The 108,488-nt window shown below is 70.4% G+C and carries 114 protein-coding genes, 1 rRNA gene and 3 pseudogenes (1 of these 118 running past the window's edge); 45 read left to right on the top strand and 73 right to left on the bottom strand.

What is annotated here, in order from left to right; genetic code table 11:
- The 3 genes and pseudogenes from ACIPSJ_RS28295 to ACIPSJ_RS28285 all read right to left on the bottom strand — a co-directional run.
- Positions 1 to 549: pseudogene (locus ACIPSJ_RS28295) on the bottom strand (tyrosine-type recombinase/integrase); its annotated part reaches 6 nt to the left of the window's first position; the annotation flags it as partial.
- Between the two features lie 66 nt (positions 550 to 615).
- Positions 616 to 1,775, bottom strand: a pseudogene (locus ACIPSJ_RS28290) (IS3 family transposase).
- A 142-nt stretch (positions 1,776 to 1,917) separates the two neighbouring features.
- A complete protein-coding gene (locus ACIPSJ_RS28285; protein WP_401350282.1) occupies positions 1,918 to 2,541 on the bottom strand; it encodes a DUF6000 family protein in 624 nt (207 codons plus the stop codon).
- A gap of 504 nt (positions 2,542 to 3,045) precedes the next feature.
- On the opposite strand from ACIPSJ_RS28285, the gene ACIPSJ_RS28280 reads away from it, so the two are divergent.
- Complete coding sequence (locus ACIPSJ_RS28280; protein ID WP_393665470.1) at positions 3,046 to 3,441, top strand: hypothetical protein; 396 nt, start codon at positions 3,046 to 3,048, stop codon at positions 3,439 to 3,441.
- 260 nt (positions 3,442 to 3,701) lie between these two features.
- Here the strand turns inward: ACIPSJ_RS28280 and ACIPSJ_RS28275 are convergent, their stop codons facing one another.
- Both ACIPSJ_RS28275 and ACIPSJ_RS28270 read right to left on the bottom strand, forming a co-directional pair.
- Positions 3,702 to 4,244, bottom strand: coding sequence for a DUF4262 domain-containing protein (locus ACIPSJ_RS28275; RefSeq protein WP_401350279.1), 543 nt, complete (start codon positions 4,242 to 4,244; stop codon positions 3,702 to 3,704).
- Positions 4,245 to 4,469: 225 nt separating this feature from the next.
- Positions 4,470 to 4,874: a hypothetical protein gene (locus ACIPSJ_RS28270; RefSeq protein ID WP_401350276.1), complete on the bottom strand. Its 405-nt coding sequence runs from the start codon at positions 4,872 to 4,874 to the stop codon at positions 4,470 to 4,472.
- Between the two features lie 61 nt (positions 4,875 to 4,935).
- Between ACIPSJ_RS28270 and ACIPSJ_RS28265 the strand changes: the two genes are divergently transcribed.
- Positions 4,936 to 5,568: a hypothetical protein gene (locus tag ACIPSJ_RS28265; protein ID WP_401350274.1), complete on the top strand. Its 633-nt coding sequence runs from the start codon at positions 4,936 to 4,938 to the stop codon at positions 5,566 to 5,568.
- 253 nt (positions 5,569 to 5,821) lie between these two features.
- Here ACIPSJ_RS28265 and ACIPSJ_RS28260 read toward each other — a convergent pair whose 3' ends face one another.
- Positions 5,822 to 6,994: a hypothetical protein gene (locus tag ACIPSJ_RS28260; RefSeq protein ID WP_401350271.1), complete on the bottom strand. Its 1,173-nt coding sequence runs from the start codon at positions 6,992 to 6,994 to the stop codon at positions 5,822 to 5,824.
- Between the two features lie 140 nt (positions 6,995 to 7,134).
- Positions 7,135 to 7,560, bottom strand: coding sequence for a DUF2000 family protein (locus ACIPSJ_RS28255; protein WP_401350268.1), 426 nt, complete (start codon positions 7,558 to 7,560; stop codon positions 7,135 to 7,137).
- A 49-nt stretch (positions 7,561 to 7,609) separates the two neighbouring features.
- On the opposite strand from ACIPSJ_RS28255, the gene ACIPSJ_RS28250 reads away from it, so the two are divergent.
- On the top strand, positions 7,610 to 8,455 hold the full coding sequence (locus ACIPSJ_RS28250; RefSeq protein WP_401350266.1) for an AraC family transcriptional regulator: 846 nt from the start codon (positions 7,610 to 7,612) through the stop codon (positions 8,453 to 8,455).
- Here ACIPSJ_RS28250 and ACIPSJ_RS28245 read toward each other — a convergent pair.
- The 4 genes from ACIPSJ_RS28245 to mshA form a co-directional block, all read right to left on the bottom strand.
- Positions 8,448 to 9,251, bottom strand: coding sequence for a hypothetical protein (locus ACIPSJ_RS28245; RefSeq protein WP_401350263.1), 804 nt, complete (start codon positions 9,249 to 9,251; stop codon positions 8,448 to 8,450). The genes ACIPSJ_RS28250 and ACIPSJ_RS28245 overlap by 8 nt on opposite strands.
- 63 nt (positions 9,252 to 9,314) lie before the next feature.
- On the bottom strand, positions 9,315 to 10,973 hold the full coding sequence (locus ACIPSJ_RS28240; RefSeq protein WP_401350260.1) for a glycosyl hydrolase family 28-related protein: 1,659 nt from the start codon (positions 10,971 to 10,973) through the stop codon (positions 9,315 to 9,317).
- Between the two features lie 109 nt (positions 10,974 to 11,082).
- Entirely contained in the window at positions 11,083 to 11,592 is a 510-nt protein-coding gene (locus ACIPSJ_RS28235; protein ID WP_359207679.1) for a YbjN domain-containing protein, read from the bottom strand.
- Positions 11,585 to 12,922, bottom strand: a complete 1,338-nt coding sequence (gene mshA / locus ACIPSJ_RS28230) for a D-inositol-3-phosphate glycosyltransferase (protein ID WP_359207682.1) — start codon at positions 12,920 to 12,922, stop codon at positions 11,585 to 11,587. The genes ACIPSJ_RS28235 and mshA overlap by 8 nt, the downstream gene beginning before the upstream one ends.
- Positions 12,923 to 13,173: 251 nt before the next feature.
- Between mshA and ACIPSJ_RS28225 the strand changes: the two genes are divergently transcribed.
- The 3 genes from ACIPSJ_RS28225 (at position 13,174) to ACIPSJ_RS28215 (ending at position 16,928) form a co-directional block, all read left to right on the top strand.
- Positions 13,174 to 13,965, top strand: coding sequence for a class I SAM-dependent methyltransferase (locus ACIPSJ_RS28225; RefSeq protein ID WP_359207685.1), 792 nt, complete (start codon positions 13,174 to 13,176; stop codon positions 13,963 to 13,965).
- 193 nt (positions 13,966 to 14,158) lie between these two features.
- Entirely contained in the window at positions 14,159 to 15,307 is a 1,149-nt protein-coding gene (locus tag ACIPSJ_RS28220; RefSeq protein ID WP_401350256.1) for a C40 family peptidase, read from the top strand.
- Between the two features lie 310 nt (positions 15,308 to 15,617).
- Positions 15,618 to 16,928 (top strand): SpoIIE family protein phosphatase, encoded by a 1,311-nt coding sequence (locus tag ACIPSJ_RS28215; RefSeq protein ID WP_359207691.1) that lies wholly within the window; start codon positions 15,618 to 15,620, stop codon positions 16,926 to 16,928.
- A gap of 153 nt (positions 16,929 to 17,081) precedes the next feature.
- Here the strand turns inward: ACIPSJ_RS28215 and ACIPSJ_RS28210 are convergent, their stop codons facing one another.
- The 12 genes from ACIPSJ_RS28210 to ACIPSJ_RS28155 form a co-directional block, all read right to left on the bottom strand.
- On the bottom strand, positions 17,082 to 17,417 hold the full coding sequence (locus ACIPSJ_RS28210; RefSeq protein ID WP_385682912.1) for a DUF2516 family protein: 336 nt from the start codon (positions 17,415 to 17,417) through the stop codon (positions 17,082 to 17,084).
- A gap of 132 nt (positions 17,418 to 17,549) precedes the next feature.
- Positions 17,550 to 18,182 carry a hypothetical protein gene (locus ACIPSJ_RS28205; RefSeq protein ID WP_359207694.1) on the bottom strand — a complete coding sequence of 211 codons (633 nt, stop codon included), beginning with the start codon at positions 18,180 to 18,182 and terminating at the stop codon, positions 17,550 to 17,552.
- A gap of 77 nt (positions 18,183 to 18,259) precedes the next feature.
- On the bottom strand, positions 18,260 to 18,748 hold the full coding sequence (locus ACIPSJ_RS28200) for a helix-turn-helix transcriptional regulator (RefSeq protein WP_359207697.1): 489 nt from the start codon (positions 18,746 to 18,748) through the stop codon (positions 18,260 to 18,262).
- Between the two features lie 102 nt (positions 18,749 to 18,850).
- The gene (locus tag ACIPSJ_RS28195; RefSeq protein WP_401350253.1) at positions 18,851 to 19,369 is read right to left on the bottom strand and encodes a CGNR zinc finger domain-containing protein; all 519 of its coding nucleotides are present in this window, start codon (positions 19,367 to 19,369) and stop codon (positions 18,851 to 18,853) included.
- 63 nt (positions 19,370 to 19,432) lie between these two features.
- A complete protein-coding gene (locus ACIPSJ_RS28190) occupies positions 19,433 to 20,014 on the bottom strand; it encodes a DUF6817 domain-containing protein (RefSeq protein ID WP_401350251.1) in 582 nt (193 codons plus the stop codon).
- A gap of 51 nt (positions 20,015 to 20,065) precedes the next feature.
- Positions 20,066 to 20,542, bottom strand: coding sequence for an HAD domain-containing protein (locus ACIPSJ_RS28185; protein ID WP_401350249.1), 477 nt, complete (start codon positions 20,540 to 20,542; stop codon positions 20,066 to 20,068).
- 139 nt (positions 20,543 to 20,681) lie between these two features.
- A complete protein-coding gene (locus tag ACIPSJ_RS28180; RefSeq protein ID WP_401350246.1) occupies positions 20,682 to 22,691 on the bottom strand; it encodes a HelD family protein in 2,010 nt (669 codons plus the stop codon).
- A gap of 50 nt (positions 22,692 to 22,741) precedes the next feature.
- The gene (locus ACIPSJ_RS28175; RefSeq protein ID WP_401350243.1) at positions 22,742 to 23,347 is read right to left on the bottom strand and encodes a TetR/AcrR family transcriptional regulator; all 606 of its coding nucleotides are present in this window, start codon (positions 23,345 to 23,347) and stop codon (positions 22,742 to 22,744) included.
- A gap of 338 nt (positions 23,348 to 23,685) precedes the next feature.
- The gene (locus tag ACIPSJ_RS28170; protein WP_401350241.1) at positions 23,686 to 25,896 is read right to left on the bottom strand and encodes a phosphotransferase; all 2,211 of its coding nucleotides are present in this window, start codon (positions 25,894 to 25,896) and stop codon (positions 23,686 to 23,688) included.
- 263 nt (positions 25,897 to 26,159) lie between these two features.
- Positions 26,160 to 27,032: a GntR family transcriptional regulator gene (locus ACIPSJ_RS28165; RefSeq protein WP_359207715.1), complete on the bottom strand. Its 873-nt coding sequence runs from the start codon at positions 27,030 to 27,032 to the stop codon at positions 26,160 to 26,162.
- Positions 27,033 to 27,348: 316 nt separating this feature from the next.
- Positions 27,349 to 28,062, bottom strand: coding sequence for an HAD family hydrolase (locus ACIPSJ_RS28160; RefSeq protein WP_401350238.1), 714 nt, complete (start codon positions 28,060 to 28,062; stop codon positions 27,349 to 27,351).
- Positions 28,063 to 28,091: 29 nt separating this feature from the next.
- Positions 28,092 to 28,961, bottom strand: a complete 870-nt coding sequence (locus ACIPSJ_RS28155; RefSeq protein ID WP_359207719.1) for a GntR family transcriptional regulator — start codon at positions 28,959 to 28,961, stop codon at positions 28,092 to 28,094.
- Between the two features lie 143 nt (positions 28,962 to 29,104).
- Here ACIPSJ_RS28155 and ACIPSJ_RS28150 point away from each other — a divergent pair, with 143 nt between their 5' ends.
- Positions 29,105 to 29,293, top strand: coding sequence for a hypothetical protein (locus ACIPSJ_RS28150; protein WP_355722543.1), 189 nt, complete (start codon positions 29,105 to 29,107; stop codon positions 29,291 to 29,293).
- A gap of 6 nt (positions 29,294 to 29,299) precedes the next feature.
- Here the strand turns inward: ACIPSJ_RS28150 and ACIPSJ_RS28145 are convergent, their stop codons facing one another.
- From ACIPSJ_RS28145 to ACIPSJ_RS28135, 3 genes are all read right to left on the bottom strand, one after another.
- Positions 29,300 to 30,214 (bottom strand): winged helix-turn-helix domain-containing protein, encoded by a 915-nt coding sequence (locus tag ACIPSJ_RS28145; protein WP_359207722.1) that lies wholly within the window; start codon positions 30,212 to 30,214, stop codon positions 29,300 to 29,302.
- Positions 30,215 to 30,580: 366 nt separating this feature from the next.
- Positions 30,581 to 31,825, bottom strand: coding sequence for a GNAT family N-acetyltransferase (locus ACIPSJ_RS28140; protein ID WP_401350234.1), 1,245 nt, complete (start codon positions 31,823 to 31,825; stop codon positions 30,581 to 30,583).
- A 107-nt stretch (positions 31,826 to 31,932) separates the two neighbouring features.
- Positions 31,933 to 32,535: an aerial mycelium formation protein gene (locus ACIPSJ_RS28135; protein ID WP_365695156.1), complete on the bottom strand. Its 603-nt coding sequence runs from the start codon at positions 32,533 to 32,535 to the stop codon at positions 31,933 to 31,935.
- Between the two features lie 158 nt (positions 32,536 to 32,693).
- Between ACIPSJ_RS28135 and dtd the strand changes: the two genes are divergently transcribed.
- Positions 32,694 to 33,119 carry a D-aminoacyl-tRNA deacylase gene (gene dtd, locus ACIPSJ_RS28130; protein ID WP_355722556.1) on the top strand — a complete coding sequence of 142 codons (426 nt, stop codon included), beginning with the start codon at positions 32,694 to 32,696 and terminating at the stop codon, positions 33,117 to 33,119.
- On the opposite strand, the gene ACIPSJ_RS28125 is transcribed toward dtd, so the two are convergent.
- The 9 genes from ACIPSJ_RS28125 to ACIPSJ_RS28085 form a co-directional block, all read right to left on the bottom strand.
- On the bottom strand, positions 33,097 to 34,998 hold the full coding sequence (locus tag ACIPSJ_RS28125) for a helix-turn-helix domain-containing protein (protein ID WP_401350231.1): 1,902 nt from the start codon (positions 34,996 to 34,998) through the stop codon (positions 33,097 to 33,099). The two genes, dtd and ACIPSJ_RS28125, sit on opposite strands and share 23 nt — an antisense overlap.
- A gap of 356 nt (positions 34,999 to 35,354) precedes the next feature.
- Positions 35,355 to 36,320, bottom strand: a complete 966-nt coding sequence (locus ACIPSJ_RS28120; protein ID WP_359207734.1) for a folate-binding protein — start codon at positions 36,318 to 36,320, stop codon at positions 35,355 to 35,357.
- A 10-nt stretch (positions 36,321 to 36,330) separates the two neighbouring features.
- Positions 36,331 to 36,792, bottom strand: a complete 462-nt coding sequence (locus tag ACIPSJ_RS28115; protein ID WP_365695152.1) for a Fur family transcriptional regulator — start codon at positions 36,790 to 36,792, stop codon at positions 36,331 to 36,333.
- 16 nt (positions 36,793 to 36,808) lie between these two features.
- Positions 36,809 to 37,384, bottom strand: coding sequence for an FABP family protein (locus ACIPSJ_RS28110; protein WP_359207740.1), 576 nt, complete (start codon positions 37,382 to 37,384; stop codon positions 36,809 to 36,811).
- A 231-nt stretch (positions 37,385 to 37,615) separates the two neighbouring features.
- On the bottom strand, positions 37,616 to 38,554 hold the full coding sequence (locus ACIPSJ_RS28105) for a hypothetical protein (RefSeq protein ID WP_401350227.1): 939 nt from the start codon (positions 38,552 to 38,554) through the stop codon (positions 37,616 to 37,618).
- Positions 38,551 to 39,609 carry a hypothetical protein gene (locus ACIPSJ_RS28100; RefSeq protein ID WP_401350225.1) on the bottom strand — a complete coding sequence of 353 codons (1,059 nt, stop codon included), beginning with the start codon at positions 39,607 to 39,609 and terminating at the stop codon, positions 38,551 to 38,553. Before ACIPSJ_RS28100 ends, ACIPSJ_RS28105 begins: the two co-directional genes overlap by 4 nt.
- A complete protein-coding gene (locus ACIPSJ_RS28095) occupies positions 39,606 to 40,265 on the bottom strand; it encodes a hypothetical protein (protein ID WP_359207749.1) in 660 nt (219 codons plus the stop codon). Before ACIPSJ_RS28095 ends, ACIPSJ_RS28100 begins: the two co-directional genes overlap by 4 nt.
- 241 nt (positions 40,266 to 40,506) lie before the next feature.
- Positions 40,507 to 40,866 carry a DoxX family protein gene (locus ACIPSJ_RS28090; RefSeq protein ID WP_359207752.1) on the bottom strand — a complete coding sequence of 120 codons (360 nt, stop codon included), beginning with the start codon at positions 40,864 to 40,866 and terminating at the stop codon, positions 40,507 to 40,509.
- The gene (locus ACIPSJ_RS28085) at positions 40,863 to 41,342 is read right to left on the bottom strand and encodes a cupin domain-containing protein (RefSeq protein WP_401350222.1); all 480 of its coding nucleotides are present in this window, start codon (positions 41,340 to 41,342) and stop codon (positions 40,863 to 40,865) included. Before ACIPSJ_RS28085 ends, ACIPSJ_RS28090 begins: the two co-directional genes overlap by 4 nt.
- Before the next feature lie 107 nt (positions 41,343 to 41,449).
- On the opposite strand from ACIPSJ_RS28085, the gene ACIPSJ_RS28080 reads away from it, so the two are divergent.
- Complete coding sequence (locus ACIPSJ_RS28080) at positions 41,450 to 42,298, top strand: LysR substrate-binding domain-containing protein (protein WP_401350954.1); 849 nt, start codon at positions 41,450 to 41,452, stop codon at positions 42,296 to 42,298.
- 14 nt (positions 42,299 to 42,312) lie between these two features.
- On the opposite strand, the gene ACIPSJ_RS28075 is transcribed toward ACIPSJ_RS28080, so the two are convergent.
- The 3 genes and pseudogenes from ACIPSJ_RS28075 to ACIPSJ_RS28065 form a co-directional block, all read right to left on the bottom strand.
- Complete coding sequence (locus tag ACIPSJ_RS28075; RefSeq protein ID WP_401350220.1) at positions 42,313 to 43,086, bottom strand: TIGR03084 family metal-binding protein; 774 nt, start codon at positions 43,084 to 43,086, stop codon at positions 42,313 to 42,315.
- A gap of 48 nt (positions 43,087 to 43,134) precedes the next feature.
- Positions 43,135 to 43,296: a DUF397 domain-containing protein gene (locus tag ACIPSJ_RS28070; RefSeq protein WP_401350217.1), complete on the bottom strand. Its 162-nt coding sequence runs from the start codon at positions 43,294 to 43,296 to the stop codon at positions 43,135 to 43,137.
- Positions 43,293 to 43,757: pseudogene (locus ACIPSJ_RS28065) on the bottom strand (DUF5753 domain-containing protein); the annotation flags it as partial. The gene ACIPSJ_RS28070 and the pseudogene ACIPSJ_RS28065, both read right to left, overlap by 4 nt.
- 241 nt (positions 43,758 to 43,998) lie before the next feature.
- Here ACIPSJ_RS28065 and ACIPSJ_RS28060 point away from each other — a divergent pair.
- The gene (locus ACIPSJ_RS28060) at positions 43,999 to 44,367 is read left to right on the top strand and encodes a hypothetical protein (protein ID WP_359207764.1); all 369 of its coding nucleotides are present in this window, start codon (positions 43,999 to 44,001) and stop codon (positions 44,365 to 44,367) included.
- A complete protein-coding gene (locus tag ACIPSJ_RS28055) occupies positions 44,364 to 44,597 on the top strand; it encodes a hypothetical protein (protein ID WP_401350214.1) in 234 nt (77 codons plus the stop codon). Before ACIPSJ_RS28060 ends, ACIPSJ_RS28055 begins: the two co-directional genes overlap by 4 nt.
- 44 nt (positions 44,598 to 44,641) lie before the next feature.
- Here the strand turns inward: ACIPSJ_RS28055 and ACIPSJ_RS28050 are convergent, their stop codons facing one another.
- Complete coding sequence (locus tag ACIPSJ_RS28050; RefSeq protein ID WP_401350211.1) at positions 44,642 to 45,238, bottom strand: hypothetical protein; 597 nt, start codon at positions 45,236 to 45,238, stop codon at positions 44,642 to 44,644.
- A 174-nt stretch (positions 45,239 to 45,412) separates the two neighbouring features.
- On the opposite strand from ACIPSJ_RS28050, the gene ACIPSJ_RS28045 reads away from it, so the two are divergent.
- Positions 45,413 to 45,775 carry a DsrE family protein gene (locus ACIPSJ_RS28045; RefSeq protein WP_359207773.1) on the top strand — a complete coding sequence of 121 codons (363 nt, stop codon included), beginning with the start codon at positions 45,413 to 45,415 and terminating at the stop codon, positions 45,773 to 45,775.
- A 52-nt stretch (positions 45,776 to 45,827) separates the two neighbouring features.
- On the opposite strand, the gene ACIPSJ_RS28040 is transcribed toward ACIPSJ_RS28045, so the two are convergent.
- From ACIPSJ_RS28040 to ACIPSJ_RS28005, 8 genes are all read right to left on the bottom strand, one after another.
- A complete protein-coding gene (locus tag ACIPSJ_RS28040) occupies positions 45,828 to 46,091 on the bottom strand; it encodes a DUF3099 domain-containing protein (protein WP_359207776.1) in 264 nt (87 codons plus the stop codon).
- A gap of 131 nt (positions 46,092 to 46,222) precedes the next feature.
- Positions 46,223 to 46,510, bottom strand: coding sequence for a DUF1416 domain-containing protein (locus ACIPSJ_RS28035; RefSeq protein ID WP_093501297.1), 288 nt, complete (start codon positions 46,508 to 46,510; stop codon positions 46,223 to 46,225).
- 75 nt (positions 46,511 to 46,585) lie between these two features.
- The gene (locus ACIPSJ_RS28030; RefSeq protein ID WP_359207780.1) at positions 46,586 to 47,425 is read right to left on the bottom strand and encodes a sulfurtransferase; all 840 of its coding nucleotides are present in this window, start codon (positions 47,423 to 47,425) and stop codon (positions 46,586 to 46,588) included.
- 127 nt (positions 47,426 to 47,552) lie between these two features.
- Positions 47,553 to 47,633, bottom strand: coding sequence for an Ms5788A family Cys-rich leader peptide (locus tag ACIPSJ_RS28025; protein ID WP_350751515.1), 81 nt, complete (start codon positions 47,631 to 47,633; stop codon positions 47,553 to 47,555).
- 213 nt (positions 47,634 to 47,846) lie between these two features.
- Positions 47,847 to 48,584: a DUF2993 domain-containing protein gene (locus ACIPSJ_RS28020; RefSeq protein ID WP_359207783.1), complete on the bottom strand. Its 738-nt coding sequence runs from the start codon at positions 48,582 to 48,584 to the stop codon at positions 47,847 to 47,849.
- A 315-nt stretch (positions 48,585 to 48,899) separates the two neighbouring features.
- Positions 48,900 to 49,976, bottom strand: coding sequence for a hypothetical protein (locus tag ACIPSJ_RS28015; RefSeq protein WP_401350207.1), 1,077 nt, complete (start codon positions 49,974 to 49,976; stop codon positions 48,900 to 48,902).
- Between the two features lie 9 nt (positions 49,977 to 49,985).
- Positions 49,986 to 50,240: a MoaD/ThiS family protein gene (locus ACIPSJ_RS28010; protein ID WP_355722613.1), complete on the bottom strand. Its 255-nt coding sequence runs from the start codon at positions 50,238 to 50,240 to the stop codon at positions 49,986 to 49,988.
- Between the two features lie 53 nt (positions 50,241 to 50,293).
- Positions 50,294 to 51,130, bottom strand: coding sequence for an alpha/beta hydrolase (locus ACIPSJ_RS28005; RefSeq protein ID WP_401350204.1), 837 nt, complete (start codon positions 51,128 to 51,130; stop codon positions 50,294 to 50,296).
- Between the two features lie 189 nt (positions 51,131 to 51,319).
- Here ACIPSJ_RS28005 and ACIPSJ_RS28000 point away from each other — a divergent pair, with 189 nt between their 5' ends.
- From ACIPSJ_RS28000 to ACIPSJ_RS27975, 6 genes are all read left to right on the top strand, one after another.
- Positions 51,320 to 52,108, top strand: coding sequence for a response regulator transcription factor (locus tag ACIPSJ_RS28000; RefSeq protein WP_355722619.1), 789 nt, complete (start codon positions 51,320 to 51,322; stop codon positions 52,106 to 52,108).
- A 107-nt stretch (positions 52,109 to 52,215) separates the two neighbouring features.
- The gene (locus tag ACIPSJ_RS27995) at positions 52,216 to 53,238 is read left to right on the top strand and encodes a LacI family DNA-binding transcriptional regulator (RefSeq protein WP_359207795.1); all 1,023 of its coding nucleotides are present in this window, start codon (positions 52,216 to 52,218) and stop codon (positions 53,236 to 53,238) included.
- A gap of 168 nt (positions 53,239 to 53,406) precedes the next feature.
- Positions 53,407 to 54,594: a S1C family serine protease gene (locus ACIPSJ_RS27990; RefSeq protein WP_401350201.1), complete on the top strand. Its 1,188-nt coding sequence runs from the start codon at positions 53,407 to 53,409 to the stop codon at positions 54,592 to 54,594.
- 44 nt (positions 54,595 to 54,638) lie between these two features.
- Entirely contained in the window at positions 54,639 to 54,872 is a 234-nt protein-coding gene (locus ACIPSJ_RS27985; RefSeq protein ID WP_359207801.1) for a hypothetical protein, read from the top strand.
- A gap of 115 nt (positions 54,873 to 54,987) precedes the next feature.
- On the top strand, positions 54,988 to 55,722 hold the full coding sequence (locus ACIPSJ_RS27980) for a response regulator transcription factor (RefSeq protein ID WP_355722631.1): 735 nt from the start codon (positions 54,988 to 54,990) through the stop codon (positions 55,720 to 55,722).
- Between the two features lie 50 nt (positions 55,723 to 55,772).
- A complete protein-coding gene (locus ACIPSJ_RS27975) occupies positions 55,773 to 57,200 on the top strand; it encodes an ATP-binding protein (protein ID WP_401350952.1) in 1,428 nt (475 codons plus the stop codon).
- Positions 57,201 to 58,167: 967 nt separating this feature from the next.
- Here ACIPSJ_RS27975 and ACIPSJ_RS27970 read toward each other — a convergent pair.
- The 5 genes from ACIPSJ_RS27970 to ACIPSJ_RS27950 all read right to left on the bottom strand — a co-directional run bounded on the left by ACIPSJ_RS27970 (position 58,168) and on the right by ACIPSJ_RS27950 (position 60,062).
- Positions 58,168 to 58,530: a hypothetical protein gene (locus ACIPSJ_RS27970; RefSeq protein ID WP_401350198.1), complete on the bottom strand. Its 363-nt coding sequence runs from the start codon at positions 58,528 to 58,530 to the stop codon at positions 58,168 to 58,170.
- Positions 58,527 to 58,883 (bottom strand): DUF6247 family protein, encoded by a 357-nt coding sequence (locus ACIPSJ_RS27965; RefSeq protein ID WP_359207810.1) that lies wholly within the window; start codon positions 58,881 to 58,883, stop codon positions 58,527 to 58,529. The genes ACIPSJ_RS27970 and ACIPSJ_RS27965 overlap by 4 nt, the downstream gene beginning before the upstream one ends.
- A 136-nt stretch (positions 58,884 to 59,019) precedes the next feature.
- Positions 59,020 to 59,241, bottom strand: a complete 222-nt coding sequence (locus ACIPSJ_RS27960; RefSeq protein WP_401350196.1) for a DUF397 domain-containing protein — start codon at positions 59,239 to 59,241, stop codon at positions 59,020 to 59,022.
- Complete coding sequence (locus ACIPSJ_RS27955; RefSeq protein ID WP_401350194.1) at positions 59,238 to 59,885, bottom strand: DUF5753 domain-containing protein; 648 nt, start codon at positions 59,883 to 59,885, stop codon at positions 59,238 to 59,240. Before ACIPSJ_RS27955 ends, ACIPSJ_RS27960 begins: the two co-directional genes overlap by 4 nt.
- Before the next feature lie 45 nt (positions 59,886 to 59,930).
- A complete protein-coding gene (locus tag ACIPSJ_RS27950) occupies positions 59,931 to 60,062 on the bottom strand; it encodes a helix-turn-helix domain-containing protein (protein ID WP_401350192.1) in 132 nt (43 codons plus the stop codon).
- A 118-nt stretch (positions 60,063 to 60,180) separates the two neighbouring features.
- Between ACIPSJ_RS27950 and ACIPSJ_RS27945 the strand changes: the two genes are divergently transcribed.
- Entirely contained in the window at positions 60,181 to 60,456 is a 276-nt protein-coding gene (locus tag ACIPSJ_RS27945; RefSeq protein WP_401350190.1) for a hypothetical protein, read from the top strand.
- 14 nt (positions 60,457 to 60,470) lie between these two features.
- On the opposite strand, the gene ACIPSJ_RS27940 is transcribed toward ACIPSJ_RS27945, so the two are convergent.
- The 3 genes from ACIPSJ_RS27940 to ACIPSJ_RS27930 form a co-directional block, all read right to left on the bottom strand.
- Positions 60,471 to 60,869, bottom strand: coding sequence for a hypothetical protein (locus ACIPSJ_RS27940; protein WP_401350188.1), 399 nt, complete (start codon positions 60,867 to 60,869; stop codon positions 60,471 to 60,473).
- A complete protein-coding gene (locus ACIPSJ_RS27935; protein WP_401350186.1) occupies positions 60,866 to 61,153 on the bottom strand; it encodes a hypothetical protein in 288 nt (95 codons plus the stop codon). The genes ACIPSJ_RS27940 and ACIPSJ_RS27935 overlap by 4 nt, the downstream gene beginning before the upstream one ends.
- Before the next feature lie 115 nt (positions 61,154 to 61,268).
- Positions 61,269 to 61,778, bottom strand: a complete 510-nt coding sequence (locus ACIPSJ_RS27930) for a Uma2 family endonuclease (protein WP_401350184.1) — start codon at positions 61,776 to 61,778, stop codon at positions 61,269 to 61,271.
- A 265-nt stretch (positions 61,779 to 62,043) separates the two neighbouring features.
- Here ACIPSJ_RS27930 and ACIPSJ_RS27925 point away from each other — a divergent pair, with 265 nt between their 5' ends.
- Together ACIPSJ_RS27925 and ACIPSJ_RS27920 are read left to right on the top strand one after the other, a co-directional pair.
- A complete protein-coding gene (locus tag ACIPSJ_RS27925; RefSeq protein WP_401350182.1) occupies positions 62,044 to 62,787 on the top strand; it encodes a PH domain-containing protein in 744 nt (247 codons plus the stop codon).
- Positions 62,788 to 62,842: 55 nt separating this feature from the next.
- The gene (locus ACIPSJ_RS27920; protein ID WP_401350180.1) at positions 62,843 to 63,556 is read left to right on the top strand and encodes a response regulator transcription factor; all 714 of its coding nucleotides are present in this window, start codon (positions 62,843 to 62,845) and stop codon (positions 63,554 to 63,556) included.
- 1 nt (position 63,557) lies between these two features.
- Here ACIPSJ_RS27920 and ACIPSJ_RS27915 read toward each other — a convergent pair whose 3' ends face one another.
- Together ACIPSJ_RS27915 and ACIPSJ_RS27910 are read right to left on the bottom strand one after the other, a co-directional pair.
- Positions 63,558 to 65,348, bottom strand: coding sequence for an ABC transporter ATP-binding protein (locus ACIPSJ_RS27915; protein WP_401350178.1), 1,791 nt, complete (start codon positions 65,346 to 65,348; stop codon positions 63,558 to 63,560).
- 860 nt (positions 65,349 to 66,208) lie between these two features.
- Positions 66,209 to 68,005, bottom strand: a complete 1,797-nt coding sequence (locus ACIPSJ_RS27910) for a bifunctional metallophosphatase/5'-nucleotidase (RefSeq protein ID WP_359207834.1) — start codon at positions 68,003 to 68,005, stop codon at positions 66,209 to 66,211.
- Between the two features lie 168 nt (positions 68,006 to 68,173).
- Here ACIPSJ_RS27910 and mshD point away from each other — a divergent pair, with 168 nt between their 5' ends.
- Entirely contained in the window at positions 68,174 to 69,103 is a 930-nt protein-coding gene (gene mshD / locus ACIPSJ_RS27905) for a mycothiol synthase (RefSeq protein WP_359207837.1), read from the top strand.
- 51 nt (positions 69,104 to 69,154) lie between these two features.
- Here the strand turns inward: mshD and ACIPSJ_RS27900 are convergent, their stop codons facing one another.
- The 4 genes from ACIPSJ_RS27900 to ACIPSJ_RS27885 are packed head-to-tail and all read right to left on the bottom strand — an operon-like array spanning position 69,155 to position 72,969.
- Complete coding sequence (locus ACIPSJ_RS27900; RefSeq protein WP_401350176.1) at positions 69,155 to 70,708, bottom strand: ABC transporter permease; 1,554 nt, start codon at positions 70,706 to 70,708, stop codon at positions 69,155 to 69,157.
- Positions 70,705 to 71,568 (bottom strand): ABC transporter ATP-binding protein, encoded by an 864-nt coding sequence (locus tag ACIPSJ_RS27895; protein ID WP_401350174.1) that lies wholly within the window; start codon positions 71,566 to 71,568, stop codon positions 70,705 to 70,707. The genes ACIPSJ_RS27900 and ACIPSJ_RS27895 overlap by 4 nt, the downstream gene beginning before the upstream one ends.
- Before the next feature lie 28 nt (positions 71,569 to 71,596).
- On the bottom strand, positions 71,597 to 72,430 hold the full coding sequence (locus tag ACIPSJ_RS27890; RefSeq protein ID WP_401350172.1) for a zf-HC2 domain-containing protein: 834 nt from the start codon (positions 72,428 to 72,430) through the stop codon (positions 71,597 to 71,599).
- Entirely contained in the window at positions 72,427 to 72,969 is a 543-nt protein-coding gene (locus ACIPSJ_RS27885) for an RNA polymerase sigma factor (protein ID WP_355724359.1), read from the bottom strand. Before ACIPSJ_RS27885 ends, ACIPSJ_RS27890 begins: the two co-directional genes overlap by 4 nt.
- A 111-nt stretch (positions 72,970 to 73,080) precedes the next feature.
- Between ACIPSJ_RS27885 and ACIPSJ_RS27880 the strand changes: the two genes are divergently transcribed.
- The 10 genes from ACIPSJ_RS27880 to ACIPSJ_RS27835 all read left to right on the top strand — a co-directional run bounded on the left by ACIPSJ_RS27880 (position 73,081) and on the right by ACIPSJ_RS27835 (position 82,406).
- Positions 73,081 to 73,467, top strand: a complete 387-nt coding sequence (locus ACIPSJ_RS27880) for a GntR family transcriptional regulator (protein ID WP_401350171.1) — start codon at positions 73,081 to 73,083, stop codon at positions 73,465 to 73,467.
- Entirely contained in the window at positions 73,467 to 74,348 is an 882-nt protein-coding gene (locus tag ACIPSJ_RS27875) for an ABC transporter ATP-binding protein (RefSeq protein ID WP_401350170.1), read from the top strand. Before ACIPSJ_RS27880 ends, ACIPSJ_RS27875 begins: the two co-directional genes overlap by 1 nt.
- Positions 74,345 to 75,247, top strand: a complete 903-nt coding sequence (locus ACIPSJ_RS27870) for an ABC transporter permease (protein ID WP_401350169.1) — start codon at positions 74,345 to 74,347, stop codon at positions 75,245 to 75,247. The genes ACIPSJ_RS27875 and ACIPSJ_RS27870 overlap by 4 nt, the downstream gene beginning before the upstream one ends.
- Positions 75,244 to 76,116 (top strand): hypothetical protein, encoded by an 873-nt coding sequence (locus ACIPSJ_RS27865; protein WP_401350167.1) that lies wholly within the window; start codon positions 75,244 to 75,246, stop codon positions 76,114 to 76,116. Before ACIPSJ_RS27870 ends, ACIPSJ_RS27865 begins: the two co-directional genes overlap by 4 nt.
- The gene (locus ACIPSJ_RS27860) at positions 76,113 to 76,892 is read left to right on the top strand and encodes a hypothetical protein (RefSeq protein WP_401350165.1); all 780 of its coding nucleotides are present in this window, start codon (positions 76,113 to 76,115) and stop codon (positions 76,890 to 76,892) included. Before ACIPSJ_RS27865 ends, ACIPSJ_RS27860 begins: the two co-directional genes overlap by 4 nt.
- Before the next feature lie 196 nt (positions 76,893 to 77,088).
- Positions 77,089 to 79,446: an RNA degradosome polyphosphate kinase gene (locus ACIPSJ_RS27855; RefSeq protein WP_359207866.1), complete on the top strand. Its 2,358-nt coding sequence runs from the start codon at positions 77,089 to 77,091 to the stop codon at positions 79,444 to 79,446.
- Positions 79,427 to 80,455, top strand: coding sequence for a CHAD domain-containing protein (locus tag ACIPSJ_RS27850; RefSeq protein ID WP_359207869.1), 1,029 nt, complete (start codon positions 79,427 to 79,429; stop codon positions 80,453 to 80,455). Before ACIPSJ_RS27855 ends, ACIPSJ_RS27850 begins: the two co-directional genes overlap by 20 nt.
- On the top strand, positions 80,452 to 80,868 hold the full coding sequence (locus ACIPSJ_RS27845) for an NUDIX hydrolase (RefSeq protein ID WP_401350162.1): 417 nt from the start codon (positions 80,452 to 80,454) through the stop codon (positions 80,866 to 80,868). The genes ACIPSJ_RS27850 and ACIPSJ_RS27845 overlap by 4 nt, the downstream gene beginning before the upstream one ends.
- 411 nt (positions 80,869 to 81,279) lie before the next feature.
- Positions 81,280 to 82,134, top strand: coding sequence for a hypothetical protein (locus ACIPSJ_RS27840; RefSeq protein ID WP_359207875.1), 855 nt, complete (start codon positions 81,280 to 81,282; stop codon positions 82,132 to 82,134).
- Between the two features lie 104 nt (positions 82,135 to 82,238).
- Complete coding sequence (locus tag ACIPSJ_RS27835) at positions 82,239 to 82,406, top strand: hypothetical protein (RefSeq protein ID WP_355724386.1); 168 nt, start codon at positions 82,239 to 82,241, stop codon at positions 82,404 to 82,406.
- A gap of 3 nt (positions 82,407 to 82,409) precedes the next feature.
- Here the strand turns inward: ACIPSJ_RS27835 and ACIPSJ_RS27830 are convergent, their stop codons facing one another.
- Positions 82,410 to 82,748: a metal-sensitive transcriptional regulator gene (locus ACIPSJ_RS27830; RefSeq protein WP_359207878.1), complete on the bottom strand. Its 339-nt coding sequence runs from the start codon at positions 82,746 to 82,748 to the stop codon at positions 82,410 to 82,412.
- 197 nt (positions 82,749 to 82,945) lie between these two features.
- On the opposite strand from ACIPSJ_RS27830, the gene ACIPSJ_RS27825 reads away from it, so the two are divergent.
- Positions 82,946 to 83,566 carry a DUF47 domain-containing protein gene (locus ACIPSJ_RS27825; protein ID WP_123975966.1) on the top strand — a complete coding sequence of 207 codons (621 nt, stop codon included), beginning with the start codon at positions 82,946 to 82,948 and terminating at the stop codon, positions 83,564 to 83,566.
- A 7-nt stretch (positions 83,567 to 83,573) separates the two neighbouring features.
- On the top strand, positions 83,574 to 84,572 hold the full coding sequence (locus ACIPSJ_RS27820) for an inorganic phosphate transporter (RefSeq protein ID WP_359207882.1): 999 nt from the start codon (positions 83,574 to 83,576) through the stop codon (positions 84,570 to 84,572).
- A gap of 240 nt (positions 84,573 to 84,812) precedes the next feature.
- Here ACIPSJ_RS27820 and pstB read toward each other — a convergent pair whose 3' ends face one another.
- The 4 genes from pstB to pstS all read right to left on the bottom strand — a co-directional run bounded on the left by pstB (position 84,813) and on the right by pstS (position 88,969).
- Positions 84,813 to 85,589 carry a phosphate ABC transporter ATP-binding protein PstB gene (gene pstB, locus ACIPSJ_RS27815; RefSeq protein WP_355724393.1) on the bottom strand — a complete coding sequence of 259 codons (777 nt, stop codon included), beginning with the start codon at positions 85,587 to 85,589 and terminating at the stop codon, positions 84,813 to 84,815.
- Positions 85,590 to 85,627: 38 nt separating this feature from the next.
- Positions 85,628 to 86,686, bottom strand: coding sequence for a phosphate ABC transporter permease PstA (gene pstA / locus ACIPSJ_RS27810; protein ID WP_365695106.1), 1,059 nt, complete (start codon positions 86,684 to 86,686; stop codon positions 85,628 to 85,630).
- The gene (gene pstC / locus ACIPSJ_RS27805) at positions 86,683 to 87,693 is read right to left on the bottom strand and encodes a phosphate ABC transporter permease subunit PstC (protein ID WP_401350156.1); all 1,011 of its coding nucleotides are present in this window, start codon (positions 87,691 to 87,693) and stop codon (positions 86,683 to 86,685) included. The genes pstA and pstC overlap by 4 nt, the downstream gene beginning before the upstream one ends.
- A gap of 145 nt (positions 87,694 to 87,838) precedes the next feature.
- Positions 87,839 to 88,969, bottom strand: a complete 1,131-nt coding sequence (gene pstS / locus ACIPSJ_RS27800) for a phosphate ABC transporter substrate-binding protein PstS (RefSeq protein ID WP_359207891.1) — start codon at positions 88,967 to 88,969, stop codon at positions 87,839 to 87,841.
- 366 nt (positions 88,970 to 89,335) lie between these two features.
- Here pstS and ACIPSJ_RS27795 point away from each other — a divergent pair, with 366 nt between their 5' ends.
- On the top strand, positions 89,336 to 90,895 hold the full coding sequence (locus ACIPSJ_RS27795; protein ID WP_401350153.1) for an FAD-binding oxidoreductase: 1,560 nt from the start codon (positions 89,336 to 89,338) through the stop codon (positions 90,893 to 90,895).
- Positions 90,896 to 90,994: 99 nt separating this feature from the next.
- Here the strand turns inward: ACIPSJ_RS27795 and ACIPSJ_RS27790 are convergent, their stop codons facing one another.
- The 5 genes from ACIPSJ_RS27790 to ACIPSJ_RS27770 form a co-directional block, all read right to left on the bottom strand.
- Complete coding sequence (locus tag ACIPSJ_RS27790) at positions 90,995 to 91,687, bottom strand: phosphatase PAP2 family protein (RefSeq protein WP_359207897.1); 693 nt, start codon at positions 91,685 to 91,687, stop codon at positions 90,995 to 90,997.
- Between the two features lie 192 nt (positions 91,688 to 91,879).
- Positions 91,880 to 92,899: a bifunctional lytic transglycosylase/C40 family peptidase gene (locus ACIPSJ_RS27785; protein ID WP_359207899.1), complete on the bottom strand. Its 1,020-nt coding sequence runs from the start codon at positions 92,897 to 92,899 to the stop codon at positions 91,880 to 91,882.
- Between the two features lie 73 nt (positions 92,900 to 92,972).
- The gene (locus ACIPSJ_RS27780; RefSeq protein ID WP_359207902.1) at positions 92,973 to 93,740 is read right to left on the bottom strand and encodes a trypsin-like peptidase domain-containing protein; all 768 of its coding nucleotides are present in this window, start codon (positions 93,738 to 93,740) and stop codon (positions 92,973 to 92,975) included.
- 121 nt (positions 93,741 to 93,861) lie between these two features.
- Positions 93,862 to 94,626 (bottom strand): SDR family oxidoreductase, encoded by a 765-nt coding sequence (locus ACIPSJ_RS27775; RefSeq protein ID WP_359207905.1) that lies wholly within the window; start codon positions 94,624 to 94,626, stop codon positions 93,862 to 93,864.
- Between the two features lie 95 nt (positions 94,627 to 94,721).
- Positions 94,722 to 95,657: an oxidoreductase gene (locus ACIPSJ_RS27770; RefSeq protein WP_401350150.1), complete on the bottom strand. Its 936-nt coding sequence runs from the start codon at positions 95,655 to 95,657 to the stop codon at positions 94,722 to 94,724.
- A gap of 90 nt (positions 95,658 to 95,747) precedes the next feature.
- On the opposite strand from ACIPSJ_RS27770, the gene ACIPSJ_RS27765 reads away from it, so the two are divergent.
- The 9 genes from ACIPSJ_RS27765 to ACIPSJ_RS27725 all read left to right on the top strand — a co-directional run bounded on the left by ACIPSJ_RS27765 (position 95,748) and on the right by ACIPSJ_RS27725 (position 107,108).
- On the top strand, positions 95,748 to 96,350 hold the full coding sequence (locus ACIPSJ_RS27765) for a TetR/AcrR family transcriptional regulator (protein WP_365695098.1): 603 nt from the start codon (positions 95,748 to 95,750) through the stop codon (positions 96,348 to 96,350).
- Between the two features lie 271 nt (positions 96,351 to 96,621).
- On the top strand, positions 96,622 to 97,986 hold the full coding sequence (locus tag ACIPSJ_RS27760; protein ID WP_359207911.1) for a S53 family peptidase: 1,365 nt from the start codon (positions 96,622 to 96,624) through the stop codon (positions 97,984 to 97,986).
- Positions 97,987 to 98,368: 382 nt separating this feature from the next.
- On the top strand, positions 98,369 to 99,676 hold the full coding sequence (locus ACIPSJ_RS27755; RefSeq protein WP_359207914.1) for a S53 family peptidase: 1,308 nt from the start codon (positions 98,369 to 98,371) through the stop codon (positions 99,674 to 99,676).
- Between the two features lie 345 nt (positions 99,677 to 100,021).
- Positions 100,022 to 100,330, top strand: a complete 309-nt coding sequence (locus ACIPSJ_RS27750; protein ID WP_351328461.1) for a hypothetical protein — start codon at positions 100,022 to 100,024, stop codon at positions 100,328 to 100,330.
- Positions 100,331 to 100,470: 140 nt separating this feature from the next.
- Positions 100,471 to 101,301, top strand: coding sequence for a hypothetical protein (locus ACIPSJ_RS27745; protein WP_401350147.1), 831 nt, complete (start codon positions 100,471 to 100,473; stop codon positions 101,299 to 101,301).
- Entirely contained in the window at positions 101,291 to 102,616 is a 1,326-nt protein-coding gene (locus ACIPSJ_RS27740; protein ID WP_401350146.1) for a hypothetical protein, read from the top strand. The genes ACIPSJ_RS27745 and ACIPSJ_RS27740 overlap by 11 nt, the downstream gene beginning before the upstream one ends.
- Positions 102,613 to 104,172: an SCO6880 family protein gene (locus tag ACIPSJ_RS27735; RefSeq protein WP_359207922.1), complete on the top strand. Its 1,560-nt coding sequence runs from the start codon at positions 102,613 to 102,615 to the stop codon at positions 104,170 to 104,172. The genes ACIPSJ_RS27740 and ACIPSJ_RS27735 overlap by 4 nt, the downstream gene beginning before the upstream one ends.
- Before the next feature lie 14 nt (positions 104,173 to 104,186).
- Entirely contained in the window at positions 104,187 to 105,602 is a 1,416-nt protein-coding gene (locus tag ACIPSJ_RS27730) for an ATP-binding protein (protein ID WP_355724438.1), read from the top strand.
- 12 nt (positions 105,603 to 105,614) lie between these two features.
- Positions 105,615 to 107,108, top strand: coding sequence for a type IV secretory system conjugative DNA transfer family protein (locus ACIPSJ_RS27725; protein WP_401350144.1), 1,494 nt, complete (start codon positions 105,615 to 105,617; stop codon positions 107,106 to 107,108).
- A gap of 28 nt (positions 107,109 to 107,136) precedes the next feature.
- Here ACIPSJ_RS27725 and ACIPSJ_RS27720 read toward each other — a convergent pair whose 3' ends face one another.
- Positions 107,137 to 107,709 carry a GNAT family N-acetyltransferase gene (locus ACIPSJ_RS27720; protein ID WP_401350142.1) on the bottom strand — a complete coding sequence of 191 codons (573 nt, stop codon included), beginning with the start codon at positions 107,707 to 107,709 and terminating at the stop codon, positions 107,137 to 107,139.
- A 95-nt stretch (positions 107,710 to 107,804) separates the two neighbouring features.
- Here ACIPSJ_RS27720 and ACIPSJ_RS27715 point away from each other — a divergent pair, with 95 nt between their 5' ends.
- The gene (locus ACIPSJ_RS27715; protein ID WP_401350140.1) at positions 107,805 to 108,353 is read left to right on the top strand and encodes an isochorismatase family protein; all 549 of its coding nucleotides are present in this window, start codon (positions 107,805 to 107,807) and stop codon (positions 108,351 to 108,353) included.
- Between the two features lie 47 nt (positions 108,354 to 108,400).
- Here the strand turns inward: ACIPSJ_RS27715 and rrf are convergent.
- Positions 108,401 to 108,488 (bottom strand): 5S ribosomal RNA (rrf, locus tag ACIPSJ_RS27710); the annotation flags it as partial.

The raw sequence follows: 108,488 nt of genomic DNA, 5'->3' as shown, positions 1-108,488 counted from the left end.
CCGCCGATCGAAGAGGGCAGTCACTGCCTTACGGGTGCGCTCCTGACTGGACGGCATGAGGTGCGCGTAGACGCGCAGCGTCAGACCTGGATCCGAGTGGCCGAGGTACTCGGCCAGAGCTTTGATGTTCTCCCCGGCGTCCAGCAGCAGCGACGCGTAGAAGTGCCGCAACGCATGCATGCCGTTCTCGCGCGACTCTGTGTACGCCCCGCCTGGCTCTCGCTCGGGGATGACACCGGCCGAGGCCGGAGCCCGCTTCCACACCTCCTCATTGAGCGATGTACGCCAGACGTGCCCGCCCCGCGGCCCGGTGAAGATCAGCCGCTTGGTCACCGGAGGCCCGTCGGCCACCTTCCACGGCAAGGTGATCTCGACCGGCGGGAACCGCTTCATGTGCTCGCGCAGCGCATCGGCCACCGGCCCGGGGAGCGGCACATCCCGCAGCTTTCCGCCCTTCGGCGGAGCGAACACCGCCTTGCTCCGACTCAGCTTGAGCTGCTGGACCACGTGAAGCGTGTCCGAACCGAAGTCGATGGCGTCGACGGCGACGCGGGTCTGCCGCACGATCGGGTGACATCTTGACCTGCCCCACCGTTTGGGCTCCAGGCTCGGTGGCTAACCGGCAGCTGGGGTGGTGTCGTTCTCGGAGAGTAGTTCGTACTCGATGGGGGTGCGGTAGCCCAGTGCCGAGTGTCGTCTCTGGCGGTTGTAGAAGATCTCGATGAACTCGAAGATCGCGTTGGCCAGTTCGACCCGGGTCTTCCAGCGTTTGCGGTTGAGCAGCTCGATCTGCATCGAGGACCAGAACGACTCCATCATCGCGTTGTCCAGGCCGTCCCCGACGGTGCCGAACGACGGCAGGAGGCCGGCGGAGCGGATCCGCTCCCCGAAGACCCAGGAGGTGAACTGGGTGCCGTGATCGGCGTGAACGATCCCGCCCGGCTCGGGGCGACGGTTGCGGATGGCCATGTCCAGCGCGTTGACCACGAGGGTGGAGTCCTGCCGTGAGTCGATGGACCAGCCCACGATCCTGCGGCTGAACGCGTCCAGGACCGCCGCGCAGTACACCCACCCTTCCCTGGTGCGGTGCTGGGTGATGTCGGTGACCCACAGCTCGTCGGGACGCAGCCGATGGAACTTGCGATTGACCAGGTCCTCGGCGGTGACGATGCCACGCAGCCGCTTGATGCGCACCGGTCCGGGCAGTCCGTGGATCCCGGCCTGTGTCATCAGTACCGACACGGTCCTGGAGCAGACCCGGATGCCCATGCCCAGGGTGAGTTCGGCGTGGATGCGGCGGTAGCCGTAGGTGCCGCGGGAAGCGACGTGGACCTCTCGGATCAGCCCGGTCAGCCAGTCCCGCCGCAGCTGCCGTGGAGTGGTCGGTGTGCGCTTGTGCTTGTAGTAGTTCTGCCGGGCGACGCCAAGGATCCGGCAGCACCTGTCGACCGGTGCCCCGGCACCGACGAGTCGGTCGATCACCGGGTAGAGCCTTTTGGGCGGGGCTTGTCCTCGCCGAGGAACTTCGCCGTCTGCCGGACGATCGCCAGCTCGGTTTCCAGCTCACGGATCCGCCGGCGAGCGGCCCGCAACTCAGCGGACTCGCTCGACGGGGTTCCCGGTCGCCGCCCGTTGTCGATGTCGTCCTGCCGCAACCACTTCGACAACGTGACGGGATGGATGCCGAGCTCCACCGCTGTCTGTCTGGCCTGCTTGCCGGCGCGGACCAGCGCGATGGCGCGAGCCCGGAACTCCGGAGGATAGGGACGAGGCATGACTGCCAGCCTTCCGTGAAGGGCTGTCAGTTAGCCACCAGAACTGGAACCCCAGAGGTGAGGCAGGTCAACCTCACCCCAACCTGCATCAGACCCGGCACCACGCCCTAGGCGATGGCAATGATCGTCAGCGGCTAGGGACTCATGCCAGCTTGGCGGGACAGTGTTTGGCAGCCTCAGCAGCGAAAGTGCAGAGCTTGCCGATGAACTCCAGATAGCTGTCGGGTACCAGCCCGTCCTTGCTCGGCGGCCCGTCGATCCACTGCTGCCAGAGTCCGTCAGGCGCGAGGAACTGGGCCGCGCGGTCAGCACCGAGCTTTGCATCGAGCAGCAGGAGGGCACCGAGGGCGGATGCCTGGTCGTAGTAGAGGTCGGGGCGGCGCAGGTAGCAGTCGAGGTAAGCGACCAGGAGGTCAGCGTCAGCTCGGGTGCCAAAGGTGGCCAGAGCGGCGCAGTACGCCGTCCCCGCGTAGGGCCCTTCACTGGCGAGCAGGAGTTCGCCGAGACGATCCCGGAACTCGGATCTGCCGGCCACGGCGATGAGCCAGGCTGCCGTCTTGCGTTCGCGCCAGCCGCGGTCGAGTAGCGTGTTCAGTTCGCGAGGAGTGATCTCTCCAGCGGCCTGGCCCAGCTTCCGGAGGAACTTGGTTCGGTCGCGTCCGCTCATCCCGAGAAGGCTGCCGCCGAGTTTGAGGTACCGCCGGTCGGGCGTGACGTAGCGGCGGATCACCTTCAGCGGCTCTTCCTCGTCGTCTGCGCGGCGCATGGCAGCATCCTCGTATGGACGAAGCTGTCAGACCAGCAAATTGGCAGGTGGGGCGCCGCAGGCCCGCGTGCCCCTCCTGCTCAGTTTCCGTCTCATTCAGCCCCGTTCACAGCCGTTCAGCCGAGACCGCGAGCCGTCACTGCGCCGAGGGCCAGCCGCCCATGAACGCAGGTGAACGCCCCTGAATCCGCCCCGTCACCCCACCACCACAGTTGAAATTGGAAAGCGTGTTACTCACGTCCCAAAGGCGACGGCGACGACGCTCGAAAGGCAGGCCTCGTTGCCGCCCGAGTCTCCGTACGTAGGTACAGCGGAGGCGCGCACGTCTGTCCGAGCCACTGCCCGTACGCCCATGCGCCAGTCCGTGATGGGAGACGGCAGCCCCTCAGGCGGTCATGCTGATTACTTCCATCCAATTCGGGGTGATTCGGTAGGGGGAAGGTACTTATGCCACCTATACGTCTTTCGCGAGGTGCTGTGATCGGCGCGGCCTGGACATTGGCCGTGAGCGCAGCGATCGTCGTTCCCATCGGAGGCGCCACACCGGCCGCCGCAGCCAATCCGTGGACGTGTCCTGCGGGTGGCGACCCCAGCTTGTGGGATCCGCGCTATACGTCGACCGTTGGTACGGCTGAAGTCTGGTGGCGGAAGATCGAACTGCGCTACCACAGCGGTACCCGCTGTGCGTGGGGGCGGATCTCCAACGGCTCGCCTGGCGACCCGGTCTGGGTGGACTGGTCTGCCAACGGGGGACAAACCTGGAAGCAGTTGGATGTGACCAAGATCCCGAGGGGTGGCCACGAGGTACACACGGTCGCTCACAACGACGCCGGGTATGTGATGCGCGCATGCGGCAAGGCAGGTAACCGCCGCGAAATCGTCTGCACCCGCTGGTACTAGATCGTCTGTCGCAGGCGCGGGTAAGCGCCACCGGGCTAGGACAGGGCGATAGGGGTTCCAGGTGTAGGTCCTAGCCACCGGGGACTGTTGCTGTGTACAGCAACGAGGTACAGCAACCCCACCAACCGCCAGCACCCGGCACCGGCCGTCACGCCCCTCCTCGTAACCCGTATGACCTCCAATGACCGACCTCTACAGAGCTACGGATCAGAACGTGATGCCCTCGATGCACTAGGTGCCAAGGGCATCGCGACCGGTATTCATGCGACCTGCGACCACGGTCCGTTGGTGTCGGACTTCGGGATCCAGAGCAGCGGTTGACTCGTGCGGCAGTAGTCGTCCGCTCCGTCTTCCCAAGGGAAGCGTCCGGCCTTGTCGGGCCAGAACAACTGAGTGACGGGCAGCGGAGGGGCTTGGTAGAAGTCGATGCCGGCGCCGAAGAGACCCTGATACCAGCTGGGGTGAACAGGCCGCACAGCAACGTTGTAGCCGTTCAGGACGTCGTCTCTGCGCTGGTCCGGCTCCAGCGGGAGGCCACCGCGGATCCCAGCTCCAGCCGCATTTACCACCGGCATCCCGACGTCCAGTCGCAGGCCGAAGACACAGACCTCCGGACTGCGCAGCGTGTGCCACAGCCCGATGGAGTAGGCCCAATCGGCGGGTGCATCGTCGCCAGCACCAACGCCCATGACGTGCCAACCGAAGTCGGTGACGCTCTGGGCTATTCGACCGTCTCGCTCTTCCCAGGCCTGGCCATCTGCGGGCGGTGCGCAGAGGAGGCAGAAGCAGGGGGAATCGTCCATCCGAGGAGGGTAGATCAGGGTGGAGCCCGGGCCGTCTCTGGGCCGTCCGAGGTCGCTCGACAGTGGCCAAGGACGACCAACGACAACCACCAGGCGCACGAGCCAACCGCCCCTGAGCAGCGATAACACAGGTCACCAAGATCCCTGACAACACCCAGGGCAAGAAGAAGTAGTCCGACGCCCGCAAGCCCCCTGCCCGTGGGTTGTCCGTCGGTGGGGGGCTTGTCACTGTGCTGGGGGTGGTGGCGGTGGGCTGGCTTCGAGGCGCAGTTCTGAGTGGACCTGGGCCTGTGGTCTTGTCCGGGCTCGGTGGGCGAGGTCCTCGAAGTAGACCATCGCCTTGGTCGTCAGCTCGCGCTCTCGGTAGAAGTAGGGGGCCAGTACTTCCCACATGTTGACGATGTTGGGCCCGTACGAGCCGATGATCAGCCGCTCGTCCACGACGCCGTGCGCGACCAGCTTGCCCACGTCGTCGTAGAAGAGGCCCACGAGACGGATGCGCCGTAGGGCCTCGTCGGGCAGGCTCCGGTATCCGGACTCCGGGGAGTGTTCCCGGGCCAGGTCCGAGCCGATGTACTCGATCGCGCGGGAGAACTCGGGCTGCCTGGTCTCTCGGAAAAGCTCCACCACGACGGGCAACACGTTTGAGTTGTCGGCGAGTCGAAGCTGCCGCGCGGATACGGCTGCGGAGGTGGCGAGCGATATCACGGATATGGCCAGCGCTAACACCGTCGATGCCACAGAGAGGCTCATGGGTCGCAGGCTAGCCCCGTCCGCTCACGACTTGAGGGCATGGCGTGGGCCGTGGCACCGGGGGAGCGGCGGCGGAGCGCTGTGTGGCACGATCTGCCGGGTGGAGTGGGTGACTCTCGTCGGGACGGGCCTCGGAGCGGTGCTCGGTGTCGGGGCGACGCTCGCCGGCGAGCAGTTGCGTTGGCGGCGATCCGTTCGGGACAACAGGCTTCAGGACCGCCGGGACATGTACGTGGACTGTCTGGTCGCTCTCCGCCGGGCGCATGAGGCCATGCGGCTGGCCGCCGACGAAGACCACGTCGACCCGCAGACGAGGGCGGCCAGGATCCGGCAGGCCTTCCAGACGTCGGGGTGCGACGAAGCGCGTGAGCGGCTCATTCTCATGGCGGACTCCGAAGTGTCGGACGCCATAGACGCTTCGTACCGCTCACTGCGCCGGGTCCGCGAAGCGCTGGCGTCCGGATGCACGGTGGCTTCCGAGGAGTACCAGGCTGCCAGGCAGGCGCACGGAGACGCGACCCGGGCGGCCCGCACGGTCCTCCGCCAGGACCTCACCGCCCTGGAGAACTGACCAACTCCCGCACGGCCGTCCCCGCCAGGCCGCGTCGAAGGCCGCCACAATGTACGGGTGACCGGCCCCGGAGCGTGCGTGGTCAGTGTTTCCGAGCGTGCGGTGCGGTGCCGGGTGTGCTCTCGTCTCTGCGCGACGCCCAGCACGCGGGAAGTGGTCGTCCGCCACCGCACTCGCCGGTGGTCACGGCAGCGGCCCCCGCCCTCTGGGGGAGCGAGGGCAGGGGCTTGGGGTGCTGCTGGTGGCGCTGGGGTCAGTTCGTGCAGCCCGGGATCGTAACCGGGTTCGGGACGCAGTTCGTGGGGATGTTGTGGGTGATGGTGGAGTCCGTGAGCGTGATCGGGACGTTCGTGCGGAGGCCTCCGGGCGCTGCCGTGGAGGCGTTGTTGCGGACGTAGCTGTGGTCGAGCGTGAGCAGTCCGAAGTCGTTGAAGATGCCGCCGGCCTGGGTCGGGTTCGTGGTGGAGGTCCGGCCGTTCGCGCTGTTGCGGATGACCTTGCTGCCCTTGAGGTTGAGCACGCCGTTCGTCGTGGAGTTGTAGATGCCGCCTCCGTCGCCGCCCGGAGCCGCGACGACGTTGCCGCTGACCTCGGACTTGTCCAGCGTCAGGCTGGTCTCGTTCACGATCCCGCCGCCCGCGAAGCCGGTCGTGTTGTTCGCGATCTTGCTTTCGCTGATGTTCGTCGTTCCGCCGAAGTCGGCGAGACCGCCACCGCGGACGGTGGCCGTGTTGCGGCTGATGATGGTCGCGTGGATGGTGGCGGTGCCACCGTCCTGGTCGATGCCGCCACCTTGGATCTGCGCGTGGTTGCGGCCGAACTCGGAGCCCTCCACGACCAGCGTGCCCTCGCTGAACAGCCCGCCGCCGACGGACGCGTTGTTGAACCCCACCCAGCTGCGCCGGATGACCGCCGTGCCGCTCGTGGCCACCGCGACACCGCCCCCGCTCACGCTGGCGGTGTTGTCGATCACGTCGACTCCCGACAGCTTCAGCGCGCCCCCGCCGTCCACGAGGATGCCTCCGCCGTTGCCGGTGCCGGTGAGGGCGATGGTGGCGTTGCCACCGCGGACGGTGAGGTCCTGTAGGCGGAGGTTGCCGCCGCTGAGGACATGGAAGATCCGGAACGCGGGCGTCGCGCTCCCGTCGCGGACGATCGTCGCGCCGTTGCCGCGGATTGTCAGCTCCTGGGAAATGGGCGGCAGGCCCTCACCGGTACTGAAGGGGGTGGTCAGGTGGTAGGTGCAGTTGCGGGCGAGGGACAGGGTCTCCCTCGGATCCGCGCCGACGATGGCGGCCGTCAGAGCGGCCGTGCTACAGGAGACCGGTGTCGACGCGTCGTCGCCGGCGACCGCCGGGCCCGCCGACACGGACGTGAGAATCGCTGCCGCGGCCGCGGCCATGCTGGAGAGTCTGATGTATCGCATGACTCTGAGATGCGACATTCAAGAAGAGGTCGGTCAGATTAAATGACCTGATCACCCGGTCACGCCATGTGATTCCTTCGGTCGGCTCAGCCGACGCCGGAGTGTCACAGGCCGCGCCGGTCGTGCCGGTCGCGCGGGTCTCATGGATGCATCCGGGCGCCCTTGAGCACCTTGTCCACCGCGTTCCGCGGCCCGTAGACCGACAGGCCCACCACGTCCAGCTCCGCCGTGGGCACGACCCGCACCGCCGCGCGGTTGTCGTGGTCGTTTCCGGTCGAGAACAGGTCCGCGGTGAAGAGGGCGCGGGGCAGGGCACAGCTCAGGGCCCGGTCGTGGGCCGCCTTCAGCGTCTCCTTCGTGCCCTCGAAGACCAGCACCGGCTGCCGGAACATCGGCAGGTACGCCACCCCGTCCGCGTCCTCGTACGGCTCGCCGACCACCTCGGGGATCGTGGCGCCGAGGCCGCTGACCAGGAACGCGGTCACGTTCAGGCGCTGCCAGGGCTCCAGGTCCGCGCGCAGCAGGACGGCGATCTTCGTGTCGAAACGGAGGGGTTCAGTGCTCATGGGACGAGACTGCCGGGCGTCGTACGACGCCGTCTTGTACGTTCTTTGCATGGCCGCCCGGCAGCCCATCACCCAGGAAGTACGGGAAGTACGGCAAGTACAGGAAGTCACCGCCTGGCGTCCGCGTGTCCCGGGCGTCACCGAGGTCTTCCACGCGCACTTCACCGAGTACGCCTATCCGATGCACGTCCATGACGCCTGGACGCTGCTCATCGTGGACGACGGCGCCGTACGGTACGACCTCGACCGGCACGAGCACGGCACTCCGGACGACACCGTGTCCCTGCTGCCCCCGCACGTCCCGCACAACGGCTCCCCGGCCACGGCGGACGGCTTCCGCAAGCGGGTGGTCTATCTGGACGGGACGCTGCTCGGGGACGAGCTCATCGGCGCCGCCGTGGACGGCCCCGACCTGCGGGACCCGTTGCTGCGGCGCAGGGTCGGGCAGCTGCACTCCGCCCTCGCCCACCCCGGCGAGGAGCTGGCGGCCGAGAGCCGGCTCGCCCTGATCGGCGAGCGGCTGCGGGGCCTGCTCCGCCCCCGGCTGGTGGCCGAGCGGCCGGCCGGCCCGGCCCTCGCCCGCTCCCTCCGCGAGCTGCTCGACGAGCGCGTCGCCGACGGGCTCACCCTGGAGGAGGCCGCCCGGCTGCTGCACGCGCACCCCGCCCATCTGGTACGGGCGTTCAGCGGCGCGTACGGCATCGCCCCGCACCAGTACCTGATGTCCCGCCGGGTCGGCCGGGCCCGCCGGCTGCTGCTCGACGGCCTACCGCCCGGCGAGACGGCCGCCGCCACCGGCTTCTACGACCAGGCGCACCTCACCCGGCACTTCACGAAGCTGGTGGGGGTGACCCCGGGGCGCTATCGCGTGAGCAGCACGCGGTACCTCACGTGACGTCGACGAAGTCGCCGGCGGAGGTCGCGCCGCCCGTGGTGGAGGTGGCGCCGAAGGTCCAGCGGTAGTAGCCGTCGGCGGACGCCTTGACCGTGGTCCGCAGGGCACCGGCGGAGTCCGCCCGCACGGTCTTCAGCGTGGTGTACGTGCCGCTGCCCTTCTTGCGGAACTGCAGCTTGGCCGCCTTGCCGCCGAAGCCGACGTACTCGTGCTTCACCCAGTCCGCGCGCGTGATCGCGCCCTTCACGGTGAGCGTCCCGCCCTTGGCCACCGGCTCGGGGGTGGCGTTGGCGGTGACCTTGGCGGCCCGCTGGACCTGGACGGTGCCGAGGCCGGTCAGGATCTCCTGGCTCTTCAGCCCGCTGCCCGACCAGATCTTCGCGCCTGCCGCGATCTTCCAGGTCGTCGCGTCGTTGTCGGAATCCAGGGTCGAGCGCGGCTCGATGTACAACCGGCCTCCGCAGTCGGCGGGCTGGGAGCCGTTGTCGCCGCAGCTCACGCTGTCGAAGTAGATCCCGCCGTGCGCGGCGCCCTTGGCGGCCGTGGTGTCGTGGTAGAGGAACGGGAGCACCTGTGCGTCGGCGAGCTTGACGCCGGACGGCCAGGTCATCCGGAAGGTGAAGCCGGGCTTCACCGTCGCGCTGGTGCCGACCACGACGGGTTTGCCGTTGTTCACGACCATCTTGGTCACCGTGATCCCGGTGTCGGCCGCCGCCGCGGACGGCACCGCGAACGCCCCCAGGGCCAGCGCCCCCACGAGCACCACCGCCGAGCCTGATGACCTGCCTGCGCGCATGCACACCTCTTCGAGAACGAGGAGAGAAGGTGAACCCCGGGTGGTCCCCGGGGCTACGGCAGGCTAACAAGAACGGAGTTGGCGCTGCGCCGCGTGCAGGTTCCGGGGCCGTACCGCGTCCCAGGTGCCGTACAGCTCCAGGCGGGAGTGCAGGTCGCCGGTGAAGTCGGGTACGTCGATCTGGTCGAAGTCGGTGACCGTGTTGAGGCCGACGGTCGCGGAGTACGGGGCGAGGCCGTCCAGCCTCATGAGGCCCGCGCGGCCGTTGGTGACCCGGACGTTCCAGTGGGTGAACCGGGCCCCGAACAGCGGCCCGGCGTTCGCGTCGCCGCCGTGCCGGCCGTTGTTGTCCACCGTGATGTCGGTGCGGACGTTCGCGAAGGGCAGGCCGCGGTGCGAGTCGAAGGTGCCCATCCGCATGTCGCCGCGCGACCACACGTTGTACGACGACAGCCCCTCCACGTTGATGCCGTGCAGCTGGGTGTCCGACGGCGCCGGGACGGTGCGTTCCTCGATCGTGAAGTCCTCGATCAGGTTGTCGTGCGAGCCCTCGCGGCAGAAGTACGGGTGGTGTTCGCCCCGGCCGCCGACCCGGGTGCGGCGCAGGGTGCAGGCGGAGGCGGCGACCAGGCCGAAGCCGTTGTCGACGTTGCGGACCGTGACGTCGTCCACCCAGCAGTCGTACGCGCATTGCAGGACGACCCCGTTGTAGCCCTTGTCGAGGAGGTGCGGGGACTGCGGGGTCTCCATGATGTCCAGGGTGAGGCCCTCGACGCCGGATCCGGTGAGTTCACGGACGTGGGTGGTGAGCAGGGGGTTCCACTCGGGGCGCAGGTCGACCGGGAGCGGCCGTTCCAGCGTCACCCGGCGACCGCGCACGGCCACGATCCGGACGGGCCATTCGTAGGGGACGTACGACAGCAGCTTGGTCTTGTCCTCCCAGTAGTACGACGCCGGGCCGGGGCCCCCGCCGGACATGTGCTGGAGGAGGGTGTGGGCGGGGTCGTCGGCGACGCGGAGCAGGACCAGGCGGCCGGGGCGCAGACGGGCGGGGTCGGTGACGGTGACCGTACGGTCGCCCTGGCGGGCGGGCGCGAGAGGGGTCAACTCCTCCCATTCGTCGCGCTTGTTGCCGGTCCAGCCCTCGAACGGCCAGGCCTGCGCCCTGATCGCGGCCGTCAGCGAGTCCCAACGGGCCTTCGGCGCCAGCCAGATGAGGCCGCCCGCCCAGGACCACGCCGACTTGGTGCCGCCGTAGCGGGAGCCGTACGGGCCGATCAGCTCGGTGAGGTTCTTCGTCGCGTACAGGGTCGTACGGCCGCTGCCGGCGCCGCGCAGCACCACGTTGTCGTAGCCGATCAGGATCAGGCCGTCGATCCGGAAGGTGCCGGGCGGGATGGTGACCGTGCCACCGCCGGCCCTGGCGGCAGCGGCGATGGCACGGTTGATCGCGGGGGCGCAGTCGGTGACGCCGTCGGCCACCGCGCCGTACGCGCGGACGTCGGCCACCACGGGGAGGCGGCGGATCCGGGCGGCCCCGGCCCGGCCGACGTACGGGATCTGCGGGTGGGTGAACGGGGTGCGGGTGAACTCCCGCCACAAGGAGGGGACTTGGATGTCGGAGGCGTGGGCCGTGCCACCGCCCGCCACTGCGGTCGCGGCCACCGCCGTGGCGCCGGCGAGCAGGGTCCGTCTGGTCATGCCGTGGTGAGCGGTACTCATTCCGTACGTCCTTCCATGCGAGTGAGTCATGGATGTGAACGACGTTCAGATCTGCGTCGAGCGTGAGCATGCCACGGCGGCGAAGTACTTCGAAAGAGTCGTGCAGAGGTCAGTCAGCAGAGCGTTCGATCAGATGGGTGAACGCATCCAGATTCCGTGTCGACTCACCCCGGGCCACCCGCCACGCGTACTCCTTGCGGATCGCGGAGGCGAAGCCCAGCTCCAGGAGGGTGTTGAAGGCACCGTCCGCCGCCTCCAGGACCTGGCCGAGCAGGCGGTCGAGATCGTCGGGGGTGACGGAGGCGAGCGGGAGCCTGGCGGTGACATAGACGTCACCGAGGCGGTCGACGGCGTAACTCACCCCGTACAGCTTGAGGTTGCGCTCCAGGAGCCAGCGGTGGACGGCCGGTTCGTTCTCGTCGGGGTGCCGGATGACGAAGGCGTTGAGGGAGAGCGAGTGCCGGCCGACCAGGAGCGAGACGGTCGTCTTCAGCTTGCGGGTGCCGGGGAGCTGCACGACGAAGTTGCCGGGCTCGGGGCTCTCCCACTCCAGTTCGGCGTCCTTCAGGACACCCTCGATGACCTGCGCGGCCTGCCGTTCCTGTGGAGCTTCACCCATGGAGCGAGCGTACGCGACGGCGGTGGGACTGGGTCGCGGCCAGGTAGACGTCTGCGGTGGCGGCGGCGGCCGTGTCCCAGCCGAAGCACTGGGCGTGCCGGGCGGCGGCACTGCCGAAACGGTCCGCCAGGGTCGCGTCGTCGGCGAAACGGCGCAGCACGCGCGCGTAGTCGGCGGGATCGTGGCCGCCCACCAGGAAGCCGGTCTCACCGTCCCGCACGGCCACCGGCAGCCCGCCGACGGAGGCCGCGAGGACCGGCGTCCCCGCCGCCTGCGCCTCTATCGCCACCAGGCCGAAGGACTCGCTGTAGGAGGGCATGACGAGGACCGAGGCGGCACGGAACCAGTCCGCGAGCTGTTCCTGGCCCACGGGCGGACGGAACCGCACGACGTCCGCGATGCCGAGCCGCGCGGCCAGTTTCTGCAGGCCCTCCGGCTTGGCGAGGCCGCTGCCGCTGGGGCCGCCGACGATCGGTACGACGATCCGGGAGCGCAGTTCGGGGCGCTCGTCGAGGAGGACGGCGACGGCCCGGAGCAGTACGTCGGGGGCCTTCAGGGGCTGGATACGGCCCGCGAAGAGCGGGATCAGGGCGTCCTGCGGGAGGTCTAGGCGGGCCCGGGCCGCCGCGCGGCCGTCGGCCGGGCGGAAGCGGTCGAGGTTCACGCCGGGGTGGACGACGGCGACCTTCGCGGGGTCGGCCGCGTAGTGCCGTACCAGCTCGTCGGCCTCTTCGGAGGTGTTCGCGATGAGCCGGTCGGCCGCCGAGACGATCTGGGTCTCGCCGATCACCCGGGCGGCGGGCTCGGGGGTGTCGCCGTCGGCCAGGTTGGCGTTCTTGACCTTGGCCATGGTGTGCATGGCGTGCACGAGGGGGACGCCCCAGCGCTGGGCGGCGAGCCAGCCGACGTGGCCGGAGAGCCAGTAGTGCGAGTGGACGAGGTCGTAGTGGCCGGGGCGGTGGCCGGCCCACGCCTGCATCACGCCGTGCGTGAAGGCGCACAGCTGGGCCGGGAGTTCCTCCTTGGCGAGGCCCTCGTACGGTCCCGCGTCGATGTGCCGGACGAGGACGCCGGGAGCGAGTTCGACGGTGCACGGGAGGCCGCCGGAGGTGGCCCGGGTGAAGATCTCGACCTCTATGTTGATCGCGGCGAGGCGCTGCGCGAGCTCCACGATGTAGACGTTCATGCCGCCCGCGTCGCCGGTGCCGGGCTGGTGGAGCGGTGAGGTGTGCACGGAGAGCATCGCGACGCGGCGGGGGCGGCGGGGCCGCAGGAGCCGGCCGGCAGCCGACGGGGAGCGGCGCACGAGCCTGCTGGCGTACTGGCTCACGTGGCGGTCCTCCTTTGTGCGGGCATGCCGTCGGGAGGGCATCGAGTGTCCTCCAGGGTGGAAACAGCGGAGGGGCTGGTTCCCATTCCAGGGGTAGGCGATTTTGCCGGCACATTACCTTGGATCGCTCAACCGTTCGAGGGTGGGATGCGTGGGGTGCCTTGGGGCCGACGGTCGGGTGCGGGTGGGTGGGGGCTTGTCGCGCAGTTCCCCGCGCCCCTAAAGGGGCGCTTCCACTTACCCTCGTACGCATGAGTGCCCGCGCTTCCCGCCCCGTGGGAACGGTGACGCGCGGGACCACCAACCCCAACCGGCTGCGTCGTATGGACCGCTGGATCGCCGCCACGCACGGGGCGGAACTTCGCCGCGCGGAGGACCCCGTCGCCGTCGACCTCGGGTACGGGGCCTCGCCCTGGACCGCCGTCGAACTCCTCGGCAGGCTCCGTACCGTCGCGCCGCGTGCGCGGGTCGTCGGGGTGGAGATCGAGCCCGCGCGGGTCGCGGCGGCGAAGCCGTACGAGCGGGAGGGGCTCGACTTCCGGCACGGCGGATTCGAGATCCCGGTCGCCGCGCGGCCGTTGCTCATCCGCGCGGCCAACGTGCTGCGGCAGTACGACGAGAGCGAGGTCGCCGCCGTCTGGGAGCGGCTGTGCGCGCGGCTCGCGCCGGGCGGGCTGCTGGTGGAGGGGACCTGTGACGAGATCGGGCGGCGGCACGTGTGGGTCGCGCTCGGCGCGGAGGGGCCGCGGACGGTGACCTTCGCCACCCGGCTCGGGTCCCTGGAGCACCCCTCGGACCTGGCCGAACGGCTGCCGAAGGCGCTCATCCACCGCAATGTGCCGGGTGAGCCGGTGCACGCGTTCCTGCGGGACTTCGACCGCGCCTGGGCGGCGGCCGCGCCCTACGCGTCGTACGGCGCCCGGCAGCGGTGGATCCGGGCGGTGCGGGATCTGACGGCCGACTGGCCGGTGACGGATTCGGTGGCGCGCTGGCGGCAGGGGGAAGTGACGGTGACATGGGCGGCGTTGGCGCCGGCGGCCTGACCGGACCCGGGGGACGGGCCGGGGAACGATCTCGGTGAGTCGTACGTCACAAAGGCGGGGAGATCGTCATGTCCGGGGGGAAACCGGGGAGGAACCCACCTGCCGTTACCTCTGTCACTTTGCGACGCGGCGTGGCACGATCCTCCACGTGTCGTAAGTTACTGACGGTTAATCAGTTTTGGGGGGTCGGGTCATGGGACCGGACAAGCACACCGTCCGGCCGGCTGGACGCGGAATCCTGGCGACGGCGGTGACGGTGGTCTGCGCGGTGACCGTACTGGCGGCACCCGGTACGGCGTTCGCGGCACCGAGCCCCTCCCCCTCCCCGAGCGCCTCGGCCTCCGCCGGCGCGTCGGCGTCCCCCAGCCCTTCCGCCTCCGCCTCCACCTCCGTGACTCTCCCGCCGGACAAGGATCTTGAGGCCGTGCGGGACAAACTGGACAGGCTCTACCACGACGCGGCCGTCGCCACCGACGCGTACAACGCGGCCGAGGAGGCCGCGGCGAAGCAGTCCGCCGAGATCGTCGAGCTGGCGAAGAAGATCGTCCAGGGGCAGCGGAAGCTGGACGGGCTGAAGGCGCGCGCGGGCCGGGCGGCCGCCGCCCAGTACCGCACCGGCGGACTGCCGGACACCGCCCAGCTGCTGCTGAGCGACAACCCCTCACAGTTCCTGGACGGGGCCGGGCGGGTGCTCCAGGGCGAGCGGGCCACCAAGGGCCTGATCAGGGAACTGACCCAGACCCAGCAGGACTTGAAGCAGTACGCGGCGGACGCGGCCGACCAGTGGAACAAGCTGGAGGCGGGCCGCAAGGCGAAGGCCGCCGCGAAGAAGAAGATCAAGCAGCGCATCGCCGCCGCCGAGAAGCTCGAGTCGACCCTGGAGAAGAAGCAGAAGGAACGGCTCGCCGAGCTGGAGCGGGAGGCCGCCTACCAGGCGCAGACCGCCTGGCTGGACACCGGGATACTCGACGAGATCCACACCAAGGCGTCCGCGGCCGGCAAGAAGGCGGTCGCGTTCGCCACCGCCCAGATCGGCAAGCCGTACGTGTGGGGCGCGGAGGGCCCGGACTCGTACGACTGCTCCGGACTGACCTCGCAGGCCTGGGCGAGCGCCGGGCAGCCGATCCCGCGCACCTCCGAGGAGCAGTGGAAGCAGCTCCGGCACATCGACGTGAAGGACATGCGCCCCGGCGACCTGATCATCTACTACGACGACGCCAGCCACGTGGCGCTGTACATCGGGGACGGCGCGATCATCCAAGCCCCGCGCCCGGGACGGACGGTGTCGATCGCCGGCGCCGGCTCGATGCCGATTCTCGGAGTGGTCCGGCCGGACGCCTGAACGCTCCCCGTGCGCGCCCCCTCGCGGGCGATCCGTTTGAGCGTGATGTCCCTTTCGTGAACTGCGCCATGTGACCCAGTGCACGCCAACATCCTTTGAAACCGGGGCGGCACGTGACCTTCGTCATTCCCGCAGGGCGGCCCTCTTGTCCAACTGCGGTACGGCACGCGGCATATGCCAGGGGCCTGAGACAGGGCGACGTGGCTCACACCATTCCGTTGCGGTGGCCAGTACCGCTATGGTCCCCGTCTGGTGGGTCGAGGTCCCTCGCCCCACCGTGCCCTCGGGGGGAGGGAAGGAACCCGACACGATGCCCGTACCCGTACCGCGGCAGAGAGCGATCCCGGCCGTGGAGAGTGGTCAGGCGCCGGCCGCCGCACCCGCACAGGGCGGCGGCCCCCTCAAGGAAGAGGCCCACCGCACGGAAGCCGCCGTCTCCCACGCCGGCGGCACCACTCTCACCCTGCTGCTGATCGAGGACGATCCGGCCGGTTCGCCGGTCCTGCCCGAGCTGCGGGACGCGTCCGGCACCTCGATCCGCGTCCGCACCGCCCGCAACCTCACCGAGGCCGAGCGGCTGCTGACCGACGACGTCCACTGCATCCTGCTGGACCTGGCGCTCCCGGCGCCGGGCGGCCGGAACGAGGAGGACGAGCTCGCCGTGCTCAAGCACGTGCTCCAGATCGCCCCCCGGCACGCCGTACTCGCGCTCACCACCTCCGGTGACGCCGAGCGCGGTACCGAGGCGGTGCGCGTCGGCGCGCAGGACTACCTCTTCCGGGACGAACTGGACGGACGGCTGCTGAGCCGCGCCATCCGGTACGCCGTCGAGCGCAAACGTTCCCTCACGGCCGAGCGCAAGCTCGCGGAGGGGCGCGTGCGCGCCCAGGAGAACCGCCGCCTGGAGCGCGGCCTGCTGCCCACGCCCCTGCTGGACGGCTCCTCGCTGCGCTTCGCCGCGCGCTACCGCCCCGGCCGCTCCCGCGCGCTGCTCGGCGGCGACTTCTACGACACCGTGCGCACGCCCGACGGGACCGTGCACGCGATGATCGGCGACGTCTGCGGGCACGGCCCGGACGAGGCCGCGCTCGGCGTGGAGCTGCGGATCGCCTGGCGGGCGCTGACCCTGGCGGGGCTGTGCGGGGACGAGCTGCTCGGCACGATGCAGGAGGTCCTTGAGCACGAGCGCTCCGACGAGGAGATCTTCGCGACGCTCTGCACGGTGGACATAGCGCCGGACGGGCGCCGGGCCGGGCTGTGCCTGGCCGGCCATCCCGCACCGCTGGTCGCCCGGCCAGGCCGGCCGGCCGAGCTGCTGCCGTACGACAACAACGGGCCGGCGCTGGGGCTGCTGAAGGGGGCCCGCTGGCCGCGGATGCAGGTGGAGCTGGGCGCCGAGTGGAGCCTGATGCTCTACACCGACGGGCTGATCGAGGGCCGGGTGGGCTCGGGCGGCGAGCGGCTCGGTCAGGACGGGATGGTCGAGATGGTGCGGCGGCAGCTGGCCTCCGGGCTGACCGGGGAGGCGCTGCTGCGGGCGGCCGTGAACGAGGTGCGGCAGCTCAATGGGGGCGAGCTGACGGATGACGTGGCTGTGGTGCTGCTGGACCGGGGGTTGTGATCGGCCGCTCGGCGTAGGGTGCGGCCACTCGCCGTAGGGGTTCGGGTGCGTGCCCGGCGGGCGGTGGTTCGTGGCTGGTCGCGCCCACGCGGCGGAGCCGCATATCGATACAGCCCCGCGCCCCTTACGGGGCGCTCCGGGCGAGGGTGTCGGTCAGCGGCCGCCGTTGTACGGGCCGTACGGGCCGTCGCTGCTGCTTCCGCGGCCGCGGCGGCCGAAGCCGCCGCCGGAGACCTGGCGGAGGGCAGGGCGGACGTCGACGAAGAAGACGATCGTGGCGACCAGGCCGGCGAGCTGGAGGAAGAGCATCGGGACCAGCAGGTTCACCGCGACCGTGATGCCGAGGATGATCAGCCAGAAGCCCTTGTTCTGCTTGCTGGCGGCCCGGTAGGCGTCGTCGCGGAAGAGCGCGGCCATCACCAGCGCGACCACGGCGAGGACCAGCATCGCGAGGTAGAGCAGCCCCAGGAAACTTGTGAAGCCCTGCATCAGCACAACGTCCACCACCCGATTCGGCTTGTTCCTACGCGGTCACCGTACCCGCTGGGGCCTTCCCGCTACACCGACAACGGGCCGGGCACCTCGGAAGTGCCCGGCCCGTGCGCGCTGCCACCCGTGCGGTTACTTGGCCGGCGGGGTGGTCTTCTTGACCGGGGTGGCCTTGCGCGGGGCCGGGGCCTTCTTGGCGACCGGGGCCTTCTTCACCGCGACCGGCTTGGCCTCGGCGGCCTTCGGCTCGTCCGCCTTCTTCTCCTCGGCCTTGACCACGACCGGCTCGGGCTTGCCCTCGACGGCGATGGCCAGGTCCTCGATCTCGTCGGCGGCCTCACCGCGCCAGGTCTTCACGGCCTGCTCGCCGTGCTCGGCGACCTTCTCGTAGGTCTCGCGGGCCTTGACGGCGTACTCGGCGGCCACGCCGACCTGGCGCAGCGCGAAGTCCTGGGCGGACTCGCCGAGCTTCTTGAGGTCACCGTCGAGGGAGACGATGAAGTCGTTGACCTTGGACTGGAGGCTGGCCTGCGCCTCCTTGGCCTTGACGCCGGCCTCCTTGGCACGGGCGGCGGCCTTCTCCTGGACGGCCTTCGGGTCGGTCTTGCGGACCGCCTCGATACGGGCCGGGGCCTCGGAGCGCAGCTGCTCGACCAGACCGGGGACCTTCTTGGCCTGCTGAAGGGCCAGGTCGGCGGTGCCGGCGGCGAAGTAGAGCGGAGTCGGGTCGCTGAGGGTCTTGCGCAGGTCGTCGGTGATGGCCATGGTGATGGTCCTCCCGGATTCACGTTCGGCTGAGGGTTTTGTGGTCCGCGGCAGGGCGGCCGGCACGCTTGGCCGGCTCATCCGGCCGTCCGCCGTGGACCGGTCTCGCTGTCGGTGTCGCTGTCGGTCTCGCTCTTGCCTTCGCTGTCGGCGTCGGCGGCGTCGTCGCCCTTCGCACCGACGGCGTCCGCGTCGTTCACGGTCTCCTCGCCCGACCCGAAGCCGTTCTCTTTCCGGAACGACTCGTAGATCTGGAGCAGCACCTGCTTCTGCCGCTCGTCGAGCGTGGGGTCGGCGAGGATGACCGCACGGGTCTCCACCTCGTTCAGATCCCGCTCGGCGTCGAGGATGCCGGCCCGGACGTACAGCGTCTCGGCGGAGATCCGCAGGGCCTTGGCGACCTGCTGGAGCACCTCCGCGCTCGGCTTGCGCAGCCCGCGCTCGATCTGGCTCAGGTACGGGTTGGACACCCCGGCGGCATCGGCGAGCTGCCTGAGCGACAGCTGCGCGTTGCGCCGCTGTTCGCGCAGATACTCACCGAGATTGCCGACGTTGAGCGATGCCATGCCCCCACAGTGCCCCACCCTCGCTAACAATTGCAAGCATGTGCTTGCAAAAGTGTGCCGTGTCATACCCGGACGGCCGACCGACACCCGCCACGGCGCGAACTACCCGGCCTCGGCGTCACGCGTGCGCTGGTAGTGGCGGCGCGCCTTCATCCTGTTGCCGCACACGGCCATCGAGCACCAGCGGGCACTGTTGCCCTTGCTGCGGTCGAGCAGGAACAGCCGGCACTCCGGGTTGGCGCAGGGGCGGAGCCTGCCGGGCATCGCCTCCCGCAGCGCACCCCAGGCCAGGACCGCCTCCGCCGCCAGCCGCCGCTCCACCGGAGCCTCCAGCTCCCAGGACACCCCCGCCTCCGAAAGCCGCGGGCTCCGTACGACGCCCTTCAGGAGCGGGGCCAGCGACTCGGCGGGCCGGCCGCCACGCACCACGTCCTGCAGCGCGTCGCGCGCCCGCAGCAGCTGCCGCAGCTCCTCGCCGCCGCCACTGCCGCCGTGGGCCCGCTGCCACGCCGCGGCCGCCGCCGGATCCGCCAATTCGTCCGTGGCGACGCCCTCGACCACCGGCGTGCTGTTGAGCAGGTCCAGCAGCGTGTCCTGATGCCCTCGGTCGACCACCGTCATCACCGCCCTTCCTAATCCCCATGGACAGTTTGACAGGTTAGAGCACGCACAAGGCAGCCCCGGTCATCGCTCCGCGAGCACCTCATGGCAGGAGGACCAGGCCGGAGGGCTCAGCAGGGGGCGGAAGCGGGTGAGGAGGGTGAGGAGCTGGGGTCCCCATTGCTCACGGAAGGACGGGGAGATCCGGGCGAGGTCGAGTTCGTTGGCGGCCGTCAGTTCGGCGAAGTCCCGGCGCTGACGGGGCTCGGGGACGCGGGCAAGGCCGGCGAACCGGTCGTGGACGGCGGCACCGGCGTCGGCGAACGCCGGGTAGGTCGCCTTCCGGTCGCACGAGGCGTAGAGGTACACGAGGACCTCGGCCTCGGCGCCGATCACGGCCGCGAGTTCGGCGCGGCGGTCCGGTGCCGGGGACAGCAGTGCCGTGGGGAAGCCGTCGGTGCCGTAGAACGCGTGGCAGAGACCCGCGAGCCGGAGGACGGGACGGGCGCCCCACCCGGCGAGCTGCTCCTCGACGCGCTGGAGGTGCGCGAGCAGCGTTCCTCCGGGGTGCGCGATCTCCGCGGCACCGAGGTCCCGCAGGAGGGCGACGGCCTGGGCGGAGGCGGCGGAGAAGTCGGCAGGGAGGCCGACGGGGGAGTCGGGCATGGGCGGGGTCCTTCCGTCGGCGGGCGTCGGTCGGTGCCTGGTGACCGCCCGTCAGCTATGAGCCGCCAGCCACTCCGTCAGCACCGCGAAGTCCGCGTCCGTCAGGCCGAACTCGTGGTCGACTCGGTGGAGCAGGGCGGGCTGGTGATGATGGGCGGCCACCCAGGCGCGGTCGGCCTCGGTGAGCTCGTCGTCGATCCAGACGAACGGCCGCTGCCCCGCCCACGCCGTCAGCGGCCGGGTCTTCCAGTGCAGCAGGGCGGGCGGCGCGTCCTCGTCCGGCCACTCCACGACGGGCAGCGGGGGCAGGCCCAGCCAGGGGGCGACGCAGTCGTTCGCGTCGTCCATCCAGGTGGTGGCCCAGACGAGATCGCAGTGGAGGGCGGTGAGGCGGGGGCCGAGAGCGGGGTCGACGCGGTTGAGGAGGGGGGTCGAGGGGGCGGGGTGGGTCCCGTAGACCGGATAGGGGCGGTCGGCGGGGGCGCCGAAGGGGATGAGGGTGCCGTCGATGTCTAGGAAGAGGAGCATCGCGGGTCAGGATCGCAAGAGAGGGGCGGAATGGGTAGTGGCGCGCTGGGGGTGGGTTGTGGCCGGTCGCGCCCACGCGGCGGAGCCGCGTGTCGATACGGCCCCGCGCCCCTGAAGGGCGCGTCGGTGGCACCGCTTCTCAAAAGGGCAACGGCCGCGCGTGCACCACGTCCAGCCGCGACACCGCCCTCGTCAGCACCACGTACAGCCTGTGCAGCCCCCTCTCCTCCCCCTCCGCCACCGCCGCCGGCTCCACGGCCACCACGTGGTCGTATTCGAGGCCCTTGACCATGCTCGCCGGGATCACGGCAACCCGGGCGCCGAGTTCGGCCGGGTCGGCGGCGGTGATGCCCGCGGAGGCGAGGGCCTCGCGTACGGCGGCCGTCTCCGGGTCCGCCGCGATCACTCCGATCGAGCCCTCCCGGGCCAGGGCCTCCCGGACCGCGGTGACCGTCGCCGCGTGCACGTCGTCCGTGGGGCGCAGGGTCAGTTCCCCGTCCGTGCGGAACGACCTGGCCGGGGGAACGTCCGTGCCCAGCTGCCGCAGCAGCCGGTTGGTGAGGTCGACGACCGCCGCGGGGACGCGGAAGCCGGTGGTGAGCGGGACGACGCGGGCGCCCGGCTTGCCCAGTTGGCGCAGCACCGTGTCCCAGCTCCGAGCCGACCAGGGGGTGGTGGCCTGGGCCAGGTCGCCGAGGACGGTGAGGGAACCGAAGGCGGCACGGCGGGCGATGGCCCGGCACTCCATGGGAGACAGGTCCTGGGCCTCGTCGACCACGATGTGGCCGTAGCCCTCGGGGTGTTCGATCAGCCCCGCGACCTCGTCGAGGAGGACGAGGTCGGCGGTCGACCAGCGGGCGGACTTGTAGGAGCGGGGCGGGCGGGGCCAGGCCACGGCCCGCTGTTCGTCGTCGGTCAGGATCCCCTCGGCGGCCCGCGCCAGGGCCCCGCCGCCGCCGTCCGTGAGGAGTTCGGCCACCACCTCCTCCGGCCGCACCTTCGGCCAGACGGTGTCGAGGTAGGCGCTCATCGCCCGGGACCGTTCCAGCCGGCGGGTCCAGGCGGCCGGCTGCGGACCGGCCCGCCGTTCGGCCTGGAGCTGTACGGCCCGCATCGCCCGCCCCCGTACCCGCTCGCGGCCGACGGCGTACGGCGGCTCCTCGCGCCGTACCTCCTCGACGATCCGCGCCAGGACGGCGGCGGGCACCCGCCAGGTGTACGTGCCGTCGGAGAGCGACAGGTCGTCGATGCCGGCGGTCGACACACGGGCGTACAGCGCGCGGCGCAGGACCTCGGCCATCCGCGGGTCGTGCTTGAGCGCGGCGGCGCGGTCGGGGTCGGTGCCGGTGGCCGGGTGGCGGCCGATCTCGTCCCGGAGGGTGGTCTGCCGTACGCCGGTCTCGCCCAGGGCCGGGAGGACCTCGGAGATGTAGGAGAGGAAGGTGCGGTTGGGGCCGAGGATGAGCAGGCCGGAGCGGCGGATGCGCTGGGGGTGGGTGTAGAGGAGGTAGGCGGCGCGGTGCAGGCCGACGGCGGTCTTGCCGGTGCCCGGGGCGCCCTGGACGCAGACGGAGTCGGTGAGGCCGGCGCGGACCAGGTCGTCCTGGTCGGGCTGGATGGTGGCGGCGATGTCGCGCATGGGGCCGACGCGGGGCCGCTCGATCTCGCTCGTGAGCAGCGCCCCGGTCCCGGCCTCGCCCTTGCTCAGACGCTCGTCCTCCAGCCCCGTGAGGTCGGCGGAGTCGCCGTGGCTGCCGGGGGCCCAGCCGAACCGCCGTCGTACCGCCACGCCCTGCGGGTCGTCGGGTCCGGCCTGGTAGAAGGCGCGGGAGACGGGGGCCCGCCAGTCGACGACGAGGGGCGGGGCGGTCGGTTCCTCGCTGATCCGCAGCCGGCCGATGCGGTAGCTCTGCCCGGCGTGCTCCCCCGCCTCGAAGTCCAGCTTGCCGAAGAACAGCGGGCCCTCCGGCAGCTCGCGCATCTCCTTGGCCCGGCTGCGCAGCCGGTACCCGAGCACCTCGGCGTCGGCACCGGAGGCGGAGACGTCCGCACCGGTGACGACGTGCTCGACGGCGCCCTCGACCATGTGGGCGAGGGCGGCTCGGCAGAGGTCGTGGTAGGCGCGTTCGCGGTCGAGTTCCTGCTGCATGACCTCAGCGTAAACGAATTACTTAACCAGGTCACATTTATAACCCCATCTCACCGCTCCTCACCCAAGGCCTCCGCCAGCCGCCCGAACGCCCGCTCCGCCGCCCGCACCGCGTCCTCCCGCACGTCCTCCACCCGTTCCCCGCCCGCGATCCGCCGCCAGTTGTCCCGCGCGAGGATCCGCTGTACGGCGATGATCTGGCCGGCCGCGAGCCGCGCGTCCAGCGTGCCGCCCAGCGCCTCGGCGAGCGCCGCCTCCGACCGCTCCAGGTAGGCGTACTGCCGGGCGACCAGGGTGGGGGTGCTGTTGAGCAGGGTGTGGAAGGCGAGCACCTGGGGGTGGTCGTTGAGCCCGGTGATCGGATCACTCCGCCGCAGCCCGTCGAGGAAGTGGTCCCGCAGCACCGCGACGGGCGACTCGGCGCCCGCGACCAGCCGCGCCGCCTCCGTCTCGTGATCGGCGATCCGGTGCAGGACCAGGTCCTCCTTGGCCGGGAAGTACCGGAACAGCGTCGGCTTGGAGATCCCGGCCGCCGCGGCCACCTCCGCGACCGACACCGCGTCGAACCCCTTCGCCAGAAACAGCCTTACGGCGGTGTCCGACACGTCCTCGTACATCCGCCGCTTCTTGCGCTCACGCAGGCCCATCTCACCCATGGGGCGAGCCTACGCAGCGGCGGTCGCTCAGGGCGCGGGCTCCTGGCGCCAGCGCGGGCGCTTCGCGAGGAGCCAGAGATCGTCGAAGTGTTTGGTCCAGGTGGCCACGGCCACGCCGTCCCGGGGTTCGTGAGCCGTTCCGCGAGCTGGGCGAGTATGCCGTCGTACTCACGGCACCGCTGCTCCACTTGCCCTTCAGGACGTCACCGACCTGCTTCACGAACTGGGCCGTGAGGCCCAGGACGAAGATGCCGAGCAGCGGGAACCTGCCGAAGCACCGGTCCGCCCGAACATGGCTGTCCCCTCTGTACCGCACTGCCCGACCGGCCATGGTCTCGCTAGGCCAGAGCGCGAGCAATATGGGGATTCGCCGTTGCCCGGGTGGGCAGACCGAGGGACCCCGCGGCCGCCGTCAGGGTCATGGCGTACGAGTCCAGGGCCCGGCGGACGTTGGGTGCGTCCAGGCTCGCACCGGTGACCAGTCGGTCCAGGTCGACGTAGGCGGAGCGGACGATCTCGATCCAGCGGTACACCCGCCAGTCGCGCTGCCAGTCGTGGGTGAACTCGGGCTCCAGCCGACGCTCCCAGCGGCGGAACATCCGGTCGCGGATCTCCGGCCCTGTCGGGGTCAGGTGCATGTGCCGCACCAGGTCGTAGAGCGGGTCGCCGACCAGGGCCATCTCCCAGTCGATGATGGTCAGCGCGAGACGGTCGTCGCGGCGGACCAGGTTCCAGGGGTTGAGGTCGCCGTGCAGCAGGGCCGAGGCACGACGGCTGACGCGGTGCCGGGCGAGGATCTGCCGCAACCGGGCGGCGTCCGGGAGGCCCACGAAGCGGGCCAGTTGCTGGGACTCCTTGGGGAGGCCCGCGACCAGGGCGACGAGTTGCTCGCTCAGCCAGCCGTAGAAATCGGGCTCACCGTAGGCGGGGTCGAGCTGGGTGTGGTCGACCTCGGTGAGCGCGGCCAGCTGCTCGACGAGCCCGTCGGCCTCGTGCGGACGGAGACCGTGCACGGGGTGGTCGGGCCTGCGGTCGGTGTCGGCCGGGCCCTCGTAGGTGTGGATGGCGAAGCGGTCCCGGGAGTAGGCGAAGAGATAGCGGGACTGGCTCTCCCCCAGGGCCAGGACGCGGGGCGCGGCCACCGGCGCGCCGGAGCGCTCGATCGCCCGCAGCACCGCGTGCTCGCTCAGGTAGCTGCGCTCGCGCCGAGTCGCGTGCGGCACCTTGCGGCGGATCACCACCGGAAAGTCGATGCCCGGCACCCGGATCACCGAGTTGAGGTGGGCGGTGCCCTTGAACACCTGTCGGGCCGGTGCGGTGCCTTCCAGGACCAGGGCCGCGCGTACCGCTGAGTGCGGGAAGTCGGGGTGCTCGGGGACCCGCCGGTCCTGCCGCCATTCCATGACGTCAGCGATCCGGCCGTGCCCGGCGGCGCCGTAGGCCGGCGCGGAGGCTGCCCAGCGGAACAGGACACGCTCGATCTCCCGCTTGCCCGGCACCGCGCGGAGCCGCAGCGGTTCGGCGGCTGCCTCCAGCGCGTGGCGGACCGCAGCCGTCGCTTCCTGCAGGTTCTTCTCGTCGAAGGACTCCCCCAGGGACTTCGCGGCCCGCATGACATCCGGGTACACGGACTGAGCCCGCTCGAAGTCCACGTAGTGGTCCAGGTCCTTGGTCACCCCGTGGGTGGCGGTGGGCCGCACCGCCCGCATGGCGTCCACCCACGCCTCGACGACCTCGTCCCATTGGTGCTTCGGATACTGCATCCGGACCAGATGGGTCGCGAGATCGTGCAGAGGGTCTCCGAAGGTGGCCAACTCCCAGTCCACGCAGGTGAGCGGCAGCCGGCCGGCCGGCGAGGTGATCAGGTTGTCTCGGTGCAGGTCGGCATGGAGCAGGCTGTACGGGCGCCGGGTCAGCGCGGGGACCCGGTCGGCGAAACGGAGCAGGGCGTCCTCTGGAATCCCCAGGGCTGCGAAAAGCCAGCCGAAGGCGGACCCGTTGGCCTGGCGGATCTGCAGGTCCGCCATTCGGGCCAGCGTCCGCAGGAAACCCTGGCTGTCCGTGTGGTTCCTCGGCCACATCGAGGGCAGCGGCGGCAACGCGGTACTGCGCACCTGGGTCATCCGCGCGAACAAGCCCGCAAGCTCCTTGAGCAGGACGGCGTCGACCGGTTTGCCGTTCTCGCAGACGCTGGAGAGCGGGACTCCGTCCACATAGCTGTGGATGGTGAAGCGATTCCCCTCGAAGAGGCACTCGGTCACGTTGGGCAGTGCACCCTGGATCGCCCGCAGGATCTGCGCCTCGTTGTCCCAGGTCCGGATCACCACGGAGAGGGTGTCGGTCCTGCGCACCCGGACGGTCACGGCGGTACCGGACTCCCTGCCCAGCAGCCGGGCCATCGGCTCCGTGAGGGGAAGAACGTAGTTCTGGTTGTGGAAACCGCTGCTCGCCAGCCCCCGTTCCGCCGCATGCCCGAGGAACGCCTCGTACTCGCCGTCGAGCAGAGGCCTGCCGGTGTCACTCCCGGGGGGAACAGACGGTGCACCCAACTGGTCGCTCCGGGGGTGGTACGCGCGCAACATCGCGTGGATCGGGCAGGGCAACGGTATGGCCAGGTACGGCACGACACGAGTCGAGGGACGCTGGAGTGACCCTGTTGGGTGATGGGTCGCTCGGTTGTGCGATCACCCGTCGACGCGGTCGTCCGAGGCCGGCTCTTTTCAGCCACCTACTCATACGCACGCGACCGAGCGGTTTACTCAGACGGATCCGGACTCTAGCGCAGCGGAGGCCTCTCCGGATCACGGGGATGCTACGGCTTGGAGGCGAGCAGAGCCCATACCGACTCGAACCATCTGGTCGCGTTGTCGACGAAGGCGGAGCCCGCGGAGTCCGGATCCGCGTCCCGGACATGGTGGGTGAGCGTCGCACCTAGGCCCAGCACGTCCACGGCCTCCACTTCGGTGCCGTCCTCAAGGATCACCGTGCGCGGAATCGGCTCGTAGAAGCCGTGCAGAACCTCGTCATGATTGATCACGTAGAGCTTGAAGGTCGGGGTGAGTTCCGTGAGGCGGATCTCCAGATCCACGTCCGCCACCAGGTTCTCGGTGCGGAGCTGGTCCAGGACCGTGCGCAGGGAGCTGGTGTGCGCCCGGGTGATGGCGTGCAGGCGCCGGGGCAGCCGCGGATCGTCCGGATTCTCCTTGTTCCGGGGGTAGGGCATGGCGAGCGTCTCGGCCGGCAGGATCATGCGCAGGGTGATCTTCCGGGGTTTGATGATCTCGGCCCGGATCCGCTCCGCCTGGACCCGGACGTGCGCGTCCAGGCTCTCCGAGGTCAAGGTCGCGATGTCCAGGGCGACTTCCTCGTGCTCGAAAGCCTCGGCGATGAGCGGACCCAGTGTCATCGGATGCCGGGAGCGGGTGGCCCGGGGCGTGGAGGACTGTATGCGCTGGCTCCGCAGCACCCGGGAGCCCTTGCCCTGCCGGGACTCGATCCAGCCCTCGGTGCGCAGTATGCGCAGCGCCTTCTGCACAGTGTCTCGGGATACCTCGAACTCCTGCGCGAGCGTCTCTTGCGACGGCAGGAAGGAGTTCAGCGGATAGGCGCCGTCGGAGAGCCGGACCCGGAGCTCGTCCGAGACCCGCCGCACCGCGCCGCCGCCCTCGTTCGTCCGGTTGGTCACACGGCGTACGTACCGCTTCACGACCCCCGGCAAACAACTGCCAGTCAGGCAATCAGTCAGGCAACTACCCGGGTTACTGGATCTAGTTGACTGGGCATTTCTGCCATGAGCAGCCAACTCTTCAGTCAACTGGTCGACTTGAGAGATTGACTGAGCATCGTGATACGAGGGGGGTGGAAAGCCATGACTGTCCACGTGCTCGGGATCGGCATGCAGATCGACAACCTCAGTCAACTGGTCTTCTGGGCCACGGGTTTACTGGTGTCCCTGACGGCCTGGGCGCGCAGGCGCCGACGGCATGTGCGCGCGTCGCGGACTAGTGCCGCAGTATCTCCAGAAGCGGCCGCAAGGACAGCACGACACAGTCCGCTCCGGCCTCGGTCAAAAGCTTGGCTTTCCGTTCGTTACGCGCGTAGCCCAGGAAGGGGACCCCGGCCGTCCGGGCCGCCTGGAGGTCCGTCGGCGAGTCGCCGATCATCAGGGCCGCGTCGGGGGCGGCGCCCATCGCCCTGAGGGCGCGGTTGAGGCAGTGCGGGTCGGGCTTGAGGTGGCGCAGGTCCTGGGTACGGCCGTAGATGTGCGGGGCGAAGCAGGGGGTCAGGTCGCGGTCGTCGAGGTAGGCGCGGACCACGCGGGGCGAGTTGTTGGTGGTCACCGCCATGCGTACGCCGCGCGCCCGCCAGGTCTGGATGAGGATGTCCGCGTACGCCGTCGGCATCGCCGTCGACGTGGCCCGCAGCTCCTCCTTGGTGAGACGTTCCTCCAACTCCGCGACCAGGTCGCTGCCAGGGTGCCGACGGTCCACCGCACGCAGCACGAGGTGCGGGTCGAGCGTGTTCCGCTCGGTGTCCGTGACCAGGCCGTGCAGGCCCCGGCTCATCAGCCACTCCACCAGGTCGTCGGCGACGACCTCCGCCGAGTGGCCCGCGAACAGACGGCAGATCGGTCCGTCGAAGTCCCAGAGGACGACTCGGGCGCTGCTGATCAGTTCCGCGAGCTCTTCGATCGTGTTCTTGCTCTTGGCTGCCACCAGTTCAGTCTGCGTCGCATCAGAAGTCACTAGGAGAGTGTCAGGTCCGTGGTGATGGTTTCCCAGAGGGCGTCGAACCACTTCTGCGACTGGTCCACGAACGCGGCGTCCCGTTGGCCCGAACGCTTCTCGAAGGAGAAGAGCAGGGACTCCGAGCCGACGGCGTCGTACATGTCGAGCATGCCGGCCTCCGTCTGCTCCTCTCGGCGCGTGACCATGTAGTAGGCGAACAAGGCCTCGGTCTGGTTGAGCAGGTACAGCTTGATCGGCGGAGTGAACGGCAGTGCCCTGAAGGTCACGTTCACGTCGATCTGGTGGGTGGAGCGGAGGCCCTGGAGGTTGTACTGGAGGACCTGTCCCTGGGCGTTGCGCATGCCGAGCCAGCGGGTGTGGACGGTGTCGTCGTCGCCCTCGACCGCGGTGGGGAAGGCGAGGGGGATGTCGCGGCTGGGGAGCAGGACGCGGACGTCGATGCGGTCGGGGCGGAGCCGGCCCTCGTGGATCATGCGGAGCGGCTCGGCGAGCGCCGGGAGCAGGCTCTGGGCGGTGAGGCAGGCCGCGTCGATGCGGACGTGCGGGGAGGAGAACGCCTCGGTCATCCGGGGGCCGAGGCCGACCATCGTCGGCTGGGGCTCGTCGTGGGTCGGGCGCGGCGGCTCGGCGATGCGCGGCGGGCTGCCCCGGCTGACGCTGCTGAGCAGGCCGTCGTCCTGGAGCGCCCGCAGCGCCTGGCGTACGGCACCCCGCTCGACGCCGAACTCCTCGGCCAGCTCGGCCTGGGTGGGCAGACGGTCGCCCACCTTGAGGTCGCCCGTGCGGATGCGTTCCCGCAAGGTGTCGGCGATCTCCTGAGGTGTGCTGCCGGTGTTCACTGCCACGTTCTCCTGGGTCACGACCAAACGCTACAACTTTGATCCATCTAACGGGAGTTGTTTGAAGATTGGTTATAAGTAGTAGCCAACTGGGGACAACCTAAGCAGAGTTGGTTACCAACTTGATTGAGTTGGTGGAAGCTTTGCTTCCCGACGATGGGGGAACCGCCATGCCCGCCGCCCTCACTCTTCTCTCCGCCGTGTTCGTCCTGGGCTTCGAACAGATCGTCCAGTCGAAGTACGGTGCCACTGGCATTATCGGTCTGCTGTTGCTCACCGTGGGGATCAAGGCCAAGAGCCCGGCACTCAGCTCCGCCGGCGCGATCCTGCTCGCCCTCCTGCTCACCAGCCCCGCGTGAGCATCCCTAGGCGTTCAGCTTCAGTTCCGAACTGATCGTCTCCCACAGGGCGTTGAACCACAGGTGGGACTGTTCGACGAACGTGGTGTCCCGCAGCCCCGCGCCCTGCTCGAAGGCGAAGAGCATCGACCGCGTGCCCTCGGCGTCGTACGTCTGCAGGTGCTCGTGGCCGATCTCCCGTTCGTGGCGCCCGAGCGTGTAGTACGCGAACAGCGCCTCCACCCCGTTGAGCAGGTAGAGCTTGACCGGCGGGGTGAAAGGAAGGGCGCGGAAGGTGACGTGCACGTCGATGCCGTGCGTGGCGCGCAGCGCCAGCAGGTTGTGCCGCAGCACCTGGCCCTGCGCGTTGCGCTGGGCCAGCCAGCGGGTGTGCACCGCGTCCTCCGCCGAGGCCTCCACCGCCGTCGGGAACGCGAGGTCGATGTTGCGGCTCGGCAGCAGCACCCGGACGTCGACCTTGGCCGGTTCCAGTCGCCCCGCGTGGATGAGCCGCAGCGGTTCGCCGATGGCGAGATTGAGCGAGACCGAGGTCAGGCAGAGCGCGTCGATCTCCACGTGCGGGGCCGCGAAAGCCGCCTCTATCCGGGGGGTCAGGGCCACCATGGTGGGCTGGGGCGGCGCCTCCGGCCCCACGGCGAGCCGCAACGGGCCCGGATCCGGGGCCACCGTCGCCGGAGCGCCCTTCGATATGTTGGTGAGCAGGTGCTCCGACTGCAGGATGCGCAGCGCCTGGCGCACGGCACCCCGCTCGACCCCGAACTCGTCGGCCAGCTTGGCCTGCGTGGGCATGCGCTGGCCCGGCCGCAGTACCCCGGATCTGATCCGGGTGCGCAGCGCGTCGGCCACCTCGCGGTGGGACGCCTGAGGCCGCTGTGACCTCTTCCGCCCATTGGCGGCGGCGTGTTCCGGCTCCACGGACAAACAGTACAACTTCCCGCCATCTTTCGTCAGTTCACGGGAAGGTGGTTATGAGTCGCTTCCAAGCGGAGATAAGTACAGTGGAGTTGGTCGCCAACTCTCGCAACATGGTCAAACTTCCTCGGCGGTTGGCCGATCGGGTTCCCTTCCGGAGGGGAGCCGGGAGCCTGGTCAACCAGGACGGCCGTCGGGGCGCACGACCAGCACAGTCACAACTGAACACCGACAACCGAACATCGGCAGACCCGCACAGTCACAACTGAACAGCCACAACTGAACAGCTCGCTACGGATGAGCAGCACCAGCACCGACAGCAACACATCTGAACATGGTGATTCAGGCACCCGTCGCCGGAAGGAAGGAGAACCGTCAGAAGATGTCCGGGCACCACGGCCGCCCGGACGTGCGCAGCAGGGCGTCGGCCTCCCGGGCGGCGCCCACTCGCTCTTCCTGGACCCGTCCCAGCGCGTGCAACCGCGCCACGGACTGGTCCCCGAGCCAGACGCTCGCCAACTCGGCGATGTCGAGGGTGAGTTCCGGGGCGTCGGTGGTCGGGGTGCAGGACGCGCCTTCGGGGGAGGCGTCCAGCCGGAACCGGCCGCCGGCCAGCCCCTGCCGGTCCACCACCTCAAGGACCAGCGACCCCGCCGTGTCGTACGTCCGCGCCTCCAGGGCCCGTACGACGTCCAGGATCCGCACCCACAGCCAGTCCGCCTGGGTGGTGATCCGCGCGGCGCGCGGGTCGGGGAGGTACTGCGGCAGCAGGTCGTCGGGCGACCGCCAGCCGCTCTTCACCGTGGTGATCCAGTCGACCGAGCACAGGTAGTGCCACAGGGCGCGCTCGGCGGCCGGCGTGGCCGCGAGCAGCCACTTCACGTCGGCCGTGTCGTACGGCTGCTTGTCGTGCCAGTTGTCGTCCGACACGTACGACACGAGCCCCTCGACCTCACCGGCCGCCGACCGGTACACCGCGTAGAACGGCTCGGTCCACTCGGTGTCGAAGCGGACCGCGCCCGTGTTCGACAGCCACCACAGCTCGTTGCGGCTGACCGCGCCGGGTGTGCCGCGGCGGACGCGTTCGTGGAGTTCGGGGCCGAGCTTGCGGACGTCCTCGGCGTCGACGAGGTCGATCCGGGCGCCGCCCTCGGGACGGGACCAGCGGGGGTCCAGACCGGTGCGGGGGACCTCGACCGTCCACTCGGTCAGCGTGGTCGCCGGGCCGAAGCCGTAGCGGCCGTAGATCCGGTACTCGGCGGCGATCAGGGTCGCGACGGCGTCTCCGCGCTCCTTCGCCGCGGCGAGGTCCTGGCTCATCATGCGGGTGAGCAGGCCGCGGCGGCGGTGGGTGGGGCTGACCGTGACGTTGGAGATGGCGTCGGCGGGGAGGGTGGCGCCGCCCACCGCGGTCAGCTCCTGGTCGAAGGAGCGGAACGTTGCCACGCAGCGGGGGCCGTCGAAGGCGCCGAGGAGTCTGCCGGGGACGAACTGCCTGCGGCGGGTGTCGAGTTGGGCGGGCGTGAGCACGGGTTGGCGGAGGAAGCCGGTGGCCAGGGCTCGGTGCCAGTCCGTGAACTCGGACTCGGTTATGGGGCGGACTTCGACGTCGTCGGTCATGACAGCACGGTATGTGTTCGACCGGGGTGGTACTGAATGAATTTTCGCCGCGGGTGGGTGGGGGTTGAGCGCGCAGTTCCCCGCGCCCCTAAAAGGGGCGCTCAGCCTCACGTCAGTAGATCGTCGACCTGGGCTTCGCCCTCTCGGTAGCGCCTCGCGATCTCTCCGCTGGAGTCGTCGGCCGTGCGTTGCAGGCGCTGCCTCCGACGGGACACCTCCTGCTCGTACCGCACCAGGCGCCCCATCGCCGCCGTCAGCTCCGTGTCCGTGCGGGCCTCCAGGTCGGAGAGTTCGACCTCGGCGAGCATGTCGGCGGCGAGGCGGCCGTACTCCTCGTTGTGGGGGGTGCCGAGGGTGACGTGGCGGGCCGAGGAACGGTGGCGGGCCGGGGCGTCGGTGAGGATCTCCGGGAGGCGGTCCACGACGGAGGCGGCGCCGGCCGGGGAGCGGCGGGCCAGTTCCGCGCGCAGGATGTCGATACGGCCCTGGAGGAGCCGCCGTACATAGCTGAGGTCCGCCTCGTCGCGCTGGGCGTCCCGGCGCAGGACGCGCAGTTCGGGCAGGCTCAGGCAGGTCAGATCGTGCTCCGGCGGCTCCGCGGGCAGCGGGATGCCCTCGCCGCGCGGTGCGGGCGGCCGGGGCAGGTGCTGCGCGGCCTGCGCGCTCTGCGTGCCCTGTGTCCTCAGTCGCCCGGTGCTCGGTGTGCTCATACGCCTCTACCGTCCCCTCGACCGGTGTGTGGAAGCATGGTGCCACCCCAACTGGCCGCAATGTGACCGAGTGCCCCCGAACGGCCGTAGATGTGGGGTTAAGGATCAATAATGGGTCCCCTGTGAGAGCCTCCGGGGCACCGGGCATGATGGTCCGCATGCGAGCGGTGGTACAGCGGGTGGACGGCGCGAGTGTCGTCGTGGACGGCGAGACGGTGGGCTCGATCGAGGGCGAGGGGCTGTGTGTGCTCGTGGGCGTGACCCATGAGGACACCAAGGAGAAGGCCGCCCAACTCGCCAGGAAACTCTGGTCGATCCGGATGCTGGCCGAGGAGAGGTCGTGCAGTGACATCGACGCGCCGCTGCTCGTGATCAGTCAGTTCACGCTCTACGGCGACGCGCGCAAGGGACGGCGGCCGACCTGGAACGCGGCGGCCCCCGGCGAGGTGGCCGAGCCGCTGGTCGAGGAGGTCGTGGCGCAGCTGCGGTCGCTCGGGGCGACCGTGGCCACCGGGCGGTTCGGGGCGCAGATGCGGGTGTCGCTGACGAACGACGGGCCGTTCACCGTCCTGCTGGAGATGTGAGCAGCTCCCGGCAGTCGCGGGCCACGCCCGCCATGCCGAGCTCCTCGGCGGCGGCGAGGGCGGTGCGGGCCAGGTCGTGGGCGGCGGCCCGGGCGGCTCGCGTGCGGGCGGTGCGCAGCCGGACGCGGGCCTCGTCCAGGCGGAGCCGGGCCATCTGCGCCGGGTAGCGCTGGACGAGCCGTACGGCCCGGCCGAGGTGCCCGAGGGCCGTCTCCGGCTCCCCCGCGAGCAGGGCGAGCAGGGCGCTGAAGCGGGCGGCGGGGCCCAGCAGCACGGTGGGCCAGCCGGCCAGGACCAGTTCGTCGCCGTGCGCGTCGAGGAGGGCGCGCAGCGGCGGGACGTACACCGACAGCTCGGTACGGCGGTCGTCGGCGCGGGCCGCCAGCTCGGCGCAGACCTGGGCGAGGACCGCCGCGGTGGGCAGCGCCCAGCCGCTCGGCGGGAACCGGGTGAAGTCGTCGGCGTCGGCGGCGAACGCCCGCAGCTGGTCCAGCGCCTGCTCGTGCCGCCCGGTCTCGCACAGGGCCAGGGCCAGGCCCGCCCGCCACACCGGGAAGTAGCCGCGGCGCTGGACGCCGGCCATCCGCGGGGAGGCGAACAGCTCGGGCAGCCGGCCCTGTTCGTACCGCAGCCAGAACTCCTGGCCGAGCACGGTCTGGCCGAGGGTGTCGGCGGGCATCGACAGCCCGGCCTCCATCGAAGCCGCCACCTTCCCGGCCTCCCCGAGGATCCACCCCTCGGCGGCGGCGAACTCCCCGCGCCACACGCTCATCAGGGCGTCCAGCGTGTGCTGCTGCCAGTACGCGAGCCGGCTGCGGTGCCGGGCGGCGTACTCCCGGTGCCGGCTGAGGGTCGCCTCGGCGGCGGGCACCCGGCCGGTGCGCAGCTGGTCGATGGCGAGGGCGACCAGCGCCTCGCCCTCGAAGTAGGCGGAGTGGGAGCGTACGGCGGTGTCGCGGAGCTCGGTGGAGAGCGCGAGCAGACCGCGGGCGGACTCGAAGTCGTACAGCGCCCAGCGGGTCTCGGTCAGTACCTCGCAGCGCGCCTCGTCCCCGATGCCGCCGCCGCGCGGGCCGGGGACGGGGAAGCGGCGGCCGTGCTCGCGCAGCTCCGCGAGCGTCTGGCGGGCCAGCCGGGCGCCGGTGCGGGGTTCCGCGCCGGTCATCGCGGTGTCGTCGCCGATGGACATGGCGAGCTTCTTGGCGCGGTGGGCGGAGAGTTGCAGCCGCAGTTCCACCGCGCGCGGGTCCTCGCGGCCGGCCAGCGCGGCCAGGCAGGCGTCGATCCGGAAGAGCAGGTCGCGGTCGACCTGGCCGGGGTCCGACCAGCGGCGGGCGCTGCGGACGACGGCGTGGGCGCGGGCCAGTTCGTCGCTGCCCGCGGCCTCGTAGGCGGCCTGGTAGTGCTGTCCGGCCTCGTACATCTCGCCGAGGAGGTGGCGGGTGTCGCCGCGCCGGACGTGCTGGTCGAACTCGGCGCCGTAGCCGCTCGGCCGGGCGGCGGCCGGAGGCTGGACCGGGTGGTCGGCGCGCGGGCGGCGCCGAGCCGCGCGGGCGGGCCGCGCGGCCCCCGTGCGCCCCGTGGGCCCCGTGCTCTCCGGGTGCCCCGTGCTCTCGGTGCTCTCCGCGCGCCCCGGGCTCTCCGGGCGTCTCTCGTGCGGTTCGGGGGTGGGTGGCAGCAGGGCGAGCAGGGCGCCGTCGGCCCGCAGGGCGGCGTCGCAGCGCTCGGCCAGCAGCCGGCCGGGAGGGCGCAGGCCGTTCTCCACCCGGCTGAGGTAGCTCTTGCTGTAGTGGACCCGTCGGGCGAGTTCCGCGAGGGAGATCTCCGCGGCCTCCCGGCGGACGCGCAGCGCCTCGGCGAACTCCTCCTGCGGTGTCACGGCCCTCCCTGCGGGTCCCCTGCGGGCAGGCACGCCGCTCACTGGGTCGAACACGCGCACACCGTGTCCAATGGGTCGCCGCCCGTTGCCAATTATGGAGTGTCAACGGCATATCTCGCAGCGTCCTTCTCGGACTGGTCGAGACTGGGCGGCACCGGCTGGGACCGGCGCGGGTCGACCGGGGAACCGACTCACGCCGGCCCGGACCGACCGGCCCGCCCCCTCACTGTCGGCGGGGGCCAGGTGGGGGGCGGATGCCGGGGATCCGGTGGGGCAGGCGGGGGGAGCCGAACGCCTCGGGGGGATCCGGATGCGGGGGCCGGTCGAGGTGGCCCGGTGGAGCAGGTCGTCGGGCCCTAGGGCTCGACGATCACTTCCTGGGCCGCCGCCGTCCCTCCCGCGACCAGCCGGGCGTCGGCCGGGACGTTGCGCTTGACCAACGCGAGGGCCACCGGGCCGAGTTCGTAGTGCCGTACCGACGTCGTCACGAAGCCGATCTTGCGGCCGTCCTCGCCCTCGTCGGCGACCCGGATCTCCGTGCCGGCCGGCGGCAGGTGCACCTCGCTGCCGTCCAGGTGCAGGAAGACCAGGCGGCGCGGCGGCTTGCCGAGGTTCTGCACCCGGGCCACCGTCTCCTGGCCCCGGTAGCAGCCCTTCTGCAGGTGCACCGCGGTGCCGATCCAGCCCAGCTCGTGCGGGATGGTGCGGTGGTCGGTCTCGAAGCCGACGCGGGGCCGGTGCTGCTCGACACGGAGCGCCTCGTACGCGAGGAGGCCGGCCGCCGGGCCCGCCTTCGCGGCGTACGACTCCAGGTCGGCCCGGGGCAGGAAGAGATCACGGCCGTACGCCGTCTCGCGGACGACCGCGCCGTCCGGGACCTCGGCGATCGAGCCGGCGGGCAGGTGGACGACCGCGAAGTCGTCGGTGCGGTCGGCGACCTCCACCCGGTAGAAGAACTTCATCGACTCCAGGTAGGCGATCAGCGCCTGCTGGGTGCCGGGCTCGACGTGGGCCCAGACCGTCGTACCGTCGTCGACCAGGTACAGCGCGTGCTCGATGTGGCCGTGCGCGGAGAGGATCAGCGCCTCGGTGGCCTCGCCGACCGGCAGGTCGCTGACGTGCTGGGTGAGCAGCAGGTGCAGCCAGGCGAGACGGTCCTCGCCGGTGACGGTGACCACGCCCCGGTGGGACAGGTCGACGAAACCGGCGCCGTCGGCGAGGGCGCGCTGCTCGCGGAACAGGTCGCCGTAGTGGGCGGCGACACCTTCGTCCACGCCCTCGCCGGGGACGGCGCCGGGCAGGGACAGCAGAGGGCTCTTCATGGACGTAAGCCTACGACTCGGTAATTGAAGTCTGGACGGATGCGCCTCTGGTTCTCTTCACCGCGCAGTCCTTGCAGCGGCCGAAGATCGCGAAGTGCTTCATGTCCGTCTCGAAGCCGAACTCCCGCCGCAGCTTCGCGGTGAACTCGGCCGCCACCGCCACATCCGCCTCGATCACGTTCTCGCAGTCGCGGCAGACCAGGTGGATGTGGTGGTGCCGGTCGGCGAGGTGGTACGTCGGCGCTCCGTGCCCGAGGTGGGCATGGCTGACCAGCCCCAGCTCCTCCAGGAGCTCCAGGGTCCGGTAGACCGTCGAGATGTTGACCCCCGACGCGGTCTTGCGCACTTCGCCGAGAATGTCGTCGGGGGTCGCGTGCTCAAGGGTGTCCACGGCTTCGAGCACGAGTTGCCGCTGCGGCGTCAGCCGGTAGCCGCGCTGCCTGAGGTCGCTCTTCCAGTCGGTGCTCACCACACCACAGAGTCTAGGACTACTTGAAGAAAGCGATCCCGTCGTCCGGCATGTCGTCGGGGAGGGCCTTGGCCCAGCGCTCGACGTCCTCCGGGGTGACGACCTTCTTCAGGTGGGCCGACATGTAGGGGCGCAGCTCGACCTCGGGGGTCTGCTTCTCGCCGACCCACATGAGGTCGCTCTTGACGTAGCCGTAGAGCCGCTTGCCGCCGTTGTACGGCGCGGAGGCGGCCGTCCGGGCCACGGCGTCCGTGACCAGGTCGATCTGCGGCTTCTGGTCGGCCATCTCGCCGTACCAGATCTCGATCACACCGTCGTCCCGGGTCATCGTGACCTCGACTCGGCGGTTGCCGTCGATGCGCCAGAAACCGTGCTCCGTCTCCAGCGGGCGGACCTTGTTCCCATCCTTGTCCAGCACCCAGGTCTGGGAGTGGTACTCCAGGAAGTCCCGTCCGTCGTGGCTGAAGGTGGCCTCCTGGCCGAAGTTGCACTTCTCCGAGCCGGGGAAGTCGTGGACGCCCGCACCGGCCCAGTTGCCCAGCAGGAAGGCGAGCGGGACCAGGTCCTTGTGCAGGTCGGAGGGGATCTCGATCATGAGTGGTGGTTCCTAAGGAGTCAGCGCTGGCCCTGGTACAGCTTCTTCACGGTCAGCCCGGCGAAGGCGAGGACGCCGACGCAGACCAGGACCAGCAGGGTTTCGAAGAAGATCTCCACGGGTGCTCCTTGAGCGAGGGTGGGCGTACACGTAAAAGAGCCGGGCCCCAGCTTACGCGGCCGGGGCCCGGGCCTCTTGGCGAGGTACACCCCTACGGGGTGCCCTGCGGGTTCAGGCGAGCAGCTCGGCCTGGAGGGTCACCGTCTGCTGGAAGGGGACGGCGCGGGCGACGCCCCTCCGGGTCTGGATGATCACGGCGACGGTGTCGCCGGAGGCGAGGTAGGCCTGGCGGACCTGCTCGGCACCGTACGGCTTCGCCTCGCGGGTCGCGATCGTGTGCACGTCCGTCACCTCGGCCGCCCTCGGGAAGGCGTCGTCCCGCTCGTAGACCTCGCCGCCGCGCACCCGGTAGAACGGCGCCTCGTTCCCGGTGAGCTCGTCGCCGAGCACGTGGTCCGCGACCGCCCCGGTGTTGAACTGGAGCAGGTAGACGCGGGTGCGCGTGCCGTCGGCGGTGGTCCAGCCGCGGGCCGCGATGTGCCGCAGGCCGCTGTCGGTGAGGTGCTGGTTCACGTCCTCGCGGTCCGGCGCGAGCGAGAACTCCTTGAGGAAGGTCTTCGTCGCCAGCCAGCCGTCCGTCCCCTTCAGCGAGGCGTCGGCGGTGGCGCCCCGCGGCGCGGGCAGAAGGAGTTTCCGCAGGTCGGCGTAGTGGGTGCCGGCCGGGTTGCGGGCGTCGTCGTTCGGGCCGGGGCTGCCGGAGGGCAGCGGGGGCCGGACCAGGACGGGGTAGTCCCAGCGGCCGTCGGGGTGCGTGGCGAGACCGGGCACGTCGGTCCGGTCCAGACGCGTGATGCCGTACGCCGTCCCGGACCCGACCACCGCGAAGACGGCCACGGCGGAGGCCCAGCGCAGCGCGGCCCGCAGCCGCCGCCGGTCCTTCTTCGGGGGCTCGGGGTACGTGAGCGCCTGGAGTTCCGGATACGCCTCCGGGTGGGATTCCGGCTGCGGATCGGGCTGCGGCTGCGGATCGGGCTGCGGCTGCGGCTGCGGATCCGGCTGGGCCTCGGGGAGGTCGGTGGCGGACTCCGGCGGGTTCACTTCCATGGTCATACGGCCGCCCCCGGCTCCTTGATGCGGTCGAGCTGTGCGCGGAGCATCTCGGCCGCGCCCTTCTTGTCGAGCGGCTTGGCCGCGGTGGCCGTGGCGGTGACCAGGACGTCGCCCACGTAGCCGGAGCAGAACATCATGTCGAGCTTCTCGTCCGAGTCGGCCGGCGGCAGGAAGCACGCGGTCGAGTCCTTGAAGCCCTCGATCTCCGGGCCCTTGCGGAACACCTTCAGCGCGTCGAAGAACTCCTTCTGCACGCCCGCGATGGACCGCACCGCCCGCGCGTTCCCCATCCGCGCCAGCACGAACTCCATCGTGAACTGGTCACCCGGCGTCACGTCCGTGCTCACGTAGCTGCGCATCGCCATGCCCTTGACCGGGTTCCGGTCGATCTGCCGCTCCAGTTCCCGCCGCTGCGAACGCGGCAGGTCCTTGACCGACTCCTTGCGCAGCAGCGTCGCCTCCCGGCCGGACAGCGCCACGTCCGACCCGAACTCGGCCATGTCCGGGCCGCGCAGGTAGGTGTCGCCGTCGTACGGCAGCAGCATCCCCCGCAGCCCGGTGGCCGCGGCCGCCTTCGCCTCCTTGGACGCCTTCGGCAGGCTCCAGGAAGGAGCCCCGGCATCCCGGTCGGCGTCCCGCACGGTGACGACCGTGTAGCCACCACCGGCCAGCACCGCGACGATCAGCACACCGGTGGCGGCAAGAGCGGCGATACGACGACGGTTGCGGGGACGCTTGGGGGCGGGGGCGGGGGCGGGGGCCGAGTCGGGGGCCATCGGGTCGGTGGAGGCCGGGTCGGCCAAGGCCAGGTCGGCGGCCATCGGGTTCGCGGCCGTCGGCTCGACAGCGGACGGCTCGATGAGAGACGGCTCGACGGCCGGCGACTCAGCAGCGGTCGGCGCAACGGCGGTCGCCTCGACGGCCGGCGGCTCGGCAGCCGTTGCCTCGACGACCGGCGGCTCAACAACCGGCGGCTCGGCAGCCGTTGCCTCGGTGGCCGTTGCCTCGGTGGTCGGCGGCTCGGGGCTCGTGGGGAATTCCGGGTTGTCGCTCACAGCTGCTCCATCTGCCGTTTCGCGAGGTCGAGCACCTTCGCCTTCGGGATCGGCTTCGTGTCGTAGATCCAGACCTGCATCTCGATGTCCCCGCGCCACGCGTGCGCCTCCGCCGTGTACAGGCTCACGCCGTAGGCGGTGTCGGGCTTGGTGTGGACGTACGCCATGCCGTCGCCCGTGCCGGGTATCGGCCAGCTCCGGGTGGTGAAGTCGTCCGTCGGCTGCGCGTAGTAGTAGCCGTCGTCCGCCGCGTCGGCGGCCTCGGTGCCGGTCTCCTCCTGGCGGAACTGGACCAGCCGGATCTCGACGTTGTACGTGCTGCCCTCACGCCAGTTGGTGACGGCGGCCCGGCGGAACTCGTCGTCCCCGGCCAGGCTGCGGAACGCGCCCGCCGGGTACTTGAACGACTCCGCGTACTCGCCGAGGTCCATCCAGCCGTCCTCGCCGACCTCGACCAGCCCCTTGCGCGCCCCGCCCGGCTTCTTCAGCAGCAGCTGGCGCAGGTCGCCGTCGACCTTGACCTTGCGGTCCTGGGCGGCCGACAGCGGCTCCGGAGCGGCGCCCTTCGCCCGCGCGACCGACGGCTGGGAGAGGGACGGGAGCGCGGTGGGCGCACGGTCGGCCTGCACGAGGTAGCCGACGCAGGTGCCGGCCACGACGCCCAGGACCGCGGCGGTGGCGATCAGGACACCGGCACGGCCCCGCTTCCGTCTTTCGGGAGACTCTTCGGGCGGTGTCGCGAGTGGTGCTACGGGTGGTGTCTCGGGCTGTCTCTCAGATGGTGTTTCCGGTGCGTCCAATTCGTCCCCCTGTGCATACGGGAGCGCGGATTCCTTGATCAGCGCCGCACAGGAGACTCACGGAAAACTCGGTGAGTTGTACAAGGATTAATTACGATCAGGACACCGCGGCCAGCCACACGGCCACCCCGGCCGTCAGGAAAAGCACGACGTTGAGGGCGATCCGCCGGTCCCCCATCCGCAGATGAACCCGGATCGCACCGGCCTGGAGCACGACGAACCCCACCGCGGCGGCAGCGCCCGGCCAGGATGCGACACCCGTCAGACGCGGCACCACCAGACCCATCGCGCCCAGCACCTCGACGACCCCGATCGCCCGCACGGCCGGCATCGGGGTGTCCGCCACCCAGGCCATCATCGGCAGCAGCCGCTCCCTGCTCCGTACGACCTTGATCCCGCCTCCGTAGAGGTAGAAGAGCGCGAGCAGACCGGCCACGGCCCAGTACGCGGTGCTCATGAGCCGGTGGCCGGTTCGGTGGCGTAACGGCCCATCACCTCGGCGCTCGCCTGCGGGCTCGGCGGCCCGCCGGTGGCGAACAGGTCCCGCAGGTCCCGGAAGTACTGCACGTACAGGTCGGGCGTGAACGTGCTGAGCATGACGGCCGGTTCGCCGGTGACGTTGGCGAAGGTGTGCGGGGCGCCGGGCGGCACCATGACGAGGGTTCCGGCCGTGGCGTCGTACTCCTCGTCCCCGACGGTGAAGCGCACCGCGCCGGAGATGACGTAGAAGCCCTCGTCGTGCCGGGCGTGCCGGTGCTGCGGCGGGCCGGGGGTGTGCGGCGCGAGGACGGACTCGGCGAGCCCGAGACGGTGGCCGGTGGTACGGCCGTCCTCCAGGACCCGCATCCGGGTGGTGCCGAGCATCAGCACCTCGCCGTCGCCGGGGCCGACGACGGATACCGCGGGACGGTCGTCGTTGTCGTGAGTCGTCATGCTCCGATTCGACGGCCGGGGCGGTCCGGCTGTCCAAGACCTGTTCCGCCGGCCCGATACCCGGTCGGTATCGTCGCTGTATGGAGCGGACGGAGCGCGTGGAACGGCTGGAGTTGCGGACGCTGCGCTACTTCGTGGCGGTCGCCGAGGAACTCCACTTCGGCCGTGCCGCCGCACGGCTCCATATGAGCCAGCCTCCGCTGAGCCGTGCGATCAAGGCACTGGAGACCGAGACCGGCGCGCTGCTCTTCGAGCGGTCACCGGCAGGAGTCGCCCTGACCCCCGTCGGGGCCGTCCTCCTCGACGAGGCCCGCGCGCTCCTCGCCCAGGCCGACCGGCTGCGCGTGCGGGTCGCGGCGGCGGCGGGGACCGCTGTCCTGACCGTCGGCCTCCTCGGCGACAGCACGGATCCCGGCGTACGGCGCCTGGCCCGCGCGTACCGCGAACGCCACCCGGGCGTCGAGATCCGCATCCGCGAGACCGACCTGACGGACCCCACGTGCGGGTTGCACGCCGGTGCCGTCGACGTCGCCCTCACCCGCGCGCCGTTCGACGGAACAGGGCTGGTGGTCAGGGAGTTGCGGGCCGATCCGGTGGGCGCGCTGCTCCGGGCCGACGACCCGCTGGCCGGCCGGGAGAGCCTGGAGCTGGCCGACCTCGCCGACCGGCGGTGGTTCCGGTTCCCGGAGGGCACGGATCCGCTCTGGCAGTCGTACTGGAACGGCGGGGAGGAGCGGGAGGGGCCGGTCGTGCGGGCCGTCCAGGAATGCCGGCAGGCGGTGCTCTGGAACGGCACGGTGGGCATGACCCTGGCCGGCCACGACTCGGGAGACGGGCTCACGGTCGTACCGGTCACCGACATGGCGCCGAGCCGGGTGGTGGTGGCGTGGGCGGAGGGGGACGGGAATCCGTTGCTGCGGTCGTTCGTGCGGGTGGCGGTCGCGGCCTACGGTTGATCAGATGCCCAGGGTCAGAGGAAGACGCGAGCGATGCCGAGCCACGTCCGCGCGTCCTCGCCGACCGCGGTGAGGCCGGTCTCGGCGAGGGACCTGCGGTGCGTGACCCGGAGGCAGAAGTCGAGGGCGCTGCCCTGCACCCGTTGCGTGGCGTCCTCGGGCCCCCAGGCCCAGGCCCGGCCGTCGGGACCGGTCAGCTCGACCCGGAACGGCTCGGCGGGGAGCGGTAGTTGGGCGGCGTGGAACGACAGCTCCCGCCCGATCACGCCCAGCGCGGCCACATGCCGCAGGCGGCCCGTCGGGGGGTGCGGGGTGCCCAACGTGTCGTAGACGTCCTGTCCGTGCGCCCAGGTCTCCATGAGCCGCAGCGGGACCATGAGGGTTGTGGTGAGCTGGGAGCCGTACCAGGGGAAGGCCCGGTCCGGTGATATGTCACACAGCACGCCCGCCACTTCCGCCCGGCCCGCCCGCCACCGCTCCAGCAGCTCCGCCCGAGGCCCCGCCGCTCCTTCGGCGGCGTCGAGATCGGCGTACCGGCTGCCTGCGGCTTCCGCCCGCTTGAGTACGGCCTCGAACTCGTCCGGGGTCCGCAACGCGATGAGGACGTTCGCGTCAGCCGCCGCGAGGTGAGCGATCTGGTGGGCGATCGTCCAGCCCGCCGCCGGCGTCGGTGCGGACCAGTCGTTCGCCGCCGACACCAGCGCGTCCAGCGCGTCGCCTTCGGCCACCAGGTCGGGCAGAGCGAGGTCCGGCTCTAATCCGGACACGTCCAGGCCGTAGTTCAACATCAGTGTCACCTTCGCAGATGGCGGCAGAGTTGATCTGACCCGGCCAGGCTAACGCCGTTTCACTCCGTCGACGAAGGCCGCCCAGGCCGGGGCCGCGAAGAGGATCGCGGCACGGGCGGGGACGAGGGAGGGGAGACCGGCGGCTACTTCGAGGCATTCGCCACCGTCGGAGTTGCTGTAGCCGCTCTTGCGCCACGTGAGATTGCTCAAGTCGATGGCTCGCACGGCACTTCCTCCAGCATCCGCAAGATGAACGTCCACGACTCGGCAGGGCTCAACGCCAGGTCACGTACGGCATCAGAAGTGCGGTGCAGGTGCTCAACCCTGCTTGTTTCTTCGACCAGTTCGCCCCGAACGTCGTTTTCTGCATAGGCCACCGCGCGGCCGTCCGGCAGCCGCAGGAACATCACGTCAGTGCTCGCCAGACCATGTAGGCCAGTACCGAACGGCAACACGTGGAGCGTGATGTTCGGGCGCTCCCCCGCTACCAACAGGTACTCCAACTGCGCACGCCACTCCCCCTGGTCGCGTAGCGAGTTACGGAGCACGGCCTCCGAGAGAATGACGCGGAACGGCGGGGCGTCGTCGCCTTCCAGGACCGCCTGCCGCCCAATCCGCGCGACGACTTGCTGCTCCAGCTCCTCGTCCTTCAGACCGCCCGCAGCAACCGCAGCTCCTCCGCGAACCGCTGCCTCGGCTCCTGGCTGCGTCCCGTCACCACGCGCCTCTGCGGCACCGCGCCCCTCCCTGACTCCCCGTGGAATTTGTGGAATTAGCGCCGCCAGACGGGGAAGAACCGGTCCTTCTCGGCGTGCCGACCCCACCTCATGGCCATCCTCGTAGCAGCCTCGACACGCAGAGTAGTCCAACTCTCGCATTTCGTATAGATGTTGGACAAAAGGAGCGAATGCCATGGAGCCCGGAACCCTGCTCTACGACACCGCAACCGACCAGGTCGGCGAGTACCGGGACCAGTCGGGGCCGTACACGATGCTGCGTCCCGTGGGGGGAGGGAGGGAGTGGCAGGCCCATCCCTCGACGCTGCGGCCCGCCACCGACCGAGAGCGGCTCAGTGCGGGCGTACGCGCGGCGAACGACCGTACCCGGGCCGTGCCGCCGGATCCCGAGGACCTCAGCCGACCGCCGTGGCCCGTGCCCGGCTGTGTCGAGTGCACGCATCTCGACGACCGGCGGGAGACCGCCCGCGCCGCCCACGACCACAGCGCGGCCACCGACGCGAACGTGCTGCTGCGCCAGCACCAGCGGGCGGAGCACCCGTGACCCGCCGTGTCTTCCGGTACCTGCCGTACGTGATCGCGCAGGACGCGAGTGCCGCACCCGAGTACGCGGCGCGGTGCGTGTCGGGGGACGAGGAGGACTGCGGGGCCGAGTCGGGGGTGTGCGGGCATCCGGCGCAGGTGGAGGAGTGGCAGCGCAGGCACACGCAGGAGACCCGGCACATGCGCTATCGGCGCGTGTTCGCGGACTACGCGGTACTGACCCCGGCGTGAGCCGTTCGGCGGGTGCCTGCCGTCGTCTGTCGGCCGCGGCGCACTCACGCCGCCCCGGAGCCCTCGCCCGGAGGCCGGCGGATCAGGTGCAGACAGACGACCGAGGCGACGAAGGCCCGCCGTTCGGAGGCGTCCAGGCGGGGCGTCATCTCGACGACGTACTGCTGCAACCCGAGCCATGAGTCGACGGTGCTCACCGTGACCCGGCCGAGGATCTCCGGCGAGGGGTCGCCGCTTCCCGGGTCGGCCTCCGTGAGGCGCCATTCGACGGACGCCGGATTCAGCCGCGTGAGGAGGAGTCGGCGGCCTTGTTCCGTCCGGAGGCTCAGCTGCCGGGACTTGACGAGTCCACGGGCAACGGCGGCGCCGATCTCCCGGTCCGCTCCGTCGGCGAAGTGGAACCGCACCGGCCCGAACTGCTGGAACGGCTCGGCCCAGGAACGCTTCTCGATGCGGACGACGACCTCGCCGGACGCTTCCGCGAGGACGAAGTGCGTGTGGTCGATGTCCGTGACCTCGGCGAGCGGGGTCCCCTCCACGGTGGACACGGCCAGGGCGGGGCCCCGGTACGTGCGCCACTTCGAACGCTTCGGCTGCCCCACCACGACGGCTTCCGGCGCGAACAGATCGGGTTCCGTCATCGGCCACCCCTCCCCCGCCCCGGCTTCCCCTCGACCGGGTACGTCCACTGTGGCCGAGAACCCCTCGGATCCCCACCCCTCGGGGGCATATCGACGCCTGCACCGCGTTCGCCGTCCGATCAGAGCCGGTTCGAGCCGAGCCGCCAGGGCCGGAGTGGTGGTTACGCTTCCGGTATGGCGAAGAAGCTCGTGATCAAGGTGACGGCGGGGGTGGACGCCCCCGAGCGGTGCTCGCAGGCGTTCACGGTGGCGGCGGTGGCCGTGGCCAGCGGCGTCGAGGTGTCGATGTGGCTGACCGGCGAGTCCGCGTGGTTCGCGCTGCCGGGCCGCGCCGCCGAGTTCGAACTGCCGCATGCCGCCCCGCTCCCCGACCTGGTCGACTCGATCCTGGCGGGCGGCACGCTCACCCTCTGCACCCAGTGCGCGGCCCGCCGGGACATCACGGAGAAGGACGTCATCGAGGGCGTACGGATCGCGGGCGCGCAGGTCTTCGTGCAGGAGGCGATGGCGGAGGGGGCGCAGGCGCTCGTGTACTAGCGGCGCCGGAGAGTGCCTGGGGCGAGGACTGGGGCGAGGCCTGGGACAGCGCCTAGGACCTCGGCCGCTTCTTGCCGTCCAGCTCGTCCCACCACTCGTCCGACTGGGGATCGCCGGACGGGTCGTCCCACCAGCGGTCGTCGGGGCCGCGGCGGTTCGCGACCATCGCGGCGACCGGGGGGATGACCATGGCCACCACGCACATCCCCACGGCGGCGGGGACGGACCAGAGGCGTACGACACTCCACGCCAGGACGAAGAGACCGATGCAGATCCCCATCATGACGAAGTAGACGCGACGGCGACGGGCCAGCATGCATCCAGGGTAGGTCGGCACAGCGAGTCCGGCGCCATGGCAGACCCCCCGGCCCCAGGAGGGGCGACGCGACGGCGAAGGGCCGCACCTTCCGGAGTGTGATCCGGGAGGTGCGGCCCTTTCCGATGTGCTCAGACCGCGATCGCGACCTCGGCCAGGCCGCCCTGCTGGGCGACGACCGTGCGGTCGGCGGTGGCGCCGGGGACGAGGGCGCGGACGGTCCAGGTGCCCTCGGCCGCGTAGAAGCGGAACTGTCCGGTGGCGGAGGTGGGGACCTCCGCGGTGAACTCGCCGGTCGAGTCGAGCAGGCGGACGTAGCCGACCACGGGCTCGCCGTCCTTCGTCACCTGACCCTGGATCGTGGTCTCACCGGGCTTGATCGTCGAGGGGTCCGGGCCGCCGGCCTTCGCTCCACACATGTCGTACTCCTGAGGATGGGGTCTTGAAAGGTCGGTCTGAGGTCTTGAGATCCTGCCGGGGTGTTGCCGAGGGTCCTACTTGTTGGCGCCGAGCTCGATCGGGACGCCGACGAGGCTGCCGTACTCGGTCCACGAGCCGTCGTAGTTCTTGACGTTCTCGACACCGAGCAGCTCGTGCAGGACGAACCAGGTCAGGGCCGAGCGCTCGCCGATACGGCAGTACGCGATGGTGTCCTTGGCGAGGTCGACCTGCTCCTCGGCGTAGAGCTCCTTGAGCTCGTCGTCCGACTTGAAGGTGCCGTCGTCGTTGGCGTTCTTCGACCACGGGATGTTGCGGGCCGAGGGCACGTGGCCGGGGCGCTGGGACTGCTCCTGCGGCAGGTGGGCCGGGGCGAGCAGCTTGCCGGAGAACTCGTCGGGGGAACGGACGTCGACGAGGTTCTGCGAGCCGATGGCCGCCACGACGTCGTCGCGGAAGGCGCGGATCGCGGTGTTCTGCGGCTTGGCCTTGTAGGTGGTCTCGGTGCGGTCCGGGACCTCCTCGACCAGCTCGCGGGCGTCCAGCTCCCACTTCTTGCGGCCGCCGTCGAGGAGCTTGACGTTGTCGTGGCCGTAGAGCTTGAAGTACCAGTAGGCGTAGGACGCGAACCAGTTGTTGTTGCCGCCGTAGAGGATCACCAGCGTGTCGTTGGCGATGCCCTTCGCCGACAGGAGCTTCTCGAAGCCCTCCTGGTCGATGAAGTCGCGGCGGACCGGGTCCTGCAGGTCCTTGGTCCAGTCGATGCGGATCGCGTTCTTGATGTGGTTCTTCTCGTAGGCGGACGTGTCCTCGTCCACCTCCACGATCGCGATCTCGGGGTTGTCCAGGTTGTCCTGGACCCACTCGGCATCGACGAGGACGTCGCTGCGGCTCATGCTCTTTCTCCTCCGGGGCAGTTGCGGCGGGGCGTGCGAGTGCGGGTGGGTGCGCGCGCTTCGGCGCGCACGGATGCCCTCGGCGAAGGAGGGCAGGGGGGATGCGGAGGCGGCACGGCCTCCGCCGTCAGAAGGGGCGACAGAGCATGGCGGCGACGCGGCACAGGTCGACTGCCCGCCGCTTCGTGAGGTCCGCCTGTCGCTTCATGGCCTCGATCGTAGGGACGGATAACCGGGCATGTCACCGGCATGTCGTATGTTGAGACACGATCGTCCGTATTGTGGGACGGGCTGCGGGCCCGGGGCATGGTTCCGGGACGGGCGGGCGCCTGTACGCGTCGTCACATCTACGGTACGGACGCCGCCGTCTCGCCTGATGGACGGCGGGAGGGGTCGCCGGTGATCGCCGCCGTGGCGCTTTCTACCCGGCCAGCTTGACGTTCGAACCCTTCACCGCGATCTCCACACCGTCCTTCACGGCCTCCACGGTGTCCAGCTGGACGCCGCCGGGGAGCTGGTCGATCGCCTGCTGGAAGTCGGAGGCCTGGCGGAAGCGGTCCTCGACGAGGCTGACGCCGGCGAGCTTGGGGAGGTTGTCGGCGTGCACCTGCACGGTGTTGTCCTTGACGGTGACCGTGCTGAGGACGGGGACCTTCTGGTGGGTTTTCACGCCGGGGACGGTGACGTCGAGGGTGACCTTGATCTTGCCGTTGCCGCCGTCGGCGAGACCGACGACCTGGCCGGTGAAGCCGAGGCCGAGGTCGGTGGGCGCGGTCTTGGCGTTCTTGAGCAGCTCGTCGTAGGAGATGAGCGCGGTGCCGGTGGCGGTCCGCGCGGTGGCGGAGCTGTAGTCGCCGGTGAAGGTGACGCCCTTCATATCGGCGTGCAGGTCGTCGATGCGGATGGTCTTGCCGGCGGTGCCGGTGGCCGCGTCGTAGTCCTTGATGCCGACCTCGACGTCGTCGAGGGTGCCGTCGGCCACCTGGGTGAGGAACGGGAAGCCCTTGATGGAGACGTCGGGGGTGCTCGCGAGGCCCTCCGTCGTCTTCAGCTTGTCGGCGGCCTGGCCTTCGGCGAAGTACACGGCGACACGGTCGACGACCACGAAGAGAACGCCGAGCACGACGACGGTGATCAGGAGTATTCGCAGGGCGCGCATGTGGTGGGGTCCCCCGGGTCGGCAGCATCTGCAGGTCGGTCCCGCCACGCTAACCCTGCGGGGGCGGGCCGACGGGGGATTGTCGACCAGCTGTGACAGTGCGGGGGTCGCCATGGGTTTCGGCAGCGGGCCGGTGGGGGCTGGTCGCGCCCACGCGGCGGCAGCCGCACATCAGATACAGCCCCGCGCCCCTCAGGTTGGCCGCCCGGCCCCGCGTTCGAAGGCCGCGCCGGTTCCACCCCAGCACCACCCACCCCCCTCGGCCTGGGCTCTCCACTGCCCGAGTCGGGTGGGTGGGTGGGTGGGTGGGAAATGTCAGTGGAGGACCCAGACCACCGGTGCCGCGGCCGTCAGGGGTAGGGCCACGCCCGCGGTGAAGTGGACGAACCTTGACGGGTAGTCGTAGCTCGCGACCCGGTGGCCGACGAGGGCGCAGGCCGCGGCCGCGACGCCGGTCAGCGCACCCTTCGTGCCGAGGTCCGTCATGCCGCCCACCGCGATGCCGGCGCCGGTGGCGGCCAGCAGGGAGACGATCACCGATGCCGGGGTGGGCAGCGGCAGGGCCCTCGCCAGGACGGCCACCGCGACCGCGGCGGCGCCGACGGACACGGCGTCGGGGTCGGCGCCCAGGTAACCCGTCGCGATGATCGCCAGCGCGGAGGAGGCGACCGTGGCCATCAGGCCGGACATACGGGTGTCCGGGTCCGCGTGGGAGCGGAGCTGGAGGACCAGGGTGAGCAGGACCCAGATGCCCAGCGGGCCGAGGATCGCCGCCGGGGCCTGGTCGCGGCCCGCGACGAGGACCGCCACGTCCGCCGTCAGCCCGCCCAGGAAGGCGAGGGCGATGCCCTGGCGGGCCGGCCACATGCCGTTCAGACGGAACCAGCCCGCGGCCGTCACGGCCTGGAGGACCACCAGGGGGACGACCAGGGCGTACGAGGGCAGGGGCGCCGTCGCCGCCAGCAGCACGCCCAGCAGGGCGGTGAGCAGGGCCGGCTGCATGCCGGGCTCGATGATCGGCGAGCGGCCCTCCAGGCGCGCCCGCTGGGCGTCGGTGATGCGCGCGTTGCCGGCGAGGGTCGCGGGGCCGTAGCTCTCGGTCCCGGCGGGCGCCGGGGCGGCAGCGGGGGCGGGGGCGGGGGCGGCGAACGCCGGTTGCTGCGCCGGTGCGGCGTACGTGTGCTGCGGCAGGTACGCCGTCTCGGCGGCCGACGCCGGCGCCTGCGGCTGTGCCTGTGCGGCCTGCACCGGCGCGTGGGTCTGGGTCTCCCAGGTCTGTCCCTGCCACTGCTGGGTGGCGTACTGCTGCTCCTCGTACTCCCACTGCTGCTGCGGCTGCTGAGGCGGCTGCTGCTGGTACGGGTCGTAGCCCTCGTACGGCTGGTTGGTCATCGCTCTCGCTCACCCTCCTGCGAACGGCGGGAGCACCTCGACCGTGCCGCCCTCGGCCAGCCGTACCGTCTCATGCGCGCGCGTCCCGACGGGATCACCGTCGACGAGGAAGGAGCATCGCCGCAGGACGTGCGCCAGTTCCCCGGGGTGTCGCGCGCGTACCGCGTCCAGCGCCTCGGCGAGGGTGTCCGCGTCGTACGGCTCCTCGGCGACGCCGGCCGCGGCCTTCGCGGCGGCCCAGTAGCGCACCGTGACCTTGGGCATGCGGTTCCTCAGGAGACTCGGAAGTTCATCAGTCGGCTGTGTACGGGGTCAGGCTAGCCCGCCCTGGACGCCGCCCAGTCGCCGATCCTGGCCAGCAGCGCATCGTCGGCCGCGTGCTCCGCGTGGCCCATGCCCGGCTCCAGCCAGAGTTCGGCGGCCCCACCTGCGGCGTCGGCCAGCATCTTCGGGTGGTCCACCGGGAAGTAGCCGTCGCTGTCGCCGTGCACGATCAGCAGCGGGGTGGGGGCGATCTTCGGCACCGCCTCCACCGGGGACAGCGGCACCGGGTTCCAGTCACGGTGGTGGATGCGGGTGTGGAAGCCGTAGCGGCCGACCAGCCGTCCCTCGGGCCGGGTGACCAGCCAGTGGACGCGGCGCATGGGGGCGGTGCCCCGGTAGTACCAGCGGGCGGGCGAGGAGACCGAGACGACCGCGTCGACCCCGGCGTGCAGCGCCGCGTGCCGCAGGACCACCGAGCCGCCCATGGAGAAGCCGACGGTCACCACGCGCGGGTGCCCGAGGTCGCGCGCCCAGCGCACCGCCGCCGCCAGGTCGAGGACCTCGCGGTCGCCGACGGTGGTGCGGCCGCCGGAGCGGCCGTGGCCCCGGAAGGAGAAGCTGACCACGGGGGCGTAATCCGTCAGCGCGGCGACCACCCGTCGTACGTGTGGCCGGTCCACGTCTCCGGTGAAACCGTGGGCCATGACGAACACCAGGTCACGGGAAGGTGGCGGGGAGCCGTCGTATACGACGGAGGCCGGATCGTATACGGAATCGACGGAAACCCCGTCGGCGGTGCGCAGAAACGTCCGGATAGGGGCGTATCTGCTTGTCTCAGAGTGCGGACGAACGATGGAACGTGCCACATGACCTGCCGGACCCATGCTCATGTGGGCTATTCTGCTGGGCAGAGGACTCGGGCAGCGCCGCCACCGGGTCCTTTTGTGCTTTCGGAAGCTCTGTATACGAAGCGGGAAACTCCAGGTGACCGGGGATGACCGTGGAGGTGCGGAGGCTCGGGAGCGCAGCGCAGTGTCATTGCACACAGTCCTCGCAGGGACCGAGGAGGAACCAGACGTATGAGTTCTCTGCTGCTCCTGACCAACGCCCTCCAGCCGTCGACGGAGGTGCTGCCGGCCCTCGGCCTGCTCCTGCACAACGTGCGGGTCGCCCCGGCCGAAGGCCCCGCCCTCGTCGACACCCCGGGTGCCGACGTCATCCTGATCGACGGCCGCCGTGACCTCCCGCAGGTCCGCAGCCTCTGCCAGCTGCTCCGCTCGACCGGCCCCGGCTGTCCGCTGATCCTGGTCGTGACGGAGGGCGGGCTCGCCGCCGTCACCGCCGACTGGGGCATCGACGACGTGCTCCTCGACACCGCCGGCCCGGCCGAGGTCGAGGCGCGGCTGCGCCTGGCCATGGGCCGCCAGCAGATCGTCGCCGACGACTCCCCCATGGAGATCCGCAACGGCGACCTGTCGGTCGACGAGGCGACGTACAGCGCGAAGCTGAAGGGCCGGGTCCTCGACCTCACCTTCAAGGAGTTCGAGCTGCTGAAATACCTGGCCCAGCACCCCGGCCGGGTGTTCACTCGCGCACAGCTGCTCCAGGAGGTCTGGGGGTACGACTACTTCGGTGGCACCCGGACCGTCGACGTCCACGTACGACGGCTGCGCGCCAAGCTCGGCGTCGAGCACGAGTCCTTGATCGGCACCGTCCGGAACGTCGGTTATCGATTCGTTACGCCCGAGAAGGGTGAGCGCGGCGAGCGGGCCGGCGACCCGGCGAAGGCGCAGGCGGACCGGCCAAAGGCGGAGGATGCGGACGCTTCGGCGGCTCTGGACGCGGTCGAGGTACCGGCGGAGGCGTAGTGGTCGGCCGGGCGAGGCATGGCCGTCGCCCGGCCGGGGCATTGCTTACGCAAGCGAAGCTTCGATACGCCCTGCCCAGAGCGGGTCCATCCGCGTAGACTCCGCGCGTGGCCAAGGTGACTCGGGATGACGTGGCGCGGCTGGCGGGAACTTCGACCGCCGTTGTCAGCTATGTCATCAACAACGGACCCCGGCCGGTCGCCCCGGCCACGCGCGAGCGTGTCCTCGCCGCGATCAAGGAACTGGGGTACCGGCCCGACCGGGTCGCCCAGGCGATGGCCTCGCGGCGCACCGACCTCATAGGCCTGATCATCCCGGACGCCCGCCAGCCCTTCTTCGGCGAGATGGCGCACGCGGTCGAGCAGGCCGCGTCCGAGCGCGGGAAAATGGTGCTGGTCGGCAACACCGACTACGTCGCCGAGCGCGAGGTCCACTATCTGCGCGCGTTCCTCGGGATGCGGGTCTCCGGCCTCATCCTCGTCTCCCACGCCCTCAACGACCTGGCCGCCGCCGAGATCGACGCCTGGGACGCCCGGGTGGTGCTCCTCCACGAGCGGCCCGAGGCCATCGACGACGTGGCCGTGGTGACGGACGACCTGGGCGGCGCCCAGCTCGCCGTCCGCCATCTGCTGGAGCACGGGTACGAGTACGTGGCCTGTATGGGCGGTACGGCCGAGACCCCGGCCGTCGGCGACCCGGTCTCCGACCACGTCGAGGGCTGGAAGCGGGCCATGGACGAGGCGGGGCTCGACACGGAGGGCCGGCTGTTCGAGGCGCCGTACAACCGCTACGACGCGTATCGCGTGGCCCTGGACATCCTCTCCGGTCCCGCCCGCCCGCCGGCCGTCTTCTGCTCCACCGACGACCAGGCGCTCGGCGTGCTGCGCGCGGCGCGGGAGCTGCGGCTCGACGTGCCCGGCGAGCTGGCCGTGGCCGGCTTCGACGACATCAAGGAGGCGGCGCTGGCGGATCCCCCGCTGACGACGATCGCCTCGGACCGCCCGGCGATGGCGCGCGCGGCGGTGGACCTGGTACTGGACGACGGGCTGCGGGTGGCGGGGTCGAGGAGAGAGCGTCTGAAGACGTTCCCCTCCCGGCTGGTGGTGCGTGGCTCCTGCGGGTGCGCGTAGTCCCGCACCCACCTGGCCCACAGGACCCACAGGAAAGCCTTTATGAACGCCTCCTGAGAACCCTCGCCGACCTGCGAGAAGGTTCCTTATTTCGGGCAAACACGCTTCTCGCGGCCTTCTCAGCGGGCACTCAGGAAGCTCTCATGGTCACGGGACAAGCTATTTGTCATGACCGAGAGCTTCCGCCGCAGCGGCGAGTACGAGAACCCGCAGGGTCCCCAGGGTGACGCCTACCAGGGCGCGTACCCCCAGCAGCAGCACGCCTCCGCTCCCTCCCCCGTGAACCCGGAGTGGCCGCCCCCGCCGGCCCACCAGCCGACGCCGCAGCCGGTGCCGGAGGCGGCGCCGCAGGCGGTGCCGGTGGAGCCGGAGACCGCACAGCTCCCGGAGTTCTCGGCCCACCACGAAGGCGCCGCTCCCGAAGGCGTCGCCCTCGACGGTGCCGCGCACTCGGCTCACTCGGCGCCGAAGAAGCGTGCCCGGGGCCCGATAGCCCTGCTGGCCGCGGTCGCCATCGTCGCGGCGGCGGTGGGCGGCGGCACCGCCTACGCCTTCCAGGAGCTGACCGGCAAGAACGACACCGTCTCCTCCAGCACCACCACCAGCGTGGTTCCTTCCAGCAAGAAGGGCGACGTCGCCACGATCGCCGCGGCCGTCAGCCCGAGCGTCGTCGAGATCACCGCGACCCTCAGCAACGGCACCTCCACCGGCTCCGGCGTGATCATCACCAGCGACGGCGAGATCATCACCAACAACCACGTCATCTCCGGCGCCACGTCGGTCAAGGTGACGACGAGCGCGGGCAAGTCCTACACCGCCAAGGTGGTCGGCACCGACAGCGCCAAGGACCTCGCCCTCATCAAGCTCGAAGACGCCTCCGGCCTCAGCCCCGCCACCCTCGGCAACTCCGACGGGGTCCAGGTCGGCGACACGGTCGTGGCGATCGGCTCCCCCGAGGGCCTCAGCGGCACCGTCACCAGCGGCATCGTCTCCGCCCTCAACCGGGACGTGACCGTCTCCACCGACGAGGGCCAGGACCAGCAGAGCCAGGGCAGCGGCGGCGACGGCCAGTGGCCGTTCTCCTTCGGCGGCCAGCAGTTCAACGGCGACACGGGTTCGTCGACGACGACCTACAAGGCGATCCAGACCGACGCCTCGCTGAACCCCGGCAACTCCGGCGGCGCGCTGATCGACGCCGGCGGCAACATCATCGGCATCAACTCGGCGATGTACTCGGCCAGTTCCGACTCCTCCTCGTCCTCCTCGGACGCCGGCAGCGTCGGCCTCGGCTTCGCCATCCCGATCAACACCGTCAAGTCCGACCTGGCCAAGCTGCGGGCGGGCTCCACCAGCTGAACCACCCGGCACGAGCACGAGCACGAGCACGTAGGGAGTACGTCATGATCAAGCAGGTTTCGCACCACGTGACCGGCATCGGACCGGCCGGCATCGACCTGGCCCTCGCGGTGGCGTACGAACTCCACGCACCGACGGAGACGGAGGCCGTGACGGCCCCGGCCCCGCGGGCCCCCGAGGTCGTGCCGGCCCCGCAGCTGATGGGGCTGCGCACCTCCGCGGCCCGTCCGCACCAGCGCAAGGTGCCGCTGAGCCGTATGACCCTGGTCCGCGGCTAGGGGCGGTTCGCCCCACCGGCGCGCATACCCGACAGCCCGGAAACATGCGAGGCTGAGAGGCGTCCACCAGGAACCACCGCATCCCGAACCATCACACCCTGAGGAACCGCGAGCGATGAGCCCCGCCGATGGCGACCGTGAACCCCAGCGCATCCTGATCGTCGACGACGAGCCGGCCGTACGCGAGGCCCTGCAGCGCAGCCTCGCCTTCGAGGGGTACGAGACCGAGGTCGCGGTGGACGGCGCCGACGCGCTGGAGAAGGCGACGGCGTACAAGCCGGACCTGGTGGTCCTCGACATCCAGATGCCGCGGATGGACGGCATGACGGCCGCCCGCCGCATCCGCGGCGCGGGCGACACGACCCCGATCCTGATGCTGACGGCCCGCGACACGGTCGGCGACCGCGTCACCGGGCTCGACGCGGGGGCCGACGACTACCTGGTCAAGCCGTTCGAACTCGACGAGCTCTTCGCCCGGATCCGTGCCCTGCTGCGCCGCAGCTCGTACGCGGCGTCCGTGGTCGAGGGGGCCGAGGAGGACGAGGCGCTCACCTTCGGCGACCTGCGCATGGACCTCGCGACGCGCGAGGTGACCCGGGCCGGCCGCCAGGTCGAACTGACCCGCACCGAGTTCACCCTCCTTGAGATGTTCATGGCGCACCCGCGCCAGGTCCTCACCCGCGAGCAGATCCTCAAGGCCGTCTGGGGCTTCGACTTCGAACCGTCGTCGAACTCGTTGGACGTCTACGTCATGTACCTCCGCCGCAAGACCGAGGCCGGCGGCGAGCCGCGCCTCGTCCACACCGTGCGCGGCGTCGGGTACGTCCTGCGCCAGGGCGGCGCCGAGTGAACACCCTCACCCGCCGCCTCCGCACCCTCCCGATCCGCGCCCGCCTCTCCATGCTGGTCGCGGCAGCGGTGGCGTTCGCGGTGGCAGCGGTATCGGTGACCTGCTGGTTCATCGTGCAGGGGAAGCTGTACGACCAGCTGGACGCCGACCTGAAGAAGTCGACACAGCGGCCGTTGCAGATCAACGACGTGATGGGGGTCCTCTCAGTATGCCCGCAGAAGCCGGACGAGACGGCGGATTCCACGTCGGACTCGGGCGGTCTACGGTTGCGTGACTCCTACTACACACAGTTGATAAAGGCCGACGGCTCGTCCTGTGTCTCCTCGGATTCCCCGGGCACGCTGAAGACGACAAGCGACGACAAGGCCGTTGCCAAGAACGCGGCGAGCGGCAGGGGGATCTACCACAACGGTGTGGACACCTCGGGAAACGACGTCCGAGTACTCACAATCCCCCTGGTCGTCAGCCAGGGTCTCGGGTCGCAGCCCCGGATCTACCCCGAGATGGCACTCATGAGCGCCGTCCCCCTCAAGAACACCCAGAAAACCCTCAACGACCTGGCCCTGCTTCTTCTCCTCGTCTCCGGTGTAGGTGTCCTCGGCGCCGGAGCCGCAGGCCTCGCCGTCGCCCGGGCCGGTCTCCGTCCCGTCGACAAACTCACTGAGGCCGTCGAGCACGTCGCCCGCACCGAGGACCTGAGCATCCGCATCCCCGTGGAGAACGAGACGGACGACGAGATCGCCCGCCTGTCCCGTTCGTTCAACTCGATGACGACGTCACTCGCGAACTCCCGGGAACTCCAGCAGCAGCTCATCGCCGACGCCGGCCACGAACTCCGCACGCCCCTGACCTCCCTGCGCACGAACATAGAGCTCCTCACCCGCAGCGAGGAGACGGGCCGCCCCCTCCCCCCGGCGGACCGCAAGGCCCTGCTCGCCTCGGTGAAGGCGCAGATGACGGAGCTGGCGTCGCTGATCGGCGACCTTCAGGAACTGTCCCGCTCCGAAGGCCAGCGCGGTGAACGCGTACAGGTGGTGGCCCTCCAGGACACCGTCGAGGCGGCCCTGAGCCGTGCCCGGCTGCGTGGCCCGGAGCTGAAGATCACGGCGGATGTCCAGCCGTGGTTCGTGCGGGCGGAGCCGTCCGCGCTGGAGCGGGCGATCGTCAACATCCTCGACAACGCGGTGAAGTTCAGCCCGGAGGGCGGCACGATCGACGTCGCCCTGGAACGCGGTGTCCTCACGGTGCGCGACCACGGCCCCGGCATCCCCGAGGACGAACTCCCCCACGTCTTCGACCGCTTCTGGCGCTCCCCCAGCGCCCGCGCCCTCCCCGGCTCCGGCCTCGGCCTCTCCATCGTGGCCCGCACCGTCCAACAGGCCGGCGGCGACGTCACGTTGGCCCGCGCCACCGGCGGCGGCACGGTGGCGACCGTACGCCTGCCGGGAGCGCCTACGGCTCCGCCAGACTCGGCGTGACCGTTCGCTCAGCCACGGCCCATTCCACGACTTCGGGTGCCTAATTCGGATATATCAGACCTTCCAAGACAGACAAAGATTCACCTCATGTTCAACGTGAATTAAATCGATCAAAATTGGTCGACAGGCACCACATAAAATAATCATATTCATGATATCCAGGAGATCCACTTTGCGCGTCGGTGTGCCCACCGGGCTTGCCGCATTCGCGCTCACCATCGCAGGGGCCCTGTCCACTGCCTCGGCAGCGACCAACTGGACATACGTTAACGAACACTACGGTGACTGCCTGAAGGTCTCCAGTTCTACGCCCATTCACGGTTCATGCTCAGGCGGGTCGTCGACCCTGTGGCATTGGGGTACTGAGTCAAACAGCTGGAACGGTCACACGATGCGTCGGCTGGTAAGCAACTCCACGGGGGACTGCCTCACAACCGCCGACAACCCCGGCCAGAACTCAGTCTGGCTGAGCCCCTGTGGAGGTGACCGCTCCGGACAGTTCTGGACTGCGGATAGCTCTCGGATACAGAACCAGAATGCGAACTTCCTATGGGCAGATGATTACGGCCTGCTCTACTCGATGGCAGGACCTCTTGTGGATATCTGGAAGGGATCTCACGACTGATCGGCATAGCGGCACTACAGGCAATGCATTCGCCCGTAAGCCCTCGACTGGCACGCCCGAACCGCCAACACCCCGATAAATAAGGAATGACGCTAAGACATCCTCAGCGAGCCCTTTCATCCTGTGTCCTCGGATTGAAAGAGCCTGCTGAACGGGGTGATGACGTGACAGAGCCCCTCGCCACCGGGGTGGTGATCCCACTCATCACACGGCGACCGAGGGGCTCTGATTTCCGTTTCCTTCCAGGCTCGACGCGCCTTACGAGCTGGTGAAGCCCATCTTGTGGCTCATCTAGATGCGAAGCATGAACTGCACTCTCGTCTGGTGCAAGTTGAGCTGTTTTCAAGCAGGCTCCGACGGGGGTTCCATAGGCGGTTCAACTCCCAGCCAGAAAAACTCTTCCACGATGATCTGCGGGTCTGCGATGCGGGGTACGAACGTGTACTTGAGCCAGCCGTGCTCATCGTCGAAGAGGAGCAGACGAGCACCCTTCGGATCACTGGATCGGACCGGCATGATCTGCGTTCCATCAGGAAGGCAGGCATCCGTCTCGATACCTCGGAAATAAGGGTCCTTCGCCGTGACCAGTGCGACCCGTGCGGCCAGGACGATCTCACGAACGTGGGCGGGCACTGCCTCGAAGGCTGAGCGGGCGTCAAGCGTCCAGTCCATCTGCCAGGGCGGCCCCATAAACCCGTCGGTCACTCGCCCGGCTCCAGTTTTTGCACACGATGGCGAATCTTCGATGCCTCTTCGAGAAGGGCCCTGGCTTCGGCGCCGTCGGTGGACTCCGAGGCCCGGATTTCGAGATCGTGCACGTGCGCGTCCAACTTGGGATCGCGGGCGAGGGCGTACTCACCCCACCAGAGGGCCATGAACGCCGGCACAGGAGGGAGATTGAAGGTGTCGGCGCTCGAAGCGATCGCCCTTTTCCAGTGCCTGTCGAAGTCGGGGAGCAGTTCGGGGGCATGCTCGGCGATGGCCGCGCGAAGCGCCTTCGGCGTCCGCTCCGGCATAGGCGGGATGACCTGGTCGTTCTCCGTGGCGTGAGCGGTCATGACCGTTGCCCTCCTTCGACGCTTCGTGTCTACGACCATAGCCGCCTCGAACTTCGTGGATCAGTCGTTCGTGTCGTTGTCACAAGATCCAGCGTGAAGCGGGCGAAGCCTCGAACATCAGGACTTCGGGCATATATCACCCAGACGTGTGTGGGCCTCCGTTTCCCTTGACCGCCGCGACGAAACGGGACCAGGAGGGGCCGGAGAAGAGCAGCGTACGGGCGGCCGGGAGCTTGCTGTCCCGGACGGGGACTATGCCGGGGTGGCCGTCGGCGACCTCCACGCAGTTGTTGTCTCCCCCGTCGCTGTAGCTCGACTTGCGCCACACGGCGTTGCTGAGGTCGGGGGTGTGGGTCATGGTCCGTGCTCCTCCAGTAGGTCCCTGATGAACGCGAGCGAGTCCGGCGGGGACAGTGCCAGGTCGCGGAGCCGATCGTAGGACAGTCGCTCTCGCAGGATTTCGTCCGGATCTTCGAACAACCAACCCTTGCTGTTGCCTTCGGTGTAGGCGACAGCGCTTCCGTCCCGCTGCCAGAGCAGCGTCAATGACCCGCTCATATGGTGATGCGCCCCCGCAGAGAAGGGGAGTACCTGGAGCGTCACGTTGGGCCACAGCGCGGCGGCCTCAAGATGACGCAATTGGTCCTGCCAGGTCTCGCCCTGGGCGGCAGGACGCCGGAACGCGAACTCGTCCACGATGACGCGGACTTCGGGCTGAGGCTTCTGCCTCAGCAGGTACTGCCGACCAAGACGCGCGGCCACCTGTTCCTCGACCGACTCGTCTCCGGCTGCCGTTGCCAGCGCCCCGGACAACACGTCACGAGCGAAGTCCTCGGTCTGGAGAAGTCCAGGAATGCCCGGCGAGAACTTCCACATGACCCGCGCCGTCGCCTCCAGCCCCATGAACTCCCTGTACTGGTCCTTGAACGCGTCCAGCCGAGCCACTCTCCAATGGCTGACCAGCAGGTCGCCCGTGCCGTAGTACCCGTCCAAGTCCTCCATGACCGTCACCTTGGACAGCCGTTCCCCGGACTCCAGCCGGCTCAGCTAACTCTTGTCGTACCCCGTCTCGGCAGCCAGTTGCCCGAGCGACTTCCCGGCCTTGTCCCGCAGCACTTTCAACGTCTGCCCCAGCACGGCCCGCCCGGAAACCGGCCCCGCGTCAGTCTGTTCGCCCACGTCACCCCTCCCCGTTGCCCGGAGCCGCCGTCAACGCCGGGCCTCTTCCGCAGCGTACGGGGCAGCAGTGACGATCAGTACACGAACAGTGATCCCCACACCCCAAAGGATCCCCGGCATGCGCCTCCTCCCCTGGACCAACCTCGACGGCCACCCCTGCTACCTCAGCGCCGACGACCACCGGAGCAGCCTCTCCCTCCTCGCGGACGGCGTCGAGGTGGCTCAACTCGCTTCGGGCAAGGACGTGCTGGCCGGGGCCCGGGCCGTTCTCGCCGACGCGAAGGCGGGTGAGTTCGCCGTACGGTCGGCCCTGACACGGGCAACCGAGTCCTTGGAGGACGTGATCCGCATCGCGGTCAGCCGGGGCGGGCGCCTGCTGGAGCGTGACGGGTGAGGACCGCCGGAGGCTCAGTGGAAGCCGAGCATTCCCGGGGAGCCGATGTCGACCGTGAGAATGCCTGGCGGGTAGGCGTCCTCCTGGCCGGTCAGGATGATCGACATGCCGCCGGTCTCCAGGTGGGGTTCCGCGACGTACAGGGCGTGACAGACATCGGGGCCGCCCCACCCCTCGCGGTACATCGCGCCGACCGTGGCCGCCGCTGCCTGGCCGAGCGGGTCGACCATGACACCGGCGAGACGGAGGACGTCGCCGACAGCGCCCTTCTCCTTCGCTTCGGCGTGCATGAGGCACAGCGCGGGGATGTGCAGCCAGTCTCCGGGCGTGTTGGCGACGTTGTTGGCCAGAAGATGGAGGGCCCGGTGCCCTCGCGTCATCGCGAGGACGGCGGTCGCGTCGAGGATGATCACGAAGCCTTGCCCCGCTGCGCGTGCATCTTCTCGGCCGCCATCGCGTAGATGTTGGCCAGCACGTCGGGCCCCTGGTCGAACTCCTCGTCGGTGAGGGTGCAGCCCATCCGCTCACGCAGAACCTGGCGGGTGGCCGCTACCCGTTCGGCGATCTGCGCAGCCGTGAGCTGCTGGGCGGCAAGATCCTCAACGAGCTGCCCCAGCGTGAGACCCCGCTCCTTGGCGACTTGGGCAAGGTGGTCCCGGGCCTGGCGGGACACTTGGATCGTCGTGTTGTCTGCCATATTCACACCATGATCCCGCCACGGCGCCATGGTCTCAATACCAAGCAGCTTCACCCGATGGTGTTCACACCGCCTCACACTCACTCGCGCTTCGGCCCGGTGATCGCCTCCCCGATCACCAACCCCTTGGCGGGCCCCTCGGGAACGGTGACCTCGGTGCCGTAGGGGACCCTGTGGATGTCCTCCCAGTCGGCCTTGTCGGGGCGGGGGCCGGTGAAAAGAGGGTGACGGCGCCCTGGCCGTCGTAGTCGTCGATGATCACGTACACGGGGATGCCGGCGCGGGCGTACTCACGGCGCTTGCGGACGCGGTCGCGGTCCAGACTGCGCTTCCCAGGAGAGGCGACCTCGAAGACGACCCGTACAGCCGCAGCCGTCAGGCCCAGCCCGTCGTCCGTCACGTAGCGCTCGGGGTCCTTGGCGACGACGAACAGGTCAGGCACCCAAGCGCGGTTCTCATGGATGACGTTCGTGTCGTTCCGGGCGGCGAAATCCCCGTCTTTGAGGAACTCAGCCAACGTCTCCCTCAACATGAAGACGATCTGGCCGTGCGAGTAGCGGCGGGTGGGCGACACCTCGATGGCTCCCTCGATGATCTCAGGGCGGTAGCCCTCGGGGAGTTCCATGGCCTTCCACGCCTGCCACAGGACCTGGTCCAGGGCGGGTCGGTTCGAGAACTCGGGTGCGAGAGCAGTCAAGGCGACACCTCCTCCGCGAGGGTGGGCTGTTCACGGTAGGTAAAGCACCGCGAGTGATCAGGGGAATCGACTACAGCTACCCGTTCGAGCGAGGACGAGCCAGACGCCCGCTGCCTCCTGACGCCTCAGGAAGCGGCCTTATCCTCTCCCCAGTCGCGCACCCGTTCGGTGCGCCTGGGGAGGGGCGCGGTTCGTGGACGAGGGTGGAGTCGGGCGGGAGTACCGGAGGCGGCGCAGGCCGCCCCTCGCGTACCTCCTCCTGCCGGGGCTGCTGATGGTGAACGCGTTCATCCAGACCAGCCGGGTCTCCCACGACGGGGACGGGGGCGGCAGCGGGTTCCGGTGGGGGCCACCGGCCTTCGCGCTGCTGATGGCCCTGACGATCGCGCGGATCGCGCTGGAGCAGTTCCGGGCACGCACCAGGGTCACGGCCGCCGGGATCACCGCGCGGGGCCCGCTGCGTACGCGGACCTGGGCCTGGTCGGAGGTGTACGACATCCGGGTGGAGCAGGCCCCGCGCGGTTCCGGGCGGGCGGCCCCGCAGTGGCTCACCTACCTGTACGACTTCGAGGGCCGCCGCTTCCTGCTGTGGCACCTCAACGACTGGCAGCTGGACGACCCGTACGCCGAGGTCGCCGAGTTGTGCCTGGCCGCGGCCCCGCACCGCAGCCTCACCTGGGAGCGCCGTCCGGACGTCGAGGAGCGGATCCAGCGGGGGGTGACGCGCCGCAGAGCGGGGACATGGGGGGCATACGGCGGGATCGCGGTCTTCGTGCTCATGGTCGTGGTCGACATCTGGCGGGTCGCCGTGGGGCGCCCGGACCACCCGTTCCTGCTCATGGTGTGTGTGCCCATGACCTCGGGCGTCGCCCTCGCCGTCGTACTGGACCGGTACTGGAGCACCCGGCCGCCGCGCTCCCCGGCCCGGCAGCCGTAGCCCATCCACATCCCACCCCCAGCCCCGTCACAGCCCCTCGTCACACGTTTGTCGGATGGCGAGGAAGATTCTGCTGGCCGACGACGACGCGGCCGTGAGGGATGGGATCGGCCGGCTGCTCAGGTTCGAGGGGTACGAGACGCTCCTCGCCGGGGACGGCAGAGTGGCCCTCGATCTCCTCGGGGCTCCGGGGAACGCGCCCGACCTGGTGCTGATGGATGTGGAGATGCCGGGGCTCGACGGGCTGGCGGCCACCCGGCGGATCCGGGCCTCCGGGTCCACCGTGCCGATTCTGATGATCACGGGTCGGAACGCGGTGGGGGACCGCATCGTCGCCCTGGACAACGGGGCCGACGGCTATCTGGCCAAGCCCTTCGCCAACGAGGAACTCCTCGCGCGGGTGCGGGCGTTGCTGCGGCGCAGCCTGCGGCGGGAGCCGGAGGCGGACCCGCCCGGGGACCGGCTCCTCGGCTTCGACGACGTGGCGATGGATCTGCGGACCCGGGCCGTGCACCGCGGGGAGCGGGCCGTCGATCTGACCAGGACCGAGTACTCGCTGCTGGAGTTCCTGCTGCGGCATCCGGGGCGGGTGCTCAGCCGGGAGCGGATCCTGCGGGACGTCTGGGGGTTCGAGTTCGAGCCGTCGTCCAACACGCTGGACGTCTACATCATGTACCTGCGGCGGAAACTGGAGAGCCGCGGCGAACCGCGGCTCATCCACACCGTGCGCGGGATGGGGTACACCCTGCGGGCGGTTCCCGCCGGCTGAGCTACCACCTGAGGATCATCGTCTCGTCCGGGACCGGCGCCGCCGACTCCGCCGCGACGGCCTCGGGGAGCGGGTGGGCCAGGGTCGCGTACGCGCCCTCGCGGGCGAGGAGTTCGGCGTGGGTGCCGGCCTCCACCAGGCGGCCGCGGTCGACGACCAGGATGCGGTCGGCGTCGGGGGCGAGGGTGAGGTCGTGCGTGATCATGATGGTCGTACGGCCTGCCATGAGCTTGCGCAGGGGGGCGACGACCTGGCGGGCGGCGATCGCGTCCAGGCCGGCCGTCGGCTCGTCGAGGACGAGGACCGGGGCGGCGCGGAGCATCGCGCGGGCGATGGCGATGCGCTGCAGCTGGCCTCCGGAGAGGGCGGCGGTGCCGGGGGCGATGTGGGTGTCGTAGCCCTCGGGCAGGGCGGTGATGAAGTCGTGGGCGGCGGCGTCGCGGGCGGCCTGTTCGATCTCGGTGTCCGTCGCGCCGGGGCGGCCGCACTCGATGTTCTCGCGGACCGTGCCGTTGAGGATCAGCGTCTGCTGCGGGAGCAGGGCGACGTTCTCGCGGAGGAACTCCAGGGGGAGGTCGCCGAGCGGGACGCCGTCCAGGCAGATCACGCCGGCCGAGGGGTCGTAGAAGCGGGTGAGGAGCTTGGAGAGGGTGGACTTGCCGGCGCCGCTCTTGCCGGTGACCAGGACCAGTTCGCCGGGGCCGGCCGCGAAGTCGACGTCGCGGAGGGAGGCGCGGGGGGACTCGGGGTAGCGGAAGGAGACGTTGTGGAAGCTGACCCAGCCGCGGACGGGCCAGGGGCCGACCGGGCTGGCCGGGTCGGTGACGGCGGGTTCGGCGTCCAGGATCTCGCTGATGCGCTCCGCGCCCGCGGTGGCCGCGGTGAGGGTGAGGCCGAGCTGGCCGAGGTTGCGGATCGGCGGGTAGAGGTAGCCGAGGAAGGCGGCGAAGGCGAGGAGCTGGCCGAGGGTCATGCGGTCGGCGGAGATCTCCCACACTCCGAGACCGATGACGGCCAGGACGCACACGGTTTCCACGACCTCGACGAACTGCGCGTACATCTCGCTGAGGCGGGCGCCGCGCACGCTCGCCCGCATCCAGGCACGGGCTTCTACGTCGAGGCGCTTCTCCTCGTCCCGGCGGCGGTTGTAGGCCTGGGTGAGGACGACGTTGCCGAGGGACTCCTCGACCACGGAGGTGATCGCGCCGTCGGCGACCCGTTCGTCCTGCGAGGCGGTCCTGATCCGGCCGGAGAAGCGGCGGGCGGCGAACAGGAAGAGGGGCGCGAGGACGAAGGTGACCACGGCCAGGTCCCAGCGCAGCCAGAACGCGGCGGCCGCGTAGAAGACGGCGGAGAAGGCGGCGGCGACGGTGCCGACGACACCCGACACCACCATCTGCTCGATGGCCTCGACGTCACCGGTGAGGCGTTCCACCAGGTCGCCCTGGCGGTGCTTCTGGAAGAAGTGCGGGGGCAGGTCCTGGACGTGCCGGAAGACCTTGGCGCGCAGCCGCAGGACGAATCTCTCGGCGGTCCAGGTGGCCAGTGAGTTGCCGAGGTAGCCGACGAACGCGCCCAGCGCGGCGACCAGCAGCCAGGCGCCGGCCGGGCCCCAGAAGGCGGAGAGCGAACCGGCCTCCAGGGCGTTGTCGGTGAGGTTCGCGAACAGCAGGATCGCGGCGGTCTCGGCGAGCGCGGACACCACCACGCACCCGATGATCACCCACAGCCACTTGCGGTCGCCGCGGGTCAGCGGCCAGAAGCGGCGGAAGGCCACGCGTGCTTCTCTCATGGTCGACAACTCCCTTCAGAGGATCGGTAGGGCCAACAGGGGGTGGACATGGCCGAGGCGGGGCCACCGGTGCGACCACGCGTAACCGGTGACCCCGCCTCGCTACGTGCTGCTGCCTCAGCCGTTGTCGACGGGGCGGCGCTTCGGGGCCGGCTTCTTCGGCGCGGGCTTCTTCGGGGCCGGGGCCGGCTTGTGGTTCTTCTTGACGGGGACGATCTTGTGGAAGCTCATGGTGCTGTTCCTCTCGGTAGCGGCTTCTGCCGGACGCTCTGTCCTGGTTCTGCAACAGTTCTTTTACCGCTCTGCTGCAATGACCTGTGAATTAATTTGAATTACGTCTGTAAATTCTTTGTCAGCGCTCGTCGCCGACCGGGCGGCGCTTCGGGGCCGGCTTCTTCGGCGCGGGCTTCTTCGGGGCCGGAGCGGGCTTGTGGTTCTTCTTGACGGGGACGATCTTGTGGAAGCTCATGGTGTTTCCCTCCTTGATGCTGGTGACTTACCGGTGGCCGACAGGGCGCTTGGGCTGGGGCTTCTTGCAGTCCTTCTTCTTGGCCGCCGGCTTCGGGGCGGGCTTCTCGGCCTTCTTCACCGGGACGATCTTGTGGAAGCTCATGATCTTCTCCTTCGGTCCATTTCGTTCTGTCGTCCGCGCCGTTCGCTTTCGACATGGAAAACATTACGTGATCCGCGAGCCGAAGAAAGCCATTTTCACTAAGACATGGATGAATTACAGCTGAGACATATTTTCAGGAGCAACGAGGAACCAAACCCCACCTCACACAGGTTTTATAAAACAGAACGGGCCCGGTGCGCGCGGCTGCGCGTACCGGGCCCGTACAGGAGGGCGGGGGGGCCGGGGGCTACTGCACGATCGTGATCCGGTTCGTGGCCGGAGGCGCGAGCGGGGCGGTGGCCGAGGAGTTGGCGGTGAGGTACTCCGCCAGGGCCGTCAGGTCGTCGGTGCCGACCAGGTCGCCGGTGCCCAGGCCGAGGGTGGTGAAGCCGTCGCCGCCGCCCGCGAGGAAGGAGTTGGTGGCGATGCGGTAGGTGGCGGCCGGGTCGACGGCCTGGCCGTCGAGGCGGATGGAGTCGGTGACGACCCGGTCCGCGCCGGTCTTGGTGAGGTCCAGGGTGTAGGTGAGGTTCTTCGACGGCTGCAGGATCTTCGGGGCGGCCGCGTTGGAGCCGCTCACCTGCTCCTTGAGCACCTGGATCAGCTGGGCGCCGGTGAAGTCCTGGAGGTTCACGGTGTTGGCGAACGGCTGGACCGTGAAGCCCTCGGCATAGGTGACGACGCCGTCGCCCTCGGCGCCCTTGGCCGCGTAGGTGAGGCCGGCCCGCACCCCGCCCGGGTTCATCAGCGCGAGGTCGGTCTCCGGGTCCAGCTCCTTGCCGTACGCGAACTGGGCGTCGGCGATCAGGTCGCCCATCGCGGACTCGGTGCCGGTGTTGTTGACGTCGGCGGAGATGTAGCCGATGGCGCGGTTGCCGATCGGGGCGGCGAGGGTGTTCCACTTGCTGATCAGCTCGGTCAGGTCGGGCGCCTTGGCGACGTCCCGGGTGACCACGTGGTTCGCGGACTGCACGGCCGTACGCGCGATGTCGCCGGTACGGCGGTCGTACGTGAGGGTGGTGTCCGTGTAGAGGCGCCCGAAGGAGGCGGCCGAGGTGACCATGCGCGGGTTGCCCGCCGGGTCGTCGATCGTGCAGACGTACGCGGTGTGGGTGTGGCCGGTGACGAGCGCGTCCACGGCCGGGGTCACGTTCTTCGCGATGTCGACGATCGGGCCGGAGATGCCGTCACCGGCGCCCGGCGAGTCGCAGTCGTAGTTGTACGACGACGAGCTCGGGAAACCGCCCTCGTGGACCAGCGCCACGATCGACTGGACGCCCTGGCGCTGCAGCACCTTGGCGTACTTGTTGATGGTCTCGACCTCGTCCTTGAAGGCCAGGCCCTTGACGCCGTCCGCGGAGACGATGTTCGGCGTGCCCTCCAGGGTGACGCCGATGAACCCGATCTTGACGTCCTTCTTCTGCCAGACCCAGTACGGCTTGAGGATCGGCTTGTCCGTCTTCTCGTCGAGGACGTTGGCGGCCAGGTAGGGGAAGTCGGCGCCCTTGAACTTCTTGTCCGTGTAGCAGCCGTCGGTGGGGTGGCAGCCGCCGTTCTGCAGGCGCGCGAGCTCCTTGGCGCCCTCGTCGAACTCGTGGTTGCCGACCGTCGTCACGTCCAGGTCGAGCTTGTTGAGCGCCTCGATGGTCGGCTCGTCGTGGAAGAGCCCGGAGATGAGCGGGGAGGCGCCGACCATGTCGCCGCCGGCGGCGGTGATGGAGTACGGGTTGCCCTTGCGGGCCTCGCGCAGATGCGTGGCCAGGTACTCGACCCCGCCCGCGTCGATCGTCCTGGTCGTCCCGTCGGCCTGGAGTTCGGTGACCCGTCCGGAGGAGCCGGACGGCGGTTCCAGGTTGCCGTGCAGGTCGTTGAAGGAGAGCAGCTGGACGTCCTGGTAGCGGTCGGGCCGGTGGTGCCCGTGCCCCTTGCCGGAGTGCGCGTCGGCGGGCAGCGCGCTCGCCAGGGCCGCGACGGTGGCGAGCCCGGCGGCCGACGCGAGCAGTGCGTACGTACGGCGTCTGGACGGTCTGGACTTCGCTTGCATGGAGCCCCCCTGTGGGTCAGCTGAGAAGTGGGCCGATCCGGCGCAGCCTAGGGTCAACGCGCGTAGCGCAACAGGGGTTTCATGGTTAATTCCTGGTTGCTCATTGCCCTGTCCTTTACCTTCCCCCTTGCCCCCACTTTGCCGGTGCGGCCCCGTACCCTCGTACGCATGACCAGCGACGACACCGCACGGCCGCCCATGTACTCCCGCTCCATCGACACCTACTCCGCGCTCACCCCGGACCAGGCCGGGGCCGTGCTGGAGCTGCTGGCGGAGGCCGCCCGGGCCGACGGCCAGCAGCCGGTGTCCGAGCAGGGCCGCCTCCAGCTGAGCGGGGGTGCCCGGGAGGGCGTCTCCCACCTGCTCCTCACCGTCGGCGACGAACTCGTGGGCTACGCCCAGCTGGAGGACACCGACCCGGTGGAGGCGCCGGCCGCCGAACTGGTCGTCCACCCGGCCCACCGGGGTCACGGGCACGGCCGGGCGCTGGGCAACGCGCTGCTGGGCGCGTCCGGGAAGCGGCTGCGGGTGTGGGCGCACGGCGGGCACTCGGCGGCCCGTCATCTGGCCCAGGTGCTCGGCCTCACCCTGTTCCGTGAACTGCGCCAGATGCGCCGCTCGTTGACGGACCTTGACCTGCCGGACCCGAAGCTGCCGGAGGGTGTGACGGTCCGTACGTTCGTCTCCGGCCAGGACGACACGGCCTGGCTCGCCCTGAACGCGGCCGCCTTCGCCCACCACCCCGAACAGGGCTCCCTCGCCCAGCGCGACCTCGACGACCGCAAGGCCCAGCCCTGGTTCGACGCCGCCGGCTTCTTCCTGGCCGACCGCGGCGGCGACCTGCTCGGCTTCCACTGGACGAAGGTCCACGAGGAGGAGCGGCTGGGCGAGGTCTACGTCCTCGGCGTCTCCCCCACCGCCCAGGGCGGCGGCCTCGGCAAGTCCCTCACCACGATCGGCCTGCGCCACCTGGCCGAACGCGGCCTACCGACGGCGATGCTGTACGTCGACGCGGACAACACGGCGGCCGTCGCGGTCTACGAACGGCTCGGGTTCGTCACCCACGAGACGGACCTGATGTACCGGACGGAGACCTGAGACCGGGGCGTCACCGAGACCGGGGCGTCAGCCCGGGGAGGGCAGGGGGCGTCAGGCGTCCGTGCAGTCGTCCGCGCCCTTCGGGACCTTCACGCCGAGCAGCCGGGCCGCTTCGGCCGTCGTCGTCGACGACGAGGTCAGTTCCGGCCAGTGGGACTTCACGCGGGCGGCGATCTCGTCGTGCGGTTCCCGGAAGAGTTCCCGTACGACCTGGGTCTGCTGGGCGGTGACGCCCATGCTGCCGCCGTCCGAGGTGAGGACCGCGGCCGGGCCGGCGAGGCTGTCGTCGATGCGGAGGTGGCGGAAGGTGTCCGCCGGGGTGGGGTCGGTGGCCAGGGCCAGCCAGATCGTCGTCACCACCCGGGCGTCGCACATCGACTGCGCGTCGTGCTCGCTGCCCGCCACCAGGACCCGGGCGACGCCGACCGCGAACTCGGGGACCCGGTTGCCGCCCCACTGGGTGCCGACCGTGACGGTGTCGCGGGCGGAACTCGCCGGCAGCGTCGCGTCCGTGGTCAGGTCGGTGATCTCCTCGATGCGCTGGCGGACGGTCAGCCGGGTCGTCGCCGCGTCGCCGCCCGCCTCGGCCCGCACCCGGCGGACCGTGCCCGCCCAGTCGGCCGTCCAGCCCGTCCAGTCGGGGTACGCGCAGTAGCGGGAGCCGTCGCGCTCCACACAGGTCTGGAACTTCCCCGGGTGGTCCGCCTCGGCCTTGCGCTGGGCCTGGAGCGAGGCGGACGTGCCCGGGGTCTGGCCGTTCACGCCGAGGACCGTCGCGGCCAGGGCCACCGCGGCCACCGCCTGGAGCGTGCGCGTCCGGCCGCCGGCCACCATGACCGCGACGCTCGCCGCCAGCACCGTCAGCCCCGTCAGGTACAGCGCGTGCCAGCCCGCCGGGCGGCCCAGCAGCTCGCCCGGGACCGGGGTGCCGCCGTTCTCCGGCACCGTCGGCCAGAGCCACTGGACACCGTGCGCGCCGCGGGTGACACCGCCCAGGAGGGCGACGGCGATCGCCACGCCGACCAGGAACAGCAGCGGCACGGCCGGGTACGGCAGCACCCGGGCCAGCAGCACGCCGACCGCCCCGGCGAGCAGGACCGTCAGCGGGGCGACGGCGAGTTCGGCGAGCGAGCCGTGCCCGGCCGCGCCCGACCGCAGCGCCGACCAGCCGAACTGGACGCCCACCACCAGGGCCACCCCGGCGGCGAACGGCACCACCGACAGGAGGTGGGCCAGCGTGCGCCGGGGCGCCGGCATGACCAGCACCGACAGCTGCTCCTCGACGCCGCGCCGCCGGTTCAGCAGCGCGGCCCGGTTCACGCACGCCAGCAGGGCGATGCAGAGCAGCAACGGGCCGCCCTGGGTGGCCCGGTCGGCGTCGTGCAGGACCGGGTAGGCGTCCATGCCCTCGTCCCGGCCGAACAACTCGTACCCGGTGTAGACGAGGTAGAGGAGGCCGAAGAACACCACCGGTATCTGCAGCGCCAGTTGGCGCGCCTCGAAGACCGCGAGGGCCAGCACGGACGCGGTACGGCGGCCGGAATCGGGCGCCACCGGCGTCTGCGGTGCGTCCGGTGTCCCCGGCTTCACGAGTGTCGTCGTCATGCCGCCGCCACCTCCGCGGTCTCCTCGTCGAGGACCAGCAGGTAGCCGTCCTCCAGGGTCGGTTCGAGCAGGTCGGCGCCGGCCGGCGGGTCGCCGACGTTGCGGAAGGCGCCGGTGCCGGTGCGCCAGCCCGCCCGGGCGCCCGGGGCGCGTTCCGTACTGCTCCACACCCGGCCGTCCGCCTGTGCGGTCAGCTCGGCGGGGGTGCCCTCGAAGCGGACCCGGCCGCCCGCGAGGACGATCACGTGGTGGCAGAGCATCGCCACGTCCTCCGTCTGGTGGGTGGAGAGGAGAACCGTGCGGCCCTCCCCCGCCTGCGCGATCAACTCCCGGAAGCGCATGCGCTGTTCGGGGTCGAGATGGACGGTCGGCTCGTCCAGGACCAGGAAGCCGGGGTCGCCGACGAGGGCCGCCGCCAGGGCGACCCGCTGGCGCATCCCGCCGGACAGCCGCTTGATGCGCCGGCCGCGTACGTCCGCGAGCCCCACCAGGTCCAGGATCCGGCGCACCTCGCGGTGGCGTTCGGCGCGGCCGGTCAGCTCCTTGAGGACGGCCACGTAGTCGACGAACTCGAAGGCCGTGAAGTCCGGGTGGAAGCCGGGGGTCTGGGGCAGGTAGCCGAGCGTGCGGCGGACGGCCAGCCGGCCGGCGGGGGCCGCGGGGTCCTCGCCGCGCACCGTGAAGCCGCCGGAGTCCGGCGGTACGGCTGTGGCCAGGACCTTCAGCAGGGTCGTCTTCCCGGCGCCGTTCGGGCCGAGCAGGCCCGTCACGCCGTCCGTCAGCCGCAGGGAGACGCCGTCCAGGGCCCGGATGGAGCCGTAGCGCACGGTGAGCCCGGCGGCGGAGACAGTGGTGGTCAACTCGATCTCCAGAAAGGGTCGGTGAAGGTCAGTAGGGCTTGGCGTCGAAGCGGTCGCGGGCCTGGTGCAGCAGGAAGGTCGCCAGCGCGGCCAGCGCCGCGGCCACCGACTGCCCGGCCGCCGTGAAGGCCGCGGGGGTGTCGGAGGGGTGCGTGGCGGCCACCGCCATCAGCAGCGTCCAGGCGCCGCCGACCAGCCCGGGGCCGAGCAGCGGGCCCAGCCGGGCGGAGAGCGCCAGCCCGGCCGCGGTGAGTGCGAGGGCCGGCAGCAGCCAGGCGAAGGAGAGCAGGCCGTAGCCCGGCAGGGCCAGCGCGGCCAGGGTGTTGAGGCCGAGCGAGGCGGTCAGCGCGGCCACCGTACGGATCATCAGCAGCCGGAAGCCGTGCGTCGGGGCGACCGCGGCGATCTCGTAGGTGGGATCGAGGGCCGGTCCGTAGGACACCGCCACCGCGGCCAGCGGCAGCAGCGGGGCCAGGGCCAGGAACAGCGCCGGGGCGTCCACCACGCGGACCACGAGGACCATCGCGAACAGCACGAACGCGACCGAGGCCAGCCAGGACCGGCGCAGCACCGGGGTGGCGGTGAGCAGCCGTGCGGTGTGCTCGGCGACACCGAGCCGGGCCAGCGCGCGTTCCTCGAACCTGGGGCGCGGGGCGTCGAGTTCGGCGTCCAGCCGCTCCCAGCCGGCGTCCAGCGCGACCGGGTCGGAGACGGCCGCGAGCACCGCCCGGCAGTCGGCGCAGGAGCCGACGTGGGTGTCGGCGGACCAGAGCAGCGGCGCCGCCAGCTCGCCGCGCGCGTACGCCCGTAGATCCTCCTCGGCGACGTGCCAGCCGCTCCTCGGAGCTTCGGTGTCCGTCATGCCAACTCCTCCCGCAGCTGCTTGCGCGCCCGCATCGCGCGTGTCTTGACCGTCCCCGGCGGGATGCCGAGCAGCACCGCCGCCTCCCGGGTGGTCAGCCCGTCGATCACCGTCGCCTGCAGCACCGCCCGCAGTTCGGGCGAGAGCCGGACCAGGGCCCCGGCGAGGTCCCCGTGCTCCACCCCCGCGAGCACGCGTTCCTCCGCCGAGGCCTCGTCCCGGTGCCGCAGCCGGGCCAGCGCCTGCCGCAGCCGGCCCCGGGCCCCGTCGCCGCGCAGCGCGTCGACGAGCCGCCGCGACCCGATCCGCCAGAGCCATCCGGCGGCGTCGGCGTCCTCGTGGTAACGGGCGGTTCCCCGCCACACCGCGAGGAACGTCTCCTGTACGACGTCGTCGACGACCGCGGGATCCGCGCACCGGCCGCGCAGCCGCGCGGTCAGCCACGGCGCGTACCGCCGGTACAGCTCCTCGAAGGCGCGCCGGTCCGCGTCCGCCGCGATGGCCCGCAGCAGCTCTCCGTCGCTTCTCGTTCCGCTCACGTCTCCTCATCGCACGAGCCCGGCCGATCGGTTCACGGATCCCGGGTTGACTTTCGGACACCCCTTCCACCACCCTTTCACTACTCAATTAGTGAAAGGGTGGTTGTACGGGTGGTCGAGTACCGCATCGACCGGCGCTCCGGCGTCGCCACCTACGTCCAGATCGTCCAGCAGACCAAGCAGGCCCTGCGCCTGGGGCACCTGCGGCCGGGAGACAAGCTGCCCACCGCCCGTGAGGTGGTGGAGGCCACCGCCATCAACCCCAACACCGTCCTCAAGGCCTACCGGGAGCTGGAGCGCGAGGGCCTGGTCGAGGCCCGGCGCGGTCTCGGCACCTTCGTGAAGCGCTCGCTCGGCACCGCCCCGGCCGCCGAGTCGCCGCTCCCCGGCGAGCTGGACGCCTGGGCCGACCGGGCCCGCGCGGCCGGCCTCGACCGCGAGGACATGGCCGCGCTCTTCACCGCCGTACTGGAAAAGCACTTTCAGGGAGACAACTGATGACCGACACCGCGATAGCGGCGTCCGCGCTCGGCAAGCGGTTCGGCCGGCGCGGAGGCTGGGCGCTGCGCGACTGCGCCTTCCGGCTGCCCGCCGGGCGGGTGTGCGCCGTCGTCGGCCCCAACGGGGCGGGCAAGTCCACGCTCCTCGCCCTCGCCGCCGGTCTGCTGGGCGCCACCGAGGGCGAGCTGACCGTCCTCGGCACCACCCCGGCCGGGGCCCGCACCCGGGTCGGCTACGTCGCCCAGGACAAGCCGCTCTACCCGCAGCTCACCGTCGCCGAGACGCTGCGGATGGGCGCCGACCTCAACCCCGGGCACTGGGACGCGGCCGCCGCCGAACAGGTCGTGTCCGGCGGGGACCTGGACCCGAAATCCCGGATCCGGGCCCTCTCCGGCGGCCAGCGCACCCGGGTGGCGCTCGCCCTCGCCCTCGGCAAGCGGCCCGAACTGCTGCTCCTGGACGAGCCGATGGCCGACCTGGACCCGCTGGCCCGGCACGAGCTGATGGGCACGCTGATGGTGCAGGCGGCCCAGCACGGCACCACCATCGCGATGTCCTCGCACGTGGTCGCCGAACTGGAGGAGTCCTGCGACCATCTGCTGCTGATCGGCGGCGGCCGGGTCCGGCTGGCCGGCGAGATCGACGAGCTGCTCGCCGCCCACACCCGGGTCGGTGCCGACGCCGACGCCGACCTCGCCCCGCACACCGTCGTGGAGTCCCGGGCCACCGGCCGTCAGCTCAGCGCCCTGATCCGCCCGGCGGGCCCGCTCCCCGGCGACTGGCGCACCACCGCCCCCTCCCTGGAGGAGCTGGTCCTCGCCCACCTCCGCAACCCCGCCGCCCCGGCCCTGACCACGACCGAGGAGACCGTCGCGTGAGCGCCCTGCCCGCACCCACGGCCGGGCCGCACCTGGCCCGCTGGCTACTGCGCCTGCACCGCCCCGCGCTGTACGCCTGGACGGCCCTCGTCGTCCTCACCGCCACCCTGCTGTTCCTGCTGCACGGCCCGCTGGCCGACGCGGCGGCCGACGGCTGGCGGCAGTACAACAGCTGCGGGTTCAGCGCCAAGTGCTCGTACGACCAGAGCGCGATCCTGCGCTACAAGGACTGGTACAACTACACCACCCTCGCCGCGGCCGTGGTGCCCTTCCTGACCGCCGCCTGGGCGGGCGGCGCGCTGCTCGGCAGGGAGCTGGAGTCCGGCACCGCCCGGCTGTCCTGGGCCCAGTCCAGCACCCCGGTCCGCTGGCTCACCGTGCGGCTGGCCCTCCCGGCCGCCGTCGTCGGGGCGGGGACGGGTCTGCTGGCCTGGCTGCACCGGCTGGCCTGGACCGCGGGCCGAGGCCGTATCCACAGCGCCAAGGAGTGGTACGACGTCGGGACCTTCCACACCGGCGGCCCCATCCTCGTCGCCCTGTCCCTGGCCGGGCTCGCGGCGGGCGCGCTGGCGGGGCTGCTGCTGCGGCGGACGCTGCCCGCGCTCGGCCTCGGCCTGCTGCTGACGGCCGTGCTCTGGGGCCTGACCCTGCTGGCGCTGCCCCATCTGTGGCCGACGCTGGGCCGCAGCGGGCACGGCTTTGTCGCAGCGCCCTCCGGCTCCTGGACGGTGAGCCAGGGCGGGAACGCGGCTCGGTACCATGTCACATACCACCCGTACGCCCACTACTGGCCGCTCCAGCTGACCGCCACGGCCCTCCTCCTCACCGTCACGGCCCTGCTGACCCTCGCCTGCTTCCTCACCCTGCGCCGCCTGACCGGAAAGGCGGCCGCCCGATGAGCGCCCTGACCGCGCCCCGGGGCGGGCTGCCGCGGACGGTGCTGCGGCTGCACCGGCCCGCCCTGCTGACCTGGACCGTGTTCGTCGCGGCGCTGTGCGGCTGGCTGGTCCTGCTGACCGAGGTGGTCGCGGACCGGGCACGCGCGGCGGAGGCCCGGACCTGCGTCACGGACGTCTGCGGCCCGGTGTCCCTGCTCGACTCCTTCGACCTCCAGCTGTCCTGGGCCGGCACCCTGGTCTGCTACGGCTTCCTGGCCGTCGCCGCCTTCACGGGCGGCGCCCTGATCGGCCGGGAACTGGAGTCGGGCACCGCCGAGCTGGCGTGGACGCAGGGCGTCTCCCCGGCCCGCTGGCTGACCGCCAAGCTCGCGCTGCCCGCCCTGGCGGTCACCGCCGGGGGCACGGCCCTGACGCTGGTGTTCCGCCGGACCTGGGCCGCCGACCCGGACCTGGTCGGCGAGCACTGGTTCGACGCCTACGCGTTCGTGGCCCGCGGCCCGCTGGTGGTGGCCTACGGCCTCTGCGCGCTCGCCGTCGGTTCCCTCACCGCACTGCTGCTGCGCCGCACCCTGCCCTCGCTCGCGGTCGCGACCGGCACGATGTGGCTGCTCAACGCCGTGCTGACGTACTACCGCGGACAGCTGTGGCCCACGCTGCACCGCACCGCGCCCCGCTCCTTCGACCTCCCCGACGGCGCCTGGGAGGTGACCGGGGGCCGGACCGCCCACGGCTACTTCGCCACCTACCACCCCGCCTCCCACTACTGGCCCCTCCACCTCACCGAGACCGCGATCGTCACCGCCGTCGCCGCGCTCGCCGTCCTCCTCTCCTTCCGTCTCCTCAAGCACCGCACGGAGTCCCCCGTATGACCGCGACCCCCACCGCGCCGCCGGCGGCCTCGGCCCGCCGCTCCCTGCGCCGGCTGCACCGCCCCGCGCTGCTCGTGTGGGCCGGGTTCGTGCTGCTGGTGACGGGCTGGCTGCTCTGGCTGCACCTCTCGGAGCTGCCGGCCGAGCGGCTCTGCCGGGGCTTCTCCTACTCCGCCGAGGGCTACCTCCCCGCCTGTCACTACTCGGCGTTCACCGACGCCGACAACGTCTTCAACTTCCTCGGCGAGGTCCTCAGCTACTCCTGTGTCGCCGTCGCCGCCTGGGCGGGCGGCGCGCTGGTCGGCCGGGAGCTGGAGTCGGGCACCGCCAAGCTGGCCTGGACCCAGTCCGTCTCCCCGGCGCGCTGGCTGGCCGGGAAGCTGACCGCGGCCGCCCTGCCGCTGGCCGCCGGAGGCGGGCTGCTGGCGCTGCTCTTCGGCTGGGTGTGGAGTGCCGACCGGGAGTCGCTGGTCAGCGACTGGACGTGGGACCGCGTCTTCATCCCGCGCGGCCCGCTGCTGCCCGCCCTGCTGCTGCTCGGCCTCGCCGTCGGCGCCCTCGCCGGGATCGCCCTGCGCCGCACCCTGCCCGCGCTGGCCGTCGCCGCCGCCGTGACCCTCGTCGTACGGCTGTATCTGCGCACGGCGTGGAAGCCGCTGCGCGGCCCGCTGCACGGCTTCTGGGCCGTTCATCTCAGCGCCACCGCGATGGTGCTCGTCCTTGCCGCGGCGGCGGTCACCGGCGCGTTCCTCCTCTTGCGCCGGCGGGCCCGCTGAGGGACCGTCCGACCCGTGCGTCCCCCCGTCGGCGCAAGGACGTACGGGATCCGTGGGAAGGTCGTACAGGAACGTCGCTTTCGTGATCCCCGAGGCCGCCACGGCCTGATCACAGACGTCCGCGAGCCTCCCCCCGCTATCCCACACGCCATGTCTTCGTAACCAATGGTTCAGACGGACTTGCGACGCTCAGCCAATGAAGCCCGCCGTGCCAGAGCCTTCGCCTCCCCCTGAGGGGTTCGCGGGAAACGGGGTCGTCCAGCTCCCACCCGCACGTTCCGACGCGCCTGTCACGCCCCGGGCGCGGAAGAATGGGGTCATGAGTCAGCAGAACGCCCAGGCAGCCGAGGTTCAGCACGCCCAGCCCTCCGTGGGCTCCATAGCCGCGCACCGTCCGCACACGGTCGCCGCGGCGGTGTCCGACCTGGAACCCGACATCGATGCCGATCTCGACGCCTACGAGGAGTCGCAGATCGACGGGGTCCAGCTGCCCCAGGGGCGCTTCCTCGACCGGGAGCGCAGCTGGCTCGCGTTCAACGAGCGGGTGCTGGAGCTCGCCGAGGACCCGAACACCCCCCTGCTGGAGCGGGCGAACTTCCTGGCGATCTTCGCGAGCAACCTCGACGAGTTCTTCATGGTCCGGGTGGCAGGACTGAAGCGCCGTATCGCCACCGGTGTGGCCACGCGCTCCGCCTCCGGGCTGCAGCCGCGCGAGGTGCTGGAGATGATCTGGGCCCGCTCCCGTGAGCTGATGGCCCGGCACGCCGCCTGCTACCACGAGGACGTCGCCCCCGCGCTCGCGGAAGAAGGCGTCCACCTGGTCCGCTGGGCCGAGCTGACCGAGAAGGAACAGGCCCGGCTCTTCACGCTCTTCCGGCACCAGATCTTCCCGGTCCTGACCCCGCTGGCGGTCGACCCGGCGCACCCCTTCCCGTACATCTCGGGCCTCTCCCTGAACCTGGCCGTGGTCGTCCGCAACCCGGTCAGCGGTCACAAGCACTTCGCCCGGGTCAAGGTGCCGCCGTCGCTGTCCCGCTTCCTGGAGAGCTCCCCGGGCCGGTACGTCCCCATCGAGGACGTCATCGGCGCCCACCTGGAGGAGCTGTTCCCCGGCATGGAGGTGGTGGAGCACCACGCCTTCCGCCTCACCCGGAACGAGGACCTGGAGGTCGAGGAGGACGACGCCGAGAACCTGCTCCAGGCCCTGGAGAAGGAGCTCATGCGGCGCCGCTTCGGGCCGCCGGTGCGCCTGGAGGTCGAGGAGTCCATCGACCGCGACGTCCTGGACCTGCTGGTCCGCGAACTGAAGGTCAACGAGGCCGAGGTCTACCCACTGCCCGGCCCGCTCGACCTGACCGGACTGTTCCGCATCTCCGGCCTCGACCGGCCGGAGCTGAAGTACCGCAAGTTCATCGCCGGCACCCACCGCGACCTCGCCGAGGTGGAGTCCGCCTCCGCGCCCGACATCTTCGCCGCGCTGCGCGAGCGGGACGTGCTGCTGCACCACCCGTACGACAGCTTCTCCACCTCCGTGCAGGCCTTCGTCGAGCAGGCCGCCGAGGACCCGGACGTCCTCGCGATCAAGCAGACCCTGTACCGGACCTCCGGCGACTCCCCGATCGTCAACGCGCTCATCGACGCCGCCGAGGCCGGCAAGCAGGTCCTCGTCCTGGTCGAGATCAAGGCCCGCTTCGACGAGCACGCGAACATCAAGTGGGCCAAGCGCCTGGAAGAGGCCGGCTGCCACGTCGTCTACGGCCTGGTCGGCCTCAAGACGCACTGCAAGCTGTCCCTGGTGGTCCGCCAGGAGGGCGAGACGCTCCGCCGCTACAGCCACGTCGGCACCGGCAACTACCACCCGAAGACGGCGCGCCTGTACGAGGACCTCGGTCTGCTCACCGCCGACCCGCAGGTGGGCGCCGACCTGTCCGACCTGTTCAACCGCCTCTCCGGCTACTCCCGCCGGGAGACGTACCGCCGCCTGCTGGTGGCCCCCAAGTCGCTGCGCGACGGACTGATCGCGCGGATCAACAAGGAAGTACAGCACCACAAGGCCGGACGCCCCGCGTTCGTCCGCATCAAGGTCAACTCGATGGTCGACGAGGCGATCATCGACGCGCTGTACCGCGCGTCCATGGCGGGCGTCCCGGTCGACATCTGGGTGCGCGGCATCTGCGCCATCCGTCCGGGCGTCACCGGCCTGTCGGAGAACATCCGGGTCCGCTCGGTCCTCGGCCGCTTCCTGGAACACTCCCGGGTCTTCGCCTTCGGCAACGGCGGCGAGCCCGAGGTCTGGATCGGCAGCGCCGACATGATGCACCGCAACCTCGACCGCCGGATAGAGGCCCTGGTCCGGGTCACCGACCCGGCTCATCGCGCAGCCCTCAACCGGTTCCTCGAAAGCGGCATGTCCGACTCCACCTCCTCCTGGCACCTGGGCCCGGACGGCGAATGGACCCGGCACGCGACCGACGCCGACGGACAGCCCCTGCGCAACATCCAGGAGACGCTCATAGACGCCCGGAGGCGCCGGCGTGGCACAGCAACACCTTGAACCGACGGACCCGACGGCCCGGGCCGTGACCGGGGACGCCCTCGCGGGCTACCTGCGCGCCCAGGCCACGGAGTTCCTCCGCGCGCTGCGCCTGCACCGGGAGACCGGGACGGCGAGCACGGCGGAGGAGTCCGTCGACGCGGCCCGCGCACTGCGCCGTTCGGCCCGGCGCATCAGCGGCAGCCTGCACACCTTCCGTCCCCTCCTGGAGACCGACTGGTCGGAGGAGATCCGCCCCGAACTGGCCTGGCTCTCCGGCACCTTGGGCCTTGAACACGCCTACGAGGCCCGGCTGGAGCGCCTGTTGCTGGCGCTGCACCGCCTCTCCGGCTCAACGGCCCTGCCCAGCCAGGCCACTTCGGAGGGCGCGGCGGCCGAGCGCGGCAACCTGACCGTGGGCGCGGCCAAGGCGGGCGCCCTGCTGGACCGCCAGCTCACCCTGGCCCGCACCCGCGCCCACTCCACGGCGCTGCAGGCCCTCGGCTCCTCCCGCTTCCACGCGGTCGCCGACAAGGTCGCGGTGCTGGCCAGCGAGGTCCCGCTGACGGCCGCGGCCCCCGGCACCGACCTGCGCCCGCCGGCGGCGGCGGCCGAGGAGCGCCTCACCGACGCCATCACGGCCCTCCCCCTGGTCACCGCGGGCCACCCCTACAACGCCGAGGCGCTGGTCCACGGCCTCTCCCCGGACCCCTCCCCGCACCCCCAGGACGGCCCCTGGCACCAGGTCCGCCTCCTCCTGCGGCTGCACCGCTACGCCCGCGAGGTGCTGCTGGCCGGCGAGGACGCCCCCGTGGACGTCCGTCTCCTCGCCGCCGGCCAGGCCCTGAACCGGCACCGCGACGCCTCCGAAGCGGCGGCGGCCGCCGCGTCCGCGGCCCGCACCCCCCGGATCGCCCCGGCGACCGCCTACGCCCTCGGCGTCCTCCACGCCGACCAGCGGCACGAGGTCGAGGCGGCCCGCTTCGCCTTCCAGCAGGCCTGGCAGAAGCAGCCGCTGGGGGCCGTGTGAACGACACCCCGGTGCTGGCGGCGGGCTGCGTCCTGTGGCGCCGCTCACCGGTCGACGGCGGCCTTGAGGTCTGCCTCGTCCACCGCCCCAAGTACGACGACTGGTCCCACCCGAAGGGCAAACTCAAGCGCGACGAGGACGCGGCCACGGGAGCGCTGCGCGAGGTCGAGGAGGAGACCGGCTACACGGCCGCCCTCGGCAGCGAGCTCTCCACGGCCCACTACTACGCCAACGACCGCCCCAAGGAAGTCCGTTACTGGGCCGGCGAGGCGGGCGAGGGCCACTTCACCCCCAACCACGAGGTGGACCGCATCCTCTGGCTCCGCCCACCGGAGGCCCGGCAGCGACTCACACAGCCGAGGGACGCCGAGCTGGTGAACGAACTACTGACCTCACTGCACAACGCTCCATAAGCGGTGCCCTTTTAGGGCGCGCCCGACGGCCCATCCCAGCCGACGCGAGGACAGCGCCCCGTAAGGGGCGCGGGGAACTGCGCGACAAGCCCCCACCGGCCCGCAGCCGACGTACGACGTCAGCACACCCCGGTCACATGCCCCTCCGCATCCGTACGCGCCAGGCTTCGAGCCCTGCGCGCCGGCCCCCGCCACCCGCACGTGCACCGGGCGAAACAGAACCGCCCCTGCTCCACCGTGCCCGTGTTGTGTTCCGCCCCCGGCAGGGCCCGCCCGGAACCGTCCTCCTGCGCCACGCCGACAACGTTACCGACCCTCAGTAAAGGGCCGGTATGCGTGACGGCCCCACCCACCCCTCGTTAAGCGGAACGACAGGGGGCCCGTGACGGACGTACCGGGGGTAGGCAGGCGATGGATCGGCGGCAGCACAGGCGCGCTGGAAAGACGGCCGTCACCGTGGGACTCGTGGTCGGACTCGGCGCGGGCGCCACCGGCTGCGGCGGCGCCACGGCGGAGGGCGCCGGCGGCAACCCCGGTGACCAGACGGTCACCCTTCTGACGCGCGCGGCGGACACCCTGCGGAGCACCCGCACCTCCAAGGCGACGACCTCGATGGAGATGGCCACCGGCGGCACCCGGGTCACCATCCGCGGCAAGGGCGTATACGACTACGACAAGCAGCTCGGCAAGCTCACGGTCGTGCTCCCGCAGGACCCCGCCGGCACCCCCGAGCACCGCCCGATCACCGAACTCCTCGCACCGGGCGCGCTGTTCATGAAGAACCGGGGCGCCGGGGTGCCCGCCGACAAATGGGTCCGCGTGGACACCGCCGCCCTCTCCGACGGCAACCTGGTCACCGGCGGCGCGACCGACCCGTACGCGGCGGCCGAACTGCTGCGCGGCACCCGCACGGCGACCTACGTGGGGAAGACCGAGCTCGCCGGCACCGAGGTCCGGCACTACCGGGGCACCGCCGACCTGGCGGCCGCCGCCCGCTCGGCCTCCGCCGGCAACCGGGCCTCACTGGCCGCCGCGGCGAAAGGGTTCGCCACGGCCGAGGTCCCGTTCGACGCCTACCTCGACGACCAGGGCCGGATCCGCAAGCTGCGCGAGCGGTTCAGCTTCGTCAACGACAGCCGGCAGGGCACCGTGGCGGTCGCGTCGACGACGCTGCTGTACGACTTCGGCACTCCCGTGGCCGTAGAGTTGCCGCGTCCCCGGGACATCTACGCGGGCCGGATCGCCGAAAACCAGCCAGCGCACTAGTCCGGGACCGGCTCTGTACAACCTGTGAACTAGCCCGTCCGTGCCATGCGCGTTGTGTAGACCGCTGCCTACTCTAGGAAGTCGGTGACGGCAGAGAAGAGGTGATGCACGTGGCTCCGGTCGGCGGTACGGCAGTTCAGGACCACGTGGCCCTCGCCGAGATCGAGCTGTGCGGAGAACTGATCATCGCGGCCTCGGCCGCCGAGGACCGGCTCAGCCTGGAGAGCATCGACGAGGTGCTGAGAGTGGCCGAGGAGCGCGAGGCCCCCTAGACCTCAGGTCCGCAGCAGGCGCCCGATCGCCTTCGTGGCCTCTTCCACCTTCGCGTCGATCTCGTCCCCGCCCTTGACAGCCGCGTCGGCGACGCAGTGCCGCAGGTGCTCCTCCAGGAGCTGTAGGGCGAAGGACTGCAGGGCCTTGGTGGAGGCGGAGACCTGGGTGAGTATGTCGATGCAGTAGGTGTCCTCGTCGACCATGCGCTGGAGACCGCGGATCTGGCCCTCGATCCGGCGCAGTCGCTTGAGGTGTTCGTCCTTCTGCTTGTGGTAGCCGTGCGTGGTCGCCGGCGCTCCGTTTCCGGAGGGCGTGGTGGCGTGGGCCTCGGTGGTCGTCATCGCGTCCTCCGTATCGTCGAGACATATACCCCTAGTGGGTATATGGTAACGAACTTTGCTGGGTATAGGGCCCTCGGGACGCCCCCGTGCTGATCGACTTGCCCGATGGGCGAAACTGGAGGGCGGCCCATTAGCCGTGGCCGGATGATGCGCTTAGCATCAGCCTGACCGAAACCCATGCATACCGAGGACCCCAAGTGCGCTTTCGTCTGACCCCCAGGGAGACGAGCTTCTACGACATGTTCGCCGCTTCCGCGGACAACATCGTCACGGGCTCGAAACTCCTGATGGAACTGCTCGGGGCGGACGCGTCTGCCCGGGCCGAGATCGCAGAGCGTATGCGGGCAGCGGAACACGCAGGTGACGACGCCACGCACGCGATCTTCCACCAGCTGAACTCCTCGTTCATCACGCCGTTCGACCGCGAGGACATCTACTCCCTCGCGTCCTCCCTCGACGACATCATGGACTTCATGGAGGAGGCCGTCGACCTGGTCGTCCTCTACAACGTCGAGGAACTGCCGAAGGGCGTCGAGCAGCAGATCGAGGTGCTGGCCCGCGCCGCGGACCTGACGGCCGAGGCGATGCCCAACCTGCGCACGATGGACAACCTCACCGAGTACTGGATCGAGGTCAACCGGCTGGAGAACCAGGCCGACCAGATCCACCGCAAGCTTCTCGCGCACCTCTTCAACGGCAAGTACGACGCGATCGAGGTGCTGAAGCTCAAGCAGATCGTGGACGTCCTGGAAGAGGCGGCGGACGCGTTCGAGCACGTGGCGAACACGGTGGAGACCATCGCCGTCAAGGAGTCCTGAACCGTCGATGGACACCTTCGCGCTCGTCGTGACCATCCTGGTCGCGCTCTTCTTCACCTACACGAACGGTTTCCACGACTCCGCGAACGCGATCGCCACCTCGGTCTCGACGCGCGCGCTGACCCCGCGGGCGGCGCTCGCCATGGCCGCGGTGATGAACCTGGCCGGCGCGTTCTTCGGCACCGGCGTCGCCAAGACCGTCAGCGAGGGCCTGATCGAGACGCCCGAGGGCTCCAAGGGCATGGGCATCCTCTTCGCGGCGCTGGTCGGAGCGATCGTCTGGAACCTCGTCACCTGGTACTTCGGCCTGCCCTCGTCCTCCTCCCACGCGCTGTTCGGCGGCCTGGTCGGCGCCGCGCTGGCCGGTGGCACGGAGGTCATCTGGCACGGTGTCGTCGACAAGGTCATCATCCCGATGTTCCTGTCGCCGGTGGTCGGTCTGCTCCTCGGCTACCTGGTCATGACCGCCATCATGTGGATCTTCCGCCGCTCCAACCCGCACAAGGCGAAGCGCGGCTTCCGGATCGCCCAGACCGTCTCCGCGGCCGGCATGGCCCTCGGCCACGGTCTCCAGGACGCCCAGAAGACGATGGGCGTGGTCGTCATGGCACTGGTGATTTCCGGCCACGAGACCTACGGCGACCCGATCCCGGTCTGGGTCAAGATCGTCTGTGCCGTGATGCTCTCCCTCGGCACCTACGCGGGCGGCTGGCGCATCATGCGCACCCTCGGCCGCAAGATCATCGAACTCGACCCACCGCAGGGCTTCGCGGCCGAGGCCACCGGTGCGTCGATCATGTTCACCACGGCCTACCTCTTCAAGGCACCGGTCTCCACGACCCACGTCATCACCTCGGCCATCATGGGCGTCGGCGCGACCAAGCGCGTGAACGCGGTCCGCTGGGGCGTCGCCAAGAACATCGTCATGGGCTGGTTCATCACCATGCCCGCAGCGGCCCTGGTAGCGGCCGCGGCCTTCGGAATCGTGGACCTGGCATTCCTGTAGAGGCCGAGGACAGCGCCCCGCAAGCACACAGCGCCCCGTAAGGGGCGCGGGGCTGCGTCCATATGCGGCTCCGCCGCGTGGGCGCGACCAGCCCCCACCGCCCCGCAGCCGACGCACGACCGCACCTCACCCGTCAGCCAGGGAACGCAGACGGGCCCGCCCCCGGGAGCCAGGGGCGGGCCCTTTTGCATCCTCGCGGTGGCACCGCCATGCAGCACCGCGAGGGGTTTCGGTTCCGGCTTAGCCGAAGCGGCCGGAGATGTAGTCCTCGGTCGCCTGGACCGACGGGTTGGAGAAGATGCGCTCCGTGTCGTCGATCTCGATCAGCCGGCCGGGCTGGCCGACGGCGGCGAGGTTGAAGAACGCGGTGCGGTCGGAGACACGCGCCGCCTGCTGCATGTTGTGCGTCACGATGACGATCGTGAAGCGCTCCTTCAGCTCACCGATCAGGTCCTCGATGGCGAGGGTGGAGATCGGGTCGAGCGCGGAGCAGGGCTCGTCCATGAGCAGCACCTTCGGCTCGACCGCGATGGCGCGGGCGATGCACAGACGCTGCTGCTGGCCACCGGAGAGACCGGAGCCCGGCTTGTTCAGGCGGTCCTTGACCTCGTTCCAGAGGTTCGCACCCTTGAGCGACTTCTCGACGATCTCGGTGAGCTCGCTCTTCTTGTAGTTGCCGTTCAGCTTCAGGCCCGCGGCCACGTTGTCGAAGATCGACATCGTGGGGAACGGGTTCGGACGCTGGAACACCATGCCGACCTCGCGGCGCACCGCCACCGGGTCGATGTTGGCGCCGTACAGGTTCTCGTCGTCGAGGAGGACCTTGCCCTCGACCCGGCCGCCGGACGTGACCTCGTGCATGCGGTTGAGCGTGCGCAGGAACGTCGACTTGCCGCAGCCGGAGGGGCCGATGAACGCCGTGACGGTGCGCGGCTCGATGTTCATCGAGATGTCTTCGATGGCCTTGTGGGAGCCGTAGAAAGCGGAGAGCCCGCTTACGTCGATTCGCTTGGACATTACTTCTTCACTTCCAGGAGTCGGTCGCTGTCGGCCGGTCAGCGACCGGTCTTGGGGGCCTTCCAGCGGGCGATGCCGCGGGCCACCAGGTTCAGGATCATCACGAAGGCGATCAGCGTGAGCGAGGCCGCCCAGGCACGGTCGTAGGCCGCGTTGGCACCGGCGCTGTCCGCGTACTGCTGGTAGATGAACAGCGGCAGCGAGGACTGCGCACCCTCGAAGGGGTTGTTGTTGATGAACGGGTTGCCGAACACCAGCAGCAGCACCGGCGCGGTCTCACCCGCGATACGGGCGATGGCCAGCATGACACCGGTCGTGATACCGCCGATAGAAGTCGGCAGGACCACCTTCAGGATGGTGCGCCACTTGGGCACGCCGAGCGCCAGGGACGCCTCGCGCAGCTCGTTCGGGACGAGCTTGAGCATCTCCTCGGTGGAGCGCACGACCACCGGCATCATCAGGATGGCCAGGGCCAGCGATCCGGCGAAGCCGAAGGGCTGCATGTCGAAGATCAGCATGAGGCTGAGGATGAACAGACCCGCGACGATCGACGGGATACCGGTCATCACGTCCACGAAGAAGGTGATCGCCTTCGCGAGGCGACCGCGCCCGTACTCGACGAGGTAGACCGCGGTGAGGATGCCGATCGGGGCGCCGATCAGGGTGGCGAGACCGACCTGCTCCAGGGAGCCGATGATGGCCGCGTAGGCGCCACCGCCGGTGTCGGCGTTGGCGACGACACCCATGGAGTGGGAGAGGAAGTAGGGGTCCAGGACCTTCACACCGCGCGAGACGGTCACCCAGATCAGGGAGACCAGCGGGACCACGGCGACGACGAAGGCGACCCAGACCAGGGAGGTCGCGACCCGGTCCTTGGCCTGCCGGCGGCCCTCGACGCGGGCGGCGACGACATAGGTGCCGAGGACGTAGAGGAGGCCGGCGATCAGGCCCCACTGGACCTTGCTGTCCAGGCCGCCGACCAGGCCGATGGCCACGCCGAGCACGATGGCCCCGGCGACGATGGCGTAGGAGGACCACTTGGGGAGGGTCGCACCGCGCAGGGTGCTCGCGCGCTTGGCGACTGCTGCGGTGCTCATGCGTTGGCCCCCGAGTACTCTGCGCGGCGCTGGATGATGATGCGGGCCGCGCCGTTGACCAGCAGGGTGATGACGAAGAGGACCAGACCGGAGGCGATGAGCGCGTCACGGCCGTCCGCGGTCGCCTCACCGAACTTGCTGGCGATGTTCTGGGCGAAGGTGCCGCCGCCCGGGTTGAGCAGGCTGGCGTGGATGTCGAAGTCCGGGGAGAGCACGGTGGCGACGGCCATCGTCTCGCCGAGCGCGCGGCCGAGGCCGAGCATCGAGGCGGAGATCACGCCGGAGCGCCCGAAGGGCAGCACCGACATGCGGATGACCTCCCAGCGGGTGGCGCCGAGGGCCAGGGCGGCCTCTTCGTGCATCTGCGGGACCTGGCGGAAGACCTCGCGGCTCACGTTGGTGATGATCGGCAGGATCATGATCGCGAGCAGGATCGAGACGGTCAGGATCGTGCGCGGGGCGCCGCCGTCCCAGGAGAAGATCCCGGTCCAGCCGAAGTAGTCGTTCAGCCAGCTGAACAGGCCGGTCATGTGCGGTACGAGGATCAGCGCGCCCCAGAGGCCGTACACGATGGACGGCACGGCGGCCAGCAGGTCGATCACGAACGCGACGGGGCCGGCCATACGGCGGGGCGCGTAGTGCGTGATGAAGAGCGCGATCGCGACGGCGATCGGGACCGCGACGGCCATGGCGATGATCGAGGAGACGATCGTGCCGAAGGCGAGGACCGCGATGCCGAAGGTCGGCGGGATGAGGTTGGTGTTCCACTCGAAGGTGGTGAGGAAGTTGCCGTGGTCGCGGTTGATCGCGAGGGCGGCCCGGTAGGTGAGGAAGACCGCGATCGCGGCCATGATCACCAGCAGCAGGATGCCGGAACCGCGGGAGAGACCGAGGAAGATCCGGTCACCGACCCGGGTGGCGCCGCGCGCGTTGCGCTTCTGCTGAGCCGCGGACGGCTGTGGGGGCGTAGGGGGAGATGCGTCTGTTGTCTGCGTCGATATGTCCATCGGGTTCTCCGGTCTGCGGAGCCGCCCCGGGAGGCGGCTCGGAGGAGCCGTACACCCCACACGTAGAGGTGTACGGCTCCGGGCGGCGGTGCACCGGACGGTGCGGCCGGGCTCCCGTGGGGAACTCGGCCGCACTCGCGGATCTTTAGCTCAGGCCCTCGACGGTGGTGCGGACCTTGGTGATGATCTCGTCGGGGATCGGCGCGTAGTCGATCGTGGAGAGCAGCTTCTGGCCGTCCTCGGAGGTGATGTAGCGCAGGAACGCCTTGGTCGCCGGGAGGGTGTCGGCCTTGTTGCCCTTGTCGCAGACGATCTCGTAGGTCACCAGGCTGATCGGGTACGCGCCCTCGGCCTTGGTGTTGTAGTCGAGCTGCAGCGACAGGTCCTTGCCGGTGCCGACGACCTTGGCGGCCGCGATGTCGGCGGTGGCGGACTCGGTGGACGGGGCGACCGGGCTGCTGGCGCCCGTGTCGATGGAGGCGGCCTTGATGCCGTCCGAGACGTAGGAGAGCTCGAAGTAGCCGATGGCGCCGGAGGTCTGCTTGACCTGCTGGGCGACACCCGCGGACTGCGGAGCGGACTGGCCGCCCTTGGCCTGCCAGGCCTTGCCGCCGGAGTACTTCCAGTTGCTCGGGGTGGTGGCGATCAGGTACTTGGTGAGGTTGTCCGTCGTACCCGACTCGTCAGAGCGGTGGAACGCCTGGATCTTGAGGTTCGGGAGCTTCGCGTCGGGGTTCAGCTTCTTGATCGCCGCGTCGTTCCAGTTGGTGATCTTGCTGTCGAAGATCTTGGCGAGGGTCGGCGCGTCCAGAACCAGGTTGTCGACACCCGGGACGTTGTAACCGATCGCGATCGCACCGCCGACCGCCGGAAGGTCGATGCCCTGGCCGCTGGAGCAGACCTTCTTGGAGGCGGTGACCTCTTCCGGCTTCAGCGCGGAGTCGGAACCGGCGAAGGCGACCTGGCCCTGCGTGAAGGCGGTCACACCGGCGCCGGAGCCGGAGCCCTTGTAGTTGATCTGGACGCCACAGGCCTGGGAGAAGTTCTTCACCCAGGCGTCGATCGCGTTCTTCTGCGCGGAGGAGCCGTCGGCGAGCAGCTGGCCCTTGGCGTCGTCGCACTTGATGGAGCTCGCGGTGGTGGCCGAGGCCGACGCGGAGGAGTCGCCGCTGCTGCCGTTGTCGTCAGAGCCGCACGCCGAGAGGGTCAGGGCACCGGTGACGGCGACAGCACCGAGAGACAGAACGCGCAGCCGGTTCTTGCGCTGAAGCTTCACTTTCGGGAGTTCCTTCCAGAGGCGCCACCTTCGGCGGCGTGCGAAGTAGTCGTGACGCAGCAAGGGCCTGCTGACTAGGCATTTGGGACCGCCCACCGCGTCGGGTAAGGCCGAAATTAGGCAGATCAGGTGAAGCCGCCGATGGCCATAGGTGAACGGAGGGTGAACCCCTGCCGTCAACCCGGTTAGGTCACGGAACGCTCACGGGTAGGGCACGTGCCGGTTCCAACCGCCCGGTTAAGCGAACACGTCTTCGGCGTTCGCCATCACAGCCGTTACGACGTCACAGCGTTCGTTACACCGGATGGGAACCCGTGTGCGATGGAACGCCGTCTCGTCCCACGAAAGCCGACGAAAGGCACGGGCATGGAACGGCGTACCTTCATATCTGGCGGGGCGGCCGCCCTCGCGGCGACCGCACTGACGGGGTGCAGCTCCGGCGGCGACACCTCGCGGACCACCGGCGCGCCACTCGCGTCCACATCCTCTCGTACGGCACTGAAGACCACCAGCGCAGCGGCCGCGGCCAACTGGACCGCCCTCGCCCACGCCCTGGACGGCACCCTGGTCCGCCCCGGCGACACGTCCTGGACCACGGCGCACCAGCTCTACAACACCCGCTTCGACGGCCTGAAGCCGGCGGCGGTGGCCTACGTGGCCCACGCGGACGACATCCGCACCACCCTGTCGTACGCCCAGGCGCACTCCCTGAAGGTTTCCATCCGCAACGGCGGCCACTCCTACGCGGGCTACTCCTCCGGCAACGGCCGCCTGATCGTGGACGTCTCCAAGCTCAACCGGATCCGCGTCAGCGGCGGCACGGCGGTCGTCGGCGCCGGCTCCAAGCTGATCGACGTCTACCGGGCCCTCGCGGCGAAGAGCGTGACCATCCCGGCGGGCTCCTGCCCCACGGTCGGCGTCTCCGGCCTGGTGCTCGGCGGCGGCCACGGGGTCGCGTCCCGCGCGTACGGCCTGACCTGCGACAGCCTCACCCAGGCGACCCTGATCACCGCGGACGGCACCCAGGTCGTCGCCAACGCGAGCAGCAACAAGGACCTCTTCTGGGCGCTGCGCGGCGCGGGCAACGGCAACTTCGGCGTCGTCACGGAACTGCAGTTCAGGACCCATCCGACCCCGCAGGGCGTGACGGCGTACCTGACCTGGCCCTGGGCGAAGGCGGCGCAGGTCCTGAAGGCCTGGCAGGAGTGGGGCCCCTCCCAGCCGGACGAGATCTGGTCCTCCCTGCACCTGGAGAACTCGGGCAGCGGCCCGCGCGTCTCGGTCGCCTGCTTCTCGATGGGCACCTACGGCGAACTCCAGAACGCGGTCGACGCCCTCGCCCACAAGGCCGGCGCCAACGCCTCCTCCGTCTCGCTGCGCCGCCACGGCTACGAGGAGGCGATGGAGATCTACGCCGGCTGCTCCTCCTTCGCCACCCAGGCCCAGTGCCACCTGCCCGGCTCCACCCCGGGCCGCTCCACCCAGGGCAGGCTGGGCCGGGAGACCTACACGGCCCGCTCCGACTTCTTCGACCGCTCGCTGTCGGCGGCCGGCATCCAGACGGTCCTCCGGCAGATCGGTTCGGTCCGGGGCGGCGCGGGCAGTATCGCCTTCACGGCGCTCGGCGGTGCGGTCAACCGGGTCTCGCCGACGGCGACGGCGTTCGTGCACCGCCGGTCGCGGATGCTGGCGCAGTACATCGTGTCCTGGGGGGCGGGGGGCTCCGGCAGCACCGGGCAGGCGTGGCTCGATTCGGCGCACGCCGCGATGAAGCCGTACGCCTCCGGCGCGGCGTACCAGAACTACGCGGACCCGACGCTGGCGAACTGGAAGAAGGCGTACTACGGGGACGCCGTGACCAAGCTGACCAAGGTCAAGAAGCAGTACGACCCGGAGAGGTTCTTCTCCTACGCGCAGGGGTTGTAGGAGTACTTCGGGTGCAGGCCGGTGGGGGCTGGTCGCGCCCACGTGGCGGAGCCGCACATGCATACAGCCCCGCGCCCCTAACGGGGCACGGCGGCTCGCCTACGCTGCCAGGTCCCGTTCCTCCGATTCCAGGCCGGAGCGGGGTTCCGGTACGACGCCGACCGTTGCTGATCGCGTCCGTACGATCCAGCCGGCGCGGGGGGATCCGGCCACGGCCTTCATCACCGGGGTGAGGAGGGCGGAAGCCAGCGGAGACAGCAGCAGCACGACCGCCGTGCCCAGGGCGAAGCCGCCGATGACGTCGGTGGGGTAGTGGACGCCCATGTAGACCCGGCAGAAGCCTTCCAGCAGGGCCAGCGCTATGCCCGCGGCCCCGAACTTGCGGTTGGCGACGAAGAGGCCGACGCCCAGGGCCATGGTGATGGTCGCGTGGTCGCTGACGAAGGAGTAGTCGGTCTTGCCGGAGACCAGGACGTCGAGGCCCTGGTGGGCGAGGAAGGGCCGGGGGCGCTCGACGAAGCCGCGGATGGGAACGTTCACGAGGACGGCGATCGCGGCGGCGAGCGGGGCCCAGACCAGGGCGGCGACGGTGGCGGGCGCGTCCTCGTCGCCCCGGCGGCGCACGGACCACCAGCACCCCAGCACCAGCAGCACCATGGCGAGCAGCAGCCCGTACTCCCCGACGAACGCCATGCCCCGGTCGAACCAGTGCGGCGCGTCCTTGGCCAGGCCGTTGATGTCGTAGAGCAGGTCGACGTCGGGGTTGGATCCGGATTCGGCGAGTACAGCCATCGCGCTGCGGCCCCTTCGTCGTCGTTCCGGGACGCACCTCGTGTGCGTCGCTCGCTGCCACCCCCGTGGTCGGCTACGTCAACAGGAACGCACGGTCTACGCCCCTTCGTTCCACCCTCCACCGAATGATCACGCAGACGTTATCGAAGAGAGATACAAAGCCGCAGCTCAGGGGAGGGTTTCACACTCGGTTCACACCGCCGTGGGGAGCGCTTTCGCGCCATCCGCGGTGACCCGGGTGGCTCCGAAGTAGTCCGCGCTGTCGATGGGGTCGAAGCGGATGACCGCCCCGGTGTACGGCGCGTCGATCATGTACCCGCCGCCGACGTAGATTCCCACGTGGTGGATGGCCCGGGAGTTGCCGAGGTCGGTGGAGAAGAAGACCAGGTCGCCCGGGAGCAGCTCGTTGCGGGAGGGGTGCGGGCCCGCGTTGTACTGGTCGTTGGCGACCCGGGGCAGCGTGATCCCCACGCTCGCGTACGCCGCCTTCGTCAGCCCCGAGCAGTCGAACCGGCCACCCTGGTCGGCGGTGCCGTTGCCGCCCCAGAGATAGGGGGTGCCGAGCTTCTTCTGGGCGAAGTCGATGGCACCGGCGGCCTGCTTGGTCGGGGAGAGCCGGCTGACGGGCGCGGCGAAGCTGTCCTCCAGGGTGGTGATCGTCCTGACGTAGTTCTGGGTCTCCTTGTACGGCGGCACGCCCTTGTACTTGATGACCGCGTACGCCCCCGCGTTGTAGGCGGCGAGCATGTTGTCGGAGACGTTGCCGGGGACGTCCTTGACGTACGAGGCGAGCTGGCAGTCGTAGGAGGCCGCCGACGGGATCGCGTCGTTCGGGTCCCAGACGTCGCGGTCGCCGTCGCCGTCGCCGTCGATGCCGTGGGTGGCCCAGGTCCCCGGGATGAACTGCGCTATCCCCTGCGCGGCCGCCGCGCTCTGCGCCTTCGGGTTGAAGCCGCTCTCCTGGTAGAGCTGCGCGGCGAGCAGGGCGGGGTTGATGGCGGAGCAGAGGTTGCCCCACTTCTGCACGAGCGCGGAGTAGGCGGCCGGCACGGATCCCTTGGCCAGCGCCTTGGTGCCGCCGCCGACCCCGCCGAGCAGGTTCCCGGCGACGACGTACACGCCGACGACCAGCAGCATCACGAAGCTCAGCCCGAGCCCCACCGCCGCGCCACCGATCACCCATACTTTCCGCACGCCCCAACCCTCCCCCATGTCAGGGCTGTTCAACGCCATTTCGGCCGAGAGTGGCGGTATTTCACAGGAAGACGGCGCACATGACGCCGTTTCAGTCCCCGGTGGCGTCCTTGTACAGCTCGGCGGCCTCGGTCCCGAGCACGACGCTGTAGGAGGTGTCGGCGGTCGAGCCGCCCTGCTCGTGGCCGCCCAGTACGCCGACCACCTCGTGGTCGCCGTTCACCCAGGGGCTGCCGCTGGTGCCGCCGGTGAACTCGGGGCAGTCGATGCGCTGCTGGGTGGCGCTGTGGGCGACGGGCCTGTTGGTGCAGCTGATGGGTACCTCGCGGGAGTTGGGATACCCGGTGACGGTCACGGCGGTGGCACCCGTGGCGACCCCGCTGGCGAAGCGGTTGGCGCCGGTCACGCTCTCGACCCGCCTGCCGTCCAGCTCGTCCACGGCGGCGAAGGCGACATCGCTGTCCTCGTCCTGGCCGTGCGCCCACCCGTCGGGCAGATACCGCCTCCCGACCTTCCACACCCCGTACGGCGCCTGCCCGTCCCGGTACCCCGGCACGAAGACGAGGCTGCCGTCATCGCTGTCGACGCAGTGCGCGGCGGTGACGATGAGATCCCGCTGCGGGCTGTGCACGACGGACGCGGTGCAGAAGTGGTTGCCGGACAGGCTCCCGGTCTTGTCCGCGCTGAACAGCGCCCCGACTCTCGCGCTCTCCGCCGTGGCCCCGACCACCGCGGTCACCCCGAACGGCCCCGCCGCCTCATCGGCGGCCGCGACGGAGGCCGAGGTGGCGACCAGAACGACCACCGCGCACAGTGCGACGCGGCGCGAGGTGACAGAGATGCGTGGGATGCGCTTCATCAGGCCCCACTGTGTCCCACAAAGGTGAGAAACGGTTCCCGACTTCACTGAGATTTATCTGTGAACCGCCCTTGCGGCCGTGGCGCCGGTGCTCCGGCCGGGCCGCTCCGGCCGCTCCGGCTCAGAACGTGGTCGTCATCCCGCCGTCCACCGCGACGGTCTGCCCGGTGATGAAGGACGCGGCGTCGCTCGCCAGGAAGACGACGATGCCCGCGATCTCCGCCGGCCGTCCCCAGCGGCCCAGGGCCGTGCGGGTGCGCAGCCAGCGCGCCCACTCCGGGTCCTCGGCGAGTTCCGCGTTGACCTCCGTGGCGAAGGTCCCCGGCGCCACCGAGTTCACCGTCGTACCGCTCGGGCCCAGGTCGGCCGCGAGCGCCCGGGTGAGGCCGTCGAGGCCCGCCTTGGCCGTGGCGTAGGCAACGTCCCCGGTGCGGCCCAGCTGGCCGACGACCGAGGAGACGTTGATGATGCGGCCCGGTGTGCGGCGCGCGGCCAGGCCCCGGGCGACCGTCTGGCTCAGCGCGTAGGCCGAGGTCAGGTGGGTGTCGAGCATCGCGGACAGTTCGTCGGGGGGCATCTCCTCGACGCCCCTGCGGTCACGGTGGCCCACGTTGTTGACCAGGATGTCGAGGGCGCCGAGAGCGGTCACCGCCTCCTCGGCCGCCTCCCGGTCGGTGACGTCGAACGCCGCTCCCAGGACATCGAGTCCGTCCTCGCGCAGGCGGTCGACCACCGGGTCCAGCGAGGCGGTGTCCCGGCCGTTGAGGACCACCCGCGCACCGGCTCCGGCCAGGCCCCGCGCCATCTCCAGGCCCAGTCCCCGGACCGAGCCGGTCACCAGGGCGGTGCGTCCGGTGAGGGTGAAGTCCACGGCGCCGGCGCTCATGCGGCCACCTCCCGGAGAACCGTCGTATCGGGTCGTACCGGCTCACCGTATCCGGCGGTGGCCGGCCGGCCGCCGGGCGTCCACCACCTGGGCGTTCACTCCGTCCCGACGTTCACACGGCCCACTCCGAGCGCCCACTTCACCCCCGTCAACTCCTCCGACAGCGTCCACAGCCGGCGCGCGGCCGCCGGGTCGCTCGCCGCCCGGCTGCGGCCGACCAGGGTCGGCGCGCCCCGCATCTCGCCCAGGCCGTCCGGGCCGAGATAGCTGGCGCCCGGCAGGTCCTGGGTCGCCGCGTACAGCGTGGGAAGGGTGCCCGCGACGTCGTCCTGGGCGAAGAGCCGGTTGCCGAGGCGCATGCCCAGGCGGGCCAGCGGGTTCGCGGTGTGGCTCTGCAGGTTGGTCGCCGCGTAGCCGGGGTGCGCGGCGAGGGCGCGGACCGGGGAGCCGGCCTCGGTGAGCCGGCGCTGGAGTTCCAGGGTGAACAGGAGGTTGGCCAGCTTGGACTGGGCGTAGGCGCGGGTGGGGTTGTAGGCGCCGCGCAGATTGAGGTTGTCGAAGTGCATCACGCCGTCGCCGCCGCGGTGCAGACCGGAGGAGACGGTGACCACCCGGTCGGTGACGTGGGGCAGGAGCAGGTTCGTCAGCGCGAAGTGACCCAGGTGGTTGGTGCCGAACTGCATCTCGAAGCCGTCGGCGGTGCGCTGCTCCGGGAGCATCATCACGCCGGCGTTGTTGATGAGCAGGTCGATCGGTCCCTGCCAGCCCTCGGCGAAGGCCCGCACGGAGGCGAGGTCCGCCAGGTCGAGGCGGCGTACCTCGGTGCTGCCGGGCACCCGCGCGGCGGCGGCGCGGCCCCGCTCGGGGTCGCGTACCGCGAACACGACATGCGCGCCCGCCCGGGCCAGCGCGTCCGCCGCCGTGCGGCCGAGGCCGCTGTTGGCCCCGGTGACCACGGCCGTACGGCCGGACAGGTCGGGCAGGTCGGCGGCGTTCCACTTGCGGTTCTTGGTGTCGTTCTTCTCAGCCATGCCCGCCAATGTAGGCGTCGACAACAATGATGTCAACGACAACAAAGGTGACGGCGACAACAATGCTGACGACGACTACATCGGGATACGATGCCCCCCATGTCGCAAAGCCGCCCCTACCACCATGGAGACCTGCGCTCCGCCCTGCTCGCCAGCGCCGAACGCACCCTGCGCGAGAAGGGCGCCGCCGCCCTGTCCCTGCGTGAACTGGCCCGCGACATCGGGGTGAGCCACGCCGCCCCCGGCCGCCACTTCAAGGACAAGCAGGCCCTGCTGGACGCGCTCGCGCTCGGCGGATACGACCGCCTGAACCGGGCCCTGGTCGCGGCCGACCTCCCCGACGCGCCCCTCGAACCCCGGCTCACCGGGCTCGCCCGGGCCTATCTCACCTTCGCCGTCGACAACCCCGAGCTGCTGGAGCTGATGTTCGCCCGCAAGCACGCCCCGGACATCGACACCCAACTGGCCGACGCGGCCGACCTGTCCCTGGGCTCCTTCGTCCGGCTCACCGCCGAGGCGCAGCGGCGCGGCGAGATCGTCGAGGGCGACCCGGAGCACCTGACCCTCGCCGCCGCCGCCGGCATCCACGGCCTCGCCAGCCTGATCGCCGCCGACGCCCTGCCCGCGGACGAGGCCCTGGCCGGCCTGGACGGCTACGTCCACCTTCTGCTGCACGGCCTCAAGCCCCGCTGACAGCACCTCGATACGCCCCGATCAACGCGCATTGACCGCTGCCCCGGCGGGAGTTCAGGTCAACCGAACCCCAACTTCCGGCCATCCGGCCGCCAATGATCAGTAAGCCCTTGCCGCGCTTCAGTAACGCGGAAGTCAGGATTCCGAAAGTCATCTTGTTGTCGCGTACCCAACAAGGCGATGGTCGTCGCGGGCCGCCGCCCCCACCGGCAACCACACCGGTGGTCCCCCCACCCGCAGGCCTCTGTCCCTTCTTCCAGGAGGCTGTACGTTGCGTACGACCACCCCCAACACCCCCCACACCAGCGGCAGATGGCGCCGGATAGGCACCGCAGTCGCCGCCACCGCGGCACTCGCCGCCGCCGGCCTGGGCACCGCCGCCCACGCCAGCGCCGCGGACACCGCGACCCACAAGGTCAGCACCAAGGCCATCGCCGCCCAGGTCGCCAAGGCCCACGTCCAGTACGAGAAGGCCGGCTGCGGCGCCACCCCCAAGAAGGGCTTCGCCGCGTGTGACGCCCTCCGGGTCACCGGCGGCACCACCGCCTTCATGGAGAAGCAGGCCGCCCTCAAGGGCATCGCCCCGAAGACCGTCAAGCCGAACGCCGCCTCCGACTCCCCCACCGGATACGGCCCCTCGGACATCCAGTCGGCCTACGGCCTGACCGACGCCGCCTCCTCCAACGGCTCGGGCGAGACCGTCGCGATCGTCGACGCCTACGACGACCCGAACGCCGAGGCGGACCTCGCGACCTACCGCTCGTACTACGGCCTGTCGGACTGCACCACCGACAACGGCTGCTTCACCAAGGTCTCCCAGACCGGCTCCACCACCTCGCTCCCGTCCGCCGACAGCGGCTGGGCCGGCGAGGAGTCCCTCGACCTCGACATGGTCAGCGCGACCTGCCCGAACTGCAACATCCTGCTGGTCGAGGCGAAGTCGGCGTCCGACGCCAACCTGGGCACCGCGGTGAACGAGGCCGTCAAGCTGGGCGCCAAGTTCGTCTCCAACAGCTACGGCGGCTCCGAGTCCTCCTCGGACACCACGTACGACACCTCGTACTACAAGCACGCGGGCGTGGCCATCACCGCGAGCGCCGGTGACGAGGGCTACGGCGCCGAGTACCCGGCCGCCTCCCGGTACGTGACCGCCGTCGGCGGCACCGCATTGAAGACCTCCTCCAACAGCCGCGGCTGGACCGAGTCGGTCTGGAAGACCAGCTCCACCGAGGGCACCGGCTCGGGCTGCTCCGCCTACGACGCCAAGCCCAGCTGGCAGACCGACGCGAGCTGCTCGAAGCGCATGATCGCCGACGTCTCCGCGGTCGCCGACCCGGCCACCGGTGTCTCCGTCTACGACTCCTACGGCTCCGACGGCACCGGCTGGAACACCTACGGCGGCACCAGCGCCTCCTCGCCGCTGATCGCCTCGGTCTACGCCCTGGCCGGCACCCCGGGCAGCAGCGACTACCCGGCCGAGTACCCGTACGCGGCGGCCGGCACCTCGGCCCTCAACGACGTGACGAGCGGCAACAACGGCACCTGCTCCACCTCGTACTTCTGCACCGCCAAGTCGGGCTACGACGGCCCGACCGGCTGGGGCACCCCCGAGGGGACCGACGCCTTCACCGGCTGAGCCCCGCACCGCGGGAAACCGCAGGACCTCCCCGTCGGGTCACGGGGAGCCGCCACCGTGAGGGGGACGTGGGGTCCCCTCGGCGGCAGGGAAAGAGAGACGGGCCACGGCATCCGGCCGTGGCCCGTTTTTCGCGCCTTGGTAACTCCCTTGAATCAGCTGTGAGTTGAGTCAAGTACCCGTCACCCGCAGTCCAACGGGCCGCCATCGGACAGTCACGCGAACGCCGTGTTCGGCAATGCGGAAGTCAGGATTCCCGATGGCTCTTGTTGTCGCGTACTCAACAAAGGATTCTCGTCGCGGACCGCCGCACCAGATCGCACCCGCACCGCCCCTGTTCGAACTGTTCCACCCCATTCAGGAACATCAGGAGGCTGCACGCATGCGTTCCACTCCCCCCGACAGATCCTCGCTACACCGCGGCTGGCGCCGACTGGGCACCGCCGTGGCCGCCACCGCCGCGCTGGTGTTCGCCGGTTTCGGCACCGCCGTCCAGGCCGACGCGGCCGCCACGGCGTCCGGCAAGGTGACCTACGTCGCCACCCCCTGTGCCACCCCCAAGCACTCGGGCGACCTCACCTGCAAGTCCTACCGCGTCACCGGAGGCCTCACCGCCTTCCAGAAGCAGCAGGCCGCGAAGACGGGCATCACCCCCAAGGCCGCCGACGCCTCCACCCCGTCCGGCTACAGCCCGACCAACCTCCGGTCCGCCTACGGCCTGACCTCCGCCGCCGCCTCCAACGGCTCCGGCGAGACGATCGCGATCGTCGACGCGTACAACGACCCGAACGCCGAGGCGGACCTCGCGACCTACCGCTCGTACTACGGCCTCTCCGCCTGCACCACGGCCAACGGCTGCTTCAAGAAGGTCTCCCAGACCGGCTCCACCACCTCCCTCCCCTCGTCCGACGCCGGCTGGTCCGAGGAGATCTCCCTCGACCTCGACATGGCCTCCGCGATCTGCCCGCTGTGCAACATCACCCTCGTCGAGGCCACCAGCGCCAGCTACGCCAACCTCGGCACCGCCGAGAACGAGGCCGTAGCCCTCGGCGCCAAGTTCGTGTCGAACTCCTACGGCGGCTCCGAGTCCTCCTCGCAGACCACGTACGACACCTCGTACTACAAGCACGCGGGCGTCGCCATCACCGTCTCCTCCGGTGACAGCGACTACGGCGCCGAGTACCCGGCGACCTCCCAGTACGTGACCGCCGTCGGCGGCACCAAGCTCTCCACCTCCTCCACCACCCGCGGCTGGACCGAGACCGTCTGGCGCACCTCCAGCTCCGAGGGCACCGGCTCCGGCTGCTCCTCCTACGACGCCAAGCCCAGCTGGCAGACCGACACCGGCTGCACCAAGCGCATGGAGTCCGACGTCTCCGCGGTCGCCGACCCGGCCACCGGCGTCTCCGTCTACGACTCCTACGGCGTCACCGCCGGCTGGTACACCTTCGGCGGCACCAGCGTCTCCGCCCCGATCATCGCCGGCGTCTACGCCCTCGCCGGCACCCCGGCCAGCGGCACCTACCCGGCCCAGTACCCCTACGACTACGCGGGCACCTCGTCCCTCAACGACGTGACGAGCGGCTACAACGGCTCCTGCTCCACCGCGTACTTCTGCACGGCCGAGACCGGCTACGACGGTCCGACCGGCTGGGGCACCCCCGAGGGCATCAGCGCCTTCGCCAACTAGTAATTGGCTCCATCCCCCGCACGGGCTCACGGGTCGCGGCAACCAGCCGCGACCCGTTCGTCATGAGAACATCGGGACGGTGGCATTCACCCGACTGGCCGTCAAAAACCCCACCAGGCGGTAAAAGAGGTCAACGACGGAACCACACCACAGGTTCCGCCCAGTCCTCATTGCCCGGCGTGACCTGCCGTGATACACAGAGTGACCGTACGATCCCTTCGTACGAAACCCGCCAATCAATGACGTCAAGTCGACATACTCCGGCGCCGTTGTCGGCGAGAATGATGCGTGACCTCTGCACCGAGCAGGGGCGGACAGAACTACCCACCAGGGGCGGTGACTTACATGTTCTACGCGGCCGACAAGGGAGACATCAACACCATCATCGGCGGAATCGCTCCGGACTGGGGGCCTTTCGGCAGCCTGGGCAACGAGGCGAAGACGATGATCCAGGTGGTCATGGCCGTCGCCATCCTGCTCTGCCTCGGCATCGCCGTCTGGGGTGCCGCCAAACAGCGCATCGGCGCCACGGCCCTCCGGGACACCTTCAGCGCCGAACAGGGCAAGGGCCTCATCATCGCCGGACTGACCGGAGTCTTCATCATCGGCTCACTCGGCACCCTGTTCACCATCGTGTACGGCATGGCCGTCTAGCCGCCTGAACCTCCGTCTCCCCCGCTCCGAGGTTGCGTTTCCCTGATGTCGAGTCACCACACCGCGCCCGCGCGGGAACCAGCACGGCTACCGTCGTACTGCTACGCGTTCCGGTACGACGTGGAGGGGGAGTACCCGGCATGAGCCTCGGAGACGAGCCCGGCTACCCGGAGACCGGCCACACCCGCACGCGCCTTCCCGACGACCCCTACGGCGGCGCCCGGCGCGGCGGCCGCTCCTCCTCACGGAGCCTGGTCACGGTCGTCGGCGTGGTCGTCCTCCTGATCGCGGCGATCGCCTTCGCGAACAGAGGCGACGGCGACAACTCCTCCTCCACGTCGTCCTCGTCCAACGGCAGTGGATCCGGCAGCCAGCCGGTCACCTCCTCCACCGCCGCCAGCGGCACCAAACCGGTCGACACCAAGAACGCCGGCATCCCCACCGGCTTCGCCCACACCCGCCAGGGGGCGGAGAGCGCGGCGGCGAACTACGCCGTGACGCTGGGCTCGACCGGCATGTTCAACAAGGACAGCCGCCATCGCATCGTGAACGCGCTCTACACCTCCGCCGCGGCGGCCAAGCTCCAGAGCCCGATGGACGCGGCCTACTCGACCGGCCTGCTGAGCAAGATGGGCCTCGACGCCAACGGCAACCCGCCCAAGGGCAGCACCTTCGTGTCCCGGACGGTCCCGGTGGGCACCAAGGCCGTGCAGTACGGCGACAGCGCGGCCACCGTCGCCGTCTGGTGCAACAACCTCTCCGGCATCGCGGGCGCCAGCTCGACCACTCCCGTGACCAGCAACTGGTTCACCGTCACCATGACGCTGAACTGGGGTGGTGGTGACTGGAAGGTCCTTGAATCCAGCCAGGCGTCCGGCCCCACCCCGGTCAGCGGCGACGACGCCGTGTCCGGTTCCGACCAGATCAGCAAGGCGGTCCAGGAATTCGGAGGGTTCACCTATGCCCGCTAGTCAGCACACCGTGCTCAAGCTCAGCGGTCTGGTGGCCACGGTAGAGACAGCCACCGTGCTGCTGGCCGCACAGGCCTTCGCAGCACCCTCGCCGTCCCCCTCGCCCTCCAGCAGCGTCGACTGTTCGCTGCTCGCCCCCCCGTCCAGGAAACTCTGCGAAGACGGCTCGGGCTCCGGCGGCTCCACCACCGACCCCCTCACCTCCACCCTCGACCCGCTCTCCTCGCTCGCGCAGGGCTGTGCCAAGGCCGCGTCCTGGACCGTGGACGTGCTCAGCAAGGCCGTGAAGGACACCGCGAGCGTCGACTTCACGAACGGCGCGTTCCTGAAGCAGTACGCCCTCGTGTTCGCCGCGTCGACGATCCTCACCCTCGTCCTGTGGCTGCTGGCCGTGGCCAAACGAGCCGTTCGAGGCGTCCCGCTCACGACCGCCATCTCGGAAGCCGTCGGTTTCCTCTGGCTGACCGTGCTCGCCTCGGCGTTCACCCCGCTGATCCTCTACACGGTCGTATCGGCGACGGACGCCGTCACCGACGTCCTCGCGAAGGGCACCGGAGACCAGACCGACGTGTTCTTCGGCACCTTCTCCGACGCCCTCAAGAAGGGCGACGACATCGGCGGCGGCCCGATCATGCTGATCCTGGTCTCGCTCGTGTCGATCCTCGCCGCCGGCGTCCTCTACCTGGAACTGTTCCTGCGGGCCGTCCTGCTCTACGTCGGAGCACTGCTCGGCGTCGTCGTGTACTCGGGGCTCGTGGACAAGAACCTGTGGGGCCATGTCCGCCGCTGGGCCGGGATCATGATCTCCGTGATCCTGGTGAAACCCGTGATCGTGATCGTGCTGGGGCTGGCCGGAGCGCTGGCCGCGGACAACGGACCGGACTCGATGGCCGCCGTCGTCTCCGGCCTCGCCATCATCCTGCTCGCCATCTTCGCCAGCGCGATGATCTACCGCTTCGTCCCCGGCTTCGGCGACGAGATCGCCAACGGCCGCAACAACCGCATCATGCAGGGCGCCGAAGGCAAGGCCGCCGCCGTCATCAGCAGCCCCGCCAACCTCGTCGCCCAGGGCATCAGAACCCACAGCGCCCGCGCCGACAACAACGGCGGCGGAGGCGGCGGTTCCGGCGCCTCCGGTGCCCGCCCCTCCAACCCGGTCTCGGGCGGCGTCGCCGCGCACAGCACGCGCACCCCGAACGGTGGTGGCGGCGGATCTGTCCCCTCCGCCGCACCCGCACCCCGCGCGCCCAGCCCGGCCAACACCCCGCACGCCGGCAACACCCGCAACAACAGCTCCGGAGGTGAAGGGCGTTGACGACCGAGTCCCACCTGTCCCATCCGATCACGCCCCGCCGTACGTATCTCATCGGCCGCGCCCGGCCGAACGCGATCGTCGGCAGGAACCGTGAGTCCGGCGAGATCGGCCTGATCATCGTCGGCGCGTTCCTCGGCATGATGTGCGGGCTCCTCGTCCCCGTCCTGTCCCTGCGCATCGTGCTGCTCATGGGCTTCCCGCTGCTCGCGCTGGCCGCGGTCTACGTGCCGTACAAGCGCCGCACGTTCTACAAGTGGTTCGAGATCAACCGCAGTTACAAGCGCACCCTCCGCGCGGGCACCGTCTACCGATCCACCGCCAGCGAGGCCGGCACCCGGATCGACGGCCGCGAGGTCGAGATCGGCCCGCCGCCCGGCATCGGCCGCATCAGCTGGCTCGCCGCCCCCTTCGGCCCCGACGAGATCGCCGTACTCCTGCACGCCGACCGCAAGACGGTCACCGCGGCCATCGAGATCGAGGGACCCGGCGTCGGCCTGCGCGACTCCGAGGACCAGGAAGCCCTCGTCGACCGCTTCGGCACCCTCCTCAAGCACGTGGCCAACGGCGACGGCTTCGTCACCCGCCTCCAGATGCTCGCCCGCACCCTCCCCGCCGACCCCGACGCCCACGCCAAGGACGTCTCCCAGCGCGGCGACGAGAAGGCCCCGGGCTGGCTGGCGCAGTCCTACGACCAGTTGCAGTCCATGGTCTCCACCAGCAGCGAGCAGCACCGCGCCTACCTCGTCGCCTGCATGCACTACTCGCGCGAACTGGCCGCCGAGGCCCACGCCATGGCCCGCGCGGCCCGCCCCCAGGCCGGCCGCAAACTCGACCGCGACTCCGGCCTCGCGGTCGTCATGGCCCGCGAGCTCACCGACATCTGCTCCCGCCTCCAGGAGGCGGACATCCGGGTACGGCAGCCCCTCGGCCAGGGCCGTCTCGCGTCCCTGATCCACTCCATGTACGACCCGGACCACCCCATCGACCACATCCAGGCGATGACCCAGCGCAACGCCTGGCCGGCCGAACTCGACGCCATGGAGCCCACGTTCCTCCAGGCGAAGACCCGCGAGTCCGCCACCCGCGAGCCCTGGTGCCACGCCACGGCCTGGGTGAAGGAGTGGCCGATGACCCCGGTCGGCGTCAACTTCCTGGCCCCGCTCCTGGTCCACACCCCGGACGTCATCCGCACGGTCGCCGTCACCATGGACCTCGAACCCACCGAGATCGCCATCGAGCGCATGCTCACGGAGAAGACGAACGACGAGGCGGAGGCGAGCCGCGCCGCGAAGATGAACCGGACCGTCGACCCCCGCGACATCGCCGCCCACAACCGCCTCGACCAGCGCGGCGAGGACCTGGCCAGTGGCGCCGCCGGCGTCAACCTGGTCGGCTACATCACGGTCTCCTCGCGCTCCCCCGAGGCCCTCAACCGCGACAAGCGCACGATAAGGGCGTCCGCCGGAAAGTCGTATCTGAAACTGGAGTGGTGCGACCGCGAGCACCACCGCGCCTTCGTGAACACCCTGCCCTTCGCCACCGGAATCCGAAGGTAGAGGCTGATGCGCTGATGAGGGACCCGCTGTCCGTCCTCACCGAAGCCTTCACGTCCTTCCTCTTCGGGAAGGTCGAGACGACCCGCTCACCCGTCCGCACCTCCACCGGCCAGGCCCAGGCGGTCTACCTCCCCACGGCCGCCCCCGGCCTGGGCGACTCCGGCGTGATCATCGGCCGCGAGGTGTACTCCGGCAAGGGCTACATCTACGACCCGTTCCAGCTCTACGGCCAGCAACTCCCGGCCCCGCACTGGCTGGTCCTCGGCGAGTCCGGCAACGGCAAGTCGGCCCTGGAGAAGACCTACGTCCTGCGCCAGCTCCGCTTCCGCGACCGCCAGGTCGTCGTCCTGGACGCCCAGGGCGAGGACGGCGTCGGCGAATGGAACCTCATCGCGGAAGAGCTGGGGATAACACCCATCCGGCTCGACCCGATGGCGGCCCTGGACCACGGCATCCGCCTCAACCCGCTGGACCCGGCGATCACCACGACCGGCCAGCTGGCCCTCCTGCGCACCATCATCGAAGTCGCGATGGGCCACGGCCTCGACGAACGCTCCGGCTTCGCCCTCAAGGTCGCGCACTCGTACGTCAACGAGACCATCCTCGACCGCCAGCCCGTCCTGACGGACATCGTCGAGCAGCTACGACACCCCGAGCCGGAGTCGGCCGAGGCGATGAACGTCGCCATAGACGACGTACGCGCCTGGGGCCTGGACGTGGCCCTGGTCATCGACCGCCTGGTCGACGGTGACCTGCGCGGCATGTTCGACGGCCCGACGACGGTCGGCATCGACCTCGACGCCCCGCTCATCGTCTTCGACCTGTCCCACATCGACCGCAACTCCATCGCCATGCCCATCCTGATGGCGATCGTCGGCGTGTGGCTGGAGCACACCTGGATCCGCCCGGACCGCAAGAAGCGCATCTTCCTGGTGGAGGAGGCCTGGCACATCATCGCCAGCCCCTTCGTGGCCCAGCTGTTCCAGCGCCTGCTGAAGTTCGGCCGACGGCTCGGTCTGTCCTTCGTGGCGGTCGTCCACCACCTCTCCGACGTCGTGGACGGCGCGGCGGCCAAGGAGGCCGCGGCGATCCTGAAGATGGCGTCGACAAGGACGATCTACGCCCAGAAGGCGGACGAGGCCCGGGCCACGGGCCGGGTACTGGGCCTGCCCAGGTGGGCGGTGGAGATCATCCCCACCCTCACCCCGGGCATCGCGGTCTGGGACGTCAACGGCAATGTCCAGGTGGTCAAACACCTGGTCACCGAGACCGAACGCCCCCTCGTCTTCACGGACCGCGCGATGACCGAGTCGTCCAGCGACCTCTCCGACGCCGACGACGTGCTGCGCGCCGCCGAGCTGGAGGCGGAGCAGCGGGCGGCGGCCTTCGTGGAGCAGCACCTCGGCGACTCCGAATCGACGGTGGCGTAGGGAGGACCGTCCGTGAGACCGGACCCTCGGCAGGAGCGCGAACAGCAGGGCGGCGGCGGGATTCCCGACGGCCTGCTGATCGGCATACTCGGGTTCCTGCTCGGCATCACCGTCCTGGTGTGGACGGCGACGGGACTGGCCGCCTGGTTCGCCCACGGCGGCTGGCCCTCGACGGTCGACCTGACCCACACCCCGCCCGCGATGCGCCACCTCATCGGCGAACCCCACGACATCGCGGGCGCCTGGCCCGGCACCCCGGCGGCCCAGCTGTCGGGGTGGGGGCTGTTCTGGGGCCTGTTCATCGGGCAGCTGATGGTCCTGCTCGTCCTCACCGTGTTCGTCATGGGAACGGTGGCCCGCTGGCGGGCCGGACGAAGAAGACGGAGAGCCGAGGCGAGGAGAACGCCCGCCGAGGTCCCGGAACCGCGCACGGGGGCGACGCGGGTCCAGGAAACAGCTCCCCTGCCGGAACCCGTGGTCCCCGCCGTCCCGGCCGTCCCCACGACCACCGCGTTCGAACAGCCGGTGCCCACCATCGGCCCCTACGCTCCCCTACCGGTCGGCGCCGAACAGACGGTCGGATGGGCGAGAATCCACATCGCCCCGCGGGAGAGCCGGCAGGCCACCGCCACCCGGACCATCCAGGACGCACTCGGCCCCGCCGTCGTCGTCACCTCGAACCCCGCCCTCTGGTCGGAGACCAAGGACGCCCGGGCCAAACTCGGCCCCGCCCTCCTCTACGACCCGAACCACCTCTGCGACACCCCCGCCCGCTTCCACTGGTCCCCCACGGCGGGCTGCGCGGACAAGCAGACGGCGGTCCAGCGCGCGCAGGCCCTCCTCACCCCCGTGAAGCCCACCGCGAAGATCGACCAGGCGGTCACGGACACGGCCGAAACACTCCTCCGCAGCTATCTGCACGCCGCCGCACTGGAGAACCGCACGATCCGCCACGTCCACCGCTGGGCCCAGGGCACCGGCGTCCAGGACGCCGTACGCACCCTCCGCACCCACCCGAAGGCGGCCCCCGGCGCCGCCGGCGAGCTGGAAGCCGCCCTCACCTCCCACCCGGAACGCCGGGACATCGCCCAGGAGCTGACGGCCCGGGCGCTCGCCGCGCTCTTCACGGTCAACATCCGCGAGGCCTGCACACCGAACCGATCCGATGCCCTCGCCCTGGATTCCTTCATCGATGAAGGGGGCACGCTTTATGTGGTCGGTGAATCCATCGAGGACCCCAGGACCAACCCCGGCGCCATGCCCCTCCTGACGGCCCTCGTCTCCAGCGTGGTCGAGCACGGCCGGCGCATGGCCGAACGGTCATCCTCCGGTCGGCTCGACCCACCACTGACCCTGGTCCTGGACGACGTGGCGGCCGTGGCCCCGCTCCCCCAGCTCCCCGACCTGCTGGCCGCCGGCACCGACCAGGGCCTGCCGACGCTCGCCCTGCTCCGCTCCCACGAACAGGCCCGCTCCCGCTGGCCGCACCGGGACCTGCCGGTCTGAGCCGCTCTCCGAGCCGCTCCAGGCCGGTCTAGATCGGCCACTCCCGCACGAACTCGAACTCCTTCTTCCCCGCGTCCGCCTCCAGCTCCACGGTCACCCCGCTCGGCACGAACCCGGCCTTCCGGTAGGCGCCCTGAGCCCGCGCGTTGTCCTCGTGCACCAGCAGCCGCACCCGCTCCGCACCCCGCTCCCGCGCCCACGCCCACGCCACACCGACGTCGAACAGCGCCTTGATCAACCCGCTCCCCCGGTGCTCGGGCCGTACGAACACCCCGACGACATGTCCCTGCCGCCGCTCGACCGGAAACCCGGCCCAGTCCGTCGTCCCGGCCTCCTCGACCAGTACGGTCAGGCCCCCGGCCCACACCCCGTCCGCCGCCTCGGCGATGAACTGCCGTGCCCCGCTCAACTCCTCGGCCGACCGAGCGGCCCGCTCCTGGTAGAACGAGTCCGGCCGCTCCACCGCGTCCTCGTAGGTCTCCATGAACGCGATATCCGCCACCGGGTCCCGCAGAGCAACCAGCCGAAGCTGCTTCACGGCCTCCCACTCATCGGCTCGTATCGCACGTATGACGTAATCACCGCTGGTCGTAGCGTTCATGCGGCCACGGTAGCCGTCACCGGGCACCCCGCTCATCTCGTTTACGACCGCGCGGGCCGGAGCCGTTGTCAGTGCCCGCGCCTACTGTGAACGTCATGACGACCCTTCCGAACCGTCCGAACACCGCCTTGTTGATCGTGGACGTGCAGAACGGAGTGGTGGCCGGCTCCCACAACCGCGACGAGGTCATCGCCAACATCAACACCCTGCTCGCCAGGGCCCGTTCCGAGGCGGTCCCCGTCATCTGGATCCAGCACTCCAGCGACGAGCTGAAGCCGGACAGCGCCCCCTGGCAGTACGTCCCGGAACTCGTCCGCGAAGCCACCGAGTCCCTCGTCCACAAGCGCTACGGCGACTCCTTCGAGGACACCGAGCTGGAGTCCGTGCTGGCCGAACACGGTGTGGGCCGCGTGGTGGTCACCGGAGCCCAGACCGACGCCTGCATCCGCTCCACCCTGCACGGCGCGATGGTCCGCGGCTACGACGCGACCCTGGTCGCCGACGCCCACACCACCGAGGACCTCTCCCCGTACGGCGCACCGCCCCCGCAGCAGGTCATCGCGCACACGAACCTCTACTGGCAGTGGCAGGAGGCCCCGGGCCGAAAGGGCGGCACGGTCGACACAGCGGACGTGACGTTCTAAAACGCAGAAAGGCCCACGCCATACGGCGTGGGCCTTTCCCAATATTTGTTCGGCGGCGTCCTACTCTCCCACAGGGTCCCCCCTGCAGTACCATCGGCGCTGTAAGGCTTAGCTTCCGGGTTCGGAATGTAACCG

The sequence above is a fragment of the Streptomyces sp. NPDC090088 genome, from assembly GCF_044747345.1.
In the GTDB taxonomy this organism is placed as follows: Bacteria; Actinomycetota; Actinomycetes; order Streptomycetales; family Streptomycetaceae; genus Streptomyces.
The sequence above is the reverse complement of the archived record's forward strand: the minus strand, read 5'-3'. Positions and strand labels throughout refer to the sequence as shown.

Bases quoted from the DNA above. Each gene is read 5' to 3' on its own strand.
- ACIPSJ_RS28190 (WP_401350251.1), bottom strand. From the start codon at position 20,014: ATGCCCGACTCCCCCGTCGGCCTCCCTGCCGACTTCTCCGCCGCCTCC.
- ACIPSJ_RS28120 (WP_359207734.1), bottom strand. From the start codon at position 36,320: ATGAAGAGCCCTCTGCTGTCCCTGCCCGGCGCCGTCCCCGGCGAGGGC.
- ACIPSJ_RS28050 (WP_401350211.1), bottom strand. From the start codon at position 45,238: ATGACGGAACCCGATCTGTTCGCGCCGGAAGCCGTCGTGGTGGGGCAG.
- ACIPSJ_RS27820 (WP_359207882.1), top strand. From the start codon at position 83,574: ATGGACACCTTCGCGCTCGTCGTGACCATCCTGGTCGCGCTCTTCTTC.
- ACIPSJ_RS27785 (WP_359207899.1), bottom strand. From the start codon at position 92,899: ATGGGGGAGGGTTGGGGCGTGCGGAAAGTATGGGTGATCGGTGGCGCG.
- ACIPSJ_RS28150 (WP_355722543.1), top strand. From the start codon at position 29,105: ATGCCCGCCGCCCTCACTCTTCTCTCCGCCGTGTTCGTCCTGGGCTTC.
- ACIPSJ_RS27830 (WP_359207878.1), bottom strand. From the start codon at position 82,748: ATGACGACCACCGAGGCCCACGCCACCACGCCCTCCGGAAACGGAGCG.
- ACIPSJ_RS28105 (WP_401350227.1), bottom strand. From the start codon at position 38,554: ATGACCATGGAAGTGAACCCGCCGGAGTCCGCCACCGACCTCCCCGAG.
- ACIPSJ_RS28035 (WP_093501297.1), bottom strand. From the start codon at position 46,510: ATGTGTGGAGCGAAGGCCGGCGGCCCGGACCCCTCGACGATCAAGCCC.
- ACIPSJ_RS28260 (WP_401350271.1), bottom strand. From the start codon at position 6,994: ATGCGATACATCAGACTCTCCAGCATGGCCGCGGCCGCGGCAGCGATT.
- ACIPSJ_RS27875 (WP_401350170.1), top strand. From the start codon at position 73,467: ATGACCGACACCGCGATAGCGGCGTCCGCGCTCGGCAAGCGGTTCGGC.
- ACIPSJ_RS28075 (WP_401350220.1), bottom strand. From the start codon at position 43,086: ATGTTGAACTACGGCCTGGACGTGTCCGGATTAGAGCCGGACCTCGCT.
- ACIPSJ_RS28275 (WP_401350279.1), bottom strand. From the start codon at position 4,244: ATGGACGATTCCCCCTGCTTCTGCCTCCTCTGCGCACCGCCCGCAGAT.
- ACIPSJ_RS28185 (WP_401350249.1), bottom strand. From the start codon at position 20,542: ATGCTCCTCTTCCTAGACATCGACGGCACCCTCATCCCCTTCGGCGCC.
- ACIPSJ_RS28255 (WP_401350268.1), bottom strand. From the start codon at position 7,560: ATGAGCACTGAACCCCTCCGTTTCGACACGAAGATCGCCGTCCTGCTG.
- ACIPSJ_RS28140 (WP_401350234.1), bottom strand. From the start codon at position 31,825: ATGACCGACGACGTCGAAGTCCGCCCCATAACCGAGTCCGAGTTCACG.
- ACIPSJ_RS27750 (WP_351328461.1), top strand. From the start codon at position 100,022: ATGTTCTACGCGGCCGACAAGGGAGACATCAACACCATCATCGGCGGA.
- ACIPSJ_RS27920 (WP_401350180.1), top strand. From the start codon at position 62,843: ATGGCGAGGAAGATTCTGCTGGCCGACGACGACGCGGCCGTGAGGGAT.
- ACIPSJ_RS28030 (WP_359207780.1), bottom strand. From the start codon at position 47,425: ATGAGCCGCAGCGACGTCCTCGTCGATGCCGAGTGGGTCCAGGACAAC.
- ACIPSJ_RS27975 (WP_401350952.1), top strand. From the start codon at position 55,773: ATGCTGGTCGCGGCAGCGGTGGCGTTCGCGGTGGCAGCGGTATCGGTG.
- ACIPSJ_RS27890 (WP_401350172.1), bottom strand. From the start codon at position 72,430: ATGACGGACACCGAAGCTCCGAGGAGCGGCTGGCACGTCGCCGAGGAG.
- ACIPSJ_RS27745 (WP_401350147.1), top strand. From the start codon at position 100,471: ATGAGCCTCGGAGACGAGCCCGGCTACCCGGAGACCGGCCACACCCGC.
- ACIPSJ_RS28040 (WP_359207776.1), bottom strand. From the start codon at position 46,091: ATGCTGGCCCGTCGCCGTCGCGTCTACTTCGTCATGATGGGGATCTGC.
- ACIPSJ_RS27860 (WP_401350165.1), top strand. From the start codon at position 76,113: ATGACCGCGACCCCCACCGCGCCGCCGGCGGCCTCGGCCCGCCGCTCC.
- ACIPSJ_RS28000 (WP_355722619.1), top strand. From the start codon at position 51,320: ATGAGTTCTCTGCTGCTCCTGACCAACGCCCTCCAGCCGTCGACGGAG.
- ACIPSJ_RS28245 (WP_401350263.1), bottom strand. From the start codon at position 9,251: ATGCGCGCAGGCAGGTCATCAGGCTCGGCGGTGGTGCTCGTGGGGGCG.
- ACIPSJ_RS28285 (WP_401350282.1), bottom strand. From the start codon at position 2,541: ATGCGCCGCGCAGACGACGAGGAAGAGCCGCTGAAGGTGATCCGCCGC.
- ACIPSJ_RS28195 (WP_401350253.1), bottom strand. From the start codon at position 19,369: ATGACGGTGGTCGACCGAGGGCATCAGGACACGCTGCTGGACCTGCTC.
- ACIPSJ_RS28250 (WP_401350266.1), top strand. From the start codon at position 7,610: ATGGCCGCCCGGCAGCCCATCACCCAGGAAGTACGGGAAGTACGGCAA.
- ACIPSJ_RS27915 (WP_401350178.1), bottom strand. From the start codon at position 65,348: ATGAGAGAAGCACGCGTGGCCTTCCGCCGCTTCTGGCCGCTGACCCGC.
- ACIPSJ_RS28010 (WP_355722613.1), bottom strand. From the start codon at position 50,240: ATGCCCAAGGTCACGGTGCGCTACTGGGCCGCCGCGAAGGCCGCGGCC.
- ACIPSJ_RS28085 (WP_401350222.1), bottom strand. From the start codon at position 41,342: ATGACGACTCACGACAACGACGACCGTCCCGCGGTATCCGTCGTCGGC.
- ACIPSJ_RS28045 (WP_359207773.1), top strand. From the start codon at position 45,413: ATGGCGAAGAAGCTCGTGATCAAGGTGACGGCGGGGGTGGACGCCCCC.
- ACIPSJ_RS27770 (WP_401350150.1), bottom strand. From the start codon at position 95,657: ATGGCTGAGAAGAACGACACCAAGAACCGCAAGTGGAACGCCGCCGAC.
- ACIPSJ_RS27900 (WP_401350176.1), bottom strand. From the start codon at position 70,708: ATGACGACGACACTCGTGAAGCCGGGGACACCGGACGCACCGCAGACG.
- ACIPSJ_RS28180 (WP_401350246.1), bottom strand. From the start codon at position 22,691: ATGCAGCAGGAACTCGACCGCGAACGCGCCTACCACGACCTCTGCCGA.
- ACIPSJ_RS28235 (WP_359207679.1), bottom strand. From the start codon at position 11,592: ATGGGTGAAGCTCCACAGGAACGGCAGGCCGCGCAGGTCATCGAGGGT.
- ACIPSJ_RS27935 (WP_401350186.1), bottom strand. From the start codon at position 61,153: ATGGCAGACAACACGACGATCCAAGTGTCCCGCCAGGCCCGGGACCAC.
- ACIPSJ_RS28060 (WP_359207764.1), top strand. From the start codon at position 43,999: ATGGAGCCCGGAACCCTGCTCTACGACACCGCAACCGACCAGGTCGGC.
- ACIPSJ_RS27930 (WP_401350184.1), bottom strand. From the start codon at position 61,778: ATGGAACTCCCCGAGGGCTACCGCCCTGAGATCATCGAGGGAGCCATC.
- mshD (WP_359207837.1), top strand. From the start codon at position 68,174: ATGACCAGCGACGACACCGCACGGCCGCCCATGTACTCCCGCTCCATC.
- ACIPSJ_RS27855 (WP_359207866.1), top strand. From the start codon at position 77,089: ATGAAGCCCGCCGTGCCAGAGCCTTCGCCTCCCCCTGAGGGGTTCGCG.
- ACIPSJ_RS27740 (WP_401350146.1), top strand. From the start codon at position 101,291: ATGCCCGCTAGTCAGCACACCGTGCTCAAGCTCAGCGGTCTGGTGGCC.
- ACIPSJ_RS28015 (WP_401350207.1), bottom strand. From the start codon at position 49,976: ATGACCAACCAGCCGTACGAGGGCTACGACCCGTACCAGCAGCAGCCG.
- pstC (WP_401350156.1), bottom strand. From the start codon at position 87,693: ATGGACATATCGACGCAGACAACAGACGCATCTCCCCCTACGCCCCCA.
- pstB (WP_355724393.1), bottom strand. From the start codon at position 85,589: ATGTCCAAGCGAATCGACGTAAGCGGGCTCTCCGCTTTCTACGGCTCC.
- ACIPSJ_RS28210 (WP_385682912.1), bottom strand. From the start codon at position 17,417: ATGCAGGGCTTCACAAGTTTCCTGGGGCTGCTCTACCTCGCGATGCTG.
- ACIPSJ_RS27730 (WP_355724438.1), top strand. From the start codon at position 104,187: ATGAGGGACCCGCTGTCCGTCCTCACCGAAGCCTTCACGTCCTTCCTC.
- ACIPSJ_RS27755 (WP_359207914.1), top strand. From the start codon at position 98,369: ATGCGTTCCACTCCCCCCGACAGATCCTCGCTACACCGCGGCTGGCGC.
- ACIPSJ_RS28025 (WP_350751515.1), bottom strand. From the start codon at position 47,633: ATGAAGCGACAGGCGGACCTCACGAAGCGGCGGGCAGTCGACCTGTGC.
- ACIPSJ_RS27775 (WP_359207905.1), bottom strand. From the start codon at position 94,626: ATGAGCGCCGGCGCCGTGGACTTCACCCTCACCGGACGCACCGCCCTG.
- ACIPSJ_RS27960 (WP_401350196.1), bottom strand. From the start codon at position 59,241: ATGACCCACACCCCCGACCTCAGCAACGCCGTGTGGCGCAAGTCGAGC.
- ACIPSJ_RS27955 (WP_401350194.1), bottom strand. From the start codon at position 59,885: ATGGAGGACTTGGACGGGTACTACGGCACGGGCGACCTGCTGGTCAGC.
- ACIPSJ_RS27985 (WP_359207801.1), top strand. From the start codon at position 54,639: ATGATCAAGCAGGTTTCGCACCACGTGACCGGCATCGGACCGGCCGGC.
- ACIPSJ_RS27765 (WP_365695098.1), top strand. From the start codon at position 95,748: ATGCCCCCCATGTCGCAAAGCCGCCCCTACCACCATGGAGACCTGCGC.
- pstA (WP_365695106.1), bottom strand. From the start codon at position 86,686: ATGAGCACCGCAGCAGTCGCCAAGCGCGCGAGCACCCTGCGCGGTGCG.
- ACIPSJ_RS28205 (WP_359207694.1), bottom strand. From the start codon at position 18,182: ATGGCCATCACCGACGACCTGCGCAAGACCCTCAGCGACCCGACTCCG.
- ACIPSJ_RS27795 (WP_401350153.1), top strand. From the start codon at position 89,336: ATGGAACGGCGTACCTTCATATCTGGCGGGGCGGCCGCCCTCGCGGCG.
- ACIPSJ_RS27990 (WP_401350201.1), top strand. From the start codon at position 53,407: ATGACCGAGAGCTTCCGCCGCAGCGGCGAGTACGAGAACCCGCAGGGT.
- ACIPSJ_RS27980 (WP_355722631.1), top strand. From the start codon at position 54,988: ATGAGCCCCGCCGATGGCGACCGTGAACCCCAGCGCATCCTGATCGTC.
- ACIPSJ_RS27965 (WP_359207810.1), bottom strand. From the start codon at position 58,883: ATGACCGCTCACGCCACGGAGAACGACCAGGTCATCCCGCCTATGCCG.
- ACIPSJ_RS27715 (WP_401350140.1), top strand. From the start codon at position 107,805: ATGACGACCCTTCCGAACCGTCCGAACACCGCCTTGTTGATCGTGGAC.
- ACIPSJ_RS28005 (WP_401350204.1), bottom strand. From the start codon at position 51,130: ATGAGCATGGGTCCGGCAGGTCATGTGGCACGTTCCATCGTTCGTCCG.
- ACIPSJ_RS28240 (WP_401350260.1), bottom strand. From the start codon at position 10,973: ATGAGTACCGCTCACCACGGCATGACCAGACGGACCCTGCTCGCCGGC.
- dtd (WP_355722556.1), top strand. From the start codon at position 32,694: ATGCGAGCGGTGGTACAGCGGGTGGACGGCGCGAGTGTCGTCGTGGAC.
- ACIPSJ_RS28200 (WP_359207697.1), bottom strand. From the start codon at position 18,748: ATGGCATCGCTCAACGTCGGCAATCTCGGTGAGTATCTGCGCGAACAG.
- ACIPSJ_RS27865 (WP_401350167.1), top strand. From the start codon at position 75,244: ATGAGCGCCCTGACCGCGCCCCGGGGCGGGCTGCCGCGGACGGTGCTG.
- ACIPSJ_RS27790 (WP_359207897.1), bottom strand. From the start codon at position 91,687: ATGGCTGTACTCGCCGAATCCGGATCCAACCCCGACGTCGACCTGCTC.
- ACIPSJ_RS28020 (WP_359207783.1), bottom strand. From the start codon at position 48,584: ATGCGCGCCCTGCGAATACTCCTGATCACCGTCGTCGTGCTCGGCGTT.
- ACIPSJ_RS28175 (WP_401350243.1), bottom strand. From the start codon at position 23,347: ATGGGTGAGATGGGCCTGCGTGAGCGCAAGAAGCGGCGGATGTACGAG.
- ACIPSJ_RS28220 (WP_401350256.1), top strand. From the start codon at position 14,159: ATGGGACCGGACAAGCACACCGTCCGGCCGGCTGGACGCGGAATCCTG.
- ACIPSJ_RS28090 (WP_359207752.1), bottom strand. From the start codon at position 40,866: ATGAGCACCGCGTACTGGGCCGTGGCCGGTCTGCTCGCGCTCTTCTAC.
- ACIPSJ_RS27835 (WP_355724386.1), top strand. From the start codon at position 82,239: ATGCACGTGGCTCCGGTCGGCGGTACGGCAGTTCAGGACCACGTGGCC.
- ACIPSJ_RS27720 (WP_401350142.1), bottom strand. From the start codon at position 107,709: ATGAACGCTACGACCAGCGGTGATTACGTCATACGTGCGATACGAGCC.
- ACIPSJ_RS28110 (WP_359207740.1), bottom strand. From the start codon at position 37,384: ATGATCGAGATCCCCTCCGACCTGCACAAGGACCTGGTCCCGCTCGCC.
- ACIPSJ_RS27780 (WP_359207902.1), bottom strand. From the start codon at position 93,740: ATGAAGCGCATCCCACGCATCTCTGTCACCTCGCGCCGCGTCGCACTG.
- ACIPSJ_RS28215 (WP_359207691.1), top strand. From the start codon at position 15,618: ATGCCCGTACCCGTACCGCGGCAGAGAGCGATCCCGGCCGTGGAGAGT.
- ACIPSJ_RS28135 (WP_365695156.1), bottom strand. From the start codon at position 32,535: ATGAGCACACCGAGCACCGGGCGACTGAGGACACAGGGCACGCAGAGC.
- ACIPSJ_RS27840 (WP_359207875.1), top strand. From the start codon at position 81,280: ATGGATCGGCGGCAGCACAGGCGCGCTGGAAAGACGGCCGTCACCGTG.
- ACIPSJ_RS27945 (WP_401350190.1), top strand. From the start codon at position 60,181: ATGCGCCTCCTCCCCTGGACCAACCTCGACGGCCACCCCTGCTACCTC.
- ACIPSJ_RS28225 (WP_359207685.1), top strand. From the start codon at position 13,174: ATGAGTGCCCGCGCTTCCCGCCCCGTGGGAACGGTGACGCGCGGGACC.
- ACIPSJ_RS27910 (WP_359207834.1), bottom strand. From the start codon at position 68,005: ATGCAAGCGAAGTCCAGACCGTCCAGACGCCGTACGTACGCACTGCTC.